The following is a 110394-nucleotide window of genomic DNA, read 5'->3' on the forward strand; positions in this document are numbered from 1 at the left end:
TGCACACCGTCGGGAAACCGGGCCCCGCAACGCGACGCACAAAGAAGAAGTCAACGACCCCACGTCCACGCCGCACAGGTTAAAGATCAAGTTAGGGTCTTTCGTCCGGATCAGGCGGACAGGGTGCCGGTGCGGCGTACCGAGTAGGTGACGAAGGCCGCGCCGATGCCCAGGAACGCCGTGCCGCCGATCAGATACGGGGTGGTGTCGGTCCCGGCCCCGGTGTCGGCGAGCCTCGGACCGGTCGCGGTGCTCCCGGTGGCGGTGGCGGTGGCCGGCCGGCTCCGTGCGCCCGGCGCGCCGGCCGAATCGTCCGTCGCGTTGGCGGACGGGACGAACCACAGGGCGGCCAGCAGGGTGCCCGCGGCGGTGGCGGTCAGGAGCGGGCGACGAGCAGTGGCCACGGAATCGTTCCCCCTTGTCACAGCCGTGAGTCAGGCCTGTACGCAGATGCTAGTGACAGCAGCGGGTCACAGGAAAGTCGCATGTGCGGGGCGCTTGCGTTCCGCCTCATGAGCAGTTCCGGGTCGTCGTGGTTTGTTCTGCTTCGGGGCGAATCGGCGTGGGAGACCACGGATCCCGCCGGGCGTGGACCGCGTCGGTGTCACTCCTCGGCGGGAACTGAAGTCCCCTCCCGCACGTCTCAGAACAGGAGTCGAGAGTCGAGTGACGGGGGGCCGGACGTGACCGTGACACTGGGCGAGGAGATCATGCTGCTGTCGCTGGACGACGAGTCCGGGGCGGTTCGGGAGCGGCAGGCTTGCCAGTGGGCGGTAGCGGGCGGAATCGTCCTCGAACTCGTTCTGGCCGGTCGTCTGGCTGTGGACCGCGGACGGATCACGGTGGTCGACGCGGCGCCGACGGGGGTCCGGTTGCTCGATGACCGGCTCGCGATGATCGGTGCCTGGGTGGCGGGGAAGAGCAGACCGCCGAAGGTGACGGACTGGCTGGCCAAGGACAACCGCAAGGTGGTGGACGCCACCGTCGAGAGCCTCAGGGAGCGTGGCCTGGTCGGCCAGGAGGAGCGCAAGGTACTGGGGCTGTTCCCGGTGCGGCGGTTTCCCGAGGCGGACGGCACGGTCGAGCGTGAACTGCGCACGCGGCTCGAGGAGCTGGTCCTGCGGCATGCCGAGCCCGACGACCGCTCGGCCGGTCTCGTCGCGCTGCTTCACGGCGCCAAGCTGTACCGCCTGGCCTTCCCCGGCCTCCCGCGCAAAGAGGTCCTTCCGCGGATGCGGGAGATCGCCGAAGGGCAATGGGCGGGGGAGAGCGTGCGCAAGGCGATCAAGGACATGCAAGCGGCGATGTCCGCGGTCGCCCTGGTCACCATGAGGAGCTGACCGGCGAAATCCTCGTCGGCGCGTCAGCCGGCGTCGTCCGGAACGTCAGGTCGGGAACGGTACGGCCGATCCCCGTTGTTCACGGCAGCCGATGGGGCTTTACCGGCGGACTCGCGGATTTTCGCGAGGAGTTGCTCGTCGCTCAATTCGGGGGGAGGTGCCGCAGCCGAACCGAGGAGTGTGCGCAGAATATCGCTGATCGATTCGGAAGCGTTTCGTTCGCTTTCCGAAGCGCGAGCTCGCCTATTTTCACTCATGGCTCAGTCCCATTGCGGCAAAGGTACAGAGAAGGTTGGCCTCACAAAAAATATGCGGAGCTCACTGAGCGTCACTTGTACCCTCAGGGGGTTTCCTGCAGTCGTCTTCTGGTGAAAGCCCGGGGGATGCGGCCTTCTGCATCCGATTCAGAGTGCCGGACCGCCGGGCCTTTGGCAAGGGCGCTGCCGCCCCCTTGCGGACGCCCTCCCAGAGGCCGGCGATCGGCACCCGTCATTCCGTCAGGTCTCTCGGCGAGGTGCTCCGAGCCCGCCGAGCCGCTCTCGCAGGATCCGCAGCGACCGGGAGCTGGAACTGCGGACCGTCGCGCAGGAGCAGCCCATGATCTGCGCGACGTCCTCGATGCTGAGGTCCTCCCAGTAGCGTAGGTAGACGAGGCTGCGCTGCCGGGGCGTGAGGGCGGACAGCGCCTTGAGCAGGACCATCCTGTCCCCGACCCGGGTCACTTCCTCCGGTGCGGGATCCGGTTCGGGTAACGAGTCCTGCAGCAGTTCGCGGGTCCAGCGATGCCTGCGTCGTTCGTCGATGAAGAGCCGCACCATCGTGGTGCGGGTGTAGGCGGACAGCGCGTCATGACGTTCCAGCCGCTCCCAGCGCCGGTACACGGCGATCAGCGTCTGCTGTACGAGGTCGTCGGCGGTGAACCAGTCCCCCACCAGTACGAAGGCATTGCGTCGGAGTGCTGGTCGGGCATCGGCGACGTACTGTGCGAAGTCTTTCTCGTGCGCCTCATCCAATCCGTTCATCCCCCGTTTCAAGATTTCTTCGTATCCCGGACAGCGTCCCGGCCGTTCCACCACGTGTAGATGGTCAGAACCGTTCGTAACAGTTGCTAATCCGGGCTGCGTGGCGCCCAACGGAGTCAAACACGTCATCTGCTCTCTCGCCAGTATCCGGAAGTAACCCGCCTTGCGGATCGCTTCAGGGCCGGGGGAAGCGGAATTGTGCCGTCCAGAACAAGGGATTTCCTTTTGCGGTCTCAACAGATGCGAATTGCGAGAGGCCTCGGCTGCGACCCGGCCGGACTTCTGATCGTCGAGAAGGGTGAGGAATGAGGACGCTCCAGGCGACACCCCAGAGTGCCGCGGTGCCCGACTCCCTGCGCCGGATGGGAAAGCTGGTGTCGCCGTACGGGCTCGTATCCCGCCTCACCTGGCTGCCCGTCACCGAGGGAGAGCCGGATTTCTCGGTCTTCTCCGGATCGCTGGGCGACCCGGGGGCGGTTCTCGCGACGCAGGCGGAATGGACGCACGACGCCTCCTCCGGCAACTTCGACGGGGCCGGCGGGGCGCTCGACCGTGAGACGGCGGCACATCTGGCGGCCGCCGAATCACTGGAGCGGTACTCCTCGTGCGCCTGGTCCCCACAGGACATGATCTGGGCGACTGCCGCGGATCTCGGCGAGGACGCCATCCCGCCCTGGGAATGGCCGAATCTCTCCCCGGCCGAACTGACCGACCCGCGCTGCGGTCTGGTGCCCACCGACCGGAACATGCCACTGCGCTGGGTCGAGGGCTGGTCCCTCGCCCGCGGCCGGAAGGTGTACGTACCGGCCGTCCAGGTCTATCTGAAGTGCTCACCGGAGTCGGCCGCCGAGCGCTACGTGCACCCGGTCTCCACCGGGTGCGCCACCCACACCGACCCGTTGGCCGCCGTGGCCAACGGTCTGATGGAGGTCGTCGAACGGGACTCCATCGCCCTGACCTGGCTCCAGCGTCTCCGGCTGCCCCGGCTGGAGTTCGGCCTCGACGACCTCGCTCCCGAACACCGGGCATACATCGAACGAGCGGCCGGCGAGAACATCCGCACCCTGCTCTTCGACGCCACGACGGACCTCGGTATTCCCGTCATCTACGGGGTACAACTCGCCGACCACGACCGAGATCTCGCCCAACTCGTCGTCGCCACCTGCGACACCGACCCCGGCAAGGCCATCGCCAAACTGCATCGCGAGGCCGCCTCGTTGCGTATCGCGCTCCGTTCCCACGCGAGCCGGCACACGAATCCGGACGACCCGCAGGACATCGTGAGCGTGATCGGCGGCGCGCTCCTCGCGGGGAAACGCGACCAGCGCCACCGGTTCGACTTCCTGCTGGAGGGCGACCGGCCCGTGCGGGCCTTCGCCGACCTGCCGCGCCCCGCGAAGGGAGCGGCGGAGCTGCCGTGGCTGCTGGACCGGCTTTCCCGGGCCGGCTGCGAAGTCGTGGTCGTCGACATCACCACCGACGAGGCCCGCCAGGTGGGCGCGACCGCCGTACGGGTCATGGTGCCCCAGCTGATGCCGCTCTCCTTCGCGCACCGGGCCCGCTACCTCGCCCATCCCCGCCTCTACGAGGCTCCTCGCGCCATGGGCCATCCGGTGCTCGACGAGGACGGCATCAATCCCAATCCGCAGCCCTTCGCGTGAGGTGGGTCATGAATCGTCAACTGCTCGTACTCGCCTCGGGGGCGTTCGGCAAGGACGTCGCACGACGCCTGGAGCACGGCTCCCGGGAGCGCGGACACGACATCGCCCTGATGGAGATGGACGAGGGCACACACCCGAGTCTGTGGCCGCGCGCCGACCTCATCGTGCTGGCCACCTCCCATGAGCGGCCCCGTATCGACGAGGCGGCGGACCGGGCGGCCTTCGCCTGGGGCACGCCCTGGTTCGGGGTGCACACCACCGCCACCGAGGTGCTGTGCGGCCCGGTGGTGGTACCCGGCCGCACGGCCTGCCATCAGTGCTACGTACGACGCCGCAACCAGCACCGGCGACCCGAGCACGGCACCGCCGACACGGGGGGCCGGTACCCGACCGGCTATCCGGTCCACCACGTCGGCATCGCCGCCGCATTCGCCCGGCAAGCAGTCGAGGAAGCGCTGGGTGCGCCGGGCGACGAGGAGTCCATCGGCGGCACCGTGCGGAAGTTCGACCAGATCACCGGCGCCACCAGCAGGGCGGCCGTGGTCGCGGTGGACCGGTGCGGGCGCTGCCGCACGCCCGGCACGAGCGACGGACTGTGGCGCCGGCTTGCCTCGATCGACGAAGGGCGGACAGCGTGAGCGACCGATCCATGATGACGGCCGAAACCGTCGGCTCCGCCGCACGGTTCGACCCACAGCTGCGGATCCCCCGGTGGCCGCGGCTGCGCCGGGGCCTCGTGGTCAGCACCGAGGCCGACCAGGTGGTGGTGACGGGCCCGCCCAAGAAGCAGCTCTTCCGCGGCAGGTCCGCCACGGAGATGCTGCCCGGGCTGCTGGACCTGCTCGACGGCGAACGCACCCACGCCCGGCTCGCGGCGGAGCTCGGGCTGCCCGAAGAGGTCGTGTTCAAGGCGCTTTCGCTGCTGTGGACCTGTGGTGTCGTCGAGGAGGGCCCGCCCCGGGGAACGGAGCGGGAAGCGGTGCCGGACGTCGACGACCGCCTCGCCGACTACCTGTCCCGGGTGGGCAGCGCCACCGAGGTGAACCCCTGCTGGGAGCAGGCGGCCACCCGCCTGCGTACCGCCGAGATCGAGATCTTCGGAGACCCGGCGCTCGCCGCGCTCCTGCGGGACGAGCTCACCGGATCCATACCGGTCACCGTGGGCACGGGCGACACCCCCACCGAACGGGTGACGCTCGCGGTCTGGGCCGACGCCGGAGGCGAGGGACAGGACGCCGCTCCCGGGACCGGCCCGCACACCCTCGCCGAGCACTGCTGGGACAAGGGCGTCCCGTTGTTGCGTCTGAGCGTGCGCGGTCGCCGTGCGGCCCTGGGCCCGCTGGTCGACCCGCGGACGACACCGTGCCTGGACTGCCTCACCACCGACGAGGAGGACGACGACCGTACGGCCGCCGCCGGAGACCACGAGCTCGCCGCGGCACTGTTCGCCCGCGACCTGTTCGCCGTGGTCTCCCGGACGACCCCCGCTCCGCTGCCGATGCGCTGGCGGCTCGTGGACCTGGAGACACTCGGCCAGCGGGACACCTCCTCCGCGACCCGGCCCGGGTGTCCGCGCTGTTCCGTCGCCGAAGGGCCGGTCGTGGAACGCGCCGCGCAGGCAACACGCTTCGAGGCGTCGGTGGCCATGCCGCCGAAGGAATTCGCCGACCTCAAGGCCCACCAGATGCACTACAAGCCCTCGAACCTGGCTCTGCAGCGTGTCTCCCGGACGTGGCCGGTCGCCCCCGCCGTCGAGCTCCCGCCGCCCGACCACGACCGGCTCAACCGGTCCGGCCTGCCCCGGACCGCCGCCCGGCCCGGCCCGGACACCCTGTCGCTGCTGCTCTCCGTCACAGCGGGTATCAAGGGCGACCACCCCGACAAGGTGGCCCGCTGGACGGCGAGCGGCGGCAACATCGGCTCGGTGACCGCGTACGCCGTCGTCCGCGACGTACCCGGCATGGACCCAGGTGTCTACGGCTACGTCGCCGCCGGACATCGCCTGGCCCGGCTGTCCTCCCTGGCCGGCGCCGTGCCCGGTGACCGGCCGTTCACGCTCGTGCTGACCGGCGACTTCCCCAAGGTCGCCCGCAAGTACTCCGCCTTCGCGCTGCGGATCGTGCTCCTGGACAGCGGCTGCGCCCAGGCCACCGCCCGGGAGGCGGCCCGCGTCCTCGGCATCGGCTTCGCGCTGCGCCCCCGTTGGGACGACGACGCCATCGCCGCGGCCCTCGGCATCAACCCCGACATGGAACCGGTCACGGCCGTCATCGACCTGGGAGACGCACCATGAGCAGCCCGCACGACCTGGCCGCGGAACTCCTCACCGCCTTCCGGGACCCCGCACCCCCGGCCACCGGCACCGCCACCGCGCCGGCCTCCCGGCGGCCCGCACCCCAGCCGCCCGTGCCCCTGGGACCGCCCGTGCGCTTCACCGCGCGGCAGCGGGACAGGTCGTCCCTGCTCACCGTGCTGGAGAAGCGCCGCTCCATACGGTTCTTCGGCCCCGACCCCGTCGACGCCTCACTCGTGGCCGACGTGGTCGCCCGGGGTATCGGGGCGGACCTCGCTTCGTTGCCCGACGAGGCGGAGCAACTGCCGCTGGAGATCAACGTCGTGGCCTTCCGGCTCGGTGGCCTGGAGCCCGGCATGTACAGCCTCGACGTCGGCAGCCGCACGGAGCGGTCGTACGCCCGGGTCGCGCCGCTGCCGGAGGGCGAAGCCCTGCACGGCCTCACGATCCAGCGGGAGTTCTGCGACTCCGCGGCCATCGTCTCCCTCGCCGCCGACCTCGACCGGGCGAGCGAACTGCACGGTGCCCACGGCTACCGGACGCTGATGACCCGCGCCGCGGCAGCCGCGTACACGATGTGGCTCGACGCCGTGGCAACCGGTCTCGTCGGCACTGTCTTCGCGGGGTTCATCCCCGCCTCCGTACGGCTGCCGCTGCGCAGCGACGGGGCCAGCAGGCACCAGCTCTTCGCCCTGGCCCTGGGCGGCGCACCCGTGCCGCCCCCCCATACCTCCGGGGCCGACCGGCCCCGGTGATCCGAGAACGACCGAACCGAAGGAAGTGAACCGATGACCGACCCCCACGCGTGGGAGCTCGACCTCCACAGCGTCGACCTGGGCGACGAGGACCTGTCCATCGAGCAGATCCCGGAGGGCGTGGCGCTGGGCACCTTCAGCACCGCCTCCAGCGCGACCACGGCCAGCTGCCCGATCAGCAGCGCCGGAAGCGTCATGACCGCCAACTGCACGGGCTGAGCCCGGCGAACCCGGAAGAAAGGAAGCACAACATGCCTGAACTGGAACTCTACGTTCTGGACGACATCCTCGAGGACTCCCTCGAAATGGAGACGCTGTCGGACGGCAACGCCCTCGCGTCGGTCTCCACCGCGGGATCGGCCAGCTCGGCCTCCTGCCCGGCGACCACCGCCTCCTCCTTCACGTCCTTCTCCAGCTACACCTGACAGGTCCGGAGGGGGCACCGCGCCCCTTCCACCGCACATCCCACACACAACCCCGTTCGAAGGGAAAACGATCAGTGGACACCAACGAGGACGTATTCGACCTGTACGCGCTGGACGGCGAGCTCTCCGTCGAGGAACTGCCGCAGGGCAACGCCCTGGGCAGCTGGTTCTCCGCCGCCTCCGCGTCGACCGCGTCCTGCCCGGCGACCTCGGCCTCCTGCGTCGGCAGCGCCTCGACGTTCGGCTGACCGCACTCTCGCGGTCACGCAACTCTCGGAAGGGACATTCCCCGTGAACGAGCACAGCACCGAAAAGCTCATCGACCTCTACGCCATGGACGAGGAGCTCCTCCTGGAGGAGCTGCCGCAGGGCAACGCCCTGGGCTCCTTCTCCAGCGCCACCTCGGCGAGCTCCTTCTCCTGCCCGGCCAGCTCGGCCAGCAGCGCCACTACGGCCTCCTGCGTCGGCTGATCCGTTCCGCCCATGCCGGCCCCGTAGGAGGCCGGCCCACCAGAACCAGAGAAGAGGTGACATTCCATGAACGAGCAGCACAATGACCCGTCCGCGTTCGATCTCTACGCCCTGGACGGCGAACTGTCCGTCGAGGAACTGCCGCAGGGCAACGCCCTGGGCTCCTTCTCCACGGCGACGTCCGCCGCCTGCGCGTCCTGCCCGGTCAGCTCGGCCAGCAGCGCCACCACGGCGTCGTCGTACGGGTGACCGGTCCCGGCAGGAGGTGTCGCACTGGCTGACACCGTTCGGACACCTGCCCGCCGGGCACGGCTCCTCCCTTCCAGCGGCGCTGTCACCGGCGCCGCTGGAAGGCGGTTTTCTCATTTCGCAGCATCCTGCAACGCAGGGGCCCGGGTCAACGGGTCCCTGCCCGCCGGCACCCGGCGTCCAGGAGTAAAGGAGAGGTAGAGAACAGTGATCAGTTCGCCACCGAAGCTCCGAGACGAGCTGGAGGTCATTCGCGGGATGGACGACATCCCGTTGATCTTCGATCCGGTCACCGGGAACTACCATCGCATCACCCGCGCCGGCGAAGTGGTGCTCACCTATCTGGACGGCACCCGGACCCGCGACGAACTCGTCGCCTTCTTCTCGCGCGACGACCGGGCCCGCGCCGAGGCACTCTCCCGGCAGATCGACACCTTCCTGGCCGCCCTGGACAAGAGCGGGCTTCTCGACGGCTCCGAACCACCGGACCAGCCCCGGGACGGCGGGCGCGCCCGCCGTTCGATGCTGATGCCGCGGATCGTCCTCACCCGCTCCCTCCCCCGGGTACTCGAACCCCTGGCCGCCGCCCTGCGCGCTGTGCCGGCGAGGCTGCTGGTGCTGATCGCCGCACTCGGCGCGCTGTGCGGGTACGCGTTCGGCTTCCACACCCTCTTCACCGCGATGCCACCGCCGCAGGACGTGGCAGGGCCCGCCTTCCTCCTCGCCACCGGCGTGATGCTGCTGTACGTGCTGATGCACGAGACCGCCCACGCACTGGTCGCGCAGATACTCGGGACGCCGGTGCGCGGACTGGGAGTCGCGCTGCTCTTCTACTTCATGCCGGTCGCCTACGTGGACCGCACCGACGCCTACCGCCACCGGGGACGCGGCGGCCGAGTCGTGCTGGCCATGGCAGGCATCCTCAGCGACGGCTGGTTCTGCGCGCTGTCGGGCGTGGTGGCCCTGAACTCCGAGGCGCTGCTGAGGGACACCGCAGCGCTGCTCCTGGGGATGCAGCTCCTCATGCTGATCATCAACCTCAATCCGCTCATGCCCAGCGACGGCTACACGGCTCTCGAAGCGGCGACCGGACTGACCAACGCCCGGGGACGCGCGTTCGCCCTGCTGCGCCACACCGTCCGGCGCCAGGAGCTCCCCTCGCACCTCGCCAACCTCAGCAAGACGGCCCGTCGCGGCCACATGGCGTACGGACTGTTCTCCGTGGCCTACGTCTGCGTCCTCGCCTACGGCATGTTCCACGCCGTCCCCGTCACCGCGCACCTCGCTCTCTCGGCGGTGGGCCGATGAGCTCGTTCGTGATCTCCCCGCTCCTGCTGACCCGGGTGGCGGGTCTGCCCTCCGACACACTCGACCTGGCCGCCCCGGCCACCCGCAAGCTGCTGGTCGAACACGCCGCCGCCTCGGCACGCCTGAGCGCTCTGGCGCCCGAACTCACCGAGGCCCTCTTCGCCCTCGTCCCCCGGCTCGACGACGACGTACCGCTGCGCCGCAAGGTCCTGGCAGCCAAACGGTCCGTCAACCGGCTGGAGCCGCTGCCCTGGGGCGCGGACGTCCGACGCAGTCTGGCGGAGCGCCTCCCACCCCGCTCGGCTTCTCTGCTGGACGACTGGGTCCGTCTCGTCGGGGAACAGCAGGGCCTGCTGGAGCAGCTGGACGCCCAGCTCGCCGAGGACCGGGAGCAGGCCGTTCAGGCACTGCATCGGGCGCTCGGACCGGGCGCGGACACCGCGGGTGGCGCAGGGGAGTGCGGCTTCGCCGAGTCCCTGGCGATCGCCGCCCCCGACTGGATCCGGCACCGCGACCGCAAGACCCGGTCGGCGAAGAAACTGAAGACGCTCTACTCGTACGTCGCCCGCGCCGCCGTCAAGACGAGCCCCTTCTCCGGGCTGACCACCGTCGGCGAGGCCGGAGCGATAGGACAGGGCCGGGGGCTCAGCCGTACCTCCGCGACCACGGCCTATCTGGCGCTGCGCCGACTGGCGCGCGACCCGTCGACGGCCGGCCTGCTGCGCTACCGCGTCGCGCCCGTCCGCCCCGGCACCCCCACGGAGCCGGACGGGCTGCTGCTCCACAGCGAGGTGATCATCACCGAGGGCGTCGTCTGGCGCCATGACCGGGCGGTCGAGGCGGACTACGCCCTGCCCTCGGCGGCCGTTCTGCGGCCGGCGGCCACGTTCGCCGAACTCCTCGCCGCCCTCGGCGGTGCCCGGCCGTTCGCCCGCTTCGTCCGGCTGCTGGACGCCGGCGTCCTGCAGCCCGTCCCGCCCTGGACCAGGGGCGAGGCACCGTTCCCCGCCCTGGCCGCGCTGCTGGAGGACGACCTTGCCGTCTCCCCGATCGGACGCCGCGACCTGTCGCGGGCCCACAGCCTGGGTAACGGCGCGTGGCGGGAGAACACCGAGGGGCGGATCGCCGCCGCGGCGGAGCTCCGGGACCTCACCGGCGGCTGGACCGAGCACAGCGACCGCGGCGAACGCAAGCCCAGCGGGCTGGTCTACGAGGACCGGGAAACCGGACTCAGCCTCCCCGACCCGCTGACCGTGCCCGAGGTCCGGGACGACCTCACGGCACTGGGTGAGCGGACGCGGCCGTACCTCTTCCGGTCACATCTCTACGACTTCCTCCTGGAACGTTTTGTCGCGGAGTTCGGCGCCGGCGGCGTCTGCCGTGACCCGCTCGGCTTCCTGATGCGGCTCACCGTCGACCGGGACGCCAACCCGCCACTGGAACGAGCGTTGTTCGCCGACATGGCGAGCCGACGTGATCCGGGCGACCGGGCCTGGCTCCCGGTCGGGCCGACCAGCGCCCCGGCGAACGCCGGAGTCTTCTTCCAGATGGAGGCAGCGAGCCGGGCCGACATCGAGGCGGGCCGCTACCGGCTCGTGGTCAACCAGTACGGGTCGGGCACCGGAGGGCTGTTCAGCCGCTTCGGCCGGCTCCTCGGCGACGGTTTCCGCGACCGTCTCCGCGCGCACATCGAACACTGCTGGCCCGGTGTGTCCTGCCGCGAACTGGTGGTGTGGACCGACTGCAATACCGTTCAGTCCGAATGCGGCGGCCTCCTGCCGCCGTTGGTACTGCCGGGCGAAGTAGAGGCGGAGAACGGGCTGACCCTGGACGACACCGTGCTCGCCCACGACGCGGCCGACAACACCCTGTCCCTCTTCGACCGGGCCGGTGACCCCATCGGCCTGGCCTACCTGGGACTGATCCCGCAGCACCTGCTCCAGTCGTACGTCCGGCTCCTCGCCATACTCGCGGATCCGTGGGTCAACGGCTCGCCGCACTCCGACTACACGATGACGAAGGCGCAGGAGCTGGGCCCGCTCCGCGGCGACGGGGTTGTGGAGCTGCCCCGTGTCACCGACGGCCCCGGGGGCCGTCTGGTCACCCGCCGCGCCTCGTGGATCGTGCCGGCCTCGGCGATCCCGCGCCCGGAAGGCGGCGAGCGCGCCGAGACCGCGCTCGCCGTCCGGCTCGACGACTTCCGGCGCGCCCACGGAATCCCCGAGGAGGTCTTCGTGCATCAGCTCGGCGGTGCGGGCAATGCCCTCGGCATGGCGGCCGACCGGAAACCGATGTGGGTCTCCCTGGCCTCGCCGCTCTCCGTGGGCGTCCTGCACCACTGGCTCAGCCCGCAGACCAGCCATCTGCGTCTTGTGGAGGCGCTGCCCGAGCGTTCCCTGCACACCCAGCGCGACGCTCTCGGCCGGCCCCGGGTCACCGAGCACGTGGCCCTGCTGGCCTGGCCCGAGGAGAACCTGTGATGCTGACATCGGACCGTACGGACCGGGCGGACCGGGGCGTGGAGGCCGACTGGTGGTACGTCCGCGCCTACCCGGGGCATCCGGACGCGATGGACGTGGCCACCCGGGTACTGATCCCCTGGTTGGCCGCGCGGGCGTCCGAAGAGGCGGCGTCGGCATGGTTCTTCACCCGGTACTGGGACATGAGCGGTCATCACCTGCGGCTGCGCCTGAAGTGCTCGGCCGACGGGGTCGACCGTGTCCACGAACGCCTGCCCGAACTCGTCGAGCTGCTGCATGCACTCGACCGACCCGTTCCCGCGGAACGCCTCGTTCCGGGCTCGGTGCCGCAGGGGCTGCCGCTGGTCAAACAGGCCCGCTGCTGCCTGTACGCACCGGAACTCGCCAAGTACGGGGGAGCGCGCGGCGTGGCCAGGGCGGAAGAGCTCTTCACGGCGTCCTGCCGCTGGTACGACGACCAGCGGATCGGCGCACTCGCCCCGCTCTTCGACCGGGCGGCCCTGGCCGTCTCGTACATGAGCGCGCTCCTGCGGGCGGCGCTCCCCGATCCCGAGGCGCGGACGGCGTTCTGGACCGCCCACCGCCGGCAGTGGGGGCGCCAGCTACGGATGGCGGCACCGGACCAGGAGGAACTGCGCCGTCTCCTCACCCGCGCGGCGAAGGGGACCGGGGACGCCGCAGCACGTATCGACGAGGGTCTCCGGCAGAGCATGGAGACGCATGTCGAGACGGTCGTACGCACCCTCGACACGGCGGCTGCCGACGAAAACCCCGTGGCACGGGAGGAGTTGCTCCTCCACTACCTGCACATGGACCTCAACCGCTGGGGTTTCGTGCCGGCCGAGGAGAGCCTGCTCGGTGTGCTCGCGTCGGCGAACTAGCCTTCTGTCATTTTGTCGGTTGCTCATCGCGCATTCACTTGCCAAGTTGGAAAGTAGATGCCATGCTGGCACACCAGAAGCGCAGCAGTACGCACGGCGAGACATCGGCGGTATCCGATGAGAGGCAGATGCGGAATGGCTGAACAAGGTCCGTCCTACGAGGCGGCGATCCTGCTCGAGAACGTCACCAAGCACTACCCGGGTCCGCACGGTGAGGTCGCCGCCCTGGCGGGCATCGACCTCACCGTGCGACCGGGGGAGATCTTCGGTCTGCTCGGTCCGAACGGAGCCGGCAAGACCACCACCATCGAGATCCTCGTCGGTCTGCGCCGCCCCGGCGCGGGCACGGTCCGGGTTCTCGGACTCGACCCCGTCACGCAGCGCGACCAGATCCGCAAGTGCGTCGCGATCCAGCCGCAGCACGCCGCCGTGTTCGAGCAGCAGACAGTGGCGGAACTGCTGCGGGTCTGGGCGTCCCTCTACCCGGACCCCGAGACTCCCGACGCCATCATCGGCCGGATGGGGCTGTCGGCCTCACGCGACGTCCGGGTGTCGAAGCTCTCCGGCGGACAGCGTCAGCGTCTGCTCGTCGGTACGGCGCTCATCTCCCGCCCCCGTCTGCTGGTGCTCGACGAGCCGTCGACGGGCATGGACCCCAACGCGCGACAGGAGCTGTGGGAGGCGGTGCGCGCACACCGTGAGTCCGGCGGCACCGTACTGCTGTCGACGCACTCCATGGAGGAGGCCGAAATGCTCTGCGACCGGGTCGCCGTACTGCACAAGGGAACGGTCGCCGCCTGCGGAACCCCGCAGGACCTGATCAGCGCCCACGCGCCCGAGCGCGAGGTGCACTTCACCGTCCGGGCCGGCACCGACCTCGCACTGCTGCGTTCCACGCCCGGGGTGTCCCACACCGAGAGCCACGACTCCGGCGGCAACACCCGCGTCATGGTGCGGACCAGCGACTCCGACGCGGCGTTCAGCCTGCTTGCCGGCCCGCTCGGCGCCCGCCACATCCAGATCAAGGAAGCCGGCCTGGAGGCGGTCTTCCGACTCCTCACCGGAGTCTCCTTCCACGAAGCGGGCGACGGCGCGGAACCGCCCGCGGAGCACGATGGCGCACGGCCCGAGGAGACGGAAGGTGTGATGGCGTGATGTCCTCGTCCTCGCGTGAGCTGGCCCTCATGCACGCCCGGGAGCTCGTACGCGACCCCAAGTACTTCTACTTCGCCCTGTTCTTTCCCTTCGGGATGCTGGCCATCTTCCTCGGCCTCGGCTTCGCCATGCCGAAGGACTCCGGTGCCCCGGACTTCCTCCAGCTGGTCTTCCCGATGGCGATCTTCCTGGCCGTGACCAGCGCGGCCCTGACCGTCACCGCCGGACCGCTGGCGAACCTGCGCACCAAGGGCACCCTCCGGCTCCTGGGCACCACACCCGTGGGACGGGCCCGCCTGATCTTCACGCACATGATCGCCAGGGTTCTCATGGTCACAGCACAGGCGGCCGTCCTGCTGGCGCTGGCGGTCGCCCTCGGCAAGGTGGAGGTGAGCCGGCTCCCGGCACTCTTCGGCATCGCCCTGCTCGGCCTCGCCATGTTCGGAGGCGTCGGGTACCTGATCGGCGGCCGTCTGTCCTCGCCGGACGCCGCCACCAACGTCGGCACGCTCGTGCAACTGGCAGCGCTGTTCCTGAGCGGTCTCGCGTTTCCGACCGAGCTCATGCCCGACGGCGTCCGCACCGCGTTGAGCCTGCTGCCCACCTCCTTCTTCGCGGACCTCATGCGCACGCAGATGTCACAGGGCGACCCGGCCCACCCGGTGTGGCTGTCCGTCCTGGTCGTCGTCGCCACCACCGCCGTGGTGATCGTCCTAGCCGTCCGGACCTTCAAGTGGGACCAGGGCGAGACCGCGTAAGCGGGAGCGCGCGACTGTATCCTCCAGCCCTGTTCCGCACGGAAGGCACCATGATGGACAAGAAGGAAGCGCGGGAAGCCCTGGCCTCGGCCGACGCGATGGCTTCCCGGATGCGAGGGGGAAACCGGCGGCCCAGCCTGGCCGTCTTCCTCCTCGGCCTGGCGATGATGGTGATGACAGCCGGCTACGGACTGCTGGTCGAGCCCTCCTCGACGTACGCAGTTCCGGTCGTCCTGCTCATTCCCTTCTTCGCCCTGGTGATCCATACGGCGACCCGCCCGGTACTGGCCCGCCACCACCGCACCCTGTACGCGGTCACGACGGCGGCCGGGGCGGCCGTCTACTCGCTCACCGTCACGCTCGGCACGGCCTTCTTCTCCGGCGAACCGCTCTGGTGGGTGCCCGGAGCGGTCCTGTGCGCCGTGCCCTTCTTCGTGATCGGCGCCCTCGACCGCAGGGCGGCCGGCAGTCCCGGAGCCCGGCCGTGACGCATCCGCGCAAGTCCCTCGACAGCCTCATCCACGCACCGGTGCGCTTCTCCATCGCCGCCGCGCTGGCCGCGGTCGACGAAGCCGACTTCAAGAGCCTCCGCGACACCATCGAGGTCACGGATTCGGCGCTGTCCAAGCAGATCGCCGTCCTGGAGCAGGCCGGGTACGTGAAGGTCCGCAAAGCCTTCGTCGGCAAGCGCGCGCGCACCTGGCTCTCCCTCACCGGCGAGGGGCGTACGGCCTTCACCCGCCACCTGGCCGCTCTCCGCGACATCGCCGCGTGGGAGCCCGGGCCGGAAAGCGAGCCCGGGGACCGTGGGACGTCGAAGAACGGCGGCACGTGAGGTTCTTCCGGCCGGGGGCGCCGGCGGCATCCCGCACAATGGGATGGACGACGGCGAGCGCGGCGGTGTGAGCGGCGGCGCAAAACGGCGGACCCCGCAGGTGACGGGCCACGGCCCCGGCCGCATTCCGCGGGCCGGGGCCGTGGCACGTACCGGTCGCATATACGTGACCGATGTCGGGAACCGCCACTGCCGGGCACGCGTCGTTGAGTGTTGTTCCCCACATCTCTCTTGGATGTGGAACGGAGGACCCTTTCCATGGGTTCTAGGAACATTGACGGGTTTCGCCGATCGACGGCGGCTCTGCTCGGGGATTTTGGGGATTCGGCAACGTATGGAGAAGCGTGTGATGACGGGAAGCAAGCGGCGCAGGGGCCTGGTGGCCGCGTCCGCACTGCTCGGCGGCGTTCTGGTGCTCACTGCCTGCAACGACGGCAGCGCGAGCGGCAGCAGCGCCGACAGCTCGAAGAAGTCGCAGGCGGCCGAGGCCGACAATGCCGCCGCCCAGGACGCGTCGGATGCGCAGATATCCATCGCGCCGAAGAACGGTGCGACCAACGCGAGCATCAACAATGACGCCAAGGTCACCGTGGCCAAGGGCACGCTGTCCCAGGTCACCATGACCACGTCGGCCGGAGCGGCCGTCAAGGGCACGCTCGCCGCCGACGGCAAGAGCTGGCAGCCCGACGTCCAGCTGGAGCGCTCGACCACGTACAAGATCAGCGCGACGGCCAAGGACTCCAAGGGCCGCGAGGCGCACGAGAACGGCTCCTTCACCACCGTGTCGCCCGCCAACAGCTTCATCGGCAACTTCACGCCCGAGGACGGCTCCACCGTCGGCGTCGGCATGCCGGTCTCGATCAACTTCAACAAGCCGATCACGGACAAGAAGGCCGTCCAGGACGGCATCAGCGTGACGTCCAGCAGCGGCCAGGAGGTCGTCGGCCACTGGTTCAACCCGCAGCGCCTCGACCTGCGCCCCGAGGGCTACTGGCAGGGCGGCTCCACCGTCACGCTGAAGCTGGCGCTGGACGGCGTCGAGGGCGCGAAGGGCGTCTACGGTGTGCAGCAGAAGACGGTCACCTTCAAGGTCGGCCGCAACCAGGTCTCGACGGTCGACGCCAACACGAAGACGATGACCGTCACCCAGAACGGCAAGACGATCAAGACCATCCCGATCTCTTCCGGCTCCTCCACCAACCCCACGTACAACGGGCAGATGGTGATCTCCGAGAAGTTCAAGGAGACCCGGATGAACGGTGCGACGGTCGGCTTCACCGATTCCGACGGCAAGGGTGAGTACGACATCAAGGACGTGCCGCACGCCATGCGGCTGTCCACCTCGGGCACCTTCATCCACGGCAACTACTGGGGCGCACGGTCGATCTTCGGCAGCGCCAACACCAGCCACGGCTGCGTCGGCCTCCCCGACGTGAAGGGTGCGGGCGACCCCAACCAGCCCGCCGCCTGGTTCTACAACAACTCCATGGTCGGCGACGTGGTCATCGTCAAGAACTCCCCGGACAAGACCATCACCCCCGACAACGGCCTCAACGGCTGGAACATGAGCTGGGCCGACTGGAAGGCGGGCTCCGCGGCCTGACCCGAACCCACGCGTCCACTCCGGCGCAGCCCGAATCCCGTACGAAGGCGGCGGCACCCGGATCCCCTCGGATCCGCGGTGTCGCCGCCTTCGGCGTACGTGGGCGTTCTCATCCGGCTCTTATCGTGGCCTTAACCCACCATCATGACCCGTCCCTAGCCTCGCGCAAATGTTCTTCACCTACCTCCGGCGCGAGCTGCGCCGCCGCAGAAAGGCGGCGCTGGTCGTCGCCTCGGGGCTCGCCCTGGGCATCGCGCTGGTCATCATCGTCAGCTCGGTCTCCTCCGGCATGAGCAAGGCCCAGGACAAGGTCCTGGAATCGCTGTACGGCCTCGGTACGGACATGACCGTCACCAAGGCCGCCGCCGCTCCCGGTTCGGGCAACGGGCGCCCGAAGTTCGAGTTCGACGCCAAGGGCGACGACGACACGACGCAGAGCAGCGACCGGGTCCTGGTCCAGGGCTTCCAGACGCTGGCTTCATCCACCGTCGACACGATCGGCAAGCAGAACGGGGTCGCGGACGCCGTCGGCGGACTCAGCCTGAACGTCATGAAGGTCGACGGCCAGTTCAGGCGCGGCGAGTTCAAGCAGCAGGGCGGCACGGGTCAGGGCGGCCCGAGCGGCCAGGGCGGACCGGGCGGCAGCACCCAGCCGCAGGGCGAAGTCAGGGGCGGCGGCGCCTCCTTCGACGTCAACTCCTACTCCGTGTACGGCTCCGACGTCACCAAGCAGGCCCTGGGCCCGCTCACCTCGTCGAAGATCACCAAGGGCCGTACGTTCGAGGCGTCCGAGACCGACGCGAAGGTCGCCGTCGTCGACGCCGCGTACGCCAAGGAGAAGAAGCTCGACGTCGGCAAGACCGTGACCATCCACGGGACGAAGTTCACGATCGTCGGGGTCTCGACCGCCGACAGCGGCGACGCGGCCGCCAACCTCTACATCCCGCTGAAGCAGGCGCAGACCCTCGCCGACTCGAAGAACAAGGTCACCACGGTCTATGTGAAGGCCGCGGACTCGCAGCAGATCGACCAGGTCAAGGCCACCATCCAGAAGAACGTCTCCGGCACGACCGTCACCACCTCCGCCGATCTCGCCGACACCGTCTCCGGTTCCCTCTCCACCGCCTCCGACCTCGCCGCCGGCGTCGGCAAGTGGCTGTCCGTCGCGGTTCTGGCCGCCGCTTTCCTGGTGGCCGGCCTGCTCACCTCCTCGGCGGTCAGCCGCCGAGTACGGGAGTTCGGCACCCTCAAGGCGCTCGGCTGGAAGAGCGGCCGGGTCACCCGCCAGGTCGTCGGCGAGGCCCTCGTCAACGGACTGCTGGGCGGGGTGCTCGGCATCGCCGTCGGTCTCGCCGGCGCGTACATCGTGACCGCCATCAGCCCCACCCTCACGGCCCAGCTCGGCTCCTCGGGCGGTGGCATGGGTGGCGGTCGGTTCCTGGGCGGACCGGGCGGACCGGATGCCTCCAAGACGCTCGACATCGCACTGACCGCGCCCGTCTCGCTCTCCATCATCCTGATCGCCGTCGCGCTGGCCGTGGCGGGCGGGCTGATCGCCGGTGCGTTCGGCGGCTGGCGGGCCTCCCGACTGCGCCCCGCGGACGCCCTGCGCCGCGTCGAATAGCCCGCCCGGCGTCCCACCCCACCTCGTTCCAGCAGGAGTTGACCCATGTACACACTCAGAGACGTCACCAAGCGCTATACGCGCGGCAAGACCACCATCGACGCGCTCGCCGGTGTCGACCTGACCATCGAGGACGGCGGCCGGCTGGTCATCCAGGGCCCCACCGGCGGCGGCAAGTCCACACTGCTGCAGATGCTCGGCGGCCTCGACCGCCCCACCCGCGGCAGCATCGAACTCGACGGCGTGGACCTCGCGAAGCTCGGCGAGGCCAGACTCACCAAGGTGCGCGCGCAGAACATCGGCTTCGTCTTCCAGAGCTTCAACCTCATCCCGACGCTGACCGCCCAGGAGAACGTCGAGACGGCGCTCGTACCGCTCGGCGGCAAGGCGGCCGAGCGGCGCAGGCGGGCCGCCGAGGCACTGGACTCCGTCGGACTCGGCGAGCGGCTCGGGCATCTGCCCGGCGAGATGTCCGGGGGCCAGCAGCAGCGGGTGGCGATCGCCCGCGCCCTGGTCAAGCAGCCGAAGGTGCTGCTCGCCGACGAACCCACCGGCAACCTCGACGAGTCGATGCGCGACGAGGTCATGGAGGTGCTGGAGACCATGTGGAAGGAGCACGGCCTGACGTTCATCATGGTCACGCACGACAGCGCCATCGCCCGGCGGGCGCCCCGGCTGGCGACCATCCGCAAGGGCAGGGTCACGATCACGGAGAACGCGGTCGCCTGACCGCCCGGCGGTCCGACGAAAGGGACGGCCGGTCTCAGCGGAGGCCGGCCACGGCGTTGCGGTGGGCGGTGAGGTCGGCGCGGTGGACCTGGCGCAGGCCCACCGGATCGTCGTGGCCGCTGCTCCAGAAGGCGCTGAGGGGGAGGACACCGGGGCCCGCGAGGTACGAGCGCAGCACGTACCAGGGCTGCAACGGCACCCGGCACAGTCCGTACAGCCAGCGCCGCACCAACTGCCAGGGCCCCGGGCGCCCGGCGTCGGGCAGTCCGATCACCCGTATCCCCATGATCAGCTTGCCCGCGCCGCCCCCGACGATCGCGGTGAGGACCACCTGGTTGAGGAAGGAGAACGCGAGCGTCGGACCGAGCAGCAGGCCGACGGTCTCGGGAACACCGGCCGCAACCACATATGGCCGGGCCAGTAGCCCGCTGGTGACCAGAGAGAGGTAGCAGTCGAGGCCGACGGCGAGATAGCGGCGCACGTCGCCCACGCGCGGCGGGATACGGGGCGCGGTGCGCTGCCCGGGGGCGGGCGGGAGAGCCGGATGGGCGTACGGCCCCGAGGGGTCCGGGCGCCCCCGTCCGGCCCGTGTGCGTCCGGCCCGTAAGGCCGGCCCGGTATGCCTGTGCCCCCACGACGTCGTCATGGCGAAATCATGTCTGATCAACCGTCACCATGGGGCCAGGACCGCTCTCCTGTCGCCCCGCGCGCCCATTTTTGTGAACTCGTCCAAGGCCGACCGGCACAGGGCACGCACCCAGCCCCGTTCCTCCCCCTCCATCGGCCGGTCGGACTAATCTCGCGGTCATGACCGCCGCCATCACCGCAATGATCACCGCAGTAGTCGGGGTGCTCGGCACCCTCTTCGCCCCGCTGCTCACCCAGCGGCTGACCGTGCGTCAGCGCACCGAGGAGGCCCGACTCGCGGGTGAACGGCGGAAGTTCGAGGAGCGGCGCGCCCAGTACACGGCGATGAACCGGGCCTCCCGGCAGTTCCACACGCTTCTCAAGGACGCCCTGCACCGCATCCGCGACGACGTCTACACGGAGCAGGAACGCACCCAGCTCGAAGAGGCCCGCCTCGACCACCGCGACCGCTACGCCGAGGCGCAGATGATCGTCCCCGAACGGATACTGCAGGCATCCCGCGACCTCAACCGGGTCCTCGCCGCCGGTGACGCCACCGCCAAACGTCTCGACCGGGGCCTCGCTCGTGACGGCGAAAGCGTCGAACGGGCCCTGGAGGAGCTGCGAGCGGCCGACCCCTGTCTCGACACCATGCGGCAACTGATGCGTCAGGACCTCGGCGTCACCGACTGAACCTCCCCGTCCGGGACCGCCAGGGCCTGGCAGGACCCGAACGGCCACAACCGGTAGTGCGAATCCAGCCGGTACTCGCCGCCCCGCGGAACCGTGAGCCGCGTCCACTGGCCGTCCTGCCGCACGCAGCCGCCGCCGTCGGACCGCAGCCAGGGCGAGTACGCGATCCGTACCGTCACCGACCCGGCGGCGGGGATCCGTACCACCACGGAGGCGTCGTCCCCGCGCACGACGGTGCCCGGGGCGGAGACCAGCGGGACGGCGTCCCGCACCCGGTAGATCCGCCAGTCCGCGTCGTGCCACACCGGCTCCAACCAGTCCGTGCCGCGCCGGACGATCTCCGCCTCCGCCTCGGCCGGCCCGTCCGGCCGGCCGTTGTGCAGCACCACGAGGCCCACACCCCACCGGTCCAGCCAGGCGCGGTACTCGGCCGGGGACGGCGTCTGCCCGTAGAACAGCCGACCGCGCTCCACGTCGAGCTGACGGTTCCAGCCGCGCGCCATGTTCACATGCGGGGCGAGCACGGCCGCCTCCCGGTGATTGCGGGCCGGTACGACCTCCACCCGGGTCCGTTCCGCACCGAGCCTGCGCAGCTCGGCGACCACGCCGTCGGTGTGGGCCGCCCAGGCGGGCACCGTGTTGGAGACCCGCAGGTCGTCATCGGTCTTGTTGATCAGCCAGCCGGTGTTGTACGCGAGCATCCCGACGAGCAGGACGGCCCGCGCCCGCAGCAGCCACCCGCCCCGCGCCCACCCCGCCAGGACGGCCAGTGCCGCCGCGAGGAGCACGGGCGGGCCGGCGAGCCCCACCAGTCGCTCCACGTTCGTCCCGATGGGCGAGGGGATCAGGAAGGTCAGCACGACACCGGCCCCGTACACCAGGCTCGCGAACCGGACCACCCGCCAGCCGCCCTCGCGCGGCGCCCCGAACCACACGGCCGCGCACGCGGCCAACGGCACCCACAACCTCCCCATGGCCATCGGCTGTTCGCCCGTGAAGGGGAACAGCAGGGTCGTCGCCGCGACCACCACGAACGGCGGTACGAGGAGCACCGTCGCGCGCCGCCACTGCCGGTCGAGCCCGTACGCCCCACCCGCCACCACGAGGAACAGCCCCGCCACCGGACTTGCCGCCGTCGCCAGCGCCGTACAGCCCGCGGCGACGCCTGGCCGGTGCCGTACGTACAACAGCGCGACCAGCCCGATCGCCACGCCCAGCGCGAACGTCGTGCGCCCGGACGCGACATTGCACCAGAGTGCCAACGACCCCAGCACCGACACCGCGGCCGGCCACCGCACCCCGGCCCGCACACAGAGCCGCCCCAGCGCCCACGACCCGGCGAGCCCGGCGGCGACGGTGACGGCCCGTACCCCGAACACCGCCATGAGCGGCGGCGCCAGCAGGCTGTAGTTGGCGGTGTGCATCCCTCCGTACCAGGAGAGGTTGTACGCGGACCCGGGATGCCGGGACGCGAACCCGGCCCAGGCGAACTGCGCCGCCAGATCACCGCCGCCGGTGGCCAGCACCAGCGCCCACACGACGTACAACGGCACGACGACCAGCACCGCGACGCCCGGAACCCACCACCGCGCCGCGTCCGTATCCGTATCCGTGGCCGCCGGGCGTGGACCGGTGCCGGACCGCTCGCTTCCCGGCTCGTCCGCCTGCTCGCGCGTCGCCGTTCTCTCGGTGGTCCCCATCCCGCAAACCCTAACGGCCTGCCCCGTGACCGTCCGTACCTGCACGAAGGTGTAGCTGACTGCACCACGGATCCGGGGGCCCCGTCCCTCGTGACGGCGGATACCGGCTGGGAGGATAAAGGCACTGCAAGACACCGCAAGACACCGCAAGACACCGCAAGACACCACCCCGGCCCTGGAGGTTTCCGTGAAAGCCCTGCTCTGGATCGTGCTGTGCGCAGCGACCGCCGCCAACGTCTTCCTGAACCTCCTCGTGGAGGACAACGGAGTGAACATCGCTCTGAGCGTCCTCTCCGGAGTGGTCGTCCTCGCGTCCGGAGCGGGGCTGTGGAAGCTGCGCCGTACGGACGCGTAACCGTGGATCGGTCCAGTTCGCGGACACGTAGACGATTTTCCGGAGCCGCTGGGACAATCGGAATGCCACACCGGTTCGGTACGTCGCTTTCGTGAGCCGCAGCGCGCGCAAGTCCGGGCGACGTCCTCAATGGCGAGGGGGACCGCTGGTGCCCCGGGACGGGGCACCTTCGCGCGCGACGGGCACTCACGGAAGGTCTTGATCAGATGCGTGTCATTGAGCCGCTGTACGCGGAGATTCTCCGCCGCAACCAGGGTGAGAAGGAATTCCACCAGGCCGTACGGGAGGTCCTTGAGACCCTCGGCCCGGTCCTCGAACAGCGGCCGGAATTCATGGATGCCCGGATCGTCGAGCGTGTCTGTGAGCCGGAGCGCCAGCTCATCTTCCGCGTGCCGTGGTCGGACGACTCCGGCGACATCCACGTGAACCGCGGCTTCCGGGTCGAGTTCAACAGCTCGCTCGGACCGTACAAGGGCGGGCTGCGCTTCCACCCCTCGGTCAACCTCGGCATCGTGAAGTTCCTCGGCTTCGAGCAGATCTTCAAGAACGCCCTCACCGGCATGCCCATCGGCGGCGGCAAGGGCGGCGCGGACTTCGACCCGAAGGGCCGCTCCGACGCCGAGATCATGCGGTTCTGCCAGTCGTTCATGACCGAGCTCCACCGCCACCTCGGCGAGTACACCGACGTCCCTGCCGGTGACATCGGCGTCGGCGGCCGCGAGATCGGCTACCTGTTCGGCCAGTACAAGCGGATCACCAACCGTTACGAGTCCGGCGTCCTCACCGGGAAGGGCCTGGGCTGGGGCGGCGCCCTGGTGCGCACCGAGGCGACTGGTTACGGCTGCGTGCTCTTCACCGCCGAGATGCTCCGCAGCCGGGGCGAGTCCCTCGACGGGCAGCGCATCGCCGTATCGGGCTCGGGCAATGTCGCGATCTACGCGATCGAGAAGGCCCAGCAGCTCGGCGCGACCGTGGTGACCTGCTCCGACTCCAACGGGTACGTCGTCGACGAGAAGGGCATCGACCTCGCCCTCCTCAAGGAGATCAAGGAGGCCGGCCGCGGCCGGGTCTCCGACTACGCGGAGCGCCGCGGCGAGCACGCCACGTATGTCCCCGGTACCGGCGTCTGGAACGTCCCCGTCGACGTGGCCCTGCCCTGCGCCACCCAGAACGAACTGCACGAGGCCGACGCCCTGGCACTCGTACGCAACGGCGTGAAGGCGGTCGCCGAGGGCGCCAACATGCCCACGACTCCGGAGGCCGTACGCGTCCTCCAGGAGGCGGGCGTCGCCTTCGCCCCCGGCAAGGCGGCCAACGCGGGCGGCGTGGCCACCAGCGCCCTGGAGATGCAGCAGAACGCCTCCCGCGACTCCTGGACGTTCGCCCACACCGAGGAGCGCCTCGCGCAGATCATGCGTCACATCCACGACTCCTGCTACAACACCGCGGAACGCTACGGCAGCCCCGGCAACTACGTGGTCGGCGCCAACATCGCCGGCTTCGAACTGGTCGCGGACGCGATGCTGGCACAGGGTCTCATCTGATCCCACCGATCCCACACACCGGCCCGGCCGCCGCGTGCGGCCGGGCCGCTGTCACGTCAGGCGGTCGGCAGTGTGCGGCCTGGTGCGCGGCGCCGGAAGGTCTCCGCAAGGACCGTGTTCACGACCACCACGCCCCCGAAGATCACTGCTGCCACCGGATGCCCCACCGCGTGGACCGCGTACACGCCACCACTGAGCACCACCGCCTTGACCAGGAGAACCGCCACGAGAGGCGGCCGGAAACGGGCGCGAGGGGCGGCGAACAAGCCCCAGAGCACGACGGCCGCGGCCGGCGCCCCGATTCCGAGCAGCAGCCGAGCGACCGCGCCGTCACCAGTGGCGAATCCCCACCAGCCGAGCGCGCCCAGCGCCGCCAACTCGACGAGAAACGCCAGGACTTCATTGACCATGAACCAGGTCCGCCCGTCCGGGGCGGCGGGAATGCTGTGGCCTTCGCTCGTCATGGGTGGGGAACTCCTCTTCGTACGGTGGCCGATCTTGCCGGAATCGGTGACTGGCCGGGGGCGCGGTGCGCCGGCCTGGTACAACCATCGGCGCAGGCATTCCGCGCTCGGTTGCCTCTGCCCGATCGAGTTCGCACTTGGTTGCCCAGTTCGCGGACATCTACGCGGCGGGGCGAAGCCCACTTCCCCATTCCCAACCATCTGGACAGGCCGGTGTTGAGACAACCAACGAAGAGAGCGAGACACCGTCTCGCGTTGACCGCCGAAGTCGTGGCAGCAACTGTTACGGCCACCTTGGTCGTCACTCTTGCCATCCAGCACGAAACCGTGCTGGCCGTCCTATTCGCTGTGGGCGCCGCCTCGTTCGTCGTCGACGCGATACGCCGGATCCGTAGAAGCCCAGGAACAAGGGCGCACTGAAACGCGCCCGAGATTGCCAGGGTCCGGCATTGCCAGGCCTCACCAGGTCTGGCGACCATGTGGGCACCTCCGGAGCGGGCGTTACCCGCGTTCCGGACCACACCTCATCCGAGAATGGAGCGACCCCATGGCATGGGTAGTCGGAGCGGGCGTGCTCATGGGTCTGCTGGTGATCGCATTGGGGCTGGTGACGCTCCGAACAGGGTGGATCCTGCCCACGGCGCGCCGCCACGTCACCAGGCCCCAGCTCCATGGCCTCGGTGCCCTGCTGACGGGTACGTCCCTTGTTCTGCAGGGCCTCTTCTACTTCCGAATCCTGCCGAGCGTCTCCTGGGAGATCCGGTTCTTCGGCGGAAACGCCTTCTGGTTCGCTGGTCTCCTCCTGATTGCCGCCAGCCAGCTGATGGCGCGCCGCCGCGGCCCGCACCCGGACCACTCGGCCCGATCCGTGGCACAGGACCGGTAGGTGTCTCCGGATCCGCACGCTGCTTGTCACCAGGGGAGCACCGACGAAAGGTCGGGGGCGGAGCCAGGGCTCATTCGCCGTCGGCCCGAGCCACCCCGATCGGACAGGAGACGCCCGTCCCGCCGATCTCGCAGTAACCCGCCGGGTTCTTGTCCAGGTACTGCTGGTGAGTGCTCTCGCTTGATCAGGGTGGGGGTTCGTGGCCGCGCTTAGAGTCGGCAAAGTGGGGCTGTCGCCATGTGGAGATCGGTTCACTGGAGGGGAGGAGGTATCCCCAACGTGAACACCGTCGCTCCGGCATCGTCTGGTGAGACGTAAGGCGTCCGGAGTTCGATGGCCCTGCGTTGGAGCCGGCAGCCCCTCCGCAGGGAACCGCCACGAGGTTGACCGTCACGCAGCCGCACTTGTCTCTTACTCGCCTATTCGGGGTCTGTGCGCGAGAGGCTTAGCCACCGGCCTTGATTGCGCCGATCGGGCGGGGGCACGCTGGTAATGGCGAGTCTGCGCTGTCATGCGGCCGACGGTGTCTGAAACAGCGGACTGATACCTGCGCGAGCCGGATAGTGTTTCGGGGCCGCCTCTATGGCGGTGCTATCGGCTCGTGCCACCAGGGAGATGCCGTCATGTCCGTGGACCCAGTCCAACTCGCGCAAGACCTCACGCCGTACGTCACCACAGCCATCACCGCGTACGGAGCCGCAGTCCTGGCCCGGATCGAGAGCAATGCGGCCGATACCACCGTCTCTTTTGGGCAACGCGTCTTGCGACGCCTCACCGGCCGCGAGACCCCTGACAGTGAAACGACAGCCGGACAAGGAGAGCTCGCTGACATCGTCTGTGAGTTGGCCGCGAGACCGGATGACACGGACCTAGCTGCCGCGCTCCGAGTGCAGATACGCCGCCTGCTGGCAGCCCATCCGGACATTGCAGCCGAGATCGACAGTTGGGCCCGCCCGGCTGCACCCGCCACGATCAACATCAGTACGTCGGGGGAGAGGTCACCTGCCGTGCATATCAATTACGGCACCATCCACACCGGTGACTCCACAGCGTGAGTGAGCACGGCATGACTGAAGCCTTCCCGCCAGGCGCATCATCGGAGAGTCCAAAACTCGCAACATCGGGGGCGCGGTCCCCCGCCGTGAGTACAAACTATGGCGCCATACTCACCGGCAACACCATCCTCCAGCTTCCACTAGTTCTGCCACAGCCCGCCAACGTCACCGCAACTCACGGACTGCATAACCTTCCATGGCCCGTCGGGTATCAGTTTGTCGGCCGTGAGGCGGAGATGGCCGTGCTGGAGGAAGCTTTGCGACCCCGGCGCGAGCGGGCAGTCACGTACGCGGTCACCCAAGCGATGTCCGGGCTCGGCGGAATCGGAAAGTCCACTCTCGCTTTGCATTTCGCGCACACTTATCAATCCCACTACACGGCGGTCTGGTGGATCGACGCCGAGTCCCCCGAAACCATCACCGAATCCCTGGCGCAGCTCACCACACGGGTCAACCCGGGAACCGACACCAGCACCGCGCCCAGCGCAACTCTGACCGAATGGGCCCTCGCCTGGCTGGAGACCCACCCCGGGTGGCTTCTCGTCTTCGACAATGCCACCCACCCCGATCACCTGGCCCCCTATCTCGCCAGACTCACTGGCGGCGATCATCTCATCACTAGCCGTCTCACTCATGTCTGGCATAAACTAACCGGCCAGTTCCGCCCCCTCCACCTGGATGTCCTCAGTCCAGAGGCTGCCAACGGTTTCCTGTGCCAAGTCGCTAAGCCAGACCCTGGGCAGGTTTCAGTAGTCAACGAGTTGGCCAACGAGCTCGGATATCTTCCTCTTGCGCTGGCACAAGCCGGTATGTATATCAGTCGTACACGTATCACCTACTCCGGCTACCTTCACCGCTTTCGCACTCAAGCCGCCCGAATGCTAGGTACTCCAGGCAGCGGTGACCCCCACAGCATCACCATCGCCCGGACTTGGCGCGTCACTCTCGACACCATTGCTGACCGCAACCCTTTGGCAGTTCACCTGCTCCGCGTCATAGCCTGGATCGCTCCCCACGACATACCCCGCAATCTGCTTAGCGGTGCAACCGAAGAGCCGGACGCAGAAATTGACGCGCTCGCACTCCTTGACGACTTCAGCATGATCAGCCTTGCTGAGAGCACCGTCGCTTGCCACAGAATCGTCCAAGCCCTCGCGCGAACACCCGACTCCAGCGACCCCCACCGCACCGAGCTAGCCATCAGCGACGCTCAGTCCACTGCTGTAACCCTTATCCGAGACGCGCTCCCCCTCAACCCCGTGAGCAGCGCAGAGGGATGGCCGCGGTGGCGAGCGCTGCTACCTCACATCGACACGTTGTTGACTCATATCAGCCCTGGCGCCGACACGGCTGAAACCAGCTTCATCCTGCACAGCACCTCGCAATTCCTACTCGGCCAGGGGCGATTTTCCCATGCAACTCGATACGCCCGCCGCGCTGTTACCGCATCAGCACGACTCCGTGGCGAAGATCACCCGGACACCTTGACGTATCGCAACAGCCTCGCTGACACCTACCAAGCAGCTAGGGACTTGGACCGAGCCCTTCCCGTCTATGAGAAGACCCTCTCCGACGCCATCGGGAGTCACGGCGAAGACCATCCCGTCAGCCTGGCCGCTCGGAGTGACCTGGCACGCGCCTGCCGAGCTGCTGGGGACCTGGACCGGGCCATCCCCTTGTTCGAGAAGAGCCTCACCGAAGCCATCCGCATCCATGGCGAACACCCTAAAGTGACTCTGGGTGAGCGGATTGACCTAGCGCGCGCTTATGAAGGCGCTGGGAACCTGGACCTGGCCATTCCCATGTTTGAGAAGGGTCTCACCGACGCTGTAGAGATATACAGCGGTGACCATCCCGTCAGCCTGGCCGCTCGGAGTGACCTGGCACGCGCCTACCGAGCTGCTGGGAACCTGGAACAGGCCATCCCCATGTACGAGCAGGCCCTCACTGGCACCATTCGTATTTTCGGTGAGAACCACCTCCTAACCCTGATCTCCTGCAGCGGCCTCGCGCGTGCATATCAAGCGGCTGGGAACCTGGACCGGGCCATTCCCATGTTTGAGAAGGCCCTCGACTGCAGCGTCCGCATCCACGATGAAGACCACCCCGATCTCTTGACCTACCGGAGCGACCTGGCGCGCGCATATAAAGCCGTTGGGGATCTGCGTCGAGCTCTTCTGATGTTCGAGCAAACCCTCACCGAGAGCATCCGGTTGCTAGGTGAGACCCACCGGATAACCCTCGTGCACCGCACCGGACTTGCTGACGTCTGCCGAGCCGAGGGGGACCTGGGCCGGGCCATTCCGATGTATGAGCAGACCCTCACCGACGCCATACAGATTCACGGCGAGGACCCTCAATTGACGATGGCCGCCCGTAACGGCCTGGCTCGTGCCTATCAAGACATTGGCGATCTGGGTCGGGCGATTCCCATGTATGAGCAGACCCTCGGTGACACGATCCGTGTTCTCGGTGAGGACCACCTCAAAACTCTCGCCTACCGCATCAATCTTGCCGACGCTTATCGAGCCGTTGGGGACATGTGTCGCGCGATGCCGATGTACGAGAAGACCCTCACCGACGCCATTCGGTTCCATGGTGAAGATCACCCCGTTACTTGGACTTCGTTCTTTGCCCTCGCGGGTGGGTACGAAACTGTCGGGGACCTGGACCGAGCCATCCCCGTATACGAGTACATACTCTCTAATTTCGCCGCAAGAGCTGGTGAAGGTCACCCTGTGACTCGAATGGCGTGGGACAGGCTGCAGCAGGCGCGTGCCAAACGACGCTGACAACGAGGCGAGTGTCTAACTGCTTGGCATCGGAATGAGCGGCGATTCCGAGCGGGTAGAGACGTAGCTCTCAACGCTCGACGAAGTAGGACTTCGGCCCACTGGTGATCGGTTCGCTGGAGGCTGAGTAGATCTGTAGAAGCGAGAGATAGCCGCCCTCAGCGCAGACCGTCACACCGACGTCCTCCGGATGACGTACCAGGTGTCCGCCGCCATGTTGCCGTGTGTCGGAGCTGGCGGCACCTCCGTACGACTCGCCCCAAGGCCGACCGACACGCAGCCACACCCACACCTGCCCGCCACCTACGTATGCGGGATCCGAACGCGTAGGGCCCTGCTTACTGGATCAGAACCGGTCAGCAAGGCCTTTAACGTTGTCTTCGCCTCAAGAGAGAGAAACTCAGCCATCTGCCTTGGCTACGCCGATGGGGCAGGACACGCCTGCTTGCAACGACAGATGCCAAGCTTGCGCCGACTGGGCCGAGCGGAGTTGTAGTGGCAGCACCGACGTGGGGACAGACCCTGTTCATCCCGTCGGAGGAACCTGTTGGTCTAGCCGTACTGCTGGAAGGACGATGTCCAACAACGTCTCGGTGTAGGCGACTTGCAGGTCACGTGATTGACGACACAGGGGGATCACATGTTGACGGCATATAGCGCCTTGTTCGCCGGGCTATAGGTGACCGCGCTCGGCCTGTCGATCGGTACGGCTGGTGCAGGGAGGCGCGACACGCTGACGTTCTCGGAGCGAATCGCGCTTCCGTTCGCGAAGTGGCTAGCCAAACGCAGGAGCGAGGCCCTCGCCGACAAGGTTCGCAGTCTCGACGCATCACTTCAGCTGAGTCCGGTAGCCCAGAGCTACCTGCGACGTGAGGATGTCCTTGCGGGGACAGAGATCTACGGCATGGGTGTTAGGTGGGTTCCGAGCGCCGCTCTGGCGTTGGTCACGGGTGGGCTGCTCGGGCTGCGGGTCAGCAGAAGCCAGCTTGGCGTGTGGACTGACTCGCTCGCGATGTACGTGTTCGTCGCGATCTTCTTTCTGACGTTATTGGTCCTGTACTGGACAAGTACACCGCAGAGGTCACGCTGGACGACGTGGGCGATGTCCGGCAACGCCCGCAGAGCTTTCGTCACGCTGCTCGCACCGATCGAGGGAGACGAAGACGTGTGCACCCTCGACTTCCGCTCTCCACAAGTGCCCGCCGTGAGGGATCTTGAGAACCTTGCGTACTCCATGGAGAACTACGCGCTCAATCGAGCCTTGCCGGACGGGCGGACCCCGATGGTTGAGGTAGTGAGGATCTACGGCGCGGCGGCTCGGGACACGAGATCGCTTCGCGATGCGGTGGAGCTCGACCGAGAGGGCGAGCGTGATCACGCGTTGCGTGAAGTCCGACGTGTCATCGAGGTTCTGGCATCCGGTTCCATCAGGACCTTGGCGACGCCGATCGACGATCCGTCGATGCTGCTTCAGCGGAGTACAGGGCGCGGGAACCGCACGCGTCGAGGCTTGTTTCTCACCCTCTTCACAGTCGTTGCTTCGCTACTTACCTTCGTCCTCATCAGGGCCGAGATACCCGAGCCTGCGGCCGTAGTCATCGCCGCGTTGCTCGGAGTCTGGGTTCAGTACCTAAGGCTCCCCGGCGGAAACGCGCCTTGAGCCAGCTTCACGGAAGGGGCATCGACTCAGTGCGCCTGCGGCGCAGTCGTCGTTCCCGCCAGAGTCATGTCAGCTCTTCCGGGGTGGGGCTGAGGTCTATTCCTTGGCCCGAGCCACGCCGATCGGACACGAGACACCCGTACCGCCGATCCCGCAGTAACCCGCCGGGTTCTTGTCCAGGTACTGCTGGTGATATGCCTCGGCGGGCCAGAACGTGCGGCCCTCCGCCGGGAGGATCTCCGTGGTGATCTCGCCGAAACCGGAGCCGGTGAGGACCTTCTGGTAGGCCTCGCGGGAGGCCGCCACCGCTGCCGCCTGCTCGGGGGAGTGGGTGTAGATCGCCGAGCGGTACTGCGTACCGACGTCATTGCCCTGGCGGAAGCCCTGGGTCGGGTCGTGGGACTCCCAGAACAGCTTCAGCAGCTCGGCGTACGAGACGGCCTTCGGGTCGAAGACCACGCGGACCGCCTCCGTGTGTCCCGTCAGACCCGAGCAGACCTCTTCGTACGCGGGGTTCTCCGTGTATCCGCCCTGGTAGCCGACGAGCGTCGTCCAGACGCCGTCCGTCTGCCAGAACTTGCGCTCGGCGCCCCAGAAACAGCCCAGCGCGAAGTCCGCGACCTCCAGACCCTCCGGGTACGGGCCCAGCAGCGGGTTGCCGAGGACCGTGTGGCGGGACGGGACGGTGAATTCGGGGGTGGGGCGGCCCTTCAGGGCCTCCTCGGGGGTGGGGAGCTGCGGGGTACGGCGTTGCAGGAACATGCGGGGGCTCCTCCGGGGGCTGGGGTTTACGGTCCGTACAACGCGGTGCGGGCGCCGGAGATTCCGCCGACCCCGCCGTCCCGGCGCGTCCATGGCGGTCGGTCGCGGTCAGTCGTCCTCCGCGACCTTCAGGGCGCTGTACTCGTGGCATTTGGTGAAGAAACTCTTCGGATACCTGTAGTACGACCACGGGGCGTACGGGTGCGGGGTGTTGTCGTCGGCGGGGCAGTCGATCAGGCGGAACTGCTCCATCGCCTCCTCGTACCGGTCCTGCCAGTACAGCGTCCAGGCGAGCATGTGGCGGGCCCGGACCAGCCGCCGGTCCCCGTCGTCGGCCGCGGCGGCGGCAGCCACGTCGGCCAGGCAGGCGTCGGCCGCGGCGATCAGCTCCGGGCTCTTGTAGTACACGTCCGGGTCCGTTTTCGAGCTGCTCCGTTCCTCCTTGAAAGCGGCGTACAGCGGGAGCAGCGAGAGCAGCCGGCCGGGGCTGCTCCGCCTCGCCGCCTCGTGTGCGAGGTACCCGGCCTGCCGGTACGAGCCGGCCCAGCGGTAGGACCAGTACCGGAGCGCCGCGTCGTGGGCCGCGAGGTGGGGCCCGCCGCGCAAGACGATCTTCGCCCACAGGGCACGGCACTCGGCCCGGTCGTAGCCGAGGGCGAGGGCGCAGGGGATCTCGGCGACGTACGGGCACGGGTCGTCGCCCGCCAGCGCCTGGGCCTCGTGGCATGCCTCGCGGGCCCTGGTCATCACCTGGCGGAAGACGGAGGACTGTTCCCATGTGGGGTCCTGCGTCGGACGCGTACCGTGCACCTGCGCCGCGACACCGATCAACGCGCCGGCGTGCACAAGGGCCGCGCCCGCGTCCTTGGGGCGTTCGGCGCGCCAGGCCGGCAACCAGGCGTCGTCGGCCGCGGCCTCGTCCTGGAGGACGGCGGCGCGCCGGTAACGCTCCTGCCGGTTCCGGCCCGCCTTGCGGAGGAAGGCGGCACCTGCCTGCCAGTCGCCGGAGCGGAGGGCAGTGCGGATCTCCTCGTCGCGGATTTCCTCGGCGGGGATCTTCTTGTCGGGGATCTTCTTGTCGTGCGGGCCGGGGGTGCTCTCGGTGGCGGTCCACGGCGGCGTCTTCCGTACCTTCTTCCGGACCTTCGTCCAGAGGTACTCGCGCGACTGGAGGGACTCGCGCAGAGAGGTGGCCGACGGGAGCAGCCGGGGTGTCGTCGTGGAGGGCTCCGGTTCGGTGCGGGGAAGTTCGGCGCGGGGAAGGGGGCGGAGGTCAGGGGCGAGCAGGGCGCGCAGCGACTTCGTGTCCGGGACATCCGCCACCGCCGCGTCCAGCGCCGACGACAGCAACTCCGCGTGGCCCGGCGGCAGCTCCAGGGATGCCTCGTCGTCGGTCCAGGGAAGCCGCCAGTGGGCGCGTCCCTGCCGTACGTACTCGGCCTCGGCCAGTTTCCGCAGCCCGAAGCGGAATGCGTGCCTGGCGAACTCGCGGGCCACGCGGCCGGTCGCCTGCCGGGCCTTGGCGGACTTGTGGAGACAGTCGGCGATCTGCCACTGTGCGCCCGCGTCCACAGCGTCGAGCGCCTCGGCCGCCGAGCCGTCGCCGCCGGTCACCGAGGCGACCGCCCTGACCATGTACCGCGCCGTCGTCTCCTCGTGCACCGCCACCGACTCGTGCACCAGATCCGGCCAGTCGACCCGGCGCAGTCGCAGCAGCTCCGGTGCCAGCACCTGCTCCTCGACAGCGGCCAGCGTGCGTTCGGTGTCGACGAGCAGGTCCAGGGCCGGTGCCACGGGCGCCGGCCCGCGCCCGTCGTCCGGCAGCGCCTCGATCCGGGCGATGCGTTCCGTGAACAACCCATGCGCGCGAGAGGCGCCTGCTCCGGGCGGCAGGGAGTCGCGCGACTCGTCCAGCACGTCCCTGCGCGCGGCCAGCACATGCCGGAGACCGCCGAGGACCTGGCCGGGCGGGGGCAGCATCCCGGCCTTCACGCCGAGCACGACGTACGAATCCATGTACTCCTCGTGGGTGTCGTGGAGGACCTGGATCTCGCGCAGCGCGCTCGCGCTCACGTCGCGGCCCGCGATCCGCGCCGCGGCGACATCGGCCGCGGACTTCGCGCGGTCGATGTCGGACATCGTGACGTGTGTACAGAAACGCTCGTACCTCCGGTACCGCGCAGCCAGCAAGCGGTACGAGGCGCCGGCGTGGCCCGGGTCGATCTTCTTGGCCTTCCTGCCCTTGGCGCGTGCTTTCGCGGCCTTCTGCTCCTGGCGTTCCCGCTCCCTGGCGACAGCCTTCTCCGACTGTTCCCGGAAGTGGGCGACGGCGCGGGCGGTCTGGTCCCGGCCGCGTGTGACGACCGCGGCGAGCCGGGTGTCGGAATGGGCGTAGCGGCTCATCTCGTACGCGAGCACGAAGCGCAGCTGGGCCTCGGACATTCCGGCCAACAGTGGTATCCCGACGAAGAGTTGGCGTCGACCGGCGACCAGGCCGAGGAGTCTGGTGTGCTCGACGGCCGAGGCATTCACCTGGTCGGTGAGCACGATGTCGTCGGGCGCGCGGGTGCCGGCCTGGTCGGCGAGATCGCGGACCAGGGCCCAGAAGCGGGGCTGCCGGGAGTCGTCGACGCGCAGCCCGCGTACGTCGTCGTGTTCCGGCGTGCGCGGCAGGGACATGCTGCGCACGATCGAGAGCGCGGGCACCGAGGTGCGGGCGAGGAACATCACGGCGACGGGAAGCCACGCCCAGCGGAACACGGCCCAGTCGGCGACGCAGAGGGCGGCGAGCAGGAGGACGCCCAGCAGGTGGAAACCGGCGAGCAGCGCAACGGCGCGGACGGCGCGCAGAGTCGGGGTCATCGGACGGATTCCCCCCACGGGAAGGGTAGTTGGCGGCGACGGTGGTGGTCATGGTGCGTGGGGAATCGGAGTATGTCGTCCCGCGGGCGGGCGCGGCAATGCGTTAATGGGGGCAGCCGGAGACCGGGGGCCGCGCGGGCCGCGCCGCCCCCGGTCGTGCTACCGGGGCAGCGTCGCCGGACTGCCGCCGTTCGCTTCGTAGCCGGCCACCGCCAGTGCCCGGTAGACCGTGTATTCGGCGGCCGGATCGGGGCTCTGGGTCCACGGCAGGGCGCCCACGTGGCCGTCGATGTGGACGAACTGGTTCATCGCCTCCGACCAGCGCTCCATCCGGACGAGGAAGAGGACCAGCAGATGCCGTACGTGGGCGAGCATCGGGTCGTCCGCACGGGCCGCGTGCACCGCGAACAGGGCGCCCTCGACCGCCTTCGTCACCACCGCGCTGCGGTAGAAGCCCTGTACGAGATTGACCTCGGGCAGATGCTCGTACACCGCGAAGAGCGGCAGTGCGGCCAGCAGGGAGCCCTGCGGGGCGCGGGCGGCGGCCGTGGTGGCGAAACGGTCGGCCGCCTCGCGGGAGCCGTGCCACTTCTCGCACCAGTAGTGCAGCGCGGCGATGTGCGCGCCCATGTGGGCCGGGGCCCGGTCGATCACCTTCGCCCAGAGCCGGTCGAACTCCTCGTGGGAGTAGCCGAGTCCGCGGGAGACGGCCAGTTCGACGAGGTACGGAACGGGGTCGCCGGGTGCCAGCAACGCAGCCTCGCCGCAGACCGTGCGGGCCTCCTCCAGGATGATCCGGAAGTCGTCCGTCCCCGCGGTCGACGAACGCCACGCCTGCTGCACCAGGAACTCGGCGTGCACCGCCGCGCCGCCGGCGTCCTTCGGCGCCTCGGCCCGCCACGTGCGCAGCCACGCACCGCCGACACCGGGCTGCTGCGCCAGCTCCAGCGAGGCCGCACCGGCGAACGCCTGCACCCGCTGCCACCGCACCTCGCCCTCCTTGGGCGTACCGGCCAGCAACTGCGAGGCCGCCCGCCAGTCCTGGGTGCGCTGCACGATGTCGAGCACATCGAGAAGGTCCTGGTCCGGGCCGGGCAGCCGGATGTCCAGCTCCTCCTGGCGCGCGAAGCCGTACGTGTCCGGGTCGGCGGCGTCCGGCGAGCCGGGCAGGACCTGGCGGATACCGCCGCGGCGGCGCAGTACGAAGGGGCCGATGACCGCGGCGAGCATGCACATCGCGAGCAGGAACCAGAGAATCTCCATGCCCCCATTGTCACCGGACGGCCCGGTGGCCCGGTGGGCGCCCTCGTAACGAACTACGCTCGGGCCCCATGAGTGACCAGCAGAGTTTCGAGACTCTCGCGATCCACGCGGGAAATACCGCCGACCCCCTCACCGGCGCCGTTGTTCCACCCATTTACCAGGTGTCCACGTACAAGCAGGACGGCGTGGGCGGACTGCGTGGCGGCTACGAGTACAGCCGCAGCGCCAACCCGACCCGTACCGCGCTCGAGGACAACCTCGCGGCTCTGGAGGGCGGCCGCCGCGGGCTCGCCTTCGCCTCCGGACTCGCCGCCGAGGACTGCCTGCTCCGTACGCTGCTCACCCCCGGCGATCACGTGGTCATTCCGAACGACGCCTACGGCGGCACGTTCCGGCTGTTCGCGAAGGTCGTCTCGCGTTGGGGTGTGGACTTCTCCGTCGCCGACACCTCGGACGTGGCGTCGGTACAGGCGGCGATCACCCCACGCACCAAGGCGATCTGGGTGGAGACCCCGTCCAACCCGCTGCTCGGCATCACCGACATCGCCGCGATCGCCTCAGTGGCCCGCGCGGCGGGTGTGCGACTGGTCGTCGACAACACCTTCGCCAGCCCCTACCTTCAGCAGCCCCTCGCACTGGGGGCCGATGTGGTGGTGCACTCCACCACCAAGTACATGGGCGGCCACTCGGACGTCGTCGGCGGTGCGCTGATCGTCAACGACCCGGAACTGGCCGAGGAGTTGGCATACCACCAGAACGCGATGGGTGCGGTCGCCGGACCGTTCGATGCCTGGCTGGTGCTGCGCGGCATCAAGACCCTCGCGGTCCGCATGGACCGGCACAGCGAGAACGCGACCAAGATCGTCGATCTGCTGACCCGGCACCCCAAGGTCACCCAGGTCCTCTACCCGGGACTGCCCGAGCACCCGGGCCATGAGATCGCCGCCAAGCAGATGAAGGCCTTCGGCGGCATGGTGTCCTTCCGGGTCGTCGGCGGCGAGGAGGCGGCGGTCCACGTCTGCAACCGGGCGAAGCTGTTCACCCTCGGTGAGTCACTGGGTGGCGTCGAGTCGCTCGTGGAGCATCCGGGCCGCATGACGCACGCCTCGGCGGCCGGGTCCCCGTTGGAGGTGCCGGCCGACCTCGTCCGGCTCTCCGTCGGCATCGAGTCAGCCGACGACCTGATCGCGGATCTGACGCAGGCGCTCGGGTAGGGCCTGCCCGGCGGATCGGGGCCGGGGACGGGCGAGTGGGGACGGGCGAGGTACGAGGTGCGTCCGACGGGCCCACCCGGCCGATCGCTCAAGCGGCCCGCTCGTCGTCCAGCGATGCCCGGATCTGTTCGCGCAGTTCCGGGCTGTCGGTGTGCTCGTGGACGGAGACCGCGTGTTCCGCCGCGGCCCGTACGACTTCCTCTTCCTCGCCCGAGATGGTGAGCGAGCAGTTCGTGACGCTCGGATACTTGCGGCAGTCGGCGACTTTCCTGGTCATCGCAGCCTCCTCGGCCGGTTCCCGTGGCGGCCCCGTTCCAGGATAGTTCGCCGGGTCGCCCGGGACCGGCCCTCACCAGCCGTCCAGCGGGGGCGTCGTCTCGGCGGGCGGCACCTGCCACGGCTGGGCCGTCACCGCCCACACCGTGAACGCGACCGCGGCGGCGCATGCCAGCAGCAGCATCAGCCGGCGGGCGAGAACCTGCCGGCGCAGCAGGCGGGCGCCGCGCTCGGCCGCCCGCTGTGCGAGACCGGCGGGGACCTGCGGGTGCGGACCGTCCAGCATCTGCCGGACCTCGTCCTCCCCGCCGCGGCTCACGGCGCGGCCTCCAGGGGCCGTTGCCACCCGCGCCGCGCCGTGGGGCGGCGGGTACCGCGCATCGTGGCCACCGAGCGGTTGCAGATCGCCCGGACCCGGTCCACCGGAAGCCCCAGCAGCGCCGCGGCCTGCTCCTCCGCGACTCCTTCGTACAGCCGGAGCACGAGGACCAGGCGTTCCTGCGGGGTCAGCCGGTCCAGCAGACCGCCGCGCGACCGGTGGTGCCGCCAGACCTCGTGGGCGAACCGGACGGCCAGCTCCCGCCGGGTGTGGTCGTACGGGTCCTCGCCGCGCAGCCGTTCCCACTGCGCGTAGGTGCGTGCCAGTGCGGCCGTGAGCATCCGCTGGGCCCGGGGGTTCGCCCCGGGCGGCCGCAGGGGCTCGGCGGTGAGCAGCGTGGCCGTGTGCAGCAGTCGGCCGGCCGCGCCCGCCACGAAGGTCTCGAACTCCTGGGCGCGGCGCCGCTCCCGGCCCGCCTGGCGCTCTAGCACAGTCCTCATCCGAGCCCTTGCGGGGGCGCCCGGTCAAGAGGCGTGCGCGCGGCAGACCGTTCAGCGGCTCCGGGCCTGGCCGGCTCCCGCTGTCCCGCTCATCCGGTCCGGGGAGCGTGGTGCGAGGCCTGCCGGGCGGCCAGCGCCGTGTTGAACCGGGTGAGCAGCGTGCAGAACGTCTCGCGCTCCTCGGGCGTCCAGTCGTCCGTCACCTGCGTCATGAGTTCGCGCCGGGAGTCGCGGACCTCCTCCAGCCGTGCCTGACCGCGGGGCGACAGCTGGAGCACGACGGCCCGGCCGTCCTCCGGGTGCGAGGTGCGCTTGACGAGGCCGGTGTCGACGAGCGGTGCGACCTGCCGGGTCACGGTCGAGGAGTCGATTCCCATGCCCGCTGCCAGTGCCTTGACGCCCATCGGGCCTTCCCGGTCCAGCCGGTTGAGCAGCAGGTAGGCGGCACGGTCCATGGAATTGCGCACCTGGCCGATACCGCCGAGGCGGGTCTGCTCGGCACGGCGGGCGAATACCGCGACCTGGTGCTGCAGCGCATCGAGGACGTGGTCGGAACCCGTGGATTCGGGGGTGGCGCCCCCGGAAGGAGACGCAGCTGTCGTCATGTCCTGAGGGGGCATGGCCGGGGGCTCTCTTCGTGCGGTGTCGGATGGGTGGGGGACAGAGTACGCGGCCTCGGTGCAACGCGTACCAGTGCTGCACAAACCTGTGGACAACGGGGCGGGCCGGGATCGTACGAGGCATCCCGCACCCCGCCGAGCTGCAAGACTTGCGGTATGAACTTCTGCGCGACCGGCCCTTTTCCTCCGCTGATCCTCGATGACATCCTCGGGGCGCAGAAGATGCTCTCCGGTGTGGCCAGGGTGACCGCCATGGAAGGCAGCCGCCACCTGACGGAGCTAGTCGGTGCGCCGGTCCACTTCAAGTGCGAGAACCTGCAGCGGACCGGTTCGTTCAAACTGCGTGGTGCATACGTACGGATCGCCGGGCTGTCCCCGGTGGAACGGGCGGCCGGGGTCGTGGCCGCGAGCGCCGGAAACCATGCGCAGGGTGTCGCACTCGCGTCTGCCTTGCTCGGCGTACGGTCGACGGTCTTCATGCCGGTCGGGGCGCCCCTGCCGAAGGTGGCCGCCACCCGCCAGTACGGGGCGCAGGTCCGGCTGCACGGCCATGTCGTCGACGAGACGCTGGCCGCGGCCCAGGAGTATGCGCAGGAGACCGGTGCGGTCTTCATCCACCCCTTCGACCACCCCGACATCATCGCGGGACAGGGGACGGTGGGCCTGGAGATCCTCGAACAGTGCCCCGAGGTGCGCACCATCGTCGTCGGGGTCGGCGGCGGTGGTCTCGCCGCGGGCATCGCGGTGGCGGTCAAGGCGCTCCGGCCCGATGTGCGGATCGTCGGCGTGCAGGCGGCGGGCGCGGCCTGCTATCCGCCGTCGCTGGCCGCGGGGCATCCGGTGTCGATCGGCTCGCTGAACACGATGGCGGACGGCATCAAGGTGGGGCGTCCCGGTGATGTTCCGTTCGGCCTGGTGAAGGAGCTGGTCGACGAGGTCCGTACGGTCTCCGAGGACGAGCTGTCCAGTGCGCTGCTGCTCTGTCTGGAGCGGGCGAAGCTGGTGGTGGAACCGGCCGGCGCGAGCCCGGTCGCGGCGTTGCTGAGCGATCCCGAGTCGTTCCGCGGGCCGGTGGTCGCGCTGCTGTCGGGCGGCAACGTGGACCCGTTGCTGATGCAGCGCATCCTTACGCACGGCATGGTAGCGGCCGGCCGCTATCTGAGCCTGCGGCTGCGGCTGACCGACCGCCCCGGCGCGCTGGCCACGCTGCTGGCCGTGCTCTCGGTCGTCGACGCCAATGTGCTCGACATCGGCCATGTGCGGACCGACCCCCGGCTCGGGCTCACCGAGGTCGAGGTGGAGTTGCAGCTGGAGACGAAGGGCCCGGAGCACTGCGAGGAGGTCTCGGCGGCGCTGCGCGACGCGGGCTACCTCGTGATGAGCTGAACCTTGTGTGTCGCGATGTATCGCGTTACAGTTCTCGCCACACGGCGCTGCCCGGTAGTCGCGTGCGTGTTCGCCGTATGTGTTGTTTCACCGGGCGCGGAAACACCGTCATACCTAGGATCTGTCGAGGAAGTCACCCGAACGCACTGGGGGAATCCCGTATGCCAGGCGCCATCCATGCCGAAGGCCTGGTGAAGACCTTCGGCGACGTAAGAGCACTCGGCGGTATCGATCTCGATGTGCCGGAAGGCACCGTCCTCGGCCTTCTCGGCCCCAACGGCGCAGGCAAGACGACAGCCGTGCGCGTCCTCACGACTCTGCTCAGGCCGGACAGCGGCAGGGCCGTCGTGGCGGGCATCGACGTACTGAAGAAACCCAATGAGGTACGCCGCTCGATCGGCCTCTCCGGTCAGTTCGCCGCCGTCGACGAGTATCTGACCGGCCGCGAGAACCTGCAGATGGTCGGTCAGCTCTACCAGATGAGCGGGCGGGACGCGAAGGCCAGGGCGGGGGAGCTGCTGGAGCGGTTCAACCTCGCCGACGCGGCCGACCGTACGGCCAAGACGTACTCCGGAGGCATGCGCCGCCGCCTCGACCTGGCGGCGGCGCTGGTCGTCTCCCCGCCGGTCATGTTCATGGACGAGCCGACCACCGGCCTCGACCCGCGCAACCGGCAGCAGCTCTGGGAGGTCATCGAGGATCTCGTCGCGGGCGGTACGACGCTGCTGCTGACCACGCAGTACCTGGAGGAGGCCGACCATCTCGCCCACGAGATCTGTGTGATCGACCACGGCCTGGTCATCGCCCGCGGCACCTCCGACCAGCTCAAGGCCCGTACCGGCGGCGAGCGCGTCGAGGTCGTGGTGCACCAGCGCGACCAGATCGACTCGGCCCGGGCCGCCCTCGCCCACCTCGGCAAGGGCGAGGTCACCATCGTCGAGCACATGCGCAAGCTGACCGTCCCGGTCTCCGGCGGAGCCAAGCTGCTGGCCGAGGTCATCCGTGATCTCGACGCCCGCGGCGTGGAGATCGACGACATCGGACTGCGCCGCCCCACCCTCGACGACGTCTTCCTCTCGCTCACCGGACACGGCGCCGAGGCGGAGACCAACGGCGGGAACGGGAACGGGACGGGGACGACCGGCAAGGCCGCCCTGGCCGGTACGGAGGCGGCCAAGTGAGCGCCGTCACCGGAACCACTGTGACCCCTGCCGCCCCACGGGCAGGAGGCGGGATCGGGCAGTCGGTACGCGACTCGCTCGTCATCGCCCGCCGGAACCTGATCCGCATGGCACGGATCCCCGAGATGATCATTTTCGGGCTGATCCAGCCGATCATGTTCGTCGTGCTGTTCAGCTACGTTTTCGGCGGCTCGATGATGATCGGCGGCTCCACGAGCCCCGCCGACTACCGGAACTTCCTGATGGCGGGCATCTTCGCGCAGACCGTCACCTTCGCCACCGCCGGTGCCGGCGCGGGCATCGCGGACGACATGCACAAGGGGCTCATCGACCGGTTCCGCTCGCTGCCCATGGCACGCGGCGCGGTCCTCACCGGCCGTACGCTCGCGGACCTCGTCCAGACGACGCTGACCCTGCTGGTCCTCGCCGCCGTCGCCCTGCTGGTCGGCTGGCGCGCCCACGAGAACATCGGCAAGGTGCTCGGCGGCTTCGCGCTGCTGCTCCTGCTCGGGTACGCGTTCTCCTGGATCGGGGCACTGATCGGCCTCACGGTCCGTACTCCCGAGGCGGCGACCTCCGGCGGGCTGATCTGGCTCTTCCCGGTGACGTTCATCTCGAACGCCTTCGTGCCCACCGAGAACATGGCGGGCTGGCTCCAGCCGATCGCCGAATGGAATCCGTTCAGCGCCACCGTCCAGGCCTGCCGGGTGCTCTTCGGCAACCCCGGCGTGTCGCCGTCGGACGCCTGGCCGATGGTGCACCCGGTCTGGGCTTCGCTGCTCTGGTCGCTGCTGATCCTGGTGGTCTTCCGCACACTGGCGGTGCGCAAGTACCGGCAGGTCGCGGTCTGAGAGCCTGTCGGGTGACCTCTGATCGGGCGGACATCACCCGACAGGCTCTGAGACACGCCGCACACGCGAGGAGCCTCTGGCCCGCCGGGCCAGAGGCTCCTCGCGTCAGTGCTGCGGGATCAGCCCGTGTACGGCTTCGCCGCGAGGATCTTCACGGTGGCCATCCTGCCGTTCGGCAGTTCGTACTCGGCGTCCTCGCCCATCTTCTTGCCGTTCACGCCGGTGCCGAGCGGGGACTGGGGGGAGTACGTCTCGATGTCCGAGCTCGCGTACTCACGCGAGGCGAGCAGGAAGGTCAGGGTGTCGTCCGGGTCGCCGTCGAAGGCGATCGTCACCACCATGCCGGGCTCGACCACGCCGTCGTCGGCGGGTGCCTCGCCCACCTTCGCGTGCTCCAGGAGCTGGGTGAGCTGGCGCACGCGCAGCTCCATCTTGCCCTGCTCCTCCTTGGCCGCGTGGTATCCGCCGTTCTCCCGGAGGTCACCTTCCTCACGGGCCGCCGCGATCTTTACGGAGATTTCCGTGCGCGCGGGACCAGACAGGTACTCCAGCTCGGCCTTGAGCTGGTTGTACGCCTCCTGCGTGAGCCAGGTGACGTTTTCGCTGGTCTGGGTCACAGGGTGCTCCTCGTCGGTACTGGGTATACAAAGCATCGCCCTACCCGTAAGCATGTGCCTCCACGGGTGGGCGAAACCACGAGCCTAACAATTCCCCGGGAAAAGGGGGAGAAGGTAATCGCCAGGACTGCGTTTTGCGCAGGTCAGCACCTACAAGAGCGATGAAGCTCCGGCGTGCGTCGGTTAACGCGCCGCCCCGCCGTCGGTGGTGCAGCCCAGCAGCTCGACACTGGTCGCCCTGGACGTCGTGCGCAGGGACAGGACGCGGTCGACACGGTCGGTGCGGTCGTCGAAGCGGAAGTCCTTGCGGGCCACCTCGCTGCCGTCCTCGTGCTGCGCGCGGAGGGTGCAGTAGCCCTTGGCGTCCTTGTCCTTGCGCACCTCCAGGTGCACATCGACCCGCGCGTCCGAGACGACCTGGCGCTTGATCACCTCGGCGCTGATCCCCTGCCCGGCGATGTAGTCGTAACCGATCCAGCCGACCACCCCGAGCAGGGCGACGCCCAGCACCGAGCCGATGATCCTGAGCTTGCGGTCCGCGCGCTGGTCCGCGGAGCGGCCGTAGCGGTTCTCCGGGAGCGCTTCGCGCACCGCCGTCATGATCGTTCCTCCTGTGCCGCGGATCGCGGAATTTTCCGCCCCCCGGTTCGGTCACTATAGAAGCCTGCCCACGCGCCCAAACACTGAGGATCGAGTCTTGACTGAGCAGCTGCGACTGATGGCCGTTCACGCCCACCCCGACGACGAGTCGAGCAAGGGCGCGGCCACGATGGCCAAGTATGTGTCCGAGGGGGTGGACGTGCTGGTCGTGACCTGCACGGGCGGCGAGCGCGGCTCCATCCTCAACCCCAAGCTCCAGGGCGACGCGTACATCGAGGAGAACATCCACGAGGTGCGCAAGAAGGAGATGGACGAGGCCCGGGAGATCCTGGGCGTCGACCAGGAGTGGCTCGGCTTCGTCGACTCGGGTCTGCCCGAGGGCGACCCGCTGCCGCCGCTGCCGGACGGCTGCTTCGCGCTGGAGGACGAGGAGAAGGCCGCCGGCCGCCTCGTCCGCAGCATCCGTGCGTTCCGGCCGCAGGTCGTCACGACGTACGACGAGAACGGCGGGTACCCGCACCCCGACCACATCATGACCCACAAGATCACGATGATCGCCTTCGACGGTGCGGCGGACACCGAGCTGTACCCCGAGTCGGAGTTCGGCCAGGCCTGGCAGCCCCAGAAGCTCTACTACAACCAGGGCTTCAACCGGCCGCGCACGGTGGCGCTCCACGAGGCGCTGCTGGCCCGCGGACTGGAGTCCCCGTACGGCGAGTGGCTGGAGCGCTGGAAGGAGTTCGAGCGCGACGAACGCACGCTGACCACGCACGTTCCGTGCGCGGACTTCTTCGAGACCCGCGACAAGGCGCTGATCGCGCACGCGACGCAGATCGATCCCGACGGCGGCTGGTTCCGGGTTCCGATGGACATCCAGAAGGAGGTCTGGCCGACCGAGGAGTACGAGCTGGCGAAGTCTCTCGTCGATACCTCCCTCCCCGAGAGCGACCTCTTCGCGGGCATCCGCGACAATGCCTGATATGTACGCGACCCAGGCACTGACCCATCTCGTCCCTCTCGCCAAGGAGGTCGACGACAACAAGGTGACCCCCGGCGTTCTCGGCTTCATCGTCTTCGCGGCGCTCGCCGGCGGCGTATGGCTGCTGATGAAGTCCATGAACCGCCACATGGGCAAGGTCGACTTCGTGGAGGCCCCGGACCCGGCGGAGGCGTCCGACGCCCCGGCGGCGGGGTCCGCGAAGCGGAAGTAGGCGCGGGGCGGCACCGGGGTGTCCGGTGACCGCCCCGTACGCCTGACGACGGGCGGGGCGGTCGTGCCCGGCCGGGGCAGCGATGTCCTCAGGCGCCGGACGGGCTGGTGGTGGGCGGGACCGGTACGCCCATGACCTCCCGGGCGTGGCGCGTCGGTGTCATGCCCAGGCGCCATGCCTGCCAGCCGTCCTCCAGGTCCACGCCGCGGTTCAGCACCACCCTGTACGCCTCCGCGCAGTCCTCCAGCTTGCTGTCGCGCGTCGGGTGGCCTGCCTGGAGGAGGTCGGCCAGTTCCTGCTGGGCCACCACCGTGCCCACCTCGCTGCCGCCCGGCGACGCGTAGGGCAGCAGTGTGCAGCGCAGGAAGCGGGCCCAGTCCGCGCCCCGCGTGTCGCCGTAGGAGTCGAACAGCTCCGCCGCCTCGTCGCACAGCTCCAGTGCCTGCGGGGCGCGGTTGTTGCCCGCGTCGATCAGGGCCAGCTCCAGACAGGTCCAGGCCTCGCCGTGGGCGACCCCGATGCGCCGGAAGTCGGCCCGGGCGTCGACCAGGAGCTGACGGGCGAAGCCGGAGTTGCGGAGGTTCCCGGTCTGCGCGGCCCGCTGATCGCGGGTGACCCGGCCCGAGTGGTGACGGGCGCACGCCAGCCCGTACACGTCCCGCATCCGGGAGAACATCGTGCGGGCCCGCTCCAGCTGCCGTACCGCCCGGTCGGTGTCGCCGTTCTCCTCCAGGGCCTGCCCCAGGTAGTACCGCGTCCACGCCTCGCCGCGCGCGTCCTCGTTGTCGCGGTGCCGGGCCAGGGCCCGGTCCAGCTGTTCGACGGCGGGGCCCGGGTCGCCGTCCAGCAGCCGGGCGCGGGCCAGCTGGGTCAGCGCCCACGCCTCGCCGCGCTCGTCACGGGTACGGCCGTACAGATCCAGGGCCGTACGCAGCGCCTCCTCCGCCCGCTCCACGTCGCCCATCCGCAGCAGGGTCTGGCCCAGCTGGAACTGCGTCCACGCCTCGCCGTGCAGCGACTCGCCCTCCCGGTGCAGGGCCAGTGCGGTGTCCAGGAGGGTCAGCGCCTGGGACAGGTGGGCCCGGTCGCGTTCGACGGCGGCCAGGGCGTGCAGGGACCAGGCCCGGTCCTCGGCCTGCTCGTCGGAGGACTGCAAGGCGATCGCCTCGCGCAGCCGCGCCGACGCCTCGGTCAGATTGCCCTGGTGGTGCAGGGTGATGCCGAGCGAGCAGAGCGCCAGCGCCGTACCCGCCTCGTTCTGCGCCTCTCGGTAGAGCCCGACGACCGACGACAGCGTGGTGCGGGCCTTGTCCAGCTCGCCGAGCTGACGGGCCGCGATGCCGGTGCGCCACTGCACGGACCGCTCCAGCAGCCCCCTGTCCACGGCCTGTGTCAACTCGCTGATCTCGCCCAGCCGGTAGAGGTCGCCGCGCAGCAGGCAGTAGTCGCAGAGCGCGCCCAGCAGATCCAGTACCGCCGCCTGGTCGACGCCCTCCGCGTGCCGCAGCGCCGACGTGATGAAACTCGACTCGTCGTCCAGCCAGCGCAGCGCCGAGTCCAGCGAACCGAACCCGTGCGAGCCGAACTGCCCGGCCCGGGTGGACATCTTGCCGTCCACCATGCGGATCACCGCGCCGGCCAGCTCCGCGTAGTTCTTGATCAGCCGCTCCTGCGCGGCCGTACGGTCCGCCGCCGCCTCCTCGTCCCGCAGCCGGTCCAGGGCGAAGCCCCGTACGATGTCGTGGAGCCGGTAGCGCGAGCCCCGAACGTGGTCCAGGAGTCCGGCCCCGGCCAGGGCCGTCAGCAGCCGCTCGGCCTCCTGCTCGTCGGCGGAGAGCAGCGCGGCCGCCGCCGCGGCGCCCAGGCTGGCCCGCCCGGCCAGCGCGAGCCGGCGCAGCAGCCGCCGCGCCTGCTCGGACTGGTCGGTGTAGCGCAGCCACAGCGCCCGCTCGACCGGCGCGACCGGACCGTACGCCGCGAGATCGGCGGCGAGGGCGCCGCGGGTACGTGCGCCGAGCGAGGAGCCCGCTGTGCGCAGCGCCAGCGGCAGCCCGCCGCAGAGCTCCACGACGGTGTCCGTCGACCGGGCGTCGTACGGCTCCTCCTCGCCGGCCCCGGCGACCTCGCGCAGCAGCTCCTCCGCACCCGCAGCGTCCAGCGCGCCGACCGGCAGGTGATGCACCCGGGCCGGAATGTCGGCGGGCAGCTCCAGGGGCTCGCGGGCGGTGACGAGGACGAGGCTGTCGGAGCGCTCGGGGACCAGCGTGCGGACCTGTGCCGCGTCGGCCGCGTCGTCGAGGACGATCGTCACGGGCGTGCCCGTCAGATGCTGGTGGTACAGCTCGCTCAGTCGCCGCACCTGCTGCTCGGCGGAAGCCCTCTCGCGGAACAGCAGCTGCTCGCGGGGCGCGCCCAGCCGGTTCAGCAGATGCAGCAGCGCGTCCCGGGTCGGCAGCGGCGCCTCCCCGGACACATCGCCGCGCAGGTCCACCACGCACGCGCCCCGGAACTGATCCTTCAGGCTGCGTGCCGCCCGCACCGCGAGCGTGGTGCGTCCCGCGCCGGGCGTGCCGTGCAGGACGACGACGGTCGGCTTGGTCTCCGTCGACGCGCGGGCCTCGCGCACCCACTGCGCGATCTGCGCCAGCTCGGCCCGCCGTCCGGCGAACGGCCCGTCGGCCGCGGGCAGCTGGCCGAACGACTGGTCGAGGAGCGCGCGCATGCGGGCCGCGGCGCTGCGGTCCCCGCCCCGCAGCTGTGGGGCGGTCCGCGACTGTGCGGGGACCTTCTTCGCCGGTGTGCGCGACGAGGGGTTGAGCATCCGCTGCTGGTCGAGGAACGGGCGGATGCCCCGTACCTCCAGCGCGGCCAGCCACTGCAGCCGCAGCTGTTCGGCGCCGCCGGGCTGCCCGAGCGCGCCCGCGCGGCGGTGGGCGGCGGGCCAGTGCGACGCGGTCACCTTGGCGACGGTCGCCGTGGCCCCCGCGACTGCGACGACGGCGCCCGCGCCGAGGGCCGGCCCCGTTGCCGTACCGAACGCGACATCGGCGCCGAAGGCGGCGACTGCGGCAACTCCCGTGACCAGCAGGGGAGTTCCGAGTGCAGCCCGGCTGAACCGCTGCGACAGCGGCTGCTGCCCGGCCGCCGCCGCGTCCAGCGCCTGGAGATACGCGGCGTACTCGTCGGCCGCGGCGGCCGTCAGGGAGTCGAGCGCCGCCCGCCCGCGCGCTGTCAGCGCACCGGCGTCGGCCCGCCCGCCCGAGCGCCGTACCTCTTCCTCGACGGCGCGTACCAACAGCCCTTCGGCTTCCGCCCGATGGCTGTCCCGCATGTGAGTCCCCCTCCGGATACGACGATGACACCTGCCTCGGTCGAGGTCGCCGCCCAGTGTCCTGTGTACGGCGCGTCGGCGCGAGGGGAGCGAGGCGGCCAACCGGGCCTGAGAGCCTGTCGGGCGACCTCTGACCGGGCGGCCACGGTCTGGCCGCACGCTCTCCGATCGAAGGTCACCCGACAGGCTCTGAGAGGATGCGGGTGTGCCGTCTCGCCTGGACCGTGAGGCTTCCCCGTACTTGAGCCGCCATGCCGGTGGGCCGGCAATCCGCGGCCGGAGCGCCTCGGAGACACCGACCACGCCCACCTGGAGCGTCAGCCCGCCCCCCTGACATCCCGTGACATCCCGCTTTCCGTACCCCGGACCGTGCCGACGGGGCCGCTCGGCCCGTGCCCCGAACCGCGTCGGCCGGGGCCGCCCGGCACGCGCACATCCGATCCAGGCCAGGAGACTCGTTGTGACCTTTTCGACCCCCCAGCGGCAGCGTGAACGCCCGCCCGCCCGGACCGGGACCGCTTCCGGGGCGCCCGGCGGCACGCCCTCACCCGGCCCGACATCCTTCGGCCGGCGGTTCGTCCGGCTCTGCCGCCGGCTGGGGCCCGCCGACCGCGAGGTGCTGTGGCTGTACCTGCTGACCCGGGTGGGCATCTGGACCACCGCCTACTGCATGCGCTGGCTGTTCGCCGACGACCGTCAGAACCGTGACCCCGCCTCGTTCTTCGCGCCGTGGCAGCGGTGGGACTGGTGGCACTACCTGCACATAGCCCAGGACGGCTACTTCCCGGGCGGGTCCGGCCCCTGGATATCCGAATGGGACAACAGAGAAGCCTTCTTCCCCGGCTTCCCCTACCTGCTGCGGGCCGTCCACGCCATCGTCCCGAGCTGGCCCGCGGCCGGTGCGCTGATCTCCTTCGTCGCCGGAGGCATCGCCGTACTGGCACTGGCCCGGATCGCCCGGCCGCACCTGCCGCAGATGGGAGAGCCGGCGCGGAAGAACGCCGGACAGCTGCCGCAGGAGGGCAGCGCGGAACACCCGCCGCAGGAGGACGTCGGACAGCGCGCCGCCCTTTTCTTCCTGCTCTCCCCGTGCGCGGTCTTCCTGGCAGCCGGCTACACCGAAGCGCTCTTCCTCGCCCTGGCCCTGCCGGCCTGGCTGGCCGCCCGGCGCCTCAACTGGCCGCTCGCGGCCGCCCTGACGTGCCTGGCCACCACCGTCCGGGTCAGCGGCCTCTTCCTCGCCGCGGCCCTCGCGGTCCACTTCCTGGCCACCGCCCGCACCGCCGCCCACTGGCGCCGTCTTCCCTGGCTGGCGCTGCCCGCCCTCCCGCCGCTGCTCCACAGCTGGTACCTGCACGCGCACACCGGCGACTGGATGGCCTGGAAGCACGCGGAGGAGCGCGGCTGGTACCGCGACTTCCACACCCCCTGGGAGGCCTGGCAGAACACCTGGCACGCCGCCTTCGGACACTCCCAGAGCACCGGGTACGCCCTGATGTCCCAGGCCGAACTCCTCACCATGCTGATCGGCATCGGCCTGTGCGCCGTGCTGATCCGGCAGCGACGCTGGCCGGAAGCCGTGTACATCGCCCTGAACCTGTGGGCCCTGGGTACGTCCTACTGGTACACCTCCATCCCGCGCGCGACCCTCCTGTGGTGGCCGCTGTGGACCGGTCTCGCCGCCTGGAGCCTGCGCCGCCGCCACGTCAAGACCGTCTATCTCACCGTCGCGGCACCCCTGATGACCGTCTTCGCCGTCACCTTCCTCTCCGGACGGTGGGCGGGCTGACCCGGACCCGTGCCACGCCCCCGTACCCGCGGCACGCACCCCGCTGCGCACCCGCCCGTGAGGTGTCCCGTGGCGCCTGGGCACGGCCCCGCCGAGTGCGCAAGGATTGAGGCATGCCCAACCGACTCGCGCACGCCACGTCCCCGTACCTCATTCAGCACGCGGACAACCCCGTTGACTGGTGGCCGTGGGAGCCCGCCGCCTTCGAGGAGGCGCGCCGGCGTGATGTGCCCGTGTTCCTGAGCGTGGGGTACAGCTCCTGCCACTGGTGCCACGTCCTCGCCCACGAGAGCTTCGAGGACGAGGAGACGGCAGCCTTCATGAACGAGCACTTCGTGTCCGTGAAGGTGGACCGGGAGGAGCGGCCCGACATCGACGCCGTCTACATGGAGGCACTCCAGGCGGCGACCGGCCAGGGCGGTTGGCCGATGTCGGTCTTCATGACCCCGGACGGTCAGCCGTTCTACTTCGGTACGTACTTCCCGCCCGAGCCGCGCCACGGGTCGCCGTCCTTCATGCAGGTGCTGGAGGGCGTACGGGCGGCCTGGGACGGCCGGCCCGACGAGGTGGCCGAGGTGGCGAAGAAGATCGTGCGGGATCTGGCCGGCCGGCAGCTGGACTACACGAAGGCCGGACTGCCCGGTGAAGCGGAACTCGCCGAGGCGCTGCTCGGCCTCACCCGCGAGTACGACCCCGCCTCCGGCTGGTTCGCAGGCAACACCCGGTTCCCGCCGAGCATGGTCGTCGAGTTCCTGCTCCGGCACTGGGCCCGGACGGAGTCCGAAGGGGCACGCGACATGGCCGAGGGGCTGTGCGCGGCCATGGCGCGGTCGAGCCTGTTCGACCAGGTGGGCGGGGGCTTCCACCGGTACGTACTGCGCCGGCCCGACGGACCATTGATCCCGCACTTCGAGAAGATGCTCTACGACAACGCGCTGCTCTGCCGGGTGTACGCCCACCTGTGGCGGACGACGGGCTCGGAACAGGCCCGCCGGGTCGCCCTGGAGACCGCCGACTTCATGGTGCGCGAGCTGCGTACGGCGGAGGGCGGCTTCGCCTCCGCGCTCGACGCCGACAGCGAGGACGGCACCGGCCGGCATGTCGAGGGCGCGTATTACGTATGGACGCCCGAGCAGCTGCGCGAGGTCCTCGGCGATCAGGACGCGGCGTTCGCCGCCGCGTACTTCGACGTGACGGAGGAGGGCACGTTCGAGGAGGGCGCCTCGGTCCTCCGGCTCGCGCGGACGGCTGCCGACGCGGACGCCGACCGGGTCGCCGGCATGCGGGCCAGGCTGCTGGAAGCCCGTGAGCCGCGCCCGCGTCCCGGGCGGGACGACAAGGTGGTCGCCGCCTGGAACGGCCTGGCGATCGCCGCGCTCGCCGAGACGGGGGCGTACTTCGACCGGCCCGACCTGATCGAGCGCGCCACCGAGGCGGCGGACCTGCTGGTACGGGTCCACATGGGCGATGTCGCCCGGCTGGACCGGACCTCGAAGGACGGCCGGTCCGGCGGGCACGCCGGGGTTCTGGAGGACTACGGCGACGTGGCGGAGGGCTTCCTCGCCCTGGCCTCGGTCACCGGCGAAGGGGTCTGGCTGGAGTTCGCCGGTTTCCTGCTCGACATCGTGCTCCAGCACTTCACCGGTGAGGGCGGGCAGCTGTACGACACGGCGGACGACGCCGAGCAGCTGATCCGCCGCCCGCAGGACCCCACCGACAGCGCGACCCCGGCGGGCTGGACGGCGGCCGCCGGTGCGCTGCTCTCGTACGCCGCGCACACCGGCTCGGAAGCCCATCGCGCCGCCGCCGAGGGCGCGTTGGGGGTGGTGAAGGCGCTCGGGCCGCGGGTTCCCCGGTTCATCGGCTGGGGGCTGGCGGTCGCCGAGGCGTTCCTCGACGGGCCGCGCGAGGTCGCGGTCGCCGGGCCCGTCGGCGGCGAACTGCACCGTACGGCGCTGCTGGGGCGGGCACCCGGCGCGGTGGTGGCGGCGGGGGAGACGGCGGGGACGGAGTTCCCGCTGCTGGCGGACCGGCCGATGGTGGGTGGGGCGCCGACGGCGTACGTGTGCCGGCACTTCGTCTGCGGCGCTCCGACGACGGACCGGGCGGAGCTGGCGCGGACCCTCGGATCGGGGCCGTCGGGGGACTGAGGACGGGGCCGTGCCAGGACTACGTGCGGCGCCGCACGACGGCTGCGGCCGGCGCCCCGGTCACAGCGTCAGGCCGCCTTCGAGCCTGTCCAGCGCCTGGTGGATCAACGCGATCAGGTCTCCCTCCTGACCGTGCTCGCCCCAGTACAGCGTCACCTCGCGCAGCGCCCCCAGCACCGCCGCGACGAACACCCGGACCTCCAGATCGTCGGGGCCCAGCCCACTGCGGTCCGCGAGTGCCTGGGCCAGCACCTTCGCCGTGTCCGACATGGTCTCCGTCATCCGCGCCCGGACGGCGGGTACCTCCACCATCAGCCGGGTGCGCTGGCGCAGCTCCTCCTCCTCGCTCGCGAGGAACGGCGTCAGCGCCTCGGTCATGATGAACCGCAGCGAATCCAGCGGAGGTTCGCCGGCCGGCCGGTTGCGCAGCTCGGCTTCCATGACCGGGTCGTACTCGTCGGTGAGGACGATGTCCTCCTTGGTCGCGAAGTACCGGAAGACGGTGCTCGGCGACACCTCGGCCGCCTCCGCGATCTGCTCGACCGTCGTCGCGTCGTACCCCTGCTCGGAGATCAGCCGGTACGTCGCCCGGCGGATCGCGATCCTAGTCCTGAGCTTCTTCCGCTCGCGCAGCCCCGGCCGGGGCTGCCCGCCGGGGGCGGAAACGGAAGGTGTACGGGGGGTGGCGGCCATGGTCGCCATTGTCGGCCATGGAAGGCGCCCGGGCCATGCCCGTACCGTCCCGGAAAGGCGTTCAGTGGTGGTTGTACGCCACCAGCGAGATGCCGACGTAGTGCACGACGAACGCCGCCAGGGTCAGTGAGTGGAAGACCTCGTGGAAGCCGAACCAGCGCGGGGACGGATTGGGACGCTTGATGCCGTAGATGACACCGCCCACGCTGTACAGCAGCCCGCCGACGACGACGAGCACCAGCACCGCGATCCCGCCGGTGCGCATGAAGTCCGGCAGGAAGAAGACCGCGGCCCAGCCCATCGCCAGGTAGCACGGCGTGTAGAGCCAGCGCGGGGCGCCGACCCAGAAGACCCGGAAGGCGATGCCCGCGGCCGCCGCCCCCCAGACCGCCCACAGGAGCGGCGTCCCGGTCGACTCGGGGAGCAGGAGCAGGGTCAGCGGGGTGTAGGTGCCCGCGATGATCAGGAAGATGTTGGCGTGGTCGAGCCGGCGGAGCACCGCCTCGCCCCGCGGGCCCCAGGTGCCGCGGTGGTAGAGCGCACTCACACCGAACAGCAGGCACGCGGTCAGGACGTAGATGCCGCAGGCGATCCGGCCGCGGACGCTGCCCGTCAGCGCGATCAGTGCGATCCCCGCGACGATCACGGCGGGAAACATCCCGGCGTGCAGCCAGCCGCGCATGCGCGGTTTCACCGGGGCGGTGTCGGGCTCGGCTGATTCCAGCCCGGTCGGCTCGGGCACGACGGCAGCAGTCATCCCCGCATCGTACCTACGCAACCGTAGGTAACGGATGGGAGTGGGAATGCTCACGTGTGCCTCCCCCTGGACATATGGGGGCATCGGCCGGATGATCAAATGAGTGCGGTCGGCACCGGATGAGCGCCAATGAGATTCTTAGGGGTCGAAGCATCCGGGTCGCAGCCCCCACGGGGCCAACCAAACAGACACCCTCAACAAGGAGCGATCGTGGCGCGCGACATCGCGGCTCCCCTCACTGTCCCCACCAACCACCAGGAGCTCGTCTCCTGGGTGAACGAGATCGCAGCCATCACCGAGCCGGACCGGGTGGTCTGGTGCGACGGTTCGGAGGCCGAGTACGAGCGCCTGTGCGGGGAGCTCGTGGCCAGGGGAACGTTCACGAAACTGGACGAGACCAAGCGTCCGAACTCGTACTACGCCGCGTCCGACCCGAGCGATGTCGCCCGCGTCGAGGACCGTACGTTCATCTGCTCCGAGAAGGAGGAGGACGCCGGTCCGACGAACCACTGGAAGGCCCCCGCCGAGATGCGGGAGATCTTCACCGGTGAGAATGGTGTGTTCCGCGGCTCCATGCGTGGGCGCACCATGTACGTCGTGCCCTTCTGCATGGGCCCCGTCGGCTCTCCGCTCTCCGCGATCGGCGTCGAGATCACCGACTCCGCGTACGTCGCCGTCTCGATGCGCACCATGACTCGCATGGGACAGGCCGTCCTCGACGAGCTCGGCTCCGACGGCTTCTTCGTCAAGGCCGTCCACACGCTGGGCGCGCCCCTGGAAGAGGGCCAGGAAGACGTTCCGTGGCCGTGCAACAGCACCAAGTACATCTCGCACTTCCCCGAGGACCGCGAGATCTGGTCGTACGGCTCCGGCTACGGCGGCAACGCCCTGCTCGGCAAGAAGTGCTACGCGCTGCGCATCGCCTCCGTGATGGCCCGCGACGAGGGCTGGCTCGCCGAGCACATGCTGATCCTCAAGCTCACGCCGCCGCAGGGCGAGGGCGAGGGCCCGAAGTACATCGCCGCCGCGTTCCCGAGCGCCTGCGGCAAGACCAACCTCGCGATGCTGGAGCCCACGGTCCCCGGCTGGACCGTCGAGACGATCGGCGACGACATCGCCTGGATGCGGTTCGGTGAGGACGGCCGCCTCTACGCGATCAACCCCGAGGCCGGATTCTTCGGCGTCGCACCCGGCACCGGCGAGCACACCAACGCCAACGCCATGAAGACCATGTGGGGCAACTCCGTCTTCACCAACGTCGCGCTCACCGACGACGGCGACGTCTGGTGGGAGGGCATGACGGAGACCGCGCCGGCCCACCTCACCGACTGGAAGGGCAACGACTGGACGCCCGTGTCCGAGGCGCCGGCCGCCCACCCGAACGCCCGCTTCACCGTCCCGGCGGGCCAGTGCCCGATCATCGCGCCCGAGTGGGAGGACCCGAAGGGCGTGCCGATCTCGGCCATCCTCTTCGGTGGCCGCCGGGCCTCGGCCGTACCGCTGGTGACCGAGTCCTTCAACTGGCAGCACGGTGTCTTCCTCGGCGCCAACGTCGCCTCCGAGAAGACCGCCGCCGCCGAGGGCAAGGTCGGCGAGCTGCGCCGCGACCCGTTCGCCATGCTGCCGTTCTGCGGCTACAACATGGGCGACTACATGGCCCACTGGATCAAGGTCGGCGCGGACAAGCAGGACCAGTCGAAGCTCCCGAAGATCTACTACGTGAACTGGTTCCGCAAGAACGACGCGGGCAAGTTCGTGTGGCCGGGCTTCGGCGAGAACAGCCGCGTCCTGAAGTGGATCGTCGAGCGCCTGGAGGGCAGGGCCGAGGGCGTCGAGACGCCGATCGGCGTCCTGCCTGCCAAGGATGCCCTGGACACCACGGGCCTGGACCTCTCCGACTCCGACCTGGACTTCCTGCTCACGGTCGACAAGGAGGTCTGGCGCGAGGAGGCGGCACTGGTCCCCGAGCACCTCAACACCTTCGGTGACCACACGCCGAAGGAACTGTGGGACGAGTACCGCGCGCTGGTCCAGCGCCTGGGCTGACGCCCCGGGCGCACCCCGTGCGGGTGCGCCCCGCACGCCCCGCGGCCGGCTCTCGGACATCCGCCCTGACCTGTGGGGTCAACAGCCCGCCGCGGTACGGCCCCCGGAATCCCCTCACGATTCCGGGGGTCGCCCCATGTTTCGCCCTGTTCCTGCCTCTTCGCGGAGAACGGCCCGACATCGTCCTGCTCTTGCGCGCGGCACCTCCACAAGATTCGATGTTCCTTCACATGTCTCCGGCTCGGTCGGCCGGAGGCCAACCGAGCCTGTGGGGGACTCAGTTGAGAAGGAATCAGCACCGCATACGCAGCGTGGCGACGCTCGTCGCGCTGACGCTCGGCGCCGCCGGGCTCACCGCCCTCGCTCCACCCGCCGCCCTCGCGGCCGACGGCCCGGTTCCCGGTGACACCGTGGCCAAGCTGCCGATCTCCTCGTACTCGGCGATGGTCGTCGACTCGGTGCACGAGCGGGTCTACGTCACGGACGACCGCCGGAACGGGTACGTGAACCAGGTCCACGTCTACAACTTCCAGGGCCAGAAGGTGGGTTCGTTGCCCACCGCCTCCGCGCCGTCCGGGATGGCCCTGAGCGCGGACAGCGGCACGCTCTACGTCTCGCAGTCCTCGGGCATCCTCGCGTTCGACACCGTCACGCAGGCGTACACCGGTATCACGTACCCCGCGTACGACGTGCCCTGCCCGCGCGACATCGCCTTCGCGGGCGGCAAGCAGTGGCACACCGAGACGCCTTACCTCACCACCGATTGTGACAACCGCCAGTCCTGGCTGTACGGCACGACGGGCAACCAGAGCGCCAACACCGGATGGAACGCGGCGGGCCGGCTGCGGCTGACGAGCGGCCCCGAGGTCCCGGACCGCATCGTGATGGCGCAGAGCCGCAGCACCGGCGAGGCCAACCCCTTCCTCACCACGCTCGACGCCAGCGGCGCCACGCTCGTGCGCGGCCCGGAGCGCCGGTTCGCGGATGCCGAGGGCAAAGGCGCCCTCGACATGAAGGACGTGGCCCAGTCCCCCGACGGCCGGCGGATCGCCGTCGCCGACGCCGCGTACGGCACCCGGCTCCTGGACGCCACCGACCTGTCCGACGCGCCGGCCGCGTACCAGCCGCTGCCCGCGGGGGCGAAGGCGTCCGCAGTCGCCTTCAGCGGCGACGGCACCTACATAGCGCGGGGCGCCGCCGCGACCGGGAGCACGGTCGATCTGCTCGTGCAGCCGGCCGACCCGGCGGCCGGTACGGCTCCGCTGGAGTTCGCCTTCGAGGGTGCGCTCGACGGGGACCGGATCGCGCCGCGCGGGCTCGGCTGGTCGAAGGACGGCTCGCGTCTGTTCGCCGTCACCACCAACACCTCCGGCACCGAGTTCTGGCTGCATGCCATCCAGCCGCCGGCCGCCCAGTACGACTCCCGCTTCACCGGCACGCTCACCACCACCCCGGGCCGGCCCGTCGTCGGCGAACCGGTCGGGATCAGGGGCCGGCTGGAGCTGGACGGGCCCGCGCCCGCCGAACCGGTCAGGGTGACGGCGGTACGGCACGACGCGAACGGCGACCGCAAACTCGCCCCCGTCGAGGTCGATGCCGACGGATCGTTCACCGTCCTCGACGTCCCGTCGCTGGTCGGCGACGCCACCTACACCGTCTCGTTCACCGGTGACATCACCCACCGCCCGGCCGAGGACATCGCGCTCACCGTCGCGGTCGACAAGGCCCCGACGGCCATCGCCCTCACGGCTCCGGCGGAGGCGACGAAGAGCGCCGGGCTGACGATCACAGGCACCCTGACCGGCCAGGGGCGGGCGCTGCCCGCCGGGATCACGCTGTCCGTGGGGCGCACCGACCGGAAGGGCACCGGCACCCTGACCTCGGCCGCCGTCGCCGCCGACGGCACGTTCACCATCAGCGACCTGCCCCGGGTCACCGGCCAGGTGACGTACGAGGTCGGCTATGCGGGCGACGCCCTGCACAGCGGATCGACGGCGTCGGCGACGGTACGGGTCCGCAACTGACGAGCACCGTCCCGCTCAACCGGAACGGCGGTCCGGGCCACCACCCGGACCGCCGCCCCGTCGCGCGCTACCCGTTCCGGCCCATGCCCGGATGAGTGGCACCCGGTCCACGCGCCTCGACGGCACGCCGACCGGGGCCGTCAGTGGGCGCCGACCAGTCGCGACGAGGCGGCGGGGGCGGCGGCGATCGCCGCCGTGTGGGCGTCCATGCGCTCGGCCGCGAGAATCGCGACGGCCGTGTCGGCGCGGGACGCGGCGACCACCAGCACGCGGCCCGCGAGGGCGTGGGCGCGGCGGTGGAGGGTGAGCGCGGGTGCATCGGTGCGACCGGCGTGCCGGGCGGGCGGCGCACCGCGCAGCCTGGCCACCTGCTCGGCGATACGGTCGCCCGCCACGCCGAGGTCCAGCTCGTCGGTGACCGCGAGGAGCGCGGCCAGGTGTCCGGCGAGCTGGATGTCCAGCTCCTCCTCGCGGGAACGGTGCGGGAAGTCGTCGGCATGGTCGGCCGGTGTGTGGACCGATTTGGTGCGGATCGGTTCGTACATGGATGGCCTCCTGGTGTTGCTGTGGAACCATCCTAGCTTGGATTCTGTCTAAAGTTATCCGCAATCGATTCCGAGATGGGTGCCCGACCCTCGCAGCCGGCCGCTACGGCTGGCCGTACCCGTCCAGGAAGTGCGCGATCCGGGTCACCGCGTCCGTCAGATCCTCGGTCGACGGCAGCGTCACGACACGGAAGTGATCGGGTTCCGGCCAGTTGAACCCCGTACCGTGCACGACCATGATCTTCTCGGCCCGCAGCAGGTCGAGGACCATCTGCCGGTCGTCCTTGATCTTGTAGACCTTGGGGTCGAGACGCGGGAAGAGGTACAGCGCCCCCTTCGGCTTCACACAGGTCACACCCGGAATCTGCGTGAGCAGGTCGTACGCGACATCCCGCTGTTCCAGGATCCGCCCGCCCGGCAGCACCAGATCGTTGATCGACTGCCGCCCGCCGAGCGCGGTGGCCACGGCGTGCTGCGACGGCATATTGGCGCAGAGCCGCATGTTGGCGAGGATCGTCAGCCCCTCGATGTACGAGGAGGCATGCGCCTTCGGACCGCAGACCGCCAGCCACCCCGAGCGGTATCCGGCCACGCGGTAGTTCTTGGAGAGCCCGTTGAAGGTGAGCACCATCAGATCGGGCGCGATCGTCGCGGTGGGCGTGTGGGTCGCTCCGTCGTACAGGATCCGGTCGTAGATCTCGTCGGAGCAGACGACCAGGTTGTGGCGCCGGGCGATCTCCGTCAGCCCGCGCAGCATCTCGTCGTCGTAGACCGCGCCCGTCGGGTTGTTCGGGTTGATGATCACGATCGCCTTGGTGCGGTCGGTGATCTTCCGCTCGATGTCGGCGAGGTCCGGCATCCAGTCGGCCTGCTCGTCGCACCGGTAGTGCACGGCCGTACCGCCGGCCAGCGACACCGAGGCGGTCCACAGCGGATAGTCCGGCGCGGGTACGAGGACCTCGTCGCCGTCGTCGAGCAGCGCCTGCATCGACATCTGGATCAGCTCGGAGACGCCGTTGCCCAGGTAGATGTCCTCGACGTCGAGATCGATGCCCTTGGTCTGGTAGTGCTGCATCACCGCGCGCCGCGCCGACAGCAGCCCCTTCGCGTCGCCGTAGCCGTGCGCCCCGGAGAGGTTGCGCAGTATGTCTTCGAGGATCTCGGGCGGGCACTCGAACCCGAACGCGGCAGGGTTGCCGGTGTTCAGCTTGAGGATGCGATGACCGGCCGCTTCCAGCCGCATCGCCTCCTCAAGCACGGGGCCCCGGATTTCGTAACAGACATTGGCGAGCTTCGTGGACTGGATGACCTGCATGTCTGGGAGCTTACGACCGTGTTTCACGGGGCGCCCGGGCTTTGCTCTCAGGTTGCCCCACCCGGGTACTCCCGACGTCCCGCCCCGGCTTCCATCTCCATGCGCCCTCTCCTCCGAACCGTGGGAACGCCGGTCGGTGGCGGGGGCCGGGCTTCGAATGGGCCGGAACGGGGACGTGACGGACTCGGCCGGGTGAGATGCGCCACGTCAGCGGGGGTGTTCGGAGCGTGACGTATTGCTTCGCCGCCGGGTTGACCGTCGTATGAACAAGCCTTACGACTTCGAGATCGAGCCGGAGGTGCGGGCGTGGTTGGAGAGCCTGAGTGATCACGACTACAAGAGGGTCGACGAAGTGGCCGGGATGCTCGCGGAACTCGGGCCCGAGCTGGGAGGCCCCTGGGCCGATCACCTGGAGGGGCCGGTTTGGGAGCTGCGGCTCCGACTCCGCGATGTCGCTCCTCGTGTGACCTACTGGATCACTCCGACACGCACGATCGTGCTCCTGACCGTGTTCCGGAAGACCAGGCAGCACGAGCAAAGCCAGATCGACCGTGCTGTCCGTGCCCAGAAAGTCTGCGAGAGCGCGCATCATGAACCGGTGACCGCGATGTATGAGAGGACGGCGTGATGGCCGGACAGCACAGTCGCTGGATCCCCTCGGACCTGCAGACGGATGATCCGGAACGGATCGCCATTCGCGAGGCCCTGGCCTTCGGTAAAGCCCTCTACGACCGCCGAACCGCACTCGGACTCAGTGTGTCCGAGCTGGCCCTGCGAACCGGCATGGAAGAGGACGACATCGAATGCATCGAAGAGGGCGGGACAGCGCCGACACTCGAACTGCTGAGGAGTCTCGCGGCCGCCCTGGACGCGGACGTGCGCCTCACTCCCGGCCGTGATCTCGGATCGCTCTGGTTCGAAGCGCACGCGGCCTGAACGGGTGACGTACGGGCGCGGAATGCTCGATGGGCGTCCGCGCCGGTACGACGTCCGATTGCTTCGGATGTCATGCCCCGACCGTGAGCAATCAGGTGGCTCGGAGGGCCAGCAGGTCCACCGCACCCGTTGTGCTCTCGTTGCCTCGCCCGTCCGCGAGGAGGCGTTCCAGCAGGGCCAGGTACGGCGTCAGCAACTCATTGCTGACCCCCTGTTCCTCGGCTGTGCGCAGGAGTGTGGCACTGCCCGCGACCTGCATGGCGAGGTTGGACACGACTCCTTGTGTGTAGTCGTCGGCGGTCAGCTGGGCGGCGGCCGCGTGCACGGAGGGCGTCATGGCGACGAGCCAGTCGGCGAGCAGCGGGGCGAGAGTTGTCGGGTCGATGTTCTCCTTGCGGATCAGGGCGAACGCGTGCGCGACCCCTGCGAACATCCCGTACATCGCACTCAGCAGCGCCACATCGTGCAGGGCGGCGAATCCGGCGTCCTCGCCGACGTAGGAGGTTTCGGCCGGTACGGCCAGGACGGCGCGGTGAGCGTCGAAGAGGGTGCGGGAGCCGCTGTAGAAGACGTAGGCGCCGGAGGCCGGGGCGCCGATCATCGGAGGGACCGCCATGATCCCGCCGTCCAGGAAGCGGGCCCCGCGCTCGCCGGCCCAGGTGGCGCGGGCGCGGGCCTGGGCGGGGGTGGATGTGGTGAGGTCGACCAGATCCTTTCCGGCCAGGTCGACGCCGGTCAGGGTCTCGTCGACCGAGGCGTCGTCGAGCAGGCACGTGACGACGAGCCCGCTCGCCACCACCGCCTCGGCGGCGGTCGGGGCGACGAGAGCCCCTTCCGCGGCGAGCGGTTCGGCCCGGCCCGGCCTGCGATTCCAGACGGTGAGCGGATGCCCGGCGGCGAGCCAGGCGCGGGCGAGCGCGGTACCCATGGCACCGAGCCCGAGGAGAGTGAGCGGCGACTTCTCAAATGCGTTGTCGGTCATGCCGATTAGGCTTGTCGCAGGCCCGGAAGTGATCAAGTACGCACTTCGAAGTGGGTGGTTACCGCCAGGTGAGCGAGCAGGTGGGAGGGCTGGACCATGGGGACCGTACGGAGGCCGGGGGCCTACGTCTGCGGGATCGACGCGGCGATGGACGTGATCGGCGGCAAGTGGAAGGTGCTGATCCTCTGGGCGCTCAACGAGCGGGTGTGCCGCTTCGGCGAGCTGCGCAGGATGGTGCCCGGGATCACGGAGAAGGTGCTCACGTCACATCTGCGGGAGCTCGAGGAGGACGACATCGTGCACCGGGAGGTGCACGCGGAGGTGCCGCCGCGCGTCGAGTATTCGCTGACCCCGCTGGGCTTCGGGCTCAACGAGGCGCTGGCGCCGCTCGGCGCCTGGGGGAGGGAGAACGTCCTCGTGAACGCCGAGCGACCGCTGCCCTGACGTCGCGTCCCGCTCCGCGGGCAGGCCGCCCCGTCTGAGCAACAGCGCTTCGAGCAGGTCGGTCCGCGAGCCGACGGTCCGACACTTCGCGGCTTGAAACCGCCCCTTGTGGGGGCCTCTCCCGTGCGCCAACATGCGCATGTCAAGACCGAAGGAACTTCGGTCTCAGGGTCATCAGGGCCCTGGACATGTCACCAGAGGGGACCCCCACATGAAGAAGCCTCTCGTCGGCGCGCTTTTCACCGTTCTGCTCCTCGGGGCGGGAATCGCACCCGCGACCGCGGCCACCGGCCACGACGCGGCAGCGACCGGCACGGTCGAAGCACAGATCCAGCCCAAGGAACAGATCAAGCCGAAGGCGGTCAACTTCGCCGGGACCGTCGCGCTCAGCAACTGTTCCGGCTCGGTCGTCCGTACGCCCGACTCCCAGCCCAATGATCCCGCGCTCGTGCTCTCCAACGGGCACTGCATGGAGTCGGGCTTCCCGGGCCCGGGCAAGGTGGTGTTCGACCAGCCGTCCACCCGTAGCTTCACCCTGCTGAACGCCTCCGGCAGCGGTGTCGGCACCCTGCGCGCGAGCAAGATCGCGTACGGGACGATGACGGACACCGACATATCGGTGTATCAACTCACCAGCACCTACGCGCAGATCGAGAGCAGGTACGGCATCAAGGCGCTGGAACTCAACGCCGCGCACCCCGTTCAGGGCACCGCGATCACGGTGGTCTCCGGCTACTGGAAGCGCACGTACGCCTGCAATGTGGACGGCTTCGTCTACCGCCTCAAGGAGGGCGCGTGGACCTGGAAGGACTCGGTCCGCTACACCTCCGCCTGCCAGACCATCGGCGGTACGTCCGGCTCCCCGGTGATCGACAACGCCACCGGCAAGGTCGTCGCCGTCAACAACACCGGCAACGAGGACGGCCAGCAGTGCACGGACAACAATCCGTGCGAGGTCGACGAGAGCGGCAATGTGACGGTGCGCCAGGGCATCAACTACGCCCAGGAGACCTACGGCATCGTGCCGTGCATCGGTACCGGCAACAAGTTCGACCTCGGCCGGCCGGGATGTGTCCTGCCCAAGCCGTGAGCGTGTGAGCCCCGTCGCCGCCGCGACGCCCATCGGGTGTCGCGGCGGCGACGGGCTCGTCCGGTCAGTGCGTGCCCGTGCGGCGGAGGGGATCTAGGCGCGGCCCGCTCCCCGTACTGCCCGGCCCGCCAGTGCCTGGGTCCGGCGGCCGTCCTCGATGACGAAGCGGCCGTCGATCAGGACGTGCGGGATGCCGACCGGGAGCGTACGCGGTTGCTCGAACGTCGAGCCGGCCGCCACCGTTGTCGGGTCGAAGAGGACCAGGTCCGCGCGGTAGCCCTCGCGGACGTACCCCCGGTCGGCCAGGCGCAACCGCTGCGCCGGGCGGGAGGTGAGGTGGGCGACGCACTCCTCCAGTGACAGGATGCCCAACTCCCGTACGTACCGGCCGAGATACTGCGGGAACGTGCCGTACGCGCGCGGGTGCGGCTTGTCGCCCTGGAGGATGCCGTCGCTGCCGCCGGTGTGGACCCGATGGCGCATGATCTGCCGGACGTTCTCCTCGTGGCCCACATGCTGGAGGATCGTGGAGCCGAGCCGGTCCTCGATGAGCAGCCGGCGGGCGGTCACCCAGGGAGCCTCGCCGCGCAGGCGGGCGGACTCCGCCACGGTGCGGCCGACATGCCCGGCGAGGGAGGGCACGCTCACGCCCGAGATCTCGATCGTGTCCCACTCGATCGGCACGCCGTGGCAGCCGTCCGAGCCCAGCACCTCCAGGTGGTGCCGGATCCGCTCCGCCGTCGCGTCGTCCGCGAGCCGGGTGAGGACCGTCCCCGGCCCGCCCTCGCTCGCCCAGCTCGGCAGCATCGCGACGAGGGTCGTGCAGCCGGGGGTGTACGGGTAGGTGTCGAGGGAGATGTCGGCGCCCGCGTCGAGGGCGTCGTCGAACAGGGCGAGGAGCTCCGGCGCCCTGTCCTTGTTCACCCCGAAGTTCATGGTGGCGTGGGCGAGGTGGAGGGCGCAGCCCGCGTTCCTGGTGAGCTGCACCATCTCCTCGTACGCCCCGAGCGCGCCCGCCCCGTACGAGCGGTGGTGCGGGCAGTAGTAGCCGCCGTACCGGGCCACCACCCGGCACAGTTCGGTGAGTTCGGCGTCGTCCGCGTACATGCCGGGGGTGTACGTGAGGCCGGAGGACATGCCGACCGCGCCGTCCGCCATGCCCTGGGCGACGAGTTCCTTCATCCGGGTCAGCTCGGCGTCGGTGGCCGGACGGTCCTCCCAGCCCATCGCGTACATCCGGACCGTGCCCTGCGGGATGAGGTAGGCGGCGTTGACCGCGATGCCCTGGCCGTCGAAGTTGCGGTCGAGGCGGTCCAGGTATTCGCCGACCGTGCGCCAGTCGAGGTCGAGGTCGGAGCCGTCACCATTCCAGCCGCTGATCGTCTTCCGTACCTCGGCGAGCGTACGGTCGTCGACCGGGGCGTACGACAGGCCGTCCTGGCCGAGGACTTCGAGCGTCACGCCCTGCGCGGCCTTGGCACTGTGGTCGGGGTCGCGGAGCAGCGCGAGATCGCTGTGCGCGTGCATGTCGACGAAGCCGGGGGCGAGGGCGAGCCCGTCGGCGTCGAGGACGCGGCGGGCGGTGGGGCGCGGGCCCGGGGCGTGTTCCGGGTGTATCCCGACTATCCGGCCGTCGCCGATGGCCACGTCGGCGCGCCGGGCGGGGGCGCCGGTGCCGTCGATGACGTCGGCGTTGCGGATGACCAGGTCCATGACGTGGCTCGCCTTTCGCGGGATTTAGACCGACCGGCAAATGGGGGGTGGGAGGGGCACTAGAAGAACGTGCGGATGTAGTCCGTGACCGTGCCGTCCGCCGCCACCAGCGGAATCAGCTGCCACTTGTCGAAACTCGTGCACGGATGCGACAGGCCCATCCCCACCCAGTCGCCCACCTCCAGCTCCGCGCCCGGCTCCGTGCGTACCCACGTGTGCTGGTCCGACAGGCCGCTGACCGTGACACCCGTCGCGGGGCGGACCGTGCCGTCGCGGCCGGACCGGACGACCTGGGCCTGCGGGAGGTCGAGGTCGTACGCCGCGTCCCGCTTGCCCGCGTTGAGGAACGCCTGCTCGGAGGTGGGCCGGGAGACCACCTGCGCCCAGAGCCGGAAGGCGGGCTGCAGGGCCCCCTCCTCGGGGACGCGGTTGAACGGGGTGAGGTGGCGGTAGTGGCCGTCGTCGTGCGAGACGTACGCCCCCGAGCGCAGCAGCTTGAGCACCGGACCGGAGAGGTCCGGGACGTCCGCGAACACGTCCGCCACCGCGTCGAACCACGCGCTGCCGCCCGCGCTGATCACGATCTCCTCGCCGGCCTCCACCGCCGCGGCGAACCTGCCCGCGCGGTCGAAGCCGACGGCCAGCGCCACGAGCCGGCGCAGCCACTCCCGTACCCGCTCGCCGGACGCCTCCGGCACCTCGCCCTCATAGCCGGCCACGCCCACCAGACGCAGCGTTCCGGTCGCGGCCACCGCGTCGGCGACCGCCGCGCAGTCGGCCTCGGTGCGGGCACCGGTACGCGCGCCCTCGCCCGCGCCCAGCTCCACGACGACGTCGACGGGGCGCGAGGCGCCCGCCGCCCGCAGCGTCTCGTCCATCAGCTCCACGCCGCGCACCGAGTCGACGTAGCAGATGAAGTGGAAGTCCGGGTCGCGGTCCAGTTCACCGGCCAGCCAGCGCAGGGCCGCGGCGTCGACGAGCTCGTTGGCGAGGAAGATCCGCCCGATCCCGTACGCCCGGTAGACCCGCGCCTGGTGCGGCACGGCCGCGGTGATGCCCCAGGCGCCGTACGCCAGCTGGCGGGCGAAGAGCTGCGGGGACATGGACGTCTTGCCGTGCGGGGCGAACGCGAGCCCGTGGTGCTCCGCGTACGTCTCCAGAAGGGCGAGATTGTGCTCGACCGACTCGGCGGACAGGGCGAGCACCGGGGTGGTGAAGCCGCCGGTGAAGAGATCGCGCCGCTCGGCGGCGAGGGCGCCGACGGTCAGGCCCTCGGCGTCGGGCGGGAGCGCCTTGAAGCGGTGGTCGACCAGCTCGTCGGCAAGTCCGGCCGCAAGTTCGGCCACGGGACGGTCGGCGGCCAAGGGGGCCTCCTCGATCGAAGTATCGTTGCAGCATATGCAACAGTCATTGCGCATATCGCTTGAGGCTGTCTAACATCCGAGCCGACGCCGGGTCAATGCCCGGTGCCGTGGCCGGCGAAGCCTGCCGGGAGCCGGAGCCGCGTCGGTGCCGGAGCCCGGTGCTGCCCCGCTGAACCGCTGTCCCGCATCACCGAACCCGCCGACCCCCGCGAGGAGCCCCGAAGTGTCCGGAACCCCGGCCAGGACCGTCGACGCCGACACGGCCACCGATGTCGTGTGCCTCGGCGAGTCCATGGTGACGTTCCTGCCGTCGCAGCCCGGACGCCTCGCCGACGTGCCCTCCTTCGATCGCGGTATCGGCGGTGCCGAGTCCAATGTCGCCTGCGCGCTCGCCGCGGCCGGGCACCGGGCCGTCTGGGTCGGCCGGGTCGGCGCTGACGGGTTCGGGGACCACCTCGTCCAGACGATCGCCGGGTACGGCGTCGACACCTCCGCGGTGCGGCGCGACCCGGTGCGGCCCACCGGGATCTACTTCCGTACGGCGACGGACCGGGCCACCGACGTGCACGAGGTCGCGTACTACCGGGCCGGTTCCGCGGCATCCGCGATGTCCCCGGACAACGTCCCGTACGAGGCGCTGTTCGCGGGCCGCGTCCTGCACCTGTCCGGCATCACGGCGGCGCTCTCCGCCGACTGCCTGGCGCTGCTGCGCGACCTGACGGCCCCGCGTCCCGGCCGCCCGCTCGTCTCCTTCGACGTCAACCACCGGCCGGGGCTGTGGCGCGACGCCGACGCGGCTCCCGAGGTGCTCCTGGATCTGGCGCGCCGCTGTGACCTCGTCTTCGTCGGCGAGGACGAGGCCCAGGAGGCGTGGGGGGTGTGCGGGGCGGAGGCGATTCGTGCGGTGCTGCCGGAGCCGGGGGTGCTGGTCGTGAAGCGGGGCGGTGCGGGGGCGACGGTGTTCTCGGGGCCCCGCTCCTCGGCCGCCGCAGCGGCCGACACCGTCACCACCGTCCCCGCCCTCCACGTCGACGTCGTCGCCCCCGTCGGAGCCGGTGACGCCTTCGCCGCCGGGTTCCTCTCCGCCACCCTCCGTGACCTCCCCGTACGCGAGCGCGTCCGGCACGGCCACCTCATGGCCGCCGCCGTCCTCACCGTTCCCGGCGACCTCACCGCCCCTCCGGCCCGCGCGCACGCCGACGCCCTCGCCGCACTGGACGACGAGGCCTGGGGGAGACTTCGTCTCGGCCCCGGGTGGCCGGGGGACGACCAGGAGGTACGTACGACGTGAGCGGGCGCAGCGAGCGAACGGACAAGAGGGGGGTCCCGGGCGAAGACCGGGCCGAGGGCAGCGAGGCACGCGGATGAGTCAGACCGTCGACCGGGCGCTGAGCATCCTGCCGCTGCTCGCCCAGGGGCCCGCCGACCTCGGGCAGGTCGCCGAGCGGCTCGGCGTCCACAAGTCCACCGCGCTGCGTCTGCTCCGTACGCTCCACGAACACGGGCTCGTCTACCGTCAGCAGGACCAGCGCTACCGCCTCGGCGCCCGCCTCTTCGCGCTCGCGCAGGAGGCCGTCGAGAACCTCGACGTACGCGAGATCGCCCACCCCCACCTCGTCGAACTCAACGAGAGCTGCGGGCACACCGTGCATCTCGCGGTGTACGAGGAACAAGAAGTCCTCTACATCGACAAGGTCGAGAGCCGCTACCCGGTCCGGATGTACTCGCGGATCGGGAAGCCCGTCGCGATCACCGTCGCCGCCGTCGCGAAACTGCTCCTCGCCGACCTCACCGAGTCCGAGCGGCGTGCCATCGCAGAGAAGCTCGACTACCCCATGTACACGCCCCGTTCGATCCCGAACGCCGGTGCGTTCCTCAAGGAACTCGCCGTCGTCCGCGAACAGGGCTGGGCCACCGACCTCGGCGGCCACGAGGAGTCCATCAACTGCATCGGCGCCCCCATCCGGGGCGCGGACGGGCGGGTCGTCGCCGCGATGTCGGTCTCCGCACCCAACGTCGTCGTCACGGCCGAGGAACTCCTCACCCTGCTCCCCCTGCTGCGCCGGACCGCCGACACCATCAGCCGGGAGTACTCCGGCACCAACCCACCCGAGAAAGCCTGAACAGCCATGACCGAGAAGATCGCCCTCACCCCGAGCACCCACACCACCCCGCCCGCGAAGTTCTCGCACGGGGTGAAGAAGGGGAACATCCTCCAGGTCGCCGGCCAGGTCGGCTTCCTCCCCGCCGTAGCGGGCCGGCCCCCGACCCCCGCCGGTCCGACCCTGCGCGAGCAGATCCTCCAGACCTTCGCCAACGTCAAGGCGATCCTGGAGGAGGGCGGCGCCAGCTGGGACGACGTGATGATGATGCGCGTCTACCTCACGGACGTGGACCACTTCGCCGAGATGAACGAGATCTACAACAGCTACTTCGGCGAGCAGAACCTGAAGGCGGCCCCCGCCGCCCGTACGACGGTCTACGTCGGGCTCCCCGAGGGCCTGCTCATCGAGATCGACGCGTTCGCGGTCCTCGGCTGATCCGGCTGACCCACTTGCCGCACCCGCTTCACCGCACCACCGCGCACGGCACGGCGCCCGGCACCACGGGAGCGCCGTGCCGTTCGTGGTCATCGGGCATCCATTCCTGGGTCCGTCGGTTACGGAACGCCGAGTTCGAAAAGGCCGTAGCCCGCGTACGAGCCGGAAGCCAGGGCCGCGATGCCGAGGAGCATGAGCTGGTGGGTCGGGCTGAGACGGCGCAGGGCGAGGGCGAGCGGGAGGAAGAGCGGGAAGAGGGGGAGCAGATAGCGGGAGACGTTGCCGAATATCTGCTGGCTGCCCAGGACGAGGACGAGGGTGAGGACGGTGTAGACCATCAGGACGGCCGGGGGACGCAGCCGGATCAGCAGCGAGAGCAGTGCGAGCGCGAGCAGGACGACACCGACGCCGATCAGGTCCGCGAAGGGCCAGGCGGAGAGATAGTCGAAGTGGCCCACCGGGACGGATGTGAGGACGTCAAGGGTGTGCCGGCCGTAGTCCCACTCGTGGGCCCAGGCATCGGACTGAAGCCTGAAGTAGCCGCCGTAGTCGCCCATTTGGTGGCCCACCCAGCCGAGGTAGGCGAGGAGACCGAGCGGGGCGACGGCCATCGCGGCCACCGGACGCAGGATGCCGTCCCGGCGACGGCAGAGCGCGAGCAGGGCCGCGACGGCGACGGCGGCTATCAGCGCCACGGCGGTGGGCCGGTTGAGCCCTGCCGCGCAGGTGAGGAGACCGGCGGTGAGCCAGCGGCGGCTCAGGACGGCATGGCAGGCCCAGACGGCCAGGGCCACGTAGAGGGAGTCGGAGTAGACCGCCCACTCCACGCCGGAACCGGGCCAGACGGCCCAGAGTCCGGCCGCGGCCAGCCCGGCCCGTCTGCCGCCGAGGCGTTCGACGATGGCGTAGATGCCCAGGGCGGCGGCCAGGGAGGCGACGACGGAGACCAGCAGGGCGGCGCCGTACAGGCCGAGGCCGGTGAGCTCGGAGACCAGCCGCATCAGCGCCGGGTAGAGCGGGAAGAACGCCGCCGAGTTCCCTTCGAGGGTGATCGGGCCGGTGGCGCCGGGGATCGGGACCAGCTGAGGGTCGTACCCGTACGCGGCGATCTGCTGGTACCACCAGCCGTCCCAGCTGGCCAGGACGTCCCACGGGTGGGCGCCGCCGCCGAAGCGCGGGTTCTTCGTGCGGTAGTCCCCGGCGGAGTGCAGCAGCCACATGAAGGCGGCGAAACCGATGAACTTGAGCGTGCCGTAGACGGCCAGTACGGGGCCGTAGTGCTCGGCTGCGCGGCGCAGTCGGCGCCGGCGGTCGGGGCCCGTGGTGGCGGGCTGCTGCGACAGCCTCGCATTCCAGCTCAGGGTGCCGGTCGCGGTCGTACGGGCAGTGGTCCTGATCATGCGCGGAACACCCACGCTCGGAAGAACAGGAACCGCAGCAGCGTCGCGGCCAGGTTGGCGGCGAGGAGTACGGCGAGTTCGATGGCCTGCCCGGCCGAGGGCACCGCGTGGTGCAGGGCGGCGAGCGATCCGCCGGTGAGCGCCAGGCCGATCAGGAGGACGACCAGGCCCCTGCTCTGGTGGCGCAGCACACCGCCGCGGCCACGGAGGCCGAAGGTGAGCCGCCTGTTCACGGCCGTGTTGGCGACGGCGCAGACCAGCAGCGCGAGTGCGTTGGCGGCCTGGGATCCGGCCACCGGGCGCAGCGCCGCGTAGAGGAGCAGGTACGCGAGGGTGCTGACGGCTCCTACGGCGGTGAAGCACACGAGTTGGGTGGCGAGCCTGCCCGGTGCGTCGGCGCCACCGTCGCGGAGCGACCCGCCCGGCGGCAGCGTGCCCCGCGCCAGTGCCCCGCCGATCCTGGCGATGCCGCGCAGGTCGGCCAGTGCCGTGGCGAGGATGTCGACCCGGGTGTCGGGATCGTCCACCCAGTCGACCGGCACCTCATGGATGCGCAGCCCGGCACGCTCGGCGATCACCAGCAGTTCGGTGTCGAAGAACCACTCCGAGTCCTGTATGAGGGGCAGCAGTCGCTCGGCCACGTCACGCCGCACCGCCTTGAATCCGCACTGCGCGTCGGAGAAGCCCACGGCGAGGACGGAGCGCAGGAGGGCGTTGTAGCAACGAGAGGTGATCTCTCGCTTGGGGCCGCGCACCACCCGGGAACCGGGGGCCAGGCGGGTGCCGATGGCGATGTCGGAGTGGCCGGAGAGCAGCGGGGCCACGAGCGGCAGCAACGCCGTCAGTTCCGTGGACAGGTCCACGTCCATGTACGCGAGTACGGGGGCCGACGAGAGCGACCAGGCGGTACGCAGTGCCCGGCCGCGCCCCTTCTCGGCCAGCCGAAGCCACTGTGCTTCGGGCAGTTCGTCCGCCAGCCGAGCGGCGATCCGCGGGGTGCTGTCCGTGCTGGCGTTGTCGGCGATGGTGATACGGAACGGATAGGGGAAGGTCTCGCACAGGTGCGCGTGGAGCCGCCGCACGCTCGGCTCCAGATCTCTCTCCTCATTGAACACGGGGACGACCACGTCCAGGACGGGCTCCGGGTGATGCGTCGCCACCGGTGCGCGGTGCGGCAGTCGGCTCAGGTCCTTCAGGGCAAGTGACCCTTGATTTCTCACGTTTTGTCCTCTCCTGTGACCTGGTGCGGGGCAGGCCGAAGTCACTCGGGGCGACGGTGTGTTACGGCGTTACGGCGTTACGGGGTGATGAGCGAGGACGAGGCGGTCGACGGCAGGACAGGGCCTAGTTCCACGCGGTCGCCGTACCCGGAGGCGGGGCCGAGGTCGAGGGCGGCGACGCGCCCTCCGTGCTCCCCGGCGGCGTCTCGGTGGCCGTGGCCGTACTCCCGGTCGTGGGCGGCGGCATGAATGTGGCGGTCCCGTCCGGGGACGCGGGTGCGGTGGAGGCGCCCGAGGAGGAGGGCGCACTCGGGGACACGTCGGGTGTCGCGAGCGAGGCGGAGGGCGACGGGCTCGTCGCGGGCTGTGGGCCGGGGTGACTGGGCTCGACCCGGGTCGCACGGCCGGGCAGCAGGGTCAGCCCGACACTGAGGCCGACGACGGCCAGGGCGGAGCCGACTGCCCTCTGCGCGGCCCGTCTCCGACGGCGGACACGCACTCCTGCCCGGAGACGTTCCCGGTGCTTCGGCTCGAACGGTGTGGGCGCCTCGGTGTCGCGCATCATCTGCGCCAACTGCCGCTCGAAGTGATCCATGGGGTTCTCCTTCACCGCACCGGCTCGTTCACATTGCCCAGGAGCTTCCTCAGCTGCGCCACTCCGCGTGCGGCATGGGACCGAGCCGTGCCCACCGGGCACCCGAGCGCCTCCGCCACCTGCCCCTCGGGCAGGTCCTGGTAGTAGCGCAGCACCACCGCCGCCCTCTGCTTCGGCGACAACTGGGCCAGCGCGGCTTCCAGCCGAGAACGCTCCGCCACGTCCGCGGACACATCGCCGGCCACCGCCGCCTCGGGCAGCTGTTCGACGGGGCGTTCACCCCACCAACGCCGCTGTCCCGAGCGTGCCGCCGCACGCGTCATCACCTTGCGCACGTACGGCTCCGGTGCGTCGTCCGCGACCTTGGGCCAGACGAACCAGAGCTTGACCAAGGACTCCTGCAACAAGTCCTCGGCCCGATGCCGATCGCCTCCGACGAGCAGACGGGCCAGGTGGACCAGCGCCGACCAGCGGGCAGCCACGAACTCGTCGAACGCACGGGCTCGACTCTGCTCCATTCACACTGTCCCTGTTCTCGCCGGTCGCCTACACCCTTTAGAAGGCACTGGCACGCGGCCCACGATGCACCTGCGGCCCGTGATCTGGATCACATGACATGTCGACGACAAGCGCGAGACGCTTCCGGGTGCCGGGTGCCGGGTGCCGGGTGCCGGGTGCCGGGTGCCGGGTGCCGGGTGCCGGGTGCCGGGTGCCGGGTCAGGACTGGCGGGTGCAGACGATGTTCTTGGCGCCGTCCACCTTCCAGTACCAGTACCGCTCCCCGGCACCCGTCGGACAGACCTGGCCGCGGTACGACTTGGGCGCCCGGAAGTAGCCGGTGATCTGCACGATCGAGTAGCCCGCGAGCGGCACACGGTCGGAGTTGCAGTTCCAGACCACCATCAGATCGGCCTGGACGTTCCCCTTCAGGTCGGCGGGAAAGCACTGGCCCTTACGGAACTGACGCGACAGACAGAGGGTCGTGTCGAACCCGTCGTCCGCCGAGTGGTGCCACTCGCCGCGGCCGTTTTCGCTGGCGCAGTCGTAGGGGGAACCGGAGGTGGAGGTGGCGTTGGTGACGTAGACATAGGCGTTGGCGGAATCGCAGCCGACCCGGATGGGTACCGAGGCGCTCCACCTGCCGTGCCCGTCGTCGTAAACGTTGAGGCAGTCGCCGGAACGCACGGCGCGGAACGCCAGGTCCGTGGCGTCGGGGGTGGGCGTGGGGGTGGGTGGCGGGGTCTGCCTCGTAGTCGAACCGTAGGCACTCCCGCCGGACGCGGTGCTGCTGGTGCTGCCGGTGGTGCTGTCCGTGCCCGAGGACTCCCAGGGCCGCCAGATCACGAGTACGAAGAAGAGGACCGGGATGAGCAGCCAGCCGCTGCCGGAGGACTTCTTCGCCACCGGTGTTGTCGGTGTCGTCGGTGTGGCTGTGCGGCGGGGTGCCGACGCGGACGACGACGCGGACGACGACGAGGACGACGACGGCGGTGCTGACGAGGCACGGGCACGCCGCGCGGCCCGTTCCTGTTCGGCCCTTTCGTGCTCCTCGGCGGCGCGTTGCCGTTCCCGCGCGGCGCGCTTCTCCGCCCGTTCCTGTTCGGCCCTTTCGTGCTCCTCGGCGGCGCGTTGCCGTTCCCGCGCGGCGCGCTTCTCCGCCCGTTCCTGTTCGGCCCTCTCGTGCTCCTCGGCGGCGCGCTGCCGTTCCCGCGCGGCGCGTTCGCGCAGCCGCCGCAGGTGCGCCTCGCGCTCCTCGGTGTACATCCGGGTGGTGTTCGGCGGCGGCACCACGCTCGTGCGCTGGTCGACGGTCGGAGCTTCCGGTTCGATCCGGTTCGTGCGCGCGAGGTCCCGGCCCTGGGCCGCGTACTCCCCGATCAGCGCCGTCCAGCGCGGCGGCAGCCAGCGACTGCCGCTGTGCGTCGCCGGCATCCCGGCCTGGTCCGCCCGGAACCGGCCGAGCAGATCCGCGGGCGTGGGGCGTTGGTCCGGGTCGGTGGCCAGGCAGGGGCGGATCGTCGGGACGAGTTCCTTCGGCAGCCCGCCGAGGTCGAGTTCGCCGCGCTGGACCCGGGCGAGCAGGCGCAGGGTGTCGCCGTCCGAGCGGTACGGCGGCCGCCCGGTGGCCAACAGGAACAGGGTCGCGCCCAACGAGTACACGTCCGAGGCGGCCGTGGACGGCTCGCCGCGAGCCTGCTCGGGCGAGGTGAACGCGATGGTGCCCAGGGTGAGACTGGTGCGGGTGAGGTCGCTGGCGTGGGAAATGCCGAAGTCGATCAGCCGGGGGCCGTCGAGCGGCAGCAGAACGTTCTGCGGCTTCACGTCCCGATGCACGATGCCCTCCCGGTGAAGGGTGACCAGTGCCTCCGCGGTGCCGGCCGCCGCCCATCGCACGGCCGATGCGGGCAACACCCCGCAGGTGCGCACCAGTTCGGAGAGCGGGGGAGCGGCGATGTAGTCGATGGCCATCCAGGGCCGCTCGGCGCCCGGGTCGGCGTCCCGTACCCGCGCGGTGTGCGCGCTGTCGACCCGCTGCGCGAGCGTCACCTCCCGGGCGAACCGCCGCCGGTCGACATCGCTGACCTCCCCCTCGGCGAGCAGCGTCTTCACCGCGACGAGCCCCCCGGCGCCCTCGGCTCCCCGGCCGAGCTCCCCGGGACCCTGCCCGCCGTCGCTCCGGGCCAAGTAGATCCGCCCCATGCCGCCGGAGGCCAGCCGCCCGATCAGCCGATAGGGCCCGAGCACCGCCGGATCGCCCGCGCCCAATGCCTGAACCCGCGCCCCGGTCATGTCACTCCCCCTGTCGCACCACCGCGCCCCCACCACGGTGGCACGCGGGCGCCCACGAGGCCATGGGGCGGACCTGTCCCGGACAGCGCGCCCGGGTCCGGGACAGGCCCGGGACGCATGCGGCAGCGCCGCCGGGGGAGCGGCGGCGCTGCTGGTCACTGATGCCGGACGGTGTTACGGCAGGCCGTGGACGTGCGGGGCCACCGCGTTCGACCAGGCGTTGCCCGACTTGGCGTCCCAGTTGGTCGACCAGGTCATCGCGCCGCGGATACCGGGGTAGGTCTTCGAGGGCTTGAAGGTGCCGCAGTTGGTGCCCGACGCCAGGCAGTCCAGGACCGCGTTCACGACCGAGGGCGCCACGTAGCCGCTGCCCGCGCCGCTGGTGGACGCGGGGACTCCGCCGGAAGCCCCCGAACGCCCCCACGCACGTTCCGGAACGCCCTTGAACCCGCAAAGAATTGACGTTTTGTTGATCGCGCGTGCCCCGCGCTGGTGACGAGGCCCAGATGTCCGGACAGTGACGATCCGACCCTCGCCCGGGCGTCGAGTCGTCGGTTCCGCATCGGCCTGACGTGCGGAAACGAATTCCCGGCCGCAGGTGATCAAAAGGCGGATTCGTAACACTCCGCAGTGGTACAAGAGTTAACCGTTTCGGTTTTGGTCCGATTTGGCACGGGGGTGTCGCCGGGACGTCTCCTAAGCGTCGTCGTACTGGCCTCCGAAAAGTGTTCTCTGCCAGGTAGGACGTGGATAAAGTGCTGAGGCAGAATCGCGGAGCAGGAGCGATTGCGGCCCTACGTCATGACCGGCGTCCGGCCGGAGCCGAAACGGGGAACAGCGTGCCGACCGCAATAGCAGTGACCAATGCTGACTTGGTACTACCTCCGACCGACCAGCAGACACCGACAGCCGCCCTGTTGCAGGCTCCCGGCGCCCAGGCCCTGGAGATGGCCATCGGCGACATGCATGTGCTGCTCGAACAGCACGGGTACGTCGTCGCCGTGTACCCGACCGGCATCGCGCCCGCCCACGAGCGCCGCCTCTACTCCGTACGCTCCGTGCTGGAGAGCGACCGCATCGCTCTGCTCAAGGTGGACCTCCCCCCCTTGGGCGTCGCCGTACTCGTCAGGCAGCTGCGCCAGTTGTCCATCTGTGACTTCAGCCCGGGAGTGGTCGCCTCCGCCGCCCGGCTGCTGTCCCACTACATCCACGCGGGCGCCCTGCTGAACTCGGTCACCAAGTTCGACCGGGTCCCGGTCGACCTCAGGACACACGCCACGTCCTGGGTGCCCGGCTCCCAGTTCGCCGTCGTCGCGGGACCGAATCCACAGCTCATCAAGGTCGGCCCGAAGGCGGATCCGCCGACCGGCCCGGAGTTCGCCACCGATCTGATGACCGCCAAGGGGCAGTCCCAATCGGAATGGGTGAAGCGGACTCTCGCGCCCGCCTGGCAGGTCCAGTCCATTCACGAGGCGCCGCTTCCGTCCGATTCCCCGGCCTGGTGGGGAACCGGAAAACTGGTGGAATTCGCCGCCTATCTTCCAGACATCTCCGTCCTGTACCAACTGGTGGCCTCCGTACGTCGCGAGAACTGCCACTGGTGCGGAATGGAACTCATCGGTGACCGCTGCGGGTTCTGCTCCTCCCCGCTACCCGCGGCCGCGAACCGAATGCAACCCGCCGGTGTCCTCAGCCAGGGAGCGCCCGCACCACCGCAGTCCTAGCGCTTCCGCTTTCCTCCGTAGACGCCCTCCTGTCCGCTGCCCCACGCATCCGATTCGAACGAGGTTGTCCGGCCCATGAACTCCCGCCAGCGCCGCGGCGTGATACTCCTGCTTTTGTCGGTTCTGTGCGCCTTCGGCGCCTTCGCCGGCGTGCTCTCGGTGATCAGTGATGTCAACACCAAGGTCGGCCCCGAGGTCTCGGCCTACCAGTTGAAGTCCGACATCGCTCCCTATACCACCTTGTCCTCCGGGCAGTTCGAGAAGATCTCGATGCCGAAGCGCTGGCTCTCCACCAACGCGGTCACCGATCTCTCCGAGGTGAACGGCAAGATCGCCGTCACCCAGCTGCGCAAGGGCTCGCTGCTCCAGTCCGACATGATGCAGAAGCGCCCCGAACTGCAGCCCGGGGAGCAGGAGATCGCCATCATGATCGACGCCGCGACCGGCGTCGCGGGCAAGATCACCCCCGGTGCCACGGTCAACATCTACGCCACCTTCGCGGGTGAGCGCGACGGCGACCCCTCCCAGTCGAAGGTCATCGTCTCCAACGCCAAGGTGCTGGACGTCGGCAAGCTGACCGCCCTGGAGCCGAGCCGCGACGGCAAGTCCAGCATGGGCACCGAGGCCGTCCCGATCACCTTCGCACTCAACACGCTCGACACCCAGCGCATCGCCTACGCCGAGTCCTTCGCGGAGCACGTACGCCTCGCACTGCTCGCTTCCGGCAGTGACAGCACCATCCGTCCGGGCGACCGCACCTACACGATCGACAAGGACAAGTGAGGATCGAATGACCACCAGGATCCTCCCGGCCGTCGGTGACGTCGACGCGGCCAGATCCGTCACCACTCTGCTCAGTCAGCTTCCCGACGCGGAACCAGCAACTCCGGTCGGGGACTCGACCCAGCTCATCGACACCCTCGCCCGGCTCGCGGGCGAATCGCTCGATGATCTGCCCGAGGTCGTGCTGGTCCACGAGCGGATCGGCCCGGTGCCGGCGCTGGAACTGATCCGGGAGGTCTCCCTGCGCTTCCCCGCCATCGGGGTCGTGCTGATCACCGCCGATGTCACCTCCGGCCTGTTCTCGTCCGCCATGGAGTCGGGTGCGCGAGGCGTCGTCACCCTCCCCCTCAGTTACGAGGAACTGGTCAATCGGGTTCAGTCCGCCGCCCAGTGGTCCGTCGGCGTCCGCCGCCACCTGAGCGCCGGGGCCGAGGTCTTCAACGGCCCCGGCGGTACGGTCATCACGGTCAGCGGCGCCAAGGGCGGGGTCGGCGCCACCGTCACCGCCGTCCAACTCGCCCTGGCGGCCCAGACGTCCGGACGCACCGTTGCCCTGGTCGACATGGACCTCCAGGCCGGTGATATCGGTTCGTACCTCGATGTGCAGTTCCGGCGCTCCATCGTCGACCTGTCGACCATCACCGACATCTCGCCGCGCGTCCTGTCCGACGCCGTGTTCAGCCACGGCACCGGCCTCGCGCTGCTCCTGGCACCCGGCGAGGGCGAGAGCGCCGAGGAGGTCAGCGACCGCTCGGCCCGGCAGATCGTCAGCGCCCTGCGTTCGCGCTACGAGGTCGTGGTGATCGACTGCGGCAGCCAGCTGCAGGGCGCCAGCGCGGCGGCCATCGAGATGGCCGACACGGCGCTGCTGGTCACCACGCCCGATGTGATCGCGGTGCGCGGGGCCAAGCGTCTCGTACGGATGTGGGAACGGCTCCAGATCCGCAAGGCGGAGGAGACGGTCACCGTGGTCAACCGGTTCATCCGCAACACCGAGATCCAGCCGCAGCTGATCGAGAAGATCACCGGGACCCGGACGGCCAACACGGCCGTTCCCGCGAACTTCAAGGAACTCCAGAGCGTCGTCGACGCGGGCCGGCTGCACGAACTCGACTCCAAGAGCACCGTCAAACAGGCCCTCTGGGCCCTTGCGGGCGAGCTGGGCATCGTGAAGGTTCCTGAGAAGGCGGAGAAGAGCGGCGCGAAGAGCAGCGCGAAGTTCAAGAACGACCGGGGCTCGATCGGACGCCCGCGCATCGGCAGACGCGACGGCGACGCCCGGAACCGGGCGACGACCAAGGGGGCAAGTTGACCAATGGCAGTTACCGAGACGACAGACGTGGAGATACCGGGAAGGCGTTACGGTGACCCTTCCCCGGGCGGGGGACCTGGGCGGGGCGGGATGCGCGCCCGCCTCTTCGGCCGGGGGCGGGACCGCGGCCAGACCGCCATCGAGTTCCTGGGCGTCACCCCGCTGATCATCCTGTTGGCGATCGCGCTCTGGCAGTGCGCGCTGATCGGCTACACCTTCTCGCTGGCGGGGAACGCGGCGGACCAGGCCGCGCACCAGGGGGCCATCACGGAGGGCCTTCGGCTGAGGGAATGCCGGGAGGCGGCCAAGGAGGATCTGCCGAAGGCCTGGCGCAAGTCGATGAAGCCGACGACATGCCACCACTCGTCAGGTATGTACAAGGCCGAGGTCAAGCTGCAGGTGCCCGTCCTGGTGCCCGGTGTACTCAACTGGCCGTTCCGCGTCGAAGGCAACGGCGCGTTCCCGCTGGAGGCTGACCGATGAGCAAGCACCCGCCCACACCCCACCGGACGGCCGCTGCCACCACCGCCATCCCTCGCCGCGACCGCGGCCAGGTCGCCATCGAGTATCTGGGATTCATCCCCCTGCTGCTCCTGGTCGGCCTCCTCGCGATCCAGGCCGGCCTCGCCGCGTACGCCGCCAACCAGGCGGGCACCGGCGCCCGCGCGGCAGCCCGTATGGCCAGCATGTCGTCGGGCGGCTGCGACGAGCAGACGGGCAAGGACGCGATGAGCGGCTGGACCGCCGACCGGGCCAAGGTCGACGAGCGGCTCTCCTCCTTCGACGAGGTCACCTGCACCGTCCGTGTCGACGTGCCCAACATCCTCCCGGTCGTTCACATCTGGGGTACGGCCGAACGCAGTTCCACGATGCCCCGCACCTGACCCCTGCGGCGCACGCGCCGCTGCCATTCCAGCGGCTCAACAAGCAAGTCGGAACGAGGAGTTACACGATGAGTCTGCGGGCACGCATGACCGCCCCCGAGAAGAATGGCGGGGCGCGGGAGGACAGCCACATGGTGGCCACCTACCGCGCCAAGCTGCTCGAAGAGATCGACCTGGCCGAGATGTCCTCGCTCGCCGCCGCAGACCGGCGCGCCCGGCTGGAGCGCGTGCTCAGCCACATCATCAGCCGCGAAGGTCCGGTCCTCTCAACCGTCGAACGCACTCAGTTGATCCGCCGGGTCGTCGACGAGGCCCTCGGTCTCGGCATCCTGGAACCGCTCCTCGAAGACGCGTCCATCACCGAAATCATGGTGAACGGACCGGACCAGATCTTCGTCGAGCGCAGCGGCAGGGTCGAACAGCTCCCGATGCGCTTCAGCTCGCACGAGCAGCTGATGCAGACCATCGAGCGCATCGTGTCGACCGTCAACCGCCGCGTCGACGAGTCGAACCCCATGGTTGACGCGCGTCTACCCAGTGGCGAGCGTGTCAACGTGATCATCCCGCCGCTCTCGCTGACCGGCGCGACGCTCACCATCCGACGGTTCCCGCGGGCCTTCACGCTCCAGGAGATGATCAACGTGGGCTCGCTCGACGAGCAGATGCTGATCCTGCTCTCCGGGCTCGTCCAGGCCAAGCTCAACGTGATCGTCTCCGGCGCCACCGGTACCGGGAAGACGACTCTCCTCAACGCGCTCTCCGGCCTCATCCCCGACAGCGAGCGCATCGTCACCATCGAGGACTCCGCCGAACTCCAGCTCCAGCAGAGCCATGTCATCCGGCTGGAGTCCCGTCCGGCGAACGTCGAGGGGAAGGGCCAGATCACCATCCGCGACCTGGTCCGCAACTCCCTGCGTATGCGCCCCGACCGCATCGTCGTCGGTGAGGTCCGTGGCGGCGAATCGCTCGACATGCTCCAGGCGATGTCGACCGGTCACGACGGCTCACTGGCCACCGTCCACGCCAACAACGCCGAGGACGCGCTCATGCGTCTGCAGACCCTGGCCTCGATGTCCGAGATCAAGATCCCTTTCGAGGCACTGCACGACCAGATCAACAGCGCCGTCGACGTCATAGTCCAGCTCACCCGGCACGCCGACGGTTCCCGCAAGGTCACCGAGATCGCCGTGCTCGACTCGCACGGCCGCGACCCGTACCGCATCGTGACCGTCGCCCGGTTCGATGCCCAGCCGATGGACGCCGAGGGGCGGATCAACGGCGAGTTCAGGTACCTCCCGATCCCGCGCAAGATCGCCGATCGCCTGTACATGGCCAGCCAGCCCATCCCGCAGGCCTTCGGGGTCGCCGATTCCGCCGAACAGCTCGCCACCCGAGAGGCCAACTAGGTACCGTGCCATGACGAATCTCCCTCTTCTCACGATCGGCGTCACACTGCTCTGCGGTGTCACGGGCGTCGCCGGCCTGCACGCCTACTCCGGCGGGAAGGCCGACCGGGACGCCCTGGTGGACCGCCTTTCGCACACCGGCCACATCCCGGAGACCGGTCGCCGCCGTCGCTTCCGGGGACTCGACAGCAGGCTGCGCAGGACCGGCCTGGGCCGGAAGCTCGAACTGAAGCTGGCCGCCACTGGCCTCGACATCACGCCGGGCGAGTTCTTCGTCTATTCGCTCGCCGCCATGGCCGGCCTCTGGATGATCGCTTCGTCGATGCTCGCCAGCTTCTTCGGTCCGGTCGCCGCCCTCATCGGCCTGTGGGGTACCAATGCCTTCCTGAACTGGCAGCGGACCAAGCGCACCGAACGTTTCATCAACCAGCTTCCCGAACTCGCCCGCATCCTCGCCAACGCCACCCAGGCCGGACTCGCGCTGCGTACGTCCATCAGCATGGCGGCCGACGAGATGGAGGACCCGGCCGGCGAGGAACTGGCCCGGGTCGCCCGTCGCCTCGCCGTCGGCGAATCCCTCGAAGACGCGATGAGTGAGCTGACCGACCGGCTGCCCTCCCGCGAACTCGTCGTCCTCGTCACCACCCTCATCCTGTCGAACCGGGCCGGCGGTACAGTCGTCAGCTCGCTGCGCAACCTCACCGAAACGCTGGAGGAGCGCAAGGAGACCCGGCGCGAGGTCAAGACCCAGCTCTCCCAGGTCACCGTCACCGCCTACGCCGTCCCGATCTTCGGCCTGGGAGCCATGCTCCTGATGAACGCGGTCATGCCCGGCGCACTCGACCGCATGACCGGCGCCTTCATCGGCCAGGTGGCGGTGGTCGTCTCCATCGCCCTGTACGCGATCGGATTCATCGTGATCCGCCGCATGTCCCGGATCGACGTCTGATGGGCGGCGCGCACATGGGCCTGCTGCTCGCCGGCGTCATGGGCCTGGCAGTGTACGGAGCCATCGCCGGCATCCGCATGTACCGACGCGACGCGAAGCTCCCCGGCGACCTCGCGATCGCATTGGAAGTCGGCTCCACCCGCACCAGCGCGGTCGGCTCCGGTATCGACCGGCTCGGCATGCGCTGGGCCCCCGCGGTCCTGCGGATGATGGGACCCAAGGCCGTCAACAAGAAGCGCCGCCAGATCGACCTGGCGGGCAATCCGGGCGGCCTGACCATCGACCGCTACGCCGCCCGCCGCGCCGTCTACGGCGGCCTCGGCGCGCTCGGCGCCTTCACGATGCTCCTGCGCGGCCAGATCTTCTTCGCCCTGTTGCTGATCGCCTTCGGCCTCTTCTGGGTCGAGGTCGGTATCTGGTCGGCGGTCCGCATCCGTCGCGACCACATCGACCGGACGCTCCCCGACTTCCTCGACGTCCTCGCCGTCGTCGTCTCGGCGGGCCTCGGCTTCCGCCAGGCGCTGGGACGCGTCGCCGAGAAGTACGAGGGGCCGTGGGCCGACGAACTCCGCATCACGCTGCGCCAGATGGACATGGGAGTCAGCCGCCGCGAGGCCTTCGATCAGCTGCGCAAGCGCAATGACTCGGAACAGGTCGCGATGTTCGTCACCACGCTCCAGCAGGGCGAGGAGCTCGGTGCGCCGATCGTCGAGACGCTGATCCAGATCGCCAACGACATGCGCCGCACCGACGCGCAGAACGCCCGTAGGAAGGCTGCCAGGGCCGTCCCCAAGGCGACCTTCGCGGTCACGACCTTCCTCCTCCCCGGAACCCTGGTCCTGCTGACGGTCGGCTTCGTCTACGGAGCCAACATCGACTTCGGCTTCCTCACGGGCGGATGACGTGAACGGTGCGGACGGTGGGCAAAACGGTCGAAGGGAGGTGACAGGCTCATGTCGTTCCAGCTCGGCGGCATCCAGACCGGACTGAATGCTGAGGTGCGTCAGGCGATCGCCGATCCCGGAGCGCGCCCGGCGTTCGCGATCCAGGTCAACGCGCTTCAGGCGATGTGTCGCCAGGTCTTCGGCTTCCGGCTCGCGATGATTGCCATGGCCACACCGTTCGCGCTCGGCCACACCGCGAAGGGACTGGCCTCCTGGCTGATCGGCTCGGCCATTCTTGTCACCTTCATGGGCTCGTACGTCCTGTTCCGTGACTGGGAACGCTTCGGCCCCGTACTCCTGCGCCACCCCTGGCTGCTCGGCATAGACGTCTTCTTCGGTGCCCTGCTGCTGATCACCGCCAGCCCCGAGTCCACCCTCGCGTACGTCACCGTGTGCACCCCCCTGCTGGCCGGCCTCGTCTACGGCTGGCGCGGGGCGGCGGTCTTCACAGCACTTCAGATCGTCGTCGTCCTGGGCGTGTACGGCACCAACCCGAAACTGCAGCCCGCCGACGCCACGGCGGTCCTCCTCCCCGGCTTCTGCATCCTTGCCGGCGCCGTCGGCGTCACCCTGCGCAATCTGCTCCTCCGCTTCGGGACGGCCAGCCAGGCCCTCACCGAGACCAGGGCCCGCCTCGCCGTCAACGAGGCCGTGGAGGGCGAACGCACCCGGCTCGCCCGAGAGATGCACGACTCGGTCGCCAAGACCCTGCACGGCCTGGCGCTGGCCGCCGACGGCCTGGCCGGCTCCTCCGACCGCATGGACCCGCTCACCGTCAAGCACCAGGCCGAACTGGTCGCCCGCGCCGCCCGCCGGGCCGCCGCCGAGTCCCGCGAACTCCTCTCCGACCTGCGCCGTGAGTCCGGACTCGACGGCGGTGTGGACGTCGTACGGGAACTCCGTGCCCGTGCCGACGACTTCACCCGGCGCCACGGACTCACGGCCACCTTCCGGCTCCTCGACGACGCACCGATCCCGCACGTTCCCCAGGCAGTCGCGCGCCAGCTGCTCACCGTCGCCTCCGAGGCGATGGACAACGCCCACCGCCACGCACAACCCACCTACCTCGTCGTACTGGCAGGCGTGAAGGGCGATGTCCTGCGCGTCAGCGTGTACGACGACGGGCGCGGCCTGCCCGCAGGCACCACGCTCGACGACCTCCGGCACGCCGGGCACTTCGGCCTCGTCGGCATGGTCGAACGCGCCGCATCCATCGGCGCCCGCATCCGTATCGGAAAGGGCCAGGCGGCCAAAGGCACGGAGGTACGCCTGGAACTCCCGATAGCCGCTCTCAGCACCCCTCCCGACGTACCACGACCCGATTGAACCCGCACAGCTCCAACTTCACCCTCACCCCCCATAGACCCCTGAGAGGAGGTCGCAGATGCCGGACGACGTCTCCCGCGCTTCGGGCCAGAACTGGGCAGCGCAGAATCACGCCTCCCAGCACACGTCCTCGCACGTCACCCCGCTCAACTCGGAGCCCAGCTCCCACACGTTCCCTGTCCCTGGTCCCGTCCCCCAGCACTCCGCGGCATCCGAGTCCATGCCTCCCTTCCCCGCAGCGCCGCCCACGCCCGTCCCCGGCGCCCTGCGGGTCGTCGTCGCCGACGACAACCCGGTGGTCCGGGCCGGCCTGGGCGTCCTGCTCTCCGGCCGCGACGACATCGAGGTCGTCGCGGAGGCCGCGGACGGCCGCCAGGCCTACGACATGGCCGTGCTGCACCGCCCTGACGTCGTCCTGCTGGACGTCCGCATGCCCGGTGTCGACGGCATCTCCGCCCTGCCCCACCTCGTCCAGGTTGCACCGGTCATGATGCTGACCTACAGCCGCGAGAGCGAGATCGTCCACGAGGCGCTGCGCCTGGGCGCAAGCGGCTACCTGGTCCACGGCGAGTTCACGGCAGGCCAACTGGTGCAGGCCGTACGCGACACCAAGGACGGCCGGGCCCACTTCACCGCCACAGCAGCAAACGCGCTCCTGGCCCACATGCGCCAGGGCCCCGGACCACAGGGACGACCGCTCCCGGAGGGCCTCGGCGCGGCCCTGACCACGGGTGTTCCGTACCAGGGGCCCGGCTACGACGGCCAGGTCCCGAGTTCCCTTCAGCAACACGGAGCGCCCGCACACGTGCCCCAGCCCGCACCGTCTCCACCTGCGGCGCGACCGGTCCGTCCAGCACAGGGTCTTTCGCATCTGCAACCAGTTGTGGCACAGTCTTCCGTGACTGGGGGGACGGGCACGACCCTCAACAGGCGGCAGTTCGGGCTGAGTTCACGGGAGGTGGAGGTCATGGAGCTGATCGCTTCCGGCATGAGCAATCAGCAGATCGCCGCCACCTGCTTCATCAGCGAGAAGACGGTCAAGAACCACATCAACCGCATCTTCACCAAGCTGCACAGCGCCACCCGCAGCGAGGCCATCGCCCGCTGGCTCGGCACGGCACCCACGGCGGGTCCAGGGGCGCACGGGGCCGGTGGTCACCGTGGCTGAGCGTCGCAGCGAGAGCATGGTGGTACGTGCGGGGCGTGGGGCCCCGCACGTACCGGCGCGGGAGGCCCAACTCATGCTTTGGGCCCGGGAATGGGCCCTGGGACCCTCCGGCGAGCAGGGCGTGCCGCCGTATGTTTCTCGTGTCGCCGGCGGTTCCGGCCAGGAGGAAGCCGGAACCGCTGGCGACACCAAGGAAACGTGCGAGTCGGCCGGCTACCGGTCGGCCGAACCCGGAGGGGAATTCCATGTCGAACATCACCCTGAAGACCACCGTGCGCGTCAACGGCTGGGCCAACACCGCGGTCAGCGCGATCCAGAAGCGTTACGAGGCCAAGGACCGGGGCCAGACGGCGTTCGAGTACCTGGGCATCATCCTGGTGGTCGTGGCGATCATCGGTGCAATCATGGCGACGGGCATCGGCGGCGCGATCTCGGAGCGGATCCAGGGCCTTGTGACCTCCATCACCTCGGGGGGCAAGTGATCGGACGTAGCCGCCGCGATGCAGGGCAGGCCTTCCCCATCTATGTAGTGATGGTGGCGGGCCTGCTCTTCCTCGTGTTCGCATTCTTTGCCGTCGGCAAGGCCTCGGCCTTGCGCAATGGAGCTCAGGGGGCGGCGGACGCGGCAGCTCTGGCTGCAGCGAACGAGGCACGGGAGAACTTCGAGGCCGGGTTCCTTGCCTCGCTCCCTGAGGACTTGCTCGACGCATACCTGCAGAGTCATCCGGTCGTCGGCTGTCCTGCGGCCCAGGGACTGGCCGCAGCGAATCAGGCCGATGTCAAGCGGTGCCAAACGACGCCCGGTGGCTACACGGACCGGATCACGGTCAAGGTCAAGGGCCGCAAGCCGGTGGACTCCACGGTGCTTCCCGGTTCGGAGAAGACGCGCGCGAAGGCTACGGCCACCGCTGTCATCAAGTTTCGCTGTCATTGGACGTCCGTGGACTACGACGACGACAGCATCCGCGACATGTTCTTCTTCTCGTGCGGCAATGACTTCCTCCAAATCGAGCCGAGCAACCCCCCGCCCTGGTCCGAGGTGAGCAAGATTCTCTACGACGTGCACCTGGTCGACAATTGATGGCGAACGACGAGTAAAGGATTCAGAACCCATGAGCATTCGGCGCTCCACCAGATCCCGAAGGGCTGTGGCAGCCGTCTCGCTGGCGGCGGCAATGGCCCTGACTGCTGTTGGCTGCGGTGCTGATGACGGTGGCGGAAAGGCCAATGGAGCTGGTTCGTCGCCATCCTCCACTCCGTCCAAGCCCTCGGGAGAGGACAAGGGCGCGAAGCAGGAGGACACAGCTGCCGGCGACAATGTGGACGCGAATGTAAAGCTCGCGCAGGTCAATGGTCGTGATGGGCTGATTCTTGTCGTCAATGAGGTAAAGCGCGATAGTGGCGGGTTCGTTACTGTCAGTGGCGTGATCAAGAATGAGAGCGACACGATTAGCAGTGGCTCTCAGTGGTCGGGCAGTGAGAGCACCATTGTGGCCAGGAACCCGAACTCTGTAGCAGGCGCGACACTTGTGGACAAGGTCGGCAAGAAGCGCTACTACATTCTTCGGGACACGGATGGGCGATGCCTTTGCACAACCGGGCTGACAGCGATTTCGGCCGGAGGGTCGGTTTCCGTCTTCATGCAGTTCCCGGCTCCTCCCGCCACCAGTACAGAAGTCGACTTCACCCTGCCGACCTTCGCCACTGCCTCGCTGAAGATTTCTGGGTGATGACCGACATGACCCACACCCTGAAACGCCGCAAGCCGACGCGGATTGCGGGCCATGTCGTCGCAGCCGCTCTGCTCACGGCAAGTGCCGCCTTCCTGGGGGTGTCGAACGCGATCGCCGACGACGGCCCCAGTGTGCCCCCCGGCACCGAGGCGACATCGGTGCCTCCGGTCAAGCTCGACCCCAACGACCCTGACCTGAAGATGCCTGAAGGCGGCACACTCGCCCCTGCCAAGGTTCTCGACATCGTTCAGGTCGTCGAGGACATGGGTGGCGACGAGCGCCGCGAGGACAGCAACGCGAATATCAAGTTCGCGCTCCAGGCCGAAGTCCTCTTCAGCAAGGACAGTGCCAAGCTGAGCTCCGCCGCCAATTCCCGTATCGCGGCCATCGCCGCCGAGATCAAGAAGCAGAACGCCACCAAGGTGCGCGTCTTCGGCTTCACCGACAATCTCGGTTCGTCGGCCCACGGTGACGTGCTGTCCAAGCAGCGTGCCAATGCGGTGCAGTCGGTGTTGGTCAAGGAGCTGGGTTCGAACGTCACCTTCGATATTCGCGGCTACGGCGAGCAGTATCCGGTCGCAAACAACAGCACGGAAGAGGGCCGCAAGAAGAACCGCCGCGTGGAGGTCTCCTTCCCGCGCGGCACCGCTTCCTGAGGCAACCGCGCCCACACCGGGGCCCGGCACCGCGAGCACATCGCGGTGCCGGGCCCTTGCTGTTACAGCAGGTGGTCGGCCTTGCCGGCCTTGATGTCGCGGATCATCTGCTGGAGCGCCTCGCGGCTGTCGGTGAGGTATCGATCCTCCCGGCCCCGGATAGCGATGAACCCGTTGCCTTCTGTGTCTGTGCCGAGCCTAAAGCAGTTGTTTCCTTCGCCACAGTAAGGCTCTTCCCAGTTGATCTCGAGCATGCTGAACTTCCTTAAAGTTGGCCAGAGATGACGTGAATGAAGTCCCTGGATGCGGCGGAGGACAACGCTGCGCTCTCCATCCAGTCCAGGTGCGCGCGATATTTGGTCAGCTGCGCATCGGCGTGCATGAATTCAGGTCCGTGAGCTGAATCGAGCTGCACGGTGTCGAGTTGCGGTACGACACCGTGGGCGTAGAGGAGCGCGTGCCCGGCTCCAGGGAATGCGCCGCGGCTGACTGGAATCACCCGCACATCGATGTGCTCGCGTTCGGACATCTCGCACAGATGTAGCAGCTGCTCCCGTGCGACGTCCCTGCCGCCGAACTGCATGCGCAGGGCAGCTTCGTGGACGTAGCCCACGTAGTCGATGGGATTCTCACGGTCGAGTACCTGTTGCCTTTCCATCCGATGCGCCACCCGCAACTCGATCTCCAGACGGGACAGCTCGGGCAGAACGGCGCCGAACACCGCACGGGCGTATCCGTCTGTGTGGAGCAGACCAGGTAGGTGGACGGTCTGAGCTGTACGGATGCGAGCCGCGTGCCATTCGAGCTCGGCGATATCCAGGAGGCCTGACGGGAGCGTTCCCCTGTACTGCTCCCACCACCCACGCTCGCGTTGTTCGGCCACCTCTACAAGTGCCTCAACGTAACGTGGGTCGGCGCAGGCGTAGTTGCAGGCCAACGTACGGACACGTGCGGGTGCGATTGGACGGACTCCGGCCTCCATGTTGGAGATCTTCGTCCGGTCGATACCCAGCAAGCCCGCCGCGTAGGCGGTGGTTGCCTCGGCTGCAACGCGCATCTTGCGCAGTTCGGCACCGAGTCGCTTCTGGCGTTCTGTCGGAGTGGAACTGCTCGGCATGGGCCCTCTCTTCCACGGACTGTGCGCACAGTCTGCCGCCGCGCCGGGCGCCCAGTCCAACAGATGGGAGGTAATTGCCTCTGATTCGATGGCATGAGTGCCACCGCTGCGCTACTTTGGGTTACGCACCGCTCACACAGCGACGACGAGCCGGAAGTGCATCACGCGGTCCTGCCCGCAACCTCCTTCCCTGGGAGGGGCAGTCCCGCGTCAGGGAGACAGGCCACTGCTCGTCCGCAGCGCAACAGTGTGAGCCACCTGTGCGCGCCCACGCGAAAGAGGGACACCGCCAACTCGCCACCCGCATCAGGGGAGTCAGTCATGCACTCATCTCCATTCACCGCACTCTGCCCGGCTCTCGCCGAGGCGCGTACCACGGGCCTGTATCCGCATCCCCATCCGCATCCGCATCCGCGCTCGGCCGCATCCCGCAACCCGCACCAGCAACTCCAGCAACCCCCGCAGCCCCATCTGCGCTCCAAGGGCCGCTCCGCGCACACCCTCGCGCTGAGCTTCACACTGCCGGGCGATGTCCGTAGCGCGTTCATCGGGCGCACCGCGATCGCCGCCGCTCTGGAGGCGCACGGGCTCGCCCCGTACGTCTGGCCGGCAACGCACGCGGCCGCCGAACTCATTGCCGTCACGGCCAGGATGAGCCCGGGGAAGGAGCTGTACGTATCCCTGCGCCACCGGGACGACGCGCTCCGCCTCCTCGTCTGGGACCAGCACCCGCGCCACTCCGAACCGGACATGGCCACGCTCTGCGAGACACGGCGTCGGCGGGCGCTCTGGCTGTTGACGGCTGTGGTGGACGACTGGGGCGGGGAGTGGGGTGTCCGCGAAGCCTCACTGCCGCAGCTTGGTATCAAGTCCTGGGTGCAGTTGCCCCGTTGACATTCCCGATCGGGATACCTCCGGTTGCGTCCCGCAGGCGGGCTCCAAGAGTGTCCGGTCCGGATGCCGGGATCCCGGCCGCGATGAGAGCGCGGTGGAGCTTTGGTGCTTCGGTGTCGGCTGCGATGACGCCGCTGGAGCCTGCCTGCTCCAGCGCTGTGTTCACGGCCGCGACTGTCGCGGCGGCCGGCAGGTCGAGCTGCCCCTTGGTCCACGTGCCTGCCGATCCGGCGTGCGGACCGAACTGCACCGGGCAGCCGCGGTCGGTTCGTACTTCCAGGGTGTACGGAGTCGTCGTTGAAGATTGAACGTGACGTCTGAATACCGCCGGACCCGCAGGGCGTTCCGGTCTTGGATTGAGCGTGTCCAAGACCGGAAAAAGGAGTTTTACGGAGATGACGATGAACGGTGCGACGGGGCTCGACGGCAAGGTGGCCCTGGTGACCGGCGGCAGCCGGGGGATCGGGGCAGCGGTCGCGCTGCGGCTGGCCGGGGACGGCGCAGACGTGGCGCTGACCTACCAGGGCTCGGCCGAATTGGCCGAAGAGGTGGTCGCCAAGATCACCGCGATGGGTCGGACCGGCTGGGCCGTCCGCGCGGACAGCGCCGACCCGGAGGCGGTGCGCGGCGCGGTGGCGGCGGTCGCCGAGCGGTTCACGCGGCTGGACATCCTGGTGAACAACGCGGGTGTCGGCGCCGTCGGGCCGATCGAGGCGGTGGCACTCGACCAGATCGACCAGGTGCTGGCGGTGAACGTTCGCGCGCCCTACCTCTACGCCCAGGCGGCGCTGCAGTACCTGGCCGAGGGCGGACGGATCGTGAGCATCGGCAGCTGCATCGCCCAGCGCGTAGCCTTCCCCGGAAGCGCCCTCTACGCGACCAGCAAGGCCGCGCTGATCGGCTTCACCAAGGGCATGGCCCGGGAGCTCGGCCCGCATGGGGTCACCGTCAACCTGGTCCACCCGGGCCCGATCGACACCGACATGAACCCGGGCGACGGCGATTCCGCCGACTTCCAGCGCGGCTTCACCGCGCTCGGCCGCTACGGCACGGCGGCGGAGGTCGCGGACGCCGTTTCGTACCTGGCCGGCGAGAGCGCCCGATACGTCACAGGCGCGGAGCTGGCGGTGGACGGTGGCTTCGCAGTCTGAGCCCTCTCGGTCCGACGCAGGCCAGGTAGACCTTGGCGCTCAGTCCATCACGGCATCGACCCGTGATCTCGGGCAGTGGATCACGGCGGGACGTACCCGAGCGGTACGGGTCCTGGGTCACCCTGCACGCCCGCTTCCGCCGCTGGGCCAAGGACGGGACCTTCGAGCGAGACCGCACGCGGTTCACCGCTGAGATGGGCGCCATCCGGGTGCCCCGGTCGGGTCCGGGACGGCCCCGGACCCGACCCGCCCATGTCATCGGCGACAAGGGCTACAGCTCGAAGGCGATCCGCGCCTGGCTTCGGCAGCACGAAAAGGGCCTGGTCACGCTCCGTCTGCTGTACGAGGTGGACGGCTCGCAGTACTACTGCGACAGCATGCCGTACCAGTTTCCGCCCATCGGGGTCGGCCAGCGCTTGGACGTCATCTACGACGCTAAGGACCCCAACTACTCCGTGGTCGTGGAACAGCGTGGGCGAGGCGTGGCGCCGTGGTTCGTCGGCGGGATCGCCCTGGTGTTTCTGGTGTTGCTCTGGCTTGCGTATCTGTGAACGTGGCGCGTGCACAAGGGGCTCGGAGATCTCGGTATGCGGGTCACTTCTTACCAGGTCTGGTCTGCCAGATGATCCAAATGAAGCCGCCTAGTGTCTCGTGATCCTGATTGTGTTACTTCGAGTTGTTATTGACGAGTTTCTTCACGTTGGTCTGGACGAGTCGGACCTTGGCGAGAATCTCGTCGGCGGTGGCGGTCCAGGTGAAGGGCTTCGCGTTCTCGTTCCAGGAGTTGATGTAGTCGCGGATCTGCTTGACCAGGACGTTGACGCTGGAGAACGTGCCACGGCGGATGGACTGCCGGGTGATGATCCCGAACCAGATCTCGATCTGGTTCAGCCACGAGGATCCGACAGGGGTGAAGTGGACGTGCGGGTTCTTCGCCAGCCACGCCTTCACGTCCGGGGTGGTGTGCGTGGACAGATTGTCCAGGACGACGTGGATCTCCTTTCCCGCATGCGGTTTCACCGCCTTCTTCAAGAACGCCAGGAAGTCCGCGCCGTTCCGGCTCGGCTTGCACTCGCCCAGCACTTCACCAAGCGTGACGTTCAACGCGGCGAACAGGTTCGTGGTGCCGTGCCGCACATAGTCGTGGGTGCGCTTCTCGGTGGCCGCGAAGGCCACCGGCAGCACTGGCTGGGTTCGGTCCAGGGCCTGCACCTGCGTCTTCTCGTCGACCGACAGCACCACGGCGCCACCGGGCGGGGCCAGGTACAGGCCGATGACATCGGCGACCTTCTCCGCGAACGTCGGGTCCTTCGAGATCTTGAAGGTGCCCGAACGATGCGGTTTCAGGTTCTCCTCACGCCAGACGCGGGCAACGTAGTGCCAGGACACCGAAACGCCCTCGCGCCGCTTCAAGTAGCCGGCCAGCGTTCGCGTCGACCAGTACCGACGTTCTACAAACAGGATCACGAGACACTAGGGCATACAGGGCAATACGCCTAGATCAAATGCCCTCTAAGCAGCAACCTCCCACCGTGGGGACGCTGCCCGGGACAGGAACTTGCAGAGCCCCGGCCGACCACAGGCCGTGAGAACCTGGCGCCATGAAAGCGAATCGCGGCCCCCTCGGCGATGAGCGGCGCGACCGCGGCCCCGAACTGCCGCCTACCCGCGGCGTCCTGATCACCGGCAGCCTGGTGCGCGTGTCGGGCGCGGCCGCCGCGGGCTGCGGGGCGCTGTTCGGTCTGCTTCCCGTCCTCGCACTCATCGGCAGATTCGGCTTCCCCGACGACCCACCGGACTTCGTGCCGGTGTTCGGCGGCCCCCTCATCGCTGCGAGCCTTGGTATCGCCGTCTTCCTGATCGTGCTCGGCTACTCCCTGACCTTCCAGCAACTGGCGCTCGCGGACATGTACGCAGCGGCCGAGGACTCCCCCTCGCTGGGGAACGCGGTCGAGGTGCGTGGCCCCGTCAGCCGCACGCCGTTCTTCCCGGCGGTCGTAACCAGCATCGTCATCGGTTCCCTTCTCCTTGCAACGGCCGGCGTCTTGCTCGCCGCGTCCGCCTGGCCGGCGATCGCGATGATTCTGCTCGTCCTGGGCGTGCTCTGTGTCCCGGCCGTACTCGCTCTGATCGCCGCCGACCGACGGTGGCGCCGCACGGCGGGCGAGCGCCTTCCCGCACAGGCCCTGGGCGAACAGGGCCACGCGCGGCTCCTCCTCGGCGACGCGGACACGAAGCTGCGGCAGCAGGTCAAGGCCCGAGACCGCGCCGAGGCCACCGACCTCGACCGCGCGAGCATCCCTGTGCTCGCGACCCTCGTCATCGCCATGCTCGCCATGATGAGCCCCTCGCTCTCGCCCACGACTCCCATCTGGAAACAGGTGCAGCTGGCCGGCGCCGGACTCGGCGTCCTGTGCCTGCTCCTCGTCCCCTGCATCGCGGTGCTCCGGGTCCGGCGACTGCGACGCACCCTCGTGCGGGTACGCCGCGGCGGAGCGGATGTGACCGCCATCGACCGCGCGCACGCGATCACCGCGACGGCGACTCATGCGTCCGAGGTGCACGCGGCGACGACGGTCTGGGCGCTGCTGGGCGCAGGAGCGCTCGGCACGCTGATCCCCCGGACCACTGATATCGCGCCTGTACTGATCGTCGCGGGCATCTGGGCGCTCGGCTTCACCGCGCTCGTCGCGCTGTCGATGCGCTCGGACGTGGCCGCCCCGAAGCTCCGGGAGGAATTCGGCTACCGACTCCCGACCCAGACCTCCGGAAACGACAACACCTGGCACTGAGATTCAGGTCCGGTAGTTCGCTGGGAGCACGACTCCGGAACGGCTATGAGGATGGCGCTGTGCCACTCCGGTCCCGTCGAGGCGCGTCGGCCCCGGGTGACGAGGCCGCCCGCCGATGTGAGCAGGGCGGCCGCGCGGGACGCGATGTCGGCGCCGCTGACAAGCGCGGGGCGCTTTCCGGTGAAGAACTCGGCCGCGTACTGGTAGCGCGGTGGTTCATGCCGGTCGACGACCCGAGGCTCGTTGAGGAACAGCAGGCTCAGATCGCTGCCGGGGGTCAAGTCATCTATCAACATGGTCAGTTGAGACCGTAGGACTCGGCCCAGGCGGTCCAGTTCTTCCTGCGCGCCGGGTATGGGACCCATGGTTCCCCCTCCGGGAGGTCAAGGTATGTTGCCGATCGTCACGCAGGCCGCGGCCCGTGCCCAGTTGCTGCGGCATCTCACCGAAACGCTCCGGGCGCTGCCCGTCGAACTGTCCCTCGCACTGCGGCATCCCGACCTCCCCAGGGCGAGGATGCACGACGGCGTCACCCTGTTCGGCAGTCCTTTCGACGATGACGATGCTGATGGCGACAAGGGCGATGACGTCGGTCGGTCCGCCGCTTTCGACATCGGGTACTGGGTGGTCGGGACCACGCCCGACACCTCCGGCGCGTATCTCGACATGGTGATGCGCGTCTGGAGCGACCGGGGTTGGACGACGCGGACCTTCAGGGATTCGCCGCCGCTTGCCGGGTACGCGCACAGCCCCGACGGAAACGGGTTCAGCGTCAGGCAGAGCATCAACGGATACCTCAGCATGTCCGGGACGACTCCGGCCTTCATGGTCGACCCGAACCCCGGAGACCCATTCCCGGACCGGATCGACCACCCGGCCGGCGAGCTTTAGCGCGGGTTCCCGCGGACCTCGATGAAGTCGCCCTCATCGTCGAAGACCTGCTCCCCGGCCAGGGTGCCGTCGTGGTTCCAGGAGCGCCACACACCGTGGCACTGGCCCCACACCATGCGGCCCTCGGACATCAACGGTCCGTCGGCCCGGAATGAGCGGGCCGGTCCGTGCGCGTAGCCGTCGACGTAGAAGTCGGCATCGGCACGACGCAGGCGGGGGGCCGGTGCCGCCCCAGCCGTCGACCGAGGTGTGAGCGCGGCGCCCGCCCCGTGACGGGGCGGGCGCCGGGCGCGCGGGTGCTGCGTTCGCGGCCACTCAGTCGAGACAGAACTCGTTGCCCTCGATGTCCTGCATCACGAGGCACGACTCGTTGTAGCCATCGGCACGCAGTAGTCGCACGCGTACCGCGCCGAGCGCGACCAGTCGTGCGCATTCGGCCTCAAGTGCGGCCAGGCGCTCTTCACCCACGAGCCCGATGCCGACCCGCACGTCAAGATGCAGCCGATTCTTGACGACCTTGCCTTCGGGAACGCGCTGGAAGAACAGTCGCGGGCCCACACCTGAGGGATCGATGCATGCGAACGCCGAACCCTGACGCTCAGGCGGCAGTGCGCGATCGAAATCGTCCCAAGTAGCAAACCCCTCCGGCGGCGGCGGTACGACGTACCCCAACACCTCGCACCAGAAACGAGCGACGCGCTCAGGTTCTGCGCAGTCGAAGGTGACTTGGATCTGCTTGATCGATGTCATCGGTCCATCGTAGAGGCGGGGTCTTTCGTCGCCTCCACGTTTTGGCCCGCCCCTGGCCAGGTTGTGGTGCATGCGGCCCACTCTTGGCGACGAGTGGGGCCTTGAGCCGTGGGATGACGATCCTGACGGTGTCCCCACTGAAGCCCGCCCCGGTGTCACCTTCCAGCGCACCAAGACATGGAAGGATTCCCGCGATCCGGGCCGCGAGGCAAAACTGGACCGGATCGAGGATCAGCCCTGGAGGCAGCGGGCAATCAGCTGTGAACCCTCAGCGGTGAGCAACAGCGGCATGAGCCGACGTAACGCAGCCGCCTGCTGATGAACTCGCTTAGAGGAGCTCACAAAATGGGCGCCCGGCTCGCGACGCCTGGCACGCACGCTCGCTGCGTTGCCGAAATGCCCTAGTAGCTCCGCTACGAGGACCTTCCGGCGCCTTGCGATCGCACGCACCAGACGCCGCGAGCTGATCGGACTCCCATTTTGTGAGCTCCTCTTAAGCGTGGCTCGCCGGGTCGGGGCCGAACCGGGAACGTCTTGAGCGGGACCACATCCGCTCACGACGTACAACTCGTCCAGCCATACTCCCCCGGCCCTCACACCGTCCGATGCGACCGGGGCGACCAGCGTCGTCACCACGGGCTCGCGCCCGTCCAGGAACCAGACCTCCACGTCCAGGCCGACGCTATGGAAGAGAAGCCCATTGTCGGTCTGCTCCGGGCCCGAAAAGCCGGCGCCCTCGACCAGGAACGCGAACTCGACGCCCACCTCCGCCCGGAATGCCTCGGCCAGATCCCAGCGATTCCCCATCCTTCGATACTCCGAGATCGTCAGCGCCGGCGGAAGACCCGAACCCGGTGAATCTTCCCCGTCACAGCACTGGCTCACTTGCGCTCGAGCGCGGCCCGCACGGTCTCGGTGTCCGTGCCCTCGGTGTCGACCAGGTTGGTGGGGATGAGGGTGCCGTCGATCAGGACCACCTCCCAGCCTTGCTTGGCGACTTTGTTCAGGGCGCGGTCCAGGTGCTGGGCTTGTGCGGCGAGTAGTCCGATCAGTTTGTCGCGCCGGCGGCGGACGGTGGACTCGGAGACGTTGTTGCCGTCGGCCATGTCGGCCAGGCGCTGGTCGTGGCGCAGATCGGCTCGCCGGCGTAGACGACCACCCCACGCCCTGTCCCGTGCGAAGGAGGTGTCTGAGTCATACTGAGGCGCCGGAGCACAGGGGAGGCACACAGCGCATGGGGTACGGGGTGGACGGTGCGGACCTGCCGGAGCGCATCGGCGGGTACGTCGTGGAGCGGGAGTTGGGCGTCGGCGGGATGGGCATCGTCTATCTGGCGCGTTCGCGCGGCGGGCGCGCGGTGGCCGTGAAGGTGGCGCGCTCGGAGCTTGCGACCGACCCGCACTTCCGGGAGCGGTTCCGTGCCGAGGTCGAGGCCGCGCGCAGCGTGGGCGGCTTCCACACGGCCCCGGTGGTGGACGCAGACCCGGCAGCGGCGGCACCCTGGCTGGCCACGGCGTATGTTCCCGGGCCCACGCTTGCTGCGCTGATCGAGTCCGAGGGGCCGATGGACGAGGCGCGGCTACGGCAGCTGGGCGCGGCGCTCGCCGAGGCGCTGGCGGCCATCCACGGCTGCGGCCTGGTGCACCGTGACCTGAAGCCCGGGAACATCATCATGGCTTCGGACGGCCCGCGGGTGCTGGACTTCGGTATCGCGCGGGCGCTGGAGTCCACGCGCCTGACGGCCACCGGTACGGCCTTCGGGACGCCGGGCTTCCTGGCGCCCGAGCAGGCGCTGGGGCAGGAAGTCAGCGGCGCCGCCGACGTGTTCGCACTCGGCGCAGTGCTTGTCGCGGCGGCGGGCGGCAGCGCGTTCGGGGCGGGCACGCCGATGGGTCTCATGTACCGGTCGGTGCATGAGACGCCGGATCTGGCCGCGGTGCCGGACGGCCTGCGTCCGATCCTGGCGTCGTGCCTGGCCAAGAACCCCTACGTACGGCCCACGCCCGATGGCCTGTTGGACCTGTTCTTGTGTGCACCGGGCATCGCGACGCCCTCCCCGACGGTGGTGGTACCTCCGCCGCCCTCCTACGCACCCTCCAACGTCGTTCCGTTGCACGAGGCCCCGGCCGAGTACGCCCCTGTGGGCAACGCGTCGCCCGACACGGACCTCGCCTTCATGGCGGTCGCCGCGAAGTGCGCCCTCCTGATCGACGCCATGGGGGTCAGTCTCGCTGCGGAGGCCGGTGAGCTGCATTTCACCTGGGCCGAGATCAACACGGTCGAGTACGCGGCCGTGGGCCCCAGGCACCTCAGGGTCTTCGTCCGTCTCCACAACGGCGCCACGTACCCGTGCTTGCTCGCCGCACGCAAGCGGTCCCGCCTCCGGGAATGGCTGACGGACCTGCCGCTGATCCTGGAGTGCTTCACGTAGCCGCCGCACCGCCTGGGCGGGACCGCGGCCCTCCCCCAGATGGCCGGCCGTCGCGGTGTTGAGTCCGATCGGACCATCCGCGCAGCGAGGCCCCTCCGGCGTGCGGTCCCGACCCCACACCGGACGCGACGGTGTGGGGGCAGTGAAGGTTCCCCTTGACACGGCCCGTGTCAAGACATCTCAGGGGGCCAGGAAGTCAAGCCGGCTCCTCGGTAGTCGGCTTGTAGGCCAGGAAACTGGCGAACTTCCAGTTCAGTTTCTCGTCGGGCTCCTGCACCAGCTGAGCGGTGATGGTGAATTCGGCCTGGTTCAGCAGCTCAGCGAGCTGGTGTGTGGGCAGCCGATACGACGCGTAGGACACGAGGTGGCCGCCATAGCCGTGTGTCGGACGGCGGTGCTCACCGGTGCCTACGTGGCCGGCGAGGAGGAGATGTCCGCCGGGTGCCAGGGTGCGGTGGAACTCGGCGAACACGACCGGCAGCAGCTCCGGAGGTGTGTGGTGGGTGGAGTAGTACGCCAGGATGCCGCCGAGCGTGTCGTCTTCGATCTCCAGCGCGGTCATGGAGCCCACGGAGAAGCGCAGGTCCGGATAGGTGCTTCGGGCCAGTTCGATCATCTTTGGGGACACATCGATGCCGAATGCAGAAACCCCGAGTCCGGCCATGTGCGCCGTCACTCTTCCGGGTCCGCAGCCCAGGTCCGCGACCGGCCCTCGGTCGGATGCCTGCACCAGCTCGGCGAAGGCGGTCAGCATCGAGCGTGACAGGGGGTCCAGCTCAGACGGGGTCTTGACGAGGGCGGCGTAGTCGTCGGCCACGGTGTCGTATGACTCCCGAACAGCGGCAAGGTAGGAAGGCTCAGTCACGCCGTGAATCTAGACGGTGCACCGACAGCGCCTGTGACCGATGGCCGCGGAGGAGCCGTCCGGCTCACCGTGGCCGACCGGTCACCGGTTCGCCGACCGCACCCGGACCGTTCACGCCACAGTCCATGCCCTGGTGGAGGCAGGGCACAGCCGTCGCGCGATCCAGCGGCAGCTCGGCATGACGAGCCGAACCGTCAAGCGGTACGCGGACGCCGTCAGGCAGGACGACCTCCCCAGCCTCCACACGCTCGCCGCGGGCATCGACCGCGACCGTGAAGCCGTCCTTGCCGGCCTCACCCTCCCCTGGAACTCGGGCGTCGTCGAAGGCCATGTCAGCCGGATCAAGATGCTCAAGCGCCAGATGTTCGGCCGAGCCGGCTTCGGACCTCCTGCGCAAGCGAGTCCTGCTCGCACCATGACATGGGCTGTCTGCTCAGAGACCGAGCCGCGCTGGCCTGGCTGGAACACCAGAAGTGATCAATGCCGTCAAAGGAGTCGCAAGGTCGCGGGGGAGAAGAGGTCGGCACCAGCATAAGAATCGCGAACCGGCAGAAAAGGATGCGGTCGTCCTCGTCGAGGACGACCGCGCGGACTGAATGACGCAGGTGCAACGTGCGCGACTCGGACCACCCAACGGGCAGGAGGCGGACTCTCAGAGATGGCAGCGGCTGCAGGTGTCCCAAACGTGACCATGGCCCCATGCTGTCCGGCGGACCGCCCCCGCCGAATCATGCGCAAGGTTCAACTCGACTCCTCCGCTCGGGGGATGGAGACATTCGCTTCGACCGAACAGCCGGCGATGCCCGACGTTGATGTGCGACGCGAGTTGCCGACACTTTGCACCTGCGGGTGCGTGATCACGTCCCTGAGTGTCGGCGGACGGTCGATTGCCGACATGTCGGCCCGTGATCGCGAGTCCCCGACGCATCACCCCGCCCCGCCCCAGTCATTAGCAACTCTGGTTGACTATCTCCATTAGTCAACTACAGTTGCTTGCATGTCCGCCGCCAAGAATCCCCTTCCTCAAGAGCCCGCTGACACCCTGGCGGCTGTCGTGGCGTTGCGGCGCCTTGCCGATCAACTGGAGGACGCCGCTGTCGAGCAGGCCATGCGAGCGGGCTGGAGCTGGCCGCAGGTCTCCGAGGCGCTTGGTGTCACCCGCCAAGCCGTCCACAAGAAGCACGCCAAGCGGCTCATCGCCGCCGGAGTCAAGCTGAGGAGGCGCGGCGATGAGCGCGTTTGACAAGTACCTGCATGCGGTCATCGTGCGGGCGATGGAAGAAGCTCAGAATGATGGGTCGGCGACGATCGACGCGCACCATCTTCTGTTGTCGCTCGCCGCGGATCAGGGGTCTACCGCTCAGCAGGTCCTGGCCTCGGTTGGGCTCGATCGCGCTGCTGTCCGCGAGGCACTGGACCGGGAGTTCGAGCACAGCCTGAGCATGGTTGGAGTGTCTCCGGCCGCCTACGACCTTCCCGGACCGAGCCACGCTTCCCAGCAGCCCAAGATGGGTGCGTCCGCCAGACTCGCACTGGAGCGGAGCTTCGCCTCCGCCCGCAAGAAGGACCTGCGGTCAGCGCATCTACTGCTCGGGATCCTGCAGGCTCAAATCGGCACCGTGCCACGTGCTCTCGCCCTGGCCGGTATCGATCAGGCCGAGCTGACGGACCGCGTACGGCAGACGCTCAACAGCCAGGATCAGTGACCACTGGAAACAACTGACACGGCCGATTCACCCCGCGGCCGTGCCCTAAGGGCTGTGCAGCGAGTCCTGTAGGCGTGGGTGCGCGATGGATCGCACGCTGCGCTGGGCCCTAAATCCCTGGTGAGAGCCAGTGATCCACGCTGTGGAGAGGGGCCGGGCGGCCAGCTGCGGGTCACACACGACAGGGAGAGCCACATGCACCAGCACACTGCTCGTACAGAGAGCGGCCGACCGGGCGCCGAACCAGCCAAGGATGCGGGCGCCGTATCCGAGTCCGCGCCGGCCTCAGGGGCCGAGGGCTACGAGGCGATCCAGCACTTACTTCAGCAAGCCGTGACTCTAGGCGGCCTTCCCGGCATTCTTGCTGAGGTCCGCGACGGCGACCGGCAGTGGTTCGCGACCGCAGGAGTGGCCGACACCCGAACCGGCCGCAAGCGCTCACAGCGGGACCGGTTCCGCATCGGCAGCATCAGCAAGACGTTCGTGGCCACCGTCGTGCTGCAGCTGGCGGCCGAAGGCAGGCTGAGCCTGGATGACACCGCGGAACAGTGGCTGCCCGGCGTGGTCCACGGCCACCACCACGACGGTGCCAGGGTGAACATCAGGATGCTGCTCAACCACACCAGCGGCATCTTCAACTACACCGATGACCAGGAAGCACTGAACCGTTACGAGACACACACCCCCGAGTCGCTGGTGCAGATCGCCGTATCCCATCCGCCCACCTTCACACCGGGTTCGGGCTGGGCGTACTCCAACACCAACTACGTCCTCGCAGGCTTGATCATCGAACGGGCCACCGGCCGCGCGCTCGGCGAGGAGATCACGGAGCGGATCTCCCGCCCACTCGGCCTGACCGGCACGTACCTGCCGCACGGCAACGACCCGACGATCCACGGGTCACACTCCCGGCACTACACGAAGCTGTTCCGGACCGACCCCGGCGCGCCGGTCCACGACGCGACCGAGCTCGATTCATCCATGTTCTGGGCGGCCGGCGGCGTGATCTCCACCGCCGGGGACCTCAACCGGTTCTTCGGCGCCCTGCTGGGGGGCCGGATACTGTCACCGGACCAGCAACGCGACATGTTCACCACCGTGCCGACCCGCGACTGGATTTCCGACGCCGCCTACAGCCTCGGCGTTTCCTCAGTGAGACTGCCCTGCGGCGAAACGGTCTGGGGCATGGGGGGTGCGCTCTTCGGATCGTGGTCCTACGCCTATGGCGCTCGCGGTGGCGAACAGATGGTCACCACCAACGTCAACGGCGACTGGAGCAACGGCGGTTGGGACGACCCCATCGGTATCTTCACCGATCTGCTTCAGGCGAAGTTCTGCCGCCGGAGCGGTACCTGACACCGGAGTCACAGCGTCGGCCGCATCAAGTCGTGGGTGTGGAGCGGGATGGGGCGGTCGTCGCCCCGTCCCGCTGCGGCGGACCGGCCACGGCCGATTCCCGGACGCCGAGACGATGCGGCCGAGGCCGAACGGATGCGGCAACGGTCAGCGGGAGCCGGGGCCACCACGCGGAGCCTCGGCCGTGACCAGCAGGGCGGCGAGCAGGCCCGCCAGCAGCGTGAGGCCGACCGCGCACCAAAGAGTGACGGAGTAGCCGCCCAGGACTGCCCTGTCCGTCTCCCTTACGACGTTGGACAGGGCCGGCGGAAGGCTCTGTCGGCCGAGCAGGATGCCTTTCTCGGCTGCTTCGGTCAAGCCCGCGGGAGCGCCTGACAGGTGATCCAGCCGGGCGGCGACCGCCGAGGCGAGGATGCCGCCGAACAGGGGCGAGGCGGCCCAGTTTCCGGACTGCTGGGCCATGTTGACCATCGCCGAGGTCCCGCCGGAGTCCTGCGGGGTGATCCCGCCGGTCGCGGTGGCGTAGAGCGGCACCAAGGCAAGGCCCAGACCGAAGCCGATGAGGAGAATGCCGGGCAGCACCTGGGTGGCGTACGCACTGTCGGTGTCGAGGCCGGTCAGGAGCGCCAGACCGATTGCCGCCAGCACCAGGCCCGGCACGATGAGGCCGCGGGGCGCCAGTCGGCGGTACAGGCGGGCGGAGACCTGGGTGGAGGCGATGACGACCGCGCCCGCCATGGGCAGCAGGGCCATGCCGACCTGGGACGGGGTGTAGCCGAGGGCGCCCTGCAGGTACCTGGCCAGGACCAGGTGCTGGAAGAGCATGCCCATGCCGATGAAGGCCAGGGCGAGGCAGGAGCCGACGCGGTTGCGGTCCTTGAAGACGTACGCAGGCAGGAGCGGGCTGGTCGTCGTGGTCTGCCACCAGGCGAAGACCAGGAGCAGGACGAGTCCGCCCACGAGGAGGACCACGGACAGGAAGTCGGTCCAGCCGTGCGACTCGGCCCGGCCGAAGCCGTAGACGAGGGCGGCCAGCCCGAGAGAGCCGAACAGCAGGCCTGGTACGTCGAGGCGGGCAGGCGAGCGGACCGGGGTGTCGTGCACCAGGGTGGCCGCACCGATCAGGGCCAGCACGGCGAGCGGGACGCCCGCGTACAGGCACCAGCGCCAGCTCAGAATCTGGATCAGCCATCCGTTCGCGAACAGGCCGATCGCCGTTCCGCCGCCGGCGAGCACCGCATAGATCCCGAAAGCCCTGCCCCGCTCCTTCGGATCGGTGAAGCCGGCCGACACCAGGGCCAGCACGGCCGTTGAGAGCAGCGCGGCGGACGCGCCCTGCAGGACGGTGGCTCCGATGAGCACGCCGAAAGAAGAGGCCGAGCCGCCGATCGCGCCCGCCACCGCGTAGCCGGCCAAACCGGTGATCAACGTCCGTTTGCGGCCGAGGAGATCGGCGATGTGTCCGCCGAGCAGCAGCAGTGCGCCGAATGCCAGTCCGGAGGCGAGGGGCATCGACGTCATATGACGGAGATTCAGATCGGCGTAGATGGCCGGCAGCGCAACGGCCGTGGTCGTCGTGCCGATCAACACCAGCAGTTGCGCCAGCGCTGCCACCCCCAGCCCCCACCATCGTCCGGGGCGCGGGGCATGGGCGTCGGCCGGGGCCGGTGACGCGGGCCAGGCACCGGGCGCCGGGCCCGCGGATGGTGCGAACCCCGGCGGCGCCGGGCGGTGGTCCGCCGGGGTCGTCGGGGTGTACGCGGGGGGCGGGGGAAGCGGCTGGGGCTGCGGGGGACGCTGGGCCTGGGCAGGGATACGCGGGTCCGGCTGCGCGGCGCGTGTCTCCGGGGTGAAGTCCAGCAACTGGGCGGCGTGACGCCCGAGTTGGGCGAGCACCGGGCCGGGCAGCCATTCGCCGTCCTGGTCGGTGGCCGTGCGGGCGGCCACGTCGGCGGGCGTGGGCCGCTGTGCCGGGTCCTTGTGCAGGCACGCGCGTACGAGATCGACGAGTGACTCCGGTACGCCGGTCAGGTCCGCCTCCTCCTCCGCGATCCGGAAGAGGTGTGCGTTCAGGCCGGTTTCCGTGGCGCCGAAGAGGAGGCGGCCGGTGGCGGCGTAGACGAGGACGGCGCCCAGGCAGAACACATCACTGGCCGGGGTGAGTTCGAGGCCGCGTACCTGCTCGGGCGACATGAAGCCGGGGGAGCCGATGAGCATCCCGGTGCGGGTGTGCAGGCTGTCCTCGGCCAGGCTGTCCATGGCCCGTGCGATACCGAAGTCGATCACGCGCGGGCCGTCCACCGTCACCAGCACGTTGGACGGTTTGAGGTCGCGGTGGATCAGGCCCGCCCCGTGGACCGACTGCAGAGCCACTGCCAGGCGGTTGGCGAGGGTGCGGACCGAGTGCTCGGGCAACGGCCCGAAGTCCTTGGCGACCACGGTGGTCAGATCGGGCCCGGGGATGTACTGGGTCGCCACCCAGGGCACCCGGGCCTCGGTGTCGGCGTCGAGCACGGCTGCGGTCCAGGTCCCGCCCACCCGCCGGGCAGCCGCCACCTCGCGGGCGAACCGCTTACGGAATTCCGGGTGCTGAGCGTGCTCGGCCTGCACCACCTTCACGGCCACTGTCCGTCCGGCTTCCGAGCGGCCCAGGTACACCAGGCCCATGCCACCCGCACCCAGACGGGCAATCAGGCGGTACGGGCCGATGCGCGTCGGATCCTCGGTGATCAATTGGTCCACGGCAACAAGGTAGTTGAGAAGCCCGTGATCAGGGCGTCGGCCGCCTCCTTTCGTCACCGTTCCGCAACAGGCATGAACCGCTCCGCCGGGTGCCCCGTACAGCCCGGTGTGCGCGGCTCAGCGACCGCGTCGACCCGAAACGAGAGAAGGAACCGACATGGCCGGCGGCAACATCAGCATCAGCCCGGACGAGATGCGGGAGGCCTCGATCTGGCTGCAGAACCAGAAGGAACTGATGCAGCAGAGCCTCCACGAGGCCAACACCAAGATGGATGAGATGGTCGAGGCGGCCTATGCGACGCCGGGCTCCGAGAGCAAGTTCCGTCCGTTCTGGGAGGAGTACAAGAACGGCACCGAAAAGGCGATCGAGGGCCTGCAGGGCGTCAGCGAGTTCATCAAGCAGGTCGCCGACGCGTTCGTCGACACCGACGACCAGACGTCCGGCTCCATCGGCTGACGTGCCCTCGTGTCCGGTCCCGCCCTTCTGCGGCGGGACCGGGCGGCGGCGGCCGGAGAGGAGGAACCGATGACCCGCATCAGCGTCCCCCTCGAGGACCTGAACGAGACGGTCAAGTCACTTGAGGACATCGGGGATCGGATCAACAACACCGCGCGGCTCAGCGACGTCGGATCGAAGGACGATGTGGGCGATTCGAAGCTCGCCGACTCCCTCGCCGACTTCGACCACGCATGGGGCAAGGGCCACGAGAAGGTGCAGGACAACGTGAAGGTCTTCTCCGAGAACACGAAGAAGATCTCCGAAGCCTTCACGCAGACGGACGACGAGACCGTCAAGGTGCTCGACGACTCCAAGACGACCTGACGACAGCCTGCTGGCAGAAGGGACATGCGTCATGACGCATCCGGTCACGGACCGGGCTACGGGGGCGCCCGCGCACTACAAGCTGCGCTACCCCGGCTCCTGGTGGCATCTGGACCTCGACCCGAGCACCCGGGACGCGTCCATCCGCCGCCGTATCGAGCACCAGGCGAAGGGGGTTCCGCAGCTCTCCCGCGAGAGGCTCGACGGCCTGATCCGCGACACCCGCCGGACCGCCCGCGAGGCCTACGCCCGGGGGGCGCTCCAGGCGGCGGGGATGGTCGGGTTCCCCGGCGGGGACGCGATGCTCAGCGCCACGTCCGTCGTGCTGCGGATGCCCGTGCCGGAGGATCAGTCGGCGGATCTGGCCGAGGTGCTGTTCGGGGCGGGCATGCAGGCCGGGGACCCGCAGAGCAGTGGGTACCCGCCGCGCGAGGTGGATCTGCTGGAGCTTCCGGACGTCGGACCGGTCGGGCGGATCGCCTCGATCGAGGACATCGACTACAAGGGCACGCCGGTGCGTACGGCGCTGCTGCACACGCTGTTCCCGATCCCGAACCGCCGGGAATACCTGCTGGTCTCCAGCTCCACGCCCAATGTGGAGCTCAAGGACGCGTTCTTCGAGGTGTTCGACGCCATCGCCGGGACGCTGCGCTTCGTGGAAGTCAAGAGCAAGGGCACGGCTGTGCCGGCTGCACAGAGCCCGCAGGGCACGGACGAGAACGGAAAGTGAGGGCGCGGCAATGGCGCGGCCAGCGGTGTCCGACTGGGAGACGGTCTTCGGGTTCTCGGACGACCCGACTCCGGGCGATGCGGAGATGCTCGCGAAGCTCGCGGGCCAGTACCGGTCCGTCGCCGACGACGCGGACCAGGCGCTCCCCATCGTCAGCGGCCTGAAGAACAGCCAGCTCGGCGAGGGCAAGGCCATGGACAAACTCCGGAACAAGCTCGGGGACCTGGCCAATCAGGTGGAGAAGCTGCACAGTTCGTACGACAAGGCGGCTCGCGCGCTGGACACCTACGCCGACCAGCTGGGGGACCATCAGCGCAAGGCCGACAACGCCCTGGTCGACGGACGGGACGCCAAGGAGCGGCTGCAGCGGGCCACCGATGCCGCCGCCGCGGCGGGGTCCGTGATCAGCGGCCTGGACGCGGCGGACCCGCCCCCGCCGGACGACGAGGCGGCCCGGCGCAGTGCGCGGCAGGCCATGGAGAATGCCCGGCACGACCAGTCCGTGGCGCAGGGGGACGTCGACAGCGCCCAGCGGGATCTCGACGCCGCCCGCATGCTCGCCGAGGACGCGCGGGAGTTGCGCGAGACGGACGCCTCGACGGCGGCCCGCGCCCTGGACGACGCGACGAGCGAGGCGGTCCCGGGCAAGAGCCTGTGGGAGAAGATCAAGGACATCTTCAAGAAGGTGCTCGGCTTCATCAGCGCCGCCCTGGGCATCATCGCCATGCTCATCCCCGGATTGCAGGGTCTGGGGCTCATCCTGACGATCGCCAGTCTGGTCACCGCTGCCATCCCCTTCATCATGAACATCGTCGACAGTATTCAGTCGGGCGAGTGGGATGTGCTCGACATGGTTCTCAGCGGCCTGGGGCTGGTGCTCGGCGGCGTCGGCCTGATCAAGATCGCCAAACTGGGCGGGATCGCGAGCACCCTCAATTCCGTCACGAAAGACCTCAAGGCGATCCAGGTCAACATCAAGACCGTGATCCCCGCCATCAAGTCGTTCACCGGGTTCAAGAACCCGGGCGAGCTGGTCGCGAACGCGCTGAAGAACATTCCCGGCGGCGTGTTGAAGATGCCGGGCAACGTGAAGCAGCTGCCGGGGATCGTCAACATCTGGACGAAGGCGGCGGGGTGGATCGACCAGAGCTCGAACCTCATCGGAGTGGGCGGCTTCGCCTGGGCGATCAACGGCGCCGTCCCCCACGGGAGCCAGGGCACGATCGTGCACGACCCCAGCTACGTGGAGGGATCGACCTGATCCGGGCCGCGTCCCGTCATGCGTGAGGGCTCCCGCCCCGGCTGTCGCCGGGGCGGGAGCCCTCTGCCGTGGGACCTCAGAGCCGGTGTCGGAACCCCCGCACAGGCGCTCAGCTCCCGGCCGGCGGGAGCACCGTCTCCGGGACCTGGACGGTGCGCAGCACGCCGTCGCCCAGGTGCAGGATCGCCCGCCCCGGGCGGGTCGCGCCCAGGCGGCTGCGGGGCACCTTGACGCCGATCAGTTCGCCGTCGCTCATGTTCTGCGGCTTCAGCAGCAGACCGCACCGGTTGCGGCGGGCCTCGGTGTGCCAGCCGGAGAAGCCGGAGGAGAGCCGGTCGGTCTGCCCGGCGATCACCAGGCCCCGGCCCATCTCGGCGCCGGACTTGGCGATCTGGGTGAGGACGGGCTCGGCCTTCGTCTTGAGCAGCAGGTCGGCGTCGTCCAGGATCACCACGGCCCCCTGCGGCGAGGACGCCAGCGCCTCCTCCAGCGCGGTGGGGTCGATGTCGGACTCGTCGAAGACCGCGAGGACCCCGGGCCGTCCGGCGAGTTGGCGCAACGGCGACCTGGAGGGCGCGCCGACGACGACGGGCGTCTGGACCGACAGCAGCGACAGTGCCAGCGTCGCCAGGACGGTGCTGCGGCCGGAGCGGGCGGGTCCGGCGACGAGGAAGGTCGGCGTGACGGCGAAGTCCGGCCCGAACGCGGTGAGTTCGTCGCCGCCGACACCGGACAGCGCCCACCGTGCGGACGTCAGCGGCTGCGGCACGTACCGGGTCGCCTCCTCCCAGGTGAGCCGGTCCGGCAGGGTGTCGACGCGGAACGGCCGGGTGGCGTCTGGCAGCTGGGCCGCCCGCTCGCGGCAGTACTCGGCGATCTGCTGGAGCGCCACGGCCTGCGCCTGGCCCTCCGGGTTGTCCGTGAGGAGCGCGATCTGCACCTCCGCCTTGTCGGCGGCACGGAACGCGCGGCCCGGCGGGATCTCGTCGGGCACGTTGCGCTGGGTGATGCCGATCATCCCGTATTCGGACTTCTCGTTCAGCTTCAGCACGAGCTTGTCCTCGGTGGAGCCGTTGACCCGGCTGGAGAACAGCGCCCGGTCACCGGTCATCACCAGGTGGATGCCGACGCTCGCGCCGTCCCGGAGCAGGTTCAGCACGGAGCTCAGCAGGTTCCCGGAGTCGTACTCGCCGAGCTGCTTGTCGAAGACCTCCCACCGGTCGATGAACAGCATGATGTGCGGCGGCCGTTCGGCCTCCGGCAGGGCGCGGCGGAGCTCCGGCAGGTCGGCGCTGCCGCGGGCGGCGAGCATCTCCTGGCGCCGGGTCAGCTCCCCGGACAGCCGGGCGAGCAGCCGGGCCACCCGGTCGGGCTGGGTGCGCTGGGTGATGGCCCCGCAGTGCGGCAGCTGCTCGATGGGCAGCAGCGCGCCGTTGCCGCAGTCGATGCCGTACATGTGCAGCCGGTCCGGGGAATGGGCGAAGGCCAGGGTGCCGGCGATGGTGCGCAGCGTCTGCGACCTGCCCTGCCGGGGCGAGCCGATGATGTGCAGGTGCCCGAGCGTCGCCGGGTCGATCACCAGGGGCAGCCGGGCCTGTTGTGCGGGCAGGTCCACCACGCCGTACGCGACGGGCGCGAGGTCGTAGTCCGAGGGCGGGGGCGCCGGCAGTTCGCCGGTGACCAGGACCTCGGGCAGCGGCGGGAGCCAGGGGCTGTGCTGCGCGGGGATGCCCATCTCCCGGTCCGCCTCGCGGATCGCCGCGACGAGCCCGGTGAGGTCGGTCTCCACCTCGGCGGGTACGGCCGCGGCGCGGGGCCGCGGCGGGAGCGGCTCGCCGAGCCGTTCCCAGCCGACCGTCACCGCCCAGGGTGCCGGCAGCGAGGTCGCCGCCGCACCGGGCCGACGGCCGCCGACCCGTCCGGACTGGAACGGCACGAGGGAGTTCTGGCCCAGACGCACATAGGCGCGACCGGGGGTGCCCTGCGAGATCCCGGCGGCCTCGGGGGAGTTGAGGACGTCCTGGCTCTCGCCGGCGTCCGTCACCCGGAGCGCGATGCGCAGGTTGGTGTTGGCGCGGATCTCCGAGGAGACGACGCCGCTGGGGCGCTGCGTCGCCAGGATCAGGTGGATGCCGAGGCTGCGGCCCCGCTGGGCGATGTTGACCAGACCCTTCACGAAGTCCGGCAGGTCGCGCACCATCGAGGCGAACTCGTCGATGACGATGAGCAGCCGGGGCATCGGCTCGCGGCCTGCCGGGTTGCGCTCCAGCAACTCGACGTAGTCCTCGATGTCCTTGGCACCGGCCGCGGCGAGGATGTGCTCGCGCCGGGTGAGTTCCGCCGTCAGCGACACCAGGGCCCGCTCGACGAGGTGGGCGTCGAGGTCGGTGACCATGCCGACGGTGTGCGGCAGGTCGACGCAGTCCTTGAACGCGGAGCCGCCCTTGTAGTCGACCAGGACGAATGTCATCGCGTCCGGACGGTTCGCCACCGCGAGCGAGGCGACCAGCGTCTGGAGGAGTTCGGACTTGCCGGAGCCGGTGGTGCCGGCGACCAGCCCGTGCGGGCCGTCGCGCCGCAGGTCCAGGTGGAACGGGCCGTCCAGGGAGACACCGACGGCCGCGCGGGTCGAGCGGCCCCCGGCCGTCCAGCGCGCCCGGATGCCGGCGGCCTGCGGCGGGTCGAGGGCGAGGACGTCGAGCAGCCGCGCGGAGCCGGGAAGCACCGCGGCCTCCTCGACGGCCCCGCCCGGGTCCCGCAGCGGGCCCATCGCGCGGGCCAGCGAACGGCACCATTCCAGGGACACCGCGTCGGGCCGGATGCCCCCGACGGTGCCCCTCCCGGAGCGTCCCACCCGTACGGTTCCGCCGGGCTCCTCGGCGACGACGGCGTGGCACTCCTCGGGCAGCAGCCTCTCCTCGGCGTCCAGGCAGACCGCGCGGACGCCGACGGCCGGTCCGTCGCGCAGGATCTGCGCCACTCCGGGCAGCGAACGCAGCCTGCGGGCTCCGTCGAGGATGACGAGCACGTCGGGCCCGGCGGGCCGGCTCCGCCGGTCCGCCCGTCCGGCGCGCTCGGCGATCAGCGCGGTGAGTTCGGCGACCCGCCGGGCGCAGGTCTCCGTGCCGTAGCCGATGCTGGCCGGGGTGTCGCCGGACTTCTTGCGCACATGCGGCAGCCAGCGCAGCCAGGACCAGCCGTCCCGGCCCCGTTCGCCGGTCGTCAGCAGATGGATCTGGAGGTCGCGGG

108 protein-coding genes and 3 pseudogenes (1 of these 111 only partly in view) are annotated in these 110394 nt (G+C 69.5%); 71 read left to right on the top strand and 40 right to left on the bottom strand.

The window, feature by feature from the left end; translation table 11 throughout:
- Positions 1 to 110 precede the first annotated feature (110 nt).
- Positions 111 to 404, bottom strand: coding sequence for a hypothetical protein (locus ACZ7L9_RS05575; protein WP_471412814.1), 294 nt, complete (start codon positions 402 to 404; stop codon positions 111 to 113).
- Between the two features lie 279 nt (positions 405 to 683).
- Between ACZ7L9_RS05575 and ACZ7L9_RS05580 the strand changes: the two genes are divergently transcribed.
- Entirely contained in the window at positions 684 to 1340 is a 657-nt protein-coding gene (locus ACZ7L9_RS05580; RefSeq protein ID WP_471412816.1) for a GOLPH3/VPS74 family protein, read from the top strand.
- A 497-nt stretch (positions 1341 to 1837) separates the two neighbouring features.
- Here the strand turns inward: ACZ7L9_RS05580 and ACZ7L9_RS05585 are convergent, their stop codons facing one another.
- Positions 1838 to 2362, bottom strand: coding sequence for a SigE family RNA polymerase sigma factor (locus tag ACZ7L9_RS05585; protein WP_471412818.1), 525 nt, complete (start codon positions 2360 to 2362; stop codon positions 1838 to 1840).
- 305 nt (positions 2363 to 2667) lie between these two features.
- Between ACZ7L9_RS05585 and ACZ7L9_RS05590 the strand changes: the two genes are divergently transcribed.
- From ACZ7L9_RS05590 to ACZ7L9_RS05680, 19 genes are all read left to right on the top strand, one after another.
- Positions 2668 to 4023 carry a YcaO-like family protein gene (locus ACZ7L9_RS05590; protein ID WP_471412820.1) on the top strand — a complete coding sequence of 452 codons (1356 nt, stop codon included), beginning with the start codon at positions 2668 to 2670 and terminating at the stop codon, positions 4021 to 4023.
- Positions 4024 to 4031: 8 nt separating this feature from the next.
- Positions 4032 to 4661 carry a TOMM precursor leader peptide-binding protein gene (locus ACZ7L9_RS05595; RefSeq protein ID WP_471412822.1) on the top strand — a complete coding sequence of 210 codons (630 nt, stop codon included), beginning with the start codon at positions 4032 to 4034 and terminating at the stop codon, positions 4659 to 4661.
- Entirely contained in the window at positions 4658 to 6316 is a 1659-nt protein-coding gene (locus ACZ7L9_RS05600; RefSeq protein WP_471412824.1) for a hypothetical protein, read from the top strand. Before ACZ7L9_RS05595 ends, ACZ7L9_RS05600 begins: the two co-directional genes overlap by 4 nt.
- Positions 6313 to 7071, top strand: coding sequence for a nitroreductase family protein (locus tag ACZ7L9_RS05605; protein ID WP_471412825.1), 759 nt, complete (start codon positions 6313 to 6315; stop codon positions 7069 to 7071). Before ACZ7L9_RS05600 ends, ACZ7L9_RS05605 begins: the two co-directional genes overlap by 4 nt.
- 33 nt (positions 7072 to 7104) lie before the next feature.
- Complete coding sequence (locus ACZ7L9_RS05610) at positions 7105 to 7290, top strand: thiocillin family RiPP (protein ID WP_471412826.1); 186 nt, start codon at positions 7105 to 7107, stop codon at positions 7288 to 7290.
- A gap of 32 nt (positions 7291 to 7322) precedes the next feature.
- Entirely contained in the window at positions 7323 to 7496 is a 174-nt protein-coding gene (locus ACZ7L9_RS05615; RefSeq protein ID WP_313742431.1) for a thiocillin family RiPP, read from the top strand.
- Positions 7497 to 7570: 74 nt separating this feature from the next.
- Complete coding sequence (locus ACZ7L9_RS05620) at positions 7571 to 7744, top strand: thiocillin family RiPP (protein WP_471412829.1); 174 nt, start codon at positions 7571 to 7573, stop codon at positions 7742 to 7744.
- A gap of 43 nt (positions 7745 to 7787) precedes the next feature.
- The gene (locus ACZ7L9_RS05625; protein ID WP_471412831.1) at positions 7788 to 7967 is read left to right on the top strand and encodes a thiocillin family RiPP; all 180 of its coding nucleotides are present in this window, start codon (positions 7788 to 7790) and stop codon (positions 7965 to 7967) included.
- 66 nt (positions 7968 to 8033) lie between these two features.
- Positions 8034 to 8216 carry a thiocillin family RiPP gene (locus ACZ7L9_RS05630; RefSeq protein WP_471412833.1) on the top strand — a complete coding sequence of 61 codons (183 nt, stop codon included), beginning with the start codon at positions 8034 to 8036 and terminating at the stop codon, positions 8214 to 8216.
- 207 nt (positions 8217 to 8423) lie between these two features.
- Positions 8424 to 9524, top strand: coding sequence for a hypothetical protein (locus ACZ7L9_RS05635; protein WP_471412835.1), 1101 nt, complete (start codon positions 8424 to 8426; stop codon positions 9522 to 9524).
- The gene (locus tag ACZ7L9_RS05640; protein ID WP_471412836.1) at positions 9521 to 12004 is read left to right on the top strand and encodes a hypothetical protein; all 2484 of its coding nucleotides are present in this window, start codon (positions 9521 to 9523) and stop codon (positions 12002 to 12004) included. Before ACZ7L9_RS05635 ends, ACZ7L9_RS05640 begins: the two co-directional genes overlap by 4 nt.
- Positions 12004 to 12885 (top strand): thiopeptide-type bacteriocin biosynthesis protein, encoded by an 882-nt coding sequence (locus ACZ7L9_RS05645; RefSeq protein WP_471412838.1) that lies wholly within the window; start codon positions 12004 to 12006, stop codon positions 12883 to 12885. The genes ACZ7L9_RS05640 and ACZ7L9_RS05645 overlap by 1 nt, the downstream gene beginning before the upstream one ends.
- Positions 12886 to 13020: 135 nt before the next feature.
- Complete coding sequence (locus ACZ7L9_RS05650; RefSeq protein ID WP_471412839.1) at positions 13021 to 14040, top strand: ABC transporter ATP-binding protein; 1020 nt, start codon at positions 13021 to 13023, stop codon at positions 14038 to 14040.
- Complete coding sequence (locus ACZ7L9_RS05655; protein WP_471413469.1) at positions 14040 to 14798, top strand: ABC transporter permease; 759 nt, start codon at positions 14040 to 14042, stop codon at positions 14796 to 14798. The genes ACZ7L9_RS05650 and ACZ7L9_RS05655 overlap by 1 nt, the downstream gene beginning before the upstream one ends.
- Positions 14799 to 14848: 50 nt before the next feature.
- Entirely contained in the window at positions 14849 to 15286 is a 438-nt protein-coding gene (locus tag ACZ7L9_RS05660; protein ID WP_471412841.1) for a hypothetical protein, read from the top strand.
- Positions 15283 to 15633: a winged helix-turn-helix domain-containing protein gene (locus ACZ7L9_RS05665; protein ID WP_471412842.1), complete on the top strand. Its 351-nt coding sequence runs from the start codon at positions 15283 to 15285 to the stop codon at positions 15631 to 15633. Before ACZ7L9_RS05660 ends, ACZ7L9_RS05665 begins: the two co-directional genes overlap by 4 nt.
- Positions 15634 to 15967: 334 nt before the next feature.
- Positions 15968 to 17236, top strand: coding sequence for a L,D-transpeptidase (locus ACZ7L9_RS05670; RefSeq protein WP_471412844.1), 1269 nt, complete (start codon positions 15968 to 15970; stop codon positions 17234 to 17236).
- Between the two features lie 169 nt (positions 17237 to 17405).
- Positions 17406 to 18860, top strand: coding sequence for an ABC transporter permease (locus ACZ7L9_RS05675; protein ID WP_471412846.1), 1455 nt, complete (start codon positions 17406 to 17408; stop codon positions 18858 to 18860).
- 45 nt (positions 18861 to 18905) lie between these two features.
- The gene (locus tag ACZ7L9_RS05680; RefSeq protein ID WP_471412847.1) at positions 18906 to 19589 is read left to right on the top strand and encodes an ABC transporter ATP-binding protein; all 684 of its coding nucleotides are present in this window, start codon (positions 18906 to 18908) and stop codon (positions 19587 to 19589) included.
- Positions 19590 to 19623: 34 nt separating this feature from the next.
- Here the strand turns inward: ACZ7L9_RS05680 and ACZ7L9_RS05685 are convergent, their stop codons facing one another.
- Complete coding sequence (locus ACZ7L9_RS05685) at positions 19624 to 20079, bottom strand: RDD family protein (protein ID WP_471412849.1); 456 nt, start codon at positions 20077 to 20079, stop codon at positions 19624 to 19626.
- Positions 20080 to 20396: 317 nt separating this feature from the next.
- Between ACZ7L9_RS05685 and ACZ7L9_RS05690 the strand changes: the two genes are divergently transcribed.
- On the top strand, positions 20397 to 20909 hold the full coding sequence (locus ACZ7L9_RS05690) for a hypothetical protein (RefSeq protein ID WP_471412851.1): 513 nt from the start codon (positions 20397 to 20399) through the stop codon (positions 20907 to 20909).
- Here ACZ7L9_RS05690 and ACZ7L9_RS05695 read toward each other — a convergent pair.
- Complete coding sequence (locus tag ACZ7L9_RS05695; protein WP_471412854.1) at positions 20885 to 22609, bottom strand: glycosyltransferase family 87 protein; 1725 nt, start codon at positions 22607 to 22609, stop codon at positions 20885 to 20887. The two genes, ACZ7L9_RS05690 and ACZ7L9_RS05695, sit on opposite strands and share 25 nt — an antisense overlap.
- A 187-nt stretch (positions 22610 to 22796) precedes the next feature.
- On the opposite strand from ACZ7L9_RS05695, the gene ACZ7L9_RS05700 reads away from it, so the two are divergent.
- Both ACZ7L9_RS05700 and gdhA read left to right on the top strand, forming a co-directional pair.
- Positions 22797 to 22964 carry a hypothetical protein gene (locus ACZ7L9_RS05700; RefSeq protein ID WP_471412856.1) on the top strand — a complete coding sequence of 56 codons (168 nt, stop codon included), beginning with the start codon at positions 22797 to 22799 and terminating at the stop codon, positions 22962 to 22964.
- A 206-nt stretch (positions 22965 to 23170) separates the two neighbouring features.
- Entirely contained in the window at positions 23171 to 24508 is a 1338-nt protein-coding gene (gene gdhA / locus ACZ7L9_RS05705; protein WP_471412858.1) for an NADP-specific glutamate dehydrogenase, read from the top strand.
- A 56-nt stretch (positions 24509 to 24564) separates the two neighbouring features.
- On the opposite strand, the gene ACZ7L9_RS05710 is transcribed toward gdhA, so the two are convergent.
- The gene (locus ACZ7L9_RS05710; RefSeq protein ID WP_471412860.1) at positions 24565 to 24972 is read right to left on the bottom strand and encodes a YrdB family protein; all 408 of its coding nucleotides are present in this window, start codon (positions 24970 to 24972) and stop codon (positions 24565 to 24567) included.
- Between the two features lie 547 nt (positions 24973 to 25519).
- Between ACZ7L9_RS05710 and ACZ7L9_RS05715 the strand changes: the two genes are divergently transcribed.
- Positions 25520 to 25858, top strand: coding sequence for a hypothetical protein (locus tag ACZ7L9_RS05715; protein ID WP_471412862.1), 339 nt, complete (start codon positions 25520 to 25522; stop codon positions 25856 to 25858).
- A gap of 70 nt (positions 25859 to 25928) precedes the next feature.
- Here ACZ7L9_RS05715 and ACZ7L9_RS05720 read toward each other — a convergent pair.
- A pseudogene (locus tag ACZ7L9_RS05720) lies at positions 25929 to 26039 on the bottom strand (peptide-methionine (S)-S-oxide reductase MsrA); the annotation flags it as partial.
- 442 nt (positions 26040 to 26481) lie between these two features.
- On the opposite strand from ACZ7L9_RS05720, the gene ACZ7L9_RS05725 reads away from it, so the two are divergent.
- The 3 genes from ACZ7L9_RS05725 (at position 26482) to ACZ7L9_RS05735 (ending at position 31365) form a co-directional block, all read left to right on the top strand.
- Positions 26482 to 26913, top strand: a complete 432-nt coding sequence (locus ACZ7L9_RS05725) for a hypothetical protein (RefSeq protein WP_471412864.1) — start codon at positions 26482 to 26484, stop codon at positions 26911 to 26913.
- 86 nt (positions 26914 to 26999) lie between these two features.
- A complete protein-coding gene (locus ACZ7L9_RS05730; RefSeq protein WP_471412865.1) occupies positions 27000 to 29705 on the top strand; it encodes a tetratricopeptide repeat protein in 2706 nt (901 codons plus the stop codon).
- A gap of 679 nt (positions 29706 to 30384) precedes the next feature.
- Entirely contained in the window at positions 30385 to 31365 is a 981-nt protein-coding gene (locus tag ACZ7L9_RS05735; protein ID WP_471412867.1) for a hypothetical protein, read from the top strand.
- A 96-nt stretch (positions 31366 to 31461) separates the two neighbouring features.
- On the opposite strand, the gene msrA is transcribed toward ACZ7L9_RS05735, so the two are convergent.
- The 3 genes from msrA to ACZ7L9_RS05750 all read right to left on the bottom strand — a co-directional run bounded on the left by msrA (position 31462) and on the right by ACZ7L9_RS05750 (position 36252).
- Positions 31462 to 32127, bottom strand: a complete 666-nt coding sequence (gene msrA, locus ACZ7L9_RS05740) for a peptide-methionine (S)-S-oxide reductase MsrA (protein ID WP_471412869.1) — start codon at positions 32125 to 32127, stop codon at positions 31462 to 31464.
- Between the two features lie 108 nt (positions 32128 to 32235).
- A complete protein-coding gene (locus ACZ7L9_RS05745) occupies positions 32236 to 34989 on the bottom strand; it encodes a M48 family metallopeptidase (RefSeq protein ID WP_471412871.1) in 2754 nt (917 codons plus the stop codon).
- Positions 34990 to 35148: 159 nt separating this feature from the next.
- A complete protein-coding gene (locus ACZ7L9_RS05750) occupies positions 35149 to 36252 on the bottom strand; it encodes a hypothetical protein (protein WP_471412872.1) in 1104 nt (367 codons plus the stop codon).
- A 68-nt stretch (positions 36253 to 36320) separates the two neighbouring features.
- Here ACZ7L9_RS05750 and ACZ7L9_RS05755 point away from each other — a divergent pair, with 68 nt between their 5' ends.
- Positions 36321 to 37466 (top strand): cystathionine gamma-synthase, encoded by a 1146-nt coding sequence (locus ACZ7L9_RS05755; RefSeq protein WP_471412874.1) that lies wholly within the window; start codon positions 36321 to 36323, stop codon positions 37464 to 37466.
- An 88-nt stretch (positions 37467 to 37554) separates the two neighbouring features.
- Here the strand turns inward: ACZ7L9_RS05755 and ACZ7L9_RS05760 are convergent, their stop codons facing one another.
- The 4 genes from ACZ7L9_RS05760 to ACZ7L9_RS05775 form a co-directional block, all read right to left on the bottom strand.
- Positions 37555 to 37743: a DUF1059 domain-containing protein gene (locus ACZ7L9_RS05760; RefSeq protein ID WP_471412876.1), complete on the bottom strand. Its 189-nt coding sequence runs from the start codon at positions 37741 to 37743 to the stop codon at positions 37555 to 37557.
- 72 nt (positions 37744 to 37815) lie between these two features.
- A complete protein-coding gene (locus tag ACZ7L9_RS05765; RefSeq protein ID WP_471413470.1) occupies positions 37816 to 38028 on the bottom strand; it encodes a hypothetical protein in 213 nt (70 codons plus the stop codon).
- A gap of 29 nt (positions 38029 to 38057) precedes the next feature.
- A complete protein-coding gene (locus ACZ7L9_RS05770) occupies positions 38058 to 38552 on the bottom strand; it encodes a sigma factor-like helix-turn-helix DNA-binding protein (RefSeq protein WP_471413472.1) in 495 nt (164 codons plus the stop codon).
- Between the two features lie 98 nt (positions 38553 to 38650).
- The gene (locus ACZ7L9_RS05775) at positions 38651 to 39181 is read right to left on the bottom strand and encodes a MarR family winged helix-turn-helix transcriptional regulator (RefSeq protein ID WP_471412878.1); all 531 of its coding nucleotides are present in this window, start codon (positions 39179 to 39181) and stop codon (positions 38651 to 38653) included.
- A gap of 156 nt (positions 39182 to 39337) precedes the next feature.
- On the opposite strand from ACZ7L9_RS05775, the gene ilvA reads away from it, so the two are divergent.
- The 3 genes from ilvA (at position 39338) to ACZ7L9_RS05790 (ending at position 42599) form a co-directional block, all read left to right on the top strand.
- Entirely contained in the window at positions 39338 to 40567 is a 1230-nt protein-coding gene (gene ilvA / locus ACZ7L9_RS05780) for a threonine ammonia-lyase (RefSeq protein WP_471412880.1), read from the top strand.
- 161 nt (positions 40568 to 40728) lie between these two features.
- The gene (locus ACZ7L9_RS05785) at positions 40729 to 41748 is read left to right on the top strand and encodes an ATP-binding cassette domain-containing protein (RefSeq protein ID WP_471412882.1); all 1020 of its coding nucleotides are present in this window, start codon (positions 40729 to 40731) and stop codon (positions 41746 to 41748) included.
- Entirely contained in the window at positions 41745 to 42599 is an 855-nt protein-coding gene (locus ACZ7L9_RS05790) for an ABC transporter permease (RefSeq protein ID WP_471412883.1), read from the top strand. Before ACZ7L9_RS05785 ends, ACZ7L9_RS05790 begins: the two co-directional genes overlap by 4 nt.
- A 119-nt stretch (positions 42600 to 42718) precedes the next feature.
- On the opposite strand, the gene greA is transcribed toward ACZ7L9_RS05790, so the two are convergent.
- Together greA and ACZ7L9_RS05800 are read right to left on the bottom strand one after the other, a co-directional pair.
- Positions 42719 to 43216: a transcription elongation factor GreA gene (gene greA / locus ACZ7L9_RS05795; RefSeq protein ID WP_471412885.1), complete on the bottom strand. Its 498-nt coding sequence runs from the start codon at positions 43214 to 43216 to the stop codon at positions 42719 to 42721.
- Positions 43217 to 43399: 183 nt separating this feature from the next.
- A complete protein-coding gene (locus tag ACZ7L9_RS05800) occupies positions 43400 to 43816 on the bottom strand; it encodes a DUF4307 domain-containing protein (RefSeq protein ID WP_471412886.1) in 417 nt (138 codons plus the stop codon).
- 97 nt (positions 43817 to 43913) lie between these two features.
- Here ACZ7L9_RS05800 and mca point away from each other — a divergent pair, with 97 nt between their 5' ends.
- Both mca and ACZ7L9_RS05810 read left to right on the top strand, forming a co-directional pair.
- On the top strand, positions 43914 to 44795 hold the full coding sequence (gene mca / locus ACZ7L9_RS05805; RefSeq protein ID WP_471412888.1) for a mycothiol conjugate amidase Mca: 882 nt from the start codon (positions 43914 to 43916) through the stop codon (positions 44793 to 44795).
- Position 44796: 1 nt separating this feature from the next.
- A complete protein-coding gene (locus ACZ7L9_RS05810) occupies positions 44797 to 45027 on the top strand; it encodes a hypothetical protein (RefSeq protein ID WP_471412890.1) in 231 nt (76 codons plus the stop codon).
- An 88-nt stretch (positions 45028 to 45115) separates the two neighbouring features.
- Here ACZ7L9_RS05810 and ACZ7L9_RS05815 read toward each other — a convergent pair whose 3' ends face one another.
- Positions 45116 to 48358, bottom strand: coding sequence for a tetratricopeptide repeat protein (locus ACZ7L9_RS05815; protein WP_471412892.1), 3243 nt, complete (start codon positions 48356 to 48358; stop codon positions 45116 to 45118).
- 460 nt (positions 48359 to 48818) lie between these two features.
- On the opposite strand from ACZ7L9_RS05815, the gene ACZ7L9_RS05820 reads away from it, so the two are divergent.
- The gene (locus tag ACZ7L9_RS05820) at positions 48819 to 50147 is read left to right on the top strand and encodes a mannosyltransferase family protein (protein WP_471412894.1); all 1329 of its coding nucleotides are present in this window, start codon (positions 48819 to 48821) and stop codon (positions 50145 to 50147) included.
- A gap of 113 nt (positions 50148 to 50260) precedes the next feature.
- On the top strand, positions 50261 to 52297 hold the full coding sequence (locus ACZ7L9_RS05825; RefSeq protein ID WP_471412895.1) for a thioredoxin domain-containing protein: 2037 nt from the start codon (positions 50261 to 50263) through the stop codon (positions 52295 to 52297).
- 60 nt (positions 52298 to 52357) lie between these two features.
- Here ACZ7L9_RS05825 and ACZ7L9_RS05830 read toward each other — a convergent pair whose 3' ends face one another.
- The gene (locus ACZ7L9_RS05830; RefSeq protein WP_471412896.1) at positions 52358 to 52990 is read right to left on the bottom strand and encodes a TetR/AcrR family transcriptional regulator; all 633 of its coding nucleotides are present in this window, start codon (positions 52988 to 52990) and stop codon (positions 52358 to 52360) included.
- A 61-nt stretch (positions 52991 to 53051) separates the two neighbouring features.
- Positions 53052 to 53747 carry a PAQR family membrane homeostasis protein TrhA gene (gene trhA / locus ACZ7L9_RS05835; protein WP_471412898.1) on the bottom strand — a complete coding sequence of 232 codons (696 nt, stop codon included), beginning with the start codon at positions 53745 to 53747 and terminating at the stop codon, positions 53052 to 53054.
- A 210-nt stretch (positions 53748 to 53957) separates the two neighbouring features.
- On the opposite strand from trhA, the gene ACZ7L9_RS05840 reads away from it, so the two are divergent.
- Together ACZ7L9_RS05840 and ACZ7L9_RS05845 are read left to right on the top strand one after the other, a co-directional pair.
- Positions 53958 to 55793: a phosphoenolpyruvate carboxykinase (GTP) gene (locus ACZ7L9_RS05840; protein ID WP_471412900.1), complete on the top strand. Its 1836-nt coding sequence runs from the start codon at positions 53958 to 53960 to the stop codon at positions 55791 to 55793.
- Positions 55794 to 56104: 311 nt separating this feature from the next.
- Complete coding sequence (locus ACZ7L9_RS05845) at positions 56105 to 57817, top strand: Ig-like domain repeat protein (protein WP_471412902.1); 1713 nt, start codon at positions 56105 to 56107, stop codon at positions 57815 to 57817.
- A gap of 140 nt (positions 57818 to 57957) precedes the next feature.
- On the opposite strand, the gene ACZ7L9_RS05850 is transcribed toward ACZ7L9_RS05845, so the two are convergent.
- A complete protein-coding gene (locus ACZ7L9_RS05850) occupies positions 57958 to 58362 on the bottom strand; it encodes an SCO4983 family protein (RefSeq protein ID WP_471412904.1) in 405 nt (134 codons plus the stop codon).
- A gap of 103 nt (positions 58363 to 58465) precedes the next feature.
- Positions 58466 to 59677, bottom strand: coding sequence for a pyridoxal phosphate-dependent aminotransferase (locus ACZ7L9_RS05855; protein WP_389982476.1), 1212 nt, complete (start codon positions 59675 to 59677; stop codon positions 58466 to 58468).
- Positions 59678 to 59939: 262 nt separating this feature from the next.
- Between ACZ7L9_RS05855 and ACZ7L9_RS05860 the strand changes: the two genes are divergently transcribed.
- Entirely contained in the window at positions 59940 to 60305 is a 366-nt protein-coding gene (locus tag ACZ7L9_RS05860) for a type II toxin-antitoxin system RelE/ParE family toxin (RefSeq protein WP_471412906.1), read from the top strand.
- Positions 60305 to 60613 carry a helix-turn-helix domain-containing protein gene (locus ACZ7L9_RS05865; RefSeq protein WP_471412908.1) on the top strand — a complete coding sequence of 103 codons (309 nt, stop codon included), beginning with the start codon at positions 60305 to 60307 and terminating at the stop codon, positions 60611 to 60613. The genes ACZ7L9_RS05860 and ACZ7L9_RS05865 overlap by 1 nt, the downstream gene beginning before the upstream one ends.
- 91 nt (positions 60614 to 60704) lie before the next feature.
- Here ACZ7L9_RS05865 and ACZ7L9_RS05870 read toward each other — a convergent pair whose 3' ends face one another.
- Positions 60705 to 61595, bottom strand: coding sequence for an NAD(P)-dependent oxidoreductase (locus ACZ7L9_RS05870; protein ID WP_471412910.1), 891 nt, complete (start codon positions 61593 to 61595; stop codon positions 60705 to 60707).
- A 96-nt stretch (positions 61596 to 61691) separates the two neighbouring features.
- On the opposite strand from ACZ7L9_RS05870, the gene ACZ7L9_RS05875 reads away from it, so the two are divergent.
- Positions 61692 to 62039, top strand: a complete 348-nt coding sequence (locus ACZ7L9_RS05875) for a winged helix-turn-helix transcriptional regulator (protein ID WP_471412911.1) — start codon at positions 61692 to 61694, stop codon at positions 62037 to 62039.
- A 211-nt stretch (positions 62040 to 62250) separates the two neighbouring features.
- Complete coding sequence (locus tag ACZ7L9_RS05880; protein ID WP_471412913.1) at positions 62251 to 63129, top strand: S1 family peptidase; 879 nt, start codon at positions 62251 to 62253, stop codon at positions 63127 to 63129.
- A gap of 93 nt (positions 63130 to 63222) precedes the next feature.
- On the opposite strand, the gene ACZ7L9_RS05885 is transcribed toward ACZ7L9_RS05880, so the two are convergent.
- Positions 63223 to 64842, bottom strand: coding sequence for an N-acyl-D-amino-acid deacylase family protein (locus ACZ7L9_RS05885; protein ID WP_471412915.1), 1620 nt, complete (start codon positions 64840 to 64842; stop codon positions 63223 to 63225).
- A 59-nt stretch (positions 64843 to 64901) separates the two neighbouring features.
- Positions 64902 to 66260, bottom strand: coding sequence for an alanine racemase (locus ACZ7L9_RS05890; protein ID WP_471412916.1), 1359 nt, complete (start codon positions 66258 to 66260; stop codon positions 64902 to 64904).
- Between the two features lie 169 nt (positions 66261 to 66429).
- Here ACZ7L9_RS05890 and ACZ7L9_RS05895 point away from each other — a divergent pair, with 169 nt between their 5' ends.
- The 3 genes from ACZ7L9_RS05895 (at position 66430) to ACZ7L9_RS05905 (ending at position 68746) form a co-directional block, all read left to right on the top strand.
- On the top strand, positions 66430 to 67497 hold the full coding sequence (locus ACZ7L9_RS05895) for a sugar kinase (protein ID WP_471412917.1): 1068 nt from the start codon (positions 66430 to 66432) through the stop codon (positions 67495 to 67497).
- A gap of 73 nt (positions 67498 to 67570) precedes the next feature.
- Positions 67571 to 68329, top strand: coding sequence for an IclR family transcriptional regulator (locus ACZ7L9_RS05900; protein ID WP_471412918.1), 759 nt, complete (start codon positions 67571 to 67573; stop codon positions 68327 to 68329).
- Between the two features lie 6 nt (positions 68330 to 68335).
- Positions 68336 to 68746, top strand: a complete 411-nt coding sequence (locus ACZ7L9_RS05905) for a RidA family protein (RefSeq protein ID WP_471412919.1) — start codon at positions 68336 to 68338, stop codon at positions 68744 to 68746.
- A 119-nt stretch (positions 68747 to 68865) separates the two neighbouring features.
- Here the strand turns inward: ACZ7L9_RS05905 and ACZ7L9_RS05910 are convergent, their stop codons facing one another.
- The 6 genes and pseudogenes from ACZ7L9_RS05910 to ACZ7L9_RS05935 form a co-directional block, all read right to left on the bottom strand.
- Positions 68866 to 70146, bottom strand: coding sequence for a glycosyltransferase family 39 protein (locus tag ACZ7L9_RS05910; RefSeq protein ID WP_471412920.1), 1281 nt, complete (start codon positions 70144 to 70146; stop codon positions 68866 to 68868).
- Positions 70143 to 71333, bottom strand: a complete 1191-nt coding sequence (locus ACZ7L9_RS05915; RefSeq protein WP_471413473.1) for a bifunctional glycosyltransferase family 2/GtrA family protein — start codon at positions 71331 to 71333, stop codon at positions 70143 to 70145. The genes ACZ7L9_RS05910 and ACZ7L9_RS05915 overlap by 4 nt, the downstream gene beginning before the upstream one ends.
- A 157-nt stretch (positions 71334 to 71490) precedes the next feature.
- Positions 71491 to 71961, bottom strand: a complete 471-nt coding sequence (locus ACZ7L9_RS05920; protein WP_471412922.1) for a hypothetical protein — start codon at positions 71959 to 71961, stop codon at positions 71491 to 71493.
- Positions 71962 to 71972: 11 nt separating this feature from the next.
- A complete protein-coding gene (locus ACZ7L9_RS05925; RefSeq protein WP_471412924.1) occupies positions 71973 to 72479 on the bottom strand; it encodes a SigE family RNA polymerase sigma factor in 507 nt (168 codons plus the stop codon).
- Between the two features lie 199 nt (positions 72480 to 72678).
- The gene (locus tag ACZ7L9_RS05930; protein WP_471412926.1) at positions 72679 to 74751 is read right to left on the bottom strand and encodes a serine/threonine-protein kinase; all 2073 of its coding nucleotides are present in this window, start codon (positions 74749 to 74751) and stop codon (positions 72679 to 72681) included.
- Positions 74752 to 74925: 174 nt separating this feature from the next.
- Positions 74926 to 75150: pseudogene (locus ACZ7L9_RS05935) on the bottom strand (chitinase); the annotation flags it as partial.
- 458 nt (positions 75151 to 75608) lie between these two features.
- Between ACZ7L9_RS05935 and ACZ7L9_RS05940 the strand changes: the two are divergent.
- From ACZ7L9_RS05940 to ACZ7L9_RS06005, 14 genes are all read left to right on the top strand, one after another.
- Positions 75609 to 76475 (top strand): hypothetical protein, encoded by an 867-nt coding sequence (locus ACZ7L9_RS05940; RefSeq protein ID WP_471412927.1) that lies wholly within the window; start codon positions 75609 to 75611, stop codon positions 76473 to 76475.
- A gap of 75 nt (positions 76476 to 76550) precedes the next feature.
- Positions 76551 to 77258 (top strand): Flp pilus assembly protein CpaB, encoded by a 708-nt coding sequence (gene cpaB, locus ACZ7L9_RS05945; RefSeq protein ID WP_471412929.1) that lies wholly within the window; start codon positions 76551 to 76553, stop codon positions 77256 to 77258.
- A 7-nt stretch (positions 77259 to 77265) separates the two neighbouring features.
- Complete coding sequence (locus tag ACZ7L9_RS05950) at positions 77266 to 78570, top strand: AAA family ATPase (protein ID WP_471412931.1); 1305 nt, start codon at positions 77266 to 77268, stop codon at positions 78568 to 78570.
- A 90-nt stretch (positions 78571 to 78660) separates the two neighbouring features.
- Entirely contained in the window at positions 78661 to 79053 is a 393-nt protein-coding gene (locus ACZ7L9_RS05955; protein WP_471412932.1) for a TadE family protein, read from the top strand.
- On the top strand, positions 79050 to 79454 hold the full coding sequence (locus ACZ7L9_RS05960; protein WP_471412934.1) for a TadE/TadG family type IV pilus assembly protein: 405 nt from the start codon (positions 79050 to 79052) through the stop codon (positions 79452 to 79454). The genes ACZ7L9_RS05955 and ACZ7L9_RS05960 overlap by 4 nt, the downstream gene beginning before the upstream one ends.
- Before the next feature lie 68 nt (positions 79455 to 79522).
- Positions 79523 to 80860 carry a CpaF family protein gene (locus tag ACZ7L9_RS05965; protein ID WP_471412936.1) on the top strand — a complete coding sequence of 446 codons (1338 nt, stop codon included), beginning with the start codon at positions 79523 to 79525 and terminating at the stop codon, positions 80858 to 80860.
- A 10-nt stretch (positions 80861 to 80870) separates the two neighbouring features.
- Positions 80871 to 81809, top strand: a complete 939-nt coding sequence (locus tag ACZ7L9_RS05970; RefSeq protein WP_471412938.1) for a type II secretion system F family protein — start codon at positions 80871 to 80873, stop codon at positions 81807 to 81809.
- Between the two features lie 14 nt (positions 81810 to 81823).
- Positions 81824 to 82711, top strand: a complete 888-nt coding sequence (locus ACZ7L9_RS05975; RefSeq protein ID WP_471413475.1) for a DUF5936 domain-containing protein — start codon at positions 81824 to 81826, stop codon at positions 82709 to 82711.
- Positions 82712 to 82762: 51 nt separating this feature from the next.
- A complete protein-coding gene (locus ACZ7L9_RS05980) occupies positions 82763 to 84079 on the top strand; it encodes a sensor histidine kinase (protein ID WP_471412940.1) in 1317 nt (438 codons plus the stop codon).
- A 58-nt stretch (positions 84080 to 84137) separates the two neighbouring features.
- Entirely contained in the window at positions 84138 to 85247 is a 1110-nt protein-coding gene (locus ACZ7L9_RS05985; RefSeq protein ID WP_471412942.1) for a response regulator, read from the top strand.
- Positions 85248 to 85492: 245 nt separating this feature from the next.
- A complete protein-coding gene (locus ACZ7L9_RS05990) occupies positions 85493 to 85729 on the top strand; it encodes a hypothetical protein (RefSeq protein ID WP_471412944.1) in 237 nt (78 codons plus the stop codon).
- Complete coding sequence (locus ACZ7L9_RS05995) at positions 85726 to 86328, top strand: pilus assembly protein TadG-related protein (protein ID WP_471412945.1); 603 nt, start codon at positions 85726 to 85728, stop codon at positions 86326 to 86328. The genes ACZ7L9_RS05990 and ACZ7L9_RS05995 overlap by 4 nt, the downstream gene beginning before the upstream one ends.
- A gap of 31 nt (positions 86329 to 86359) precedes the next feature.
- A complete protein-coding gene (locus ACZ7L9_RS06000; protein WP_471412947.1) occupies positions 86360 to 86977 on the top strand; it encodes a hypothetical protein in 618 nt (205 codons plus the stop codon).
- Between the two features lie 8 nt (positions 86978 to 86985).
- On the top strand, positions 86986 to 87636 hold the full coding sequence (locus tag ACZ7L9_RS06005) for an OmpA family protein (RefSeq protein ID WP_471413477.1): 651 nt from the start codon (positions 86986 to 86988) through the stop codon (positions 87634 to 87636).
- Positions 87637 to 87698: 62 nt separating this feature from the next.
- On the opposite strand, the gene ACZ7L9_RS06010 is transcribed toward ACZ7L9_RS06005, so the two are convergent.
- Both ACZ7L9_RS06010 and ACZ7L9_RS06015 read right to left on the bottom strand, forming a co-directional pair.
- Positions 87699 to 87890, bottom strand: coding sequence for a hypothetical protein (locus tag ACZ7L9_RS06010; protein WP_471412949.1), 192 nt, complete (start codon positions 87888 to 87890; stop codon positions 87699 to 87701).
- A gap of 11 nt (positions 87891 to 87901) precedes the next feature.
- Positions 87902 to 88753: a DUF5753 domain-containing protein gene (locus ACZ7L9_RS06015; RefSeq protein WP_471412951.1), complete on the bottom strand. Its 852-nt coding sequence runs from the start codon at positions 88751 to 88753 to the stop codon at positions 87902 to 87904.
- Positions 88754 to 89074: 321 nt separating this feature from the next.
- On the opposite strand from ACZ7L9_RS06015, the gene ACZ7L9_RS06020 reads away from it, so the two are divergent.
- The 3 genes and pseudogenes from ACZ7L9_RS06020 to ACZ7L9_RS06030 form a co-directional block, all read left to right on the top strand.
- Positions 89075 to 89647, top strand: coding sequence for an ATP-binding protein (locus ACZ7L9_RS06020; protein WP_471412953.1), 573 nt, complete (start codon positions 89075 to 89077; stop codon positions 89645 to 89647).
- Between the two features lie 395 nt (positions 89648 to 90042).
- Positions 90043 to 90798: an SDR family NAD(P)-dependent oxidoreductase gene (locus tag ACZ7L9_RS06025; RefSeq protein WP_471412954.1), complete on the top strand. Its 756-nt coding sequence runs from the start codon at positions 90043 to 90045 to the stop codon at positions 90796 to 90798.
- A gap of 53 nt (positions 90799 to 90851) precedes the next feature.
- Positions 90852 to 90962 (top strand): annotated as a pseudogene (locus ACZ7L9_RS06030) (transposase); the annotation flags it as partial.
- A gap of 502 nt (positions 90963 to 91464) precedes the next feature.
- Here ACZ7L9_RS06030 and ACZ7L9_RS06035 read toward each other — a convergent pair.
- Positions 91465 to 92265 carry an IS630 family transposase gene (locus tag ACZ7L9_RS06035; RefSeq protein WP_471412956.1) on the bottom strand — a complete coding sequence of 267 codons (801 nt, stop codon included), beginning with the start codon at positions 92263 to 92265 and terminating at the stop codon, positions 91465 to 91467.
- A gap of 134 nt (positions 92266 to 92399) precedes the next feature.
- Here ACZ7L9_RS06035 and ACZ7L9_RS06040 point away from each other — a divergent pair, with 134 nt between their 5' ends.
- Entirely contained in the window at positions 92400 to 93590 is a 1191-nt protein-coding gene (locus tag ACZ7L9_RS06040) for a hypothetical protein (RefSeq protein ID WP_471412958.1), read from the top strand.
- Here the strand turns inward: ACZ7L9_RS06040 and ACZ7L9_RS06045 are convergent.
- The gene (locus ACZ7L9_RS06045; RefSeq protein ID WP_471412959.1) at positions 93542 to 93886 is read right to left on the bottom strand and encodes a hypothetical protein; all 345 of its coding nucleotides are present in this window, start codon (positions 93884 to 93886) and stop codon (positions 93542 to 93544) included. The genes ACZ7L9_RS06040 and ACZ7L9_RS06045 overlap by 49 nt on opposite strands.
- Positions 93887 to 93980: 94 nt before the next feature.
- Between ACZ7L9_RS06045 and ACZ7L9_RS06050 the strand changes: the two genes are divergently transcribed.
- Positions 93981 to 94481 carry a hypothetical protein gene (locus ACZ7L9_RS06050; RefSeq protein WP_471412960.1) on the top strand — a complete coding sequence of 167 codons (501 nt, stop codon included), beginning with the start codon at positions 93981 to 93983 and terminating at the stop codon, positions 94479 to 94481.
- Here ACZ7L9_RS06050 and ACZ7L9_RS06055 read toward each other — a convergent pair.
- The 3 genes from ACZ7L9_RS06055 to ACZ7L9_RS06065 all read right to left on the bottom strand — a co-directional run bounded on the left by ACZ7L9_RS06055 (position 94478) and on the right by ACZ7L9_RS06065 (position 96337).
- The gene (locus ACZ7L9_RS06055) at positions 94478 to 94612 is read right to left on the bottom strand and encodes a hypothetical protein (protein WP_471412962.1); all 135 of its coding nucleotides are present in this window, start codon (positions 94610 to 94612) and stop codon (positions 94478 to 94480) included. The genes ACZ7L9_RS06050 and ACZ7L9_RS06055 overlap by 4 nt on opposite strands.
- Before the next feature lie 184 nt (positions 94613 to 94796).
- Positions 94797 to 95231, bottom strand: a complete 435-nt coding sequence (locus tag ACZ7L9_RS06060) for a VOC family protein (RefSeq protein ID WP_471412964.1) — start codon at positions 95229 to 95231, stop codon at positions 94797 to 94799.
- An 881-nt stretch (positions 95232 to 96112) separates the two neighbouring features.
- Positions 96113 to 96337, bottom strand: coding sequence for a hypothetical protein (locus tag ACZ7L9_RS06065; protein ID WP_471412965.1), 225 nt, complete (start codon positions 96335 to 96337; stop codon positions 96113 to 96115).
- Between the two features lie 128 nt (positions 96338 to 96465).
- On the opposite strand from ACZ7L9_RS06065, the gene ACZ7L9_RS06070 reads away from it, so the two are divergent.
- Entirely contained in the window at positions 96466 to 97662 is a 1197-nt protein-coding gene (locus ACZ7L9_RS06070; protein WP_471412967.1) for a serine/threonine-protein kinase, read from the top strand.
- Between the two features lie 196 nt (positions 97663 to 97858).
- On the opposite strand, the gene ACZ7L9_RS06075 is transcribed toward ACZ7L9_RS06070, so the two are convergent.
- Entirely contained in the window at positions 97859 to 98527 is a 669-nt protein-coding gene (locus tag ACZ7L9_RS06075) for a class I SAM-dependent methyltransferase (RefSeq protein WP_471412968.1), read from the bottom strand.
- 64 nt (positions 98528 to 98591) lie between these two features.
- On the bottom strand, positions 98592 to 98924 hold the full coding sequence (locus ACZ7L9_RS06080) for a hypothetical protein (RefSeq protein WP_471413506.1): 333 nt from the start codon (positions 98922 to 98924) through the stop codon (positions 98592 to 98594).
- A gap of 600 nt (positions 98925 to 99524) precedes the next feature.
- Here ACZ7L9_RS06080 and ACZ7L9_RS06085 point away from each other — a divergent pair.
- From ACZ7L9_RS06085 to ACZ7L9_RS06095, 3 genes are all read left to right on the top strand, one after another.
- A complete protein-coding gene (locus tag ACZ7L9_RS06085; RefSeq protein ID WP_366139099.1) occupies positions 99525 to 99770 on the top strand; it encodes a hypothetical protein in 246 nt (81 codons plus the stop codon).
- Complete coding sequence (locus ACZ7L9_RS06090; protein ID WP_471412970.1) at positions 99757 to 100233, top strand: Clp protease N-terminal domain-containing protein; 477 nt, start codon at positions 99757 to 99759, stop codon at positions 100231 to 100233. Before ACZ7L9_RS06085 ends, ACZ7L9_RS06090 begins: the two co-directional genes overlap by 14 nt.
- Positions 100234 to 100428: 195 nt before the next feature.
- On the top strand, positions 100429 to 101589 hold the full coding sequence (locus tag ACZ7L9_RS06095; protein WP_471412971.1) for a serine hydrolase domain-containing protein: 1161 nt from the start codon (positions 100429 to 100431) through the stop codon (positions 101587 to 101589).
- Between the two features lie 147 nt (positions 101590 to 101736).
- Here ACZ7L9_RS06095 and ACZ7L9_RS06100 read toward each other — a convergent pair whose 3' ends face one another.
- Positions 101737 to 104331 (bottom strand): MDR family MFS transporter, encoded by a 2595-nt coding sequence (locus tag ACZ7L9_RS06100; protein ID WP_471412973.1) that lies wholly within the window; start codon positions 104329 to 104331, stop codon positions 101737 to 101739.
- Between the two features lie 157 nt (positions 104332 to 104488).
- Here ACZ7L9_RS06100 and ACZ7L9_RS06105 point away from each other — a divergent pair, with 157 nt between their 5' ends.
- The 4 genes from ACZ7L9_RS06105 to ACZ7L9_RS06120 all read left to right on the top strand — a co-directional run bounded on the left by ACZ7L9_RS06105 (position 104489) and on the right by ACZ7L9_RS06120 (position 107145).
- The gene (locus tag ACZ7L9_RS06105; protein ID WP_471412974.1) at positions 104489 to 104788 is read left to right on the top strand and encodes a WXG100 family type VII secretion target; all 300 of its coding nucleotides are present in this window, start codon (positions 104489 to 104491) and stop codon (positions 104786 to 104788) included.
- Positions 104789 to 104857: 69 nt separating this feature from the next.
- Positions 104858 to 105154 carry a hypothetical protein gene (locus tag ACZ7L9_RS06110; protein WP_471412976.1) on the top strand — a complete coding sequence of 99 codons (297 nt, stop codon included), beginning with the start codon at positions 104858 to 104860 and terminating at the stop codon, positions 105152 to 105154.
- A 31-nt stretch (positions 105155 to 105185) separates the two neighbouring features.
- The gene (locus ACZ7L9_RS06115) at positions 105186 to 105884 is read left to right on the top strand and encodes a hypothetical protein (protein ID WP_471412978.1); all 699 of its coding nucleotides are present in this window, start codon (positions 105186 to 105188) and stop codon (positions 105882 to 105884) included.
- A 10-nt stretch (positions 105885 to 105894) separates the two neighbouring features.
- A complete protein-coding gene (locus tag ACZ7L9_RS06120) occupies positions 105895 to 107145 on the top strand; it encodes a hypothetical protein (RefSeq protein WP_471412979.1) in 1251 nt (416 codons plus the stop codon).
- 109 nt (positions 107146 to 107254) lie between these two features.
- Here the strand turns inward: ACZ7L9_RS06120 and ACZ7L9_RS06125 are convergent, their stop codons facing one another.
- Positions 107255 to 110394 carry the 3' portion of an FtsK/SpoIIIE domain-containing protein gene (locus ACZ7L9_RS06125; protein WP_471413478.1) on the bottom strand. 1243 nt of this gene lie beyond the right edge of the window, so the window shows 3140 of its 4383 coding nt (coding positions 1244-4383); its start codon lies beyond the right edge, outside the window — the gene reads right to left on this strand; its stop codon occupies positions 107255 to 107257.

The organism is Streptomyces sp. NPDC111516 (assembly GCF_055635345.1).

What these genes read in the sequence shown, in the direction of transcription:
- ACZ7L9_RS05585 (WP_471412818.1), bottom strand. Translation starts at nt 2,362, where the DNA reads ATGAACGGATTGGATGAGGCGCACGAGAAAGACTTCGCACAGTACGTC.
- ACZ7L9_RS05590 (WP_471412820.1), top strand. Translation starts at nt 2,668, where the DNA reads ATGAGGACGCTCCAGGCGACACCCCAGAGTGCCGCGGTGCCCGACTCC.
- ACZ7L9_RS05595 (WP_471412822.1), top strand. Translation starts at nt 4,032, where the DNA reads ATGAATCGTCAACTGCTCGTACTCGCCTCGGGGGCGTTCGGCAAGGAC.
- ACZ7L9_RS05605 (WP_471412825.1), top strand. Translation starts at nt 6,313, where the DNA reads ATGAGCAGCCCGCACGACCTGGCCGCGGAACTCCTCACCGCCTTCCGG.
- ACZ7L9_RS05610 (WP_471412826.1), top strand. Translation starts at nt 7,105, where the DNA reads ATGACCGACCCCCACGCGTGGGAGCTCGACCTCCACAGCGTCGACCTG.
- ACZ7L9_RS05615 (WP_313742431.1), top strand. Translation starts at nt 7,323, where the DNA reads ATGCCTGAACTGGAACTCTACGTTCTGGACGACATCCTCGAGGACTCC.
- ACZ7L9_RS05630 (WP_471412833.1), top strand. Translation starts at nt 8,034, where the DNA reads ATGAACGAGCAGCACAATGACCCGTCCGCGTTCGATCTCTACGCCCTG.
- ACZ7L9_RS05640 (WP_471412836.1), top strand. Translation starts at nt 9,521, where the DNA reads ATGAGCTCGTTCGTGATCTCCCCGCTCCTGCTGACCCGGGTGGCGGGT.
- ACZ7L9_RS05645 (WP_471412838.1), top strand. Translation starts at nt 12,004, where the DNA reads ATGCTGACATCGGACCGTACGGACCGGGCGGACCGGGGCGTGGAGGCC.
- ACZ7L9_RS05650 (WP_471412839.1), top strand. Translation starts at nt 13,021, where the DNA reads ATGGCTGAACAAGGTCCGTCCTACGAGGCGGCGATCCTGCTCGAGAAC.
- ACZ7L9_RS05655 (WP_471413469.1), top strand. Translation starts at nt 14,040, where the DNA reads ATGTCCTCGTCCTCGCGTGAGCTGGCCCTCATGCACGCCCGGGAGCTC.
- ACZ7L9_RS05660 (WP_471412841.1), top strand. Translation starts at nt 14,849, where the DNA reads ATGATGGACAAGAAGGAAGCGCGGGAAGCCCTGGCCTCGGCCGACGCG.
- ACZ7L9_RS05670 (WP_471412844.1), top strand. Translation starts at nt 15,968, where the DNA reads ATGGAGAAGCGTGTGATGACGGGAAGCAAGCGGCGCAGGGGCCTGGTG.
- ACZ7L9_RS05675 (WP_471412846.1), top strand. Translation starts at nt 17,406, where the DNA reads ATGTTCTTCACCTACCTCCGGCGCGAGCTGCGCCGCCGCAGAAAGGCG.
- ACZ7L9_RS05680 (WP_471412847.1), top strand. Translation starts at nt 18,906, where the DNA reads ATGTACACACTCAGAGACGTCACCAAGCGCTATACGCGCGGCAAGACC.
- ACZ7L9_RS05690 (WP_471412851.1), top strand. Translation starts at nt 20,397, where the DNA reads ATGACCGCCGCCATCACCGCAATGATCACCGCAGTAGTCGGGGTGCTC.
- ACZ7L9_RS05695 (WP_471412854.1), bottom strand. Translation starts at nt 22,609, where the DNA reads ATGGGGACCACCGAGAGAACGGCGACGCGCGAGCAGGCGGACGAGCCG.
- gdhA (WP_471412858.1), top strand. Translation starts at nt 23,171, where the DNA reads ATGCGTGTCATTGAGCCGCTGTACGCGGAGATTCTCCGCCGCAACCAG.
- ACZ7L9_RS05710 (WP_471412860.1), bottom strand. Translation starts at nt 24,972, where the DNA reads ATGACGAGCGAAGGCCACAGCATTCCCGCCGCCCCGGACGGGCGGACC.
- ACZ7L9_RS05715 (WP_471412862.1), top strand. Translation starts at nt 25,520, where the DNA reads ATGGCATGGGTAGTCGGAGCGGGCGTGCTCATGGGTCTGCTGGTGATC.
- ACZ7L9_RS05725 (WP_471412864.1), top strand. Translation starts at nt 26,482, where the DNA reads ATGTCCGTGGACCCAGTCCAACTCGCGCAAGACCTCACGCCGTACGTC.
- msrA (WP_471412869.1), bottom strand. Translation starts at nt 32,127, where the DNA reads ATGTTCCTGCAACGCCGTACCCCGCAGCTCCCCACCCCCGAGGAGGCC.
- ACZ7L9_RS05745 (WP_471412871.1), bottom strand. Translation starts at nt 34,989, where the DNA reads ATGACCCCGACTCTGCGCGCCGTCCGCGCCGTTGCGCTGCTCGCCGGT.
- ACZ7L9_RS05750 (WP_471412872.1), bottom strand. Translation starts at nt 36,252, where the DNA reads ATGGAGATTCTCTGGTTCCTGCTCGCGATGTGCATGCTCGCCGCGGTC.
- ACZ7L9_RS05755 (WP_471412874.1), top strand. Translation starts at nt 36,321, where the DNA reads ATGAGTGACCAGCAGAGTTTCGAGACTCTCGCGATCCACGCGGGAAAT.
- ACZ7L9_RS05760 (WP_471412876.1), bottom strand. Translation starts at nt 37,743, where the DNA reads ATGACCAGGAAAGTCGCCGACTGCCGCAAGTATCCGAGCGTCACGAAC.
- ACZ7L9_RS05765 (WP_471413470.1), bottom strand. Translation starts at nt 38,028, where the DNA reads ATGCTGGACGGTCCGCACCCGCAGGTCCCCGCCGGTCTCGCACAGCGG.
- ACZ7L9_RS05775 (WP_471412878.1), bottom strand. Translation starts at nt 39,181, where the DNA reads ATGCCCCCTCAGGACATGACGACAGCTGCGTCTCCTTCCGGGGGCGCC.
- ilvA (WP_471412880.1), top strand. Translation starts at nt 39,338, where the DNA reads ATGAACTTCTGCGCGACCGGCCCTTTTCCTCCGCTGATCCTCGATGAC.
- ACZ7L9_RS05785 (WP_471412882.1), top strand. Translation starts at nt 40,729, where the DNA reads ATGCCAGGCGCCATCCATGCCGAAGGCCTGGTGAAGACCTTCGGCGAC.
- ACZ7L9_RS05800 (WP_471412886.1), bottom strand. Translation starts at nt 43,816, where the DNA reads ATGACGGCGGTGCGCGAAGCGCTCCCGGAGAACCGCTACGGCCGCTCC.
- ACZ7L9_RS05810 (WP_471412890.1), top strand. Translation starts at nt 44,797, where the DNA reads ATGTACGCGACCCAGGCACTGACCCATCTCGTCCCTCTCGCCAAGGAG.
- ACZ7L9_RS05815 (WP_471412892.1), bottom strand. Translation starts at nt 48,358, where the DNA reads ATGCGGGACAGCCATCGGGCGGAAGCCGAAGGGCTGTTGGTACGCGCC.
- ACZ7L9_RS05825 (WP_471412895.1), top strand. Translation starts at nt 50,261, where the DNA reads ATGCCCAACCGACTCGCGCACGCCACGTCCCCGTACCTCATTCAGCAC.
- ACZ7L9_RS05830 (WP_471412896.1), bottom strand. Translation starts at nt 52,990, where the DNA reads ATGGCCGCCACCCCCCGTACACCTTCCGTTTCCGCCCCCGGCGGGCAG.
- trhA (WP_471412898.1), bottom strand. Translation starts at nt 53,747, where the DNA reads ATGACTGCTGCCGTCGTGCCCGAGCCGACCGGGCTGGAATCAGCCGAG.
- ACZ7L9_RS05850 (WP_471412904.1), bottom strand. Translation starts at nt 58,362, where the DNA reads ATGTACGAACCGATCCGCACCAAATCGGTCCACACACCGGCCGACCAT.
- ACZ7L9_RS05855 (WP_389982476.1), bottom strand. Translation starts at nt 59,677, where the DNA reads ATGCAGGTCATCCAGTCCACGAAGCTCGCCAATGTCTGTTACGAAATC.
- ACZ7L9_RS05860 (WP_471412906.1), top strand. Translation starts at nt 59,940, where the DNA reads ATGAACAAGCCTTACGACTTCGAGATCGAGCCGGAGGTGCGGGCGTGG.
- ACZ7L9_RS05865 (WP_471412908.1), top strand. Translation starts at nt 60,305, where the DNA reads ATGGCCGGACAGCACAGTCGCTGGATCCCCTCGGACCTGCAGACGGAT.
- ACZ7L9_RS05870 (WP_471412910.1), bottom strand. Translation starts at nt 61,595, where the DNA reads ATGACCGACAACGCATTTGAGAAGTCGCCGCTCACTCTCCTCGGGCTC.
- ACZ7L9_RS05875 (WP_471412911.1), top strand. Translation starts at nt 61,692, where the DNA reads ATGGGGACCGTACGGAGGCCGGGGGCCTACGTCTGCGGGATCGACGCG.
- ACZ7L9_RS05880 (WP_471412913.1), top strand. Translation starts at nt 62,251, where the DNA reads ATGAAGAAGCCTCTCGTCGGCGCGCTTTTCACCGTTCTGCTCCTCGGG.
- ACZ7L9_RS05885 (WP_471412915.1), bottom strand. Translation starts at nt 64,842, where the DNA reads ATGGACCTGGTCATCCGCAACGCCGACGTCATCGACGGCACCGGCGCC.
- ACZ7L9_RS05890 (WP_471412916.1), bottom strand. Translation starts at nt 66,260, where the DNA reads ATGCGCAATGACTGTTGCATATGCTGCAACGATACTTCGATCGAGGAG.
- ACZ7L9_RS05900 (WP_471412918.1), top strand. Translation starts at nt 67,571, where the DNA reads ATGAGTCAGACCGTCGACCGGGCGCTGAGCATCCTGCCGCTGCTCGCC.
- ACZ7L9_RS05905 (WP_471412919.1), top strand. Translation starts at nt 68,336, where the DNA reads ATGACCGAGAAGATCGCCCTCACCCCGAGCACCCACACCACCCCGCCC.
- ACZ7L9_RS05910 (WP_471412920.1), bottom strand. Translation starts at nt 70,146, where the DNA reads ATGATCAGGACCACTGCCCGTACGACCGCGACCGGCACCCTGAGCTGG.
- ACZ7L9_RS05920 (WP_471412922.1), bottom strand. Translation starts at nt 71,961, where the DNA reads ATGGATCACTTCGAGCGGCAGTTGGCGCAGATGATGCGCGACACCGAG.
- ACZ7L9_RS05925 (WP_471412924.1), bottom strand. Translation starts at nt 72,479, where the DNA reads ATGGAGCAGAGTCGAGCCCGTGCGTTCGACGAGTTCGTGGCTGCCCGC.
- ACZ7L9_RS05930 (WP_471412926.1), bottom strand. Translation starts at nt 74,751, where the DNA reads ATGACCGGGGCGCGGGTTCAGGCATTGGGCGCGGGCGATCCGGCGGTG.
- cpaB (WP_471412929.1), top strand. Translation starts at nt 76,551, where the DNA reads ATGAACTCCCGCCAGCGCCGCGGCGTGATACTCCTGCTTTTGTCGGTT.
- ACZ7L9_RS05950 (WP_471412931.1), top strand. Translation starts at nt 77,266, where the DNA reads ATGACCACCAGGATCCTCCCGGCCGTCGGTGACGTCGACGCGGCCAGA.
- ACZ7L9_RS05955 (WP_471412932.1), top strand. Translation starts at nt 78,661, where the DNA reads ATGCGCGCCCGCCTCTTCGGCCGGGGGCGGGACCGCGGCCAGACCGCC.
- ACZ7L9_RS05960 (WP_471412934.1), top strand. Translation starts at nt 79,050, where the DNA reads ATGAGCAAGCACCCGCCCACACCCCACCGGACGGCCGCTGCCACCACC.
- ACZ7L9_RS05965 (WP_471412936.1), top strand. Translation starts at nt 79,523, where the DNA reads ATGAGTCTGCGGGCACGCATGACCGCCCCCGAGAAGAATGGCGGGGCG.
- ACZ7L9_RS05970 (WP_471412938.1), top strand. Translation starts at nt 80,871, where the DNA reads ATGACGAATCTCCCTCTTCTCACGATCGGCGTCACACTGCTCTGCGGT.
- ACZ7L9_RS05975 (WP_471413475.1), top strand. Translation starts at nt 81,824, where the DNA reads ATGGGCCTGCTGCTCGCCGGCGTCATGGGCCTGGCAGTGTACGGAGCC.
- ACZ7L9_RS05980 (WP_471412940.1), top strand. Translation starts at nt 82,763, where the DNA reads ATGTCGTTCCAGCTCGGCGGCATCCAGACCGGACTGAATGCTGAGGTG.
- ACZ7L9_RS05985 (WP_471412942.1), top strand. Translation starts at nt 84,138, where the DNA reads ATGCCGGACGACGTCTCCCGCGCTTCGGGCCAGAACTGGGCAGCGCAG.
- ACZ7L9_RS05990 (WP_471412944.1), top strand. Translation starts at nt 85,493, where the DNA reads ATGTCGAACATCACCCTGAAGACCACCGTGCGCGTCAACGGCTGGGCC.
- ACZ7L9_RS06000 (WP_471412947.1), top strand. Translation starts at nt 86,360, where the DNA reads ATGAGCATTCGGCGCTCCACCAGATCCCGAAGGGCTGTGGCAGCCGTC.
- ACZ7L9_RS06005 (WP_471413477.1), top strand. Translation starts at nt 86,986, where the DNA reads ATGACCCACACCCTGAAACGCCGCAAGCCGACGCGGATTGCGGGCCAT.
- ACZ7L9_RS06010 (WP_471412949.1), bottom strand. Translation starts at nt 87,890, where the DNA reads ATGCTCGAGATCAACTGGGAAGAGCCTTACTGTGGCGAAGGAAACAAC.
- ACZ7L9_RS06015 (WP_471412951.1), bottom strand. Translation starts at nt 88,753, where the DNA reads ATGCCGAGCAGTTCCACTCCGACAGAACGCCAGAAGCGACTCGGTGCC.
- ACZ7L9_RS06020 (WP_471412953.1), top strand. Translation starts at nt 89,075, where the DNA reads ATGCACTCATCTCCATTCACCGCACTCTGCCCGGCTCTCGCCGAGGCG.
- ACZ7L9_RS06025 (WP_471412954.1), top strand. Translation starts at nt 90,043, where the DNA reads ATGACGATGAACGGTGCGACGGGGCTCGACGGCAAGGTGGCCCTGGTG.
- ACZ7L9_RS06040 (WP_471412958.1), top strand. Translation starts at nt 92,400, where the DNA reads ATGAAAGCGAATCGCGGCCCCCTCGGCGATGAGCGGCGCGACCGCGGC.
- ACZ7L9_RS06045 (WP_471412959.1), bottom strand. Translation starts at nt 93,886, where the DNA reads ATGTTGATAGATGACTTGACCCCCGGCAGCGATCTGAGCCTGCTGTTC.
- ACZ7L9_RS06050 (WP_471412960.1), top strand. Translation starts at nt 93,981, where the DNA reads ATGTTGCCGATCGTCACGCAGGCCGCGGCCCGTGCCCAGTTGCTGCGG.
- ACZ7L9_RS06055 (WP_471412962.1), bottom strand. Translation starts at nt 94,612, where the DNA reads ATGTCCGAGGGCCGCATGGTGTGGGGCCAGTGCCACGGTGTGTGGCGC.
- ACZ7L9_RS06060 (WP_471412964.1), bottom strand. Translation starts at nt 95,231, where the DNA reads ATGACATCGATCAAGCAGATCCAAGTCACCTTCGACTGCGCAGAACCT.
- ACZ7L9_RS06065 (WP_471412965.1), bottom strand. Translation starts at nt 96,337, where the DNA reads ATGGCCGACGGCAACAACGTCTCCGAGTCCACCGTCCGCCGCCGGCGC.
- ACZ7L9_RS06070 (WP_471412967.1), top strand. Translation starts at nt 96,466, where the DNA reads ATGGGGTACGGGGTGGACGGTGCGGACCTGCCGGAGCGCATCGGCGGG.
- ACZ7L9_RS06085 (WP_366139099.1), top strand. Translation starts at nt 99,525, where the DNA reads ATGTCCGCCGCCAAGAATCCCCTTCCTCAAGAGCCCGCTGACACCCTG.
- ACZ7L9_RS06090 (WP_471412970.1), top strand. Translation starts at nt 99,757, where the DNA reads ATGAGCGCGTTTGACAAGTACCTGCATGCGGTCATCGTGCGGGCGATG.
- ACZ7L9_RS06095 (WP_471412971.1), top strand. Translation starts at nt 100,429, where the DNA reads ATGCACCAGCACACTGCTCGTACAGAGAGCGGCCGACCGGGCGCCGAA.
- ACZ7L9_RS06105 (WP_471412974.1), top strand. Translation starts at nt 104,489, where the DNA reads ATGGCCGGCGGCAACATCAGCATCAGCCCGGACGAGATGCGGGAGGCC.
- ACZ7L9_RS06110 (WP_471412976.1), top strand. Translation starts at nt 104,858, where the DNA reads ATGACCCGCATCAGCGTCCCCCTCGAGGACCTGAACGAGACGGTCAAG.
- ACZ7L9_RS06115 (WP_471412978.1), top strand. Translation starts at nt 105,186, where the DNA reads ATGACGCATCCGGTCACGGACCGGGCTACGGGGGCGCCCGCGCACTAC.
- ACZ7L9_RS06120 (WP_471412979.1), top strand. Translation starts at nt 105,895, where the DNA reads ATGGCGCGGCCAGCGGTGTCCGACTGGGAGACGGTCTTCGGGTTCTCG.